At 70.9% G+C, this 113,597-nt stretch carries 96 protein-coding genes and 1 tRNA gene (2 of these 97 running past the window's edge); 43 read left to right on the forward strand and 54 right to left on the reverse strand.

Annotation, left to right across the window (positions count from 1 at the left end; translation table 11 throughout):
- The 6 genes from dprA to ruvX all read right to left on the reverse strand — a co-directional run.
- Positions 1–515, reverse strand: the beginning of a protein-coding gene (gene dprA, locus JMJ55_RS15860; protein ID WP_202826553.1) for a DNA-processing protein DprA. 589 nt of this gene lie to the left of the window's left edge; the window shows 515 of its 1,104 coding nt (coding positions 1–515); its start codon is at positions 513–515; its stop codon lies beyond the left edge, outside the window.
- A gap of 64 nt (positions 516–579) precedes the next feature.
- Positions 580–1,164 (reverse strand): glycerol-3-phosphate 1-O-acyltransferase PlsY, encoded by a 585-nt coding sequence (plsY, locus tag JMJ55_RS15865; protein WP_202826554.1) that lies wholly within the window; start codon positions 1,162–1,164, stop codon positions 580–582.
- Positions 1,161–2,444 carry a dihydroorotase gene (locus JMJ55_RS15870; RefSeq protein WP_407927542.1) on the reverse strand — a complete coding sequence of 428 codons (1,284 nt, stop codon included), beginning with the start codon at positions 2,442–2,444 and terminating at the stop codon, positions 1,161–1,163. Before JMJ55_RS15870 ends, plsY begins: the two co-directional genes overlap by 4 nt.
- 1 nt (position 2,445) lies before the next feature.
- Positions 2,446–2,934: a hypothetical protein gene (locus JMJ55_RS15875; protein WP_202826556.1), complete on the reverse strand. Its 489-nt coding sequence runs from the start codon at positions 2,932–2,934 to the stop codon at positions 2,446–2,448.
- On the reverse strand, positions 2,934–3,884 hold the full coding sequence (locus JMJ55_RS15880; protein ID WP_202826557.1) for an aspartate carbamoyltransferase catalytic subunit: 951 nt from the start codon (positions 3,882–3,884) through the stop codon (positions 2,934–2,936). Before JMJ55_RS15880 ends, JMJ55_RS15875 begins: the two co-directional genes overlap by 1 nt.
- Entirely contained in the window at positions 3,885–4,382 is a 498-nt protein-coding gene (gene ruvX / locus JMJ55_RS15885; RefSeq protein WP_202826558.1) for a Holliday junction resolvase RuvX, read from the reverse strand.
- Positions 4,383–4,427: 45 nt separating this feature from the next.
- Between ruvX and gatC the strand changes: the two genes are divergently transcribed.
- Genes gatC through gatB form a run of 4 tightly spaced genes read left to right on the forward strand, consistent with a single transcriptional unit; the run spans position 4,428 to position 8,013 of the window.
- The gene (gene gatC, locus JMJ55_RS15890; RefSeq protein WP_202826559.1) at positions 4,428–4,715 is read left to right on the forward strand and encodes an Asp-tRNA(Asn)/Glu-tRNA(Gln) amidotransferase subunit GatC; all 288 of its coding nucleotides are present in this window, start codon (positions 4,428–4,430) and stop codon (positions 4,713–4,715) included.
- 1 nt (position 4,716) lies between these two features.
- On the forward strand, positions 4,717–6,204 hold the full coding sequence (gene gatA / locus JMJ55_RS15895) for an Asp-tRNA(Asn)/Glu-tRNA(Gln) amidotransferase subunit GatA (protein ID WP_202826560.1): 1,488 nt from the start codon (positions 4,717–4,719) through the stop codon (positions 6,202–6,204).
- A 10-nt stretch (positions 6,205–6,214) separates the two neighbouring features.
- Complete coding sequence (locus JMJ55_RS15900; protein WP_202826561.1) at positions 6,215–6,568, forward strand: hypothetical protein; 354 nt, start codon at positions 6,215–6,217, stop codon at positions 6,566–6,568.
- A complete protein-coding gene (gene gatB, locus JMJ55_RS15905) occupies positions 6,565–8,013 on the forward strand; it encodes an Asp-tRNA(Asn)/Glu-tRNA(Gln) amidotransferase subunit GatB (RefSeq protein ID WP_202826562.1) in 1,449 nt (482 codons plus the stop codon). Before JMJ55_RS15900 ends, gatB begins: the two co-directional genes overlap by 4 nt.
- 61 nt (positions 8,014–8,074) lie before the next feature.
- Here the strand turns inward: gatB and JMJ55_RS15910 are convergent, their stop codons facing one another.
- Positions 8,075–8,362, reverse strand: coding sequence for a TM2 domain-containing protein (locus tag JMJ55_RS15910; RefSeq protein ID WP_202826563.1), 288 nt, complete (start codon positions 8,360–8,362; stop codon positions 8,075–8,077).
- Positions 8,363–8,577: 215 nt separating this feature from the next.
- Between JMJ55_RS15910 and JMJ55_RS15915 the strand changes: the two genes are divergently transcribed.
- Positions 8,578–9,207, forward strand: a complete 630-nt coding sequence (locus JMJ55_RS15915; RefSeq protein ID WP_202826564.1) for a glutathione S-transferase family protein — start codon at positions 8,578–8,580, stop codon at positions 9,205–9,207.
- On the opposite strand, the gene JMJ55_RS15920 is transcribed toward JMJ55_RS15915, so the two are convergent.
- Entirely contained in the window at positions 9,194–10,432 is a 1,239-nt protein-coding gene (locus JMJ55_RS15920; RefSeq protein ID WP_202826565.1) for a metal-dependent hydrolase family protein, read from the reverse strand. The genes JMJ55_RS15915 and JMJ55_RS15920 overlap by 14 nt on opposite strands.
- Before the next feature lie 102 nt (positions 10,433–10,534).
- On the opposite strand from JMJ55_RS15920, the gene JMJ55_RS15925 reads away from it, so the two are divergent.
- Positions 10,535–11,773 carry a hypothetical protein gene (locus JMJ55_RS15925; protein ID WP_202826566.1) on the forward strand — a complete coding sequence of 413 codons (1,239 nt, stop codon included), beginning with the start codon at positions 10,535–10,537 and terminating at the stop codon, positions 11,771–11,773.
- On the opposite strand, the gene JMJ55_RS15930 is transcribed toward JMJ55_RS15925, so the two are convergent.
- The gene (locus tag JMJ55_RS15930) at positions 11,770–12,720 is read right to left on the reverse strand and encodes an acetamidase/formamidase family protein (protein WP_202826567.1); all 951 of its coding nucleotides are present in this window, start codon (positions 12,718–12,720) and stop codon (positions 11,770–11,772) included. The genes JMJ55_RS15925 and JMJ55_RS15930 overlap by 4 nt on opposite strands.
- A gap of 107 nt (positions 12,721–12,827) precedes the next feature.
- Here JMJ55_RS15930 and JMJ55_RS15935 point away from each other — a divergent pair, with 107 nt between their 5' ends.
- Positions 12,828–13,598, forward strand: a complete 771-nt coding sequence (locus JMJ55_RS15935) for a DUF169 domain-containing protein (RefSeq protein WP_202826568.1) — start codon at positions 12,828–12,830, stop codon at positions 13,596–13,598.
- A gap of 99 nt (positions 13,599–13,697) precedes the next feature.
- Here the strand turns inward: JMJ55_RS15935 and folE are convergent, their stop codons facing one another.
- From folE to JMJ55_RS16025, 18 genes are all read right to left on the reverse strand, one after another.
- On the reverse strand, positions 13,698–14,303 hold the full coding sequence (gene folE / locus JMJ55_RS15940; RefSeq protein WP_202826569.1) for a GTP cyclohydrolase I FolE: 606 nt from the start codon (positions 14,301–14,303) through the stop codon (positions 13,698–13,700).
- A 31-nt stretch (positions 14,304–14,334) separates the two neighbouring features.
- The gene (locus JMJ55_RS15945; protein WP_202826570.1) at positions 14,335–17,433 is read right to left on the reverse strand and encodes an efflux RND transporter permease subunit; all 3,099 of its coding nucleotides are present in this window, start codon (positions 17,431–17,433) and stop codon (positions 14,335–14,337) included.
- A 2-nt stretch (positions 17,434–17,435) separates the two neighbouring features.
- Positions 17,436–20,582, reverse strand: coding sequence for an efflux RND transporter permease subunit (locus tag JMJ55_RS15950; protein WP_202826571.1), 3,147 nt, complete (start codon positions 20,580–20,582; stop codon positions 17,436–17,438).
- Positions 20,579–21,883, reverse strand: coding sequence for an efflux RND transporter periplasmic adaptor subunit (locus JMJ55_RS15955; RefSeq protein ID WP_202826572.1), 1,305 nt, complete (start codon positions 21,881–21,883; stop codon positions 20,579–20,581). The genes JMJ55_RS15950 and JMJ55_RS15955 overlap by 4 nt, the downstream gene beginning before the upstream one ends.
- Before the next feature lie 91 nt (positions 21,884–21,974).
- Positions 21,975–23,408 carry an efflux transporter outer membrane subunit gene (locus tag JMJ55_RS15960; RefSeq protein WP_202826573.1) on the reverse strand — a complete coding sequence of 478 codons (1,434 nt, stop codon included), beginning with the start codon at positions 23,406–23,408 and terminating at the stop codon, positions 21,975–21,977.
- Positions 23,409–23,410: 2 nt separating this feature from the next.
- Positions 23,411–23,848 (reverse strand): periplasmic heavy metal sensor, encoded by a 438-nt coding sequence (locus tag JMJ55_RS15965; RefSeq protein WP_202826574.1) that lies wholly within the window; start codon positions 23,846–23,848, stop codon positions 23,411–23,413.
- Positions 23,848–24,168, reverse strand: coding sequence for a hypothetical protein (locus JMJ55_RS15970; protein WP_202826575.1), 321 nt, complete (start codon positions 24,166–24,168; stop codon positions 23,848–23,850). The genes JMJ55_RS15965 and JMJ55_RS15970 overlap by 1 nt, the downstream gene beginning before the upstream one ends.
- A complete protein-coding gene (locus JMJ55_RS15975) occupies positions 24,165–24,785 on the reverse strand; it encodes an RNA polymerase sigma factor (protein ID WP_202826576.1) in 621 nt (206 codons plus the stop codon). The genes JMJ55_RS15970 and JMJ55_RS15975 overlap by 4 nt, the downstream gene beginning before the upstream one ends.
- Before the next feature lie 310 nt (positions 24,786–25,095).
- Positions 25,096–25,896, reverse strand: coding sequence for a YdcF family protein (locus JMJ55_RS15980; protein WP_202826577.1), 801 nt, complete (start codon positions 25,894–25,896; stop codon positions 25,096–25,098).
- A gap of 3 nt (positions 25,897–25,899) precedes the next feature.
- Entirely contained in the window at positions 25,900–26,763 is an 864-nt protein-coding gene (locus JMJ55_RS15985) for a glycosyltransferase family 2 protein (RefSeq protein ID WP_202826578.1), read from the reverse strand.
- Positions 26,760–27,638 carry a glycosyltransferase family 2 protein gene (locus JMJ55_RS15990; RefSeq protein WP_202826579.1) on the reverse strand — a complete coding sequence of 293 codons (879 nt, stop codon included), beginning with the start codon at positions 27,636–27,638 and terminating at the stop codon, positions 26,760–26,762. Before JMJ55_RS15990 ends, JMJ55_RS15985 begins: the two co-directional genes overlap by 4 nt.
- Positions 27,635–28,744: a glycosyltransferase gene (locus JMJ55_RS15995; protein ID WP_202826580.1), complete on the reverse strand. Its 1,110-nt coding sequence runs from the start codon at positions 28,742–28,744 to the stop codon at positions 27,635–27,637. The genes JMJ55_RS15990 and JMJ55_RS15995 overlap by 4 nt, the downstream gene beginning before the upstream one ends.
- Entirely contained in the window at positions 28,741–29,811 is a 1,071-nt protein-coding gene (locus tag JMJ55_RS16000; RefSeq protein ID WP_202826581.1) for a glycosyltransferase family 4 protein, read from the reverse strand. Before JMJ55_RS16000 ends, JMJ55_RS15995 begins: the two co-directional genes overlap by 4 nt.
- Positions 29,808–31,328: a flippase gene (locus tag JMJ55_RS16005; protein WP_202826582.1), complete on the reverse strand. Its 1,521-nt coding sequence runs from the start codon at positions 31,326–31,328 to the stop codon at positions 29,808–29,810. Before JMJ55_RS16005 ends, JMJ55_RS16000 begins: the two co-directional genes overlap by 4 nt.
- A 62-nt stretch (positions 31,329–31,390) precedes the next feature.
- Positions 31,391–32,104, reverse strand: a complete 714-nt coding sequence (locus JMJ55_RS16010; RefSeq protein WP_202826583.1) for a sugar transferase — start codon at positions 32,102–32,104, stop codon at positions 31,391–31,393.
- A 182-nt stretch (positions 32,105–32,286) separates the two neighbouring features.
- Entirely contained in the window at positions 32,287–32,598 is a 312-nt protein-coding gene (locus JMJ55_RS16015; protein ID WP_202826584.1) for a hypothetical protein, read from the reverse strand.
- 136 nt (positions 32,599–32,734) lie between these two features.
- Positions 32,735–33,841, reverse strand: coding sequence for an NAD(P)/FAD-dependent oxidoreductase (locus tag JMJ55_RS16020; RefSeq protein WP_202826585.1), 1,107 nt, complete (start codon positions 33,839–33,841; stop codon positions 32,735–32,737).
- A gap of 2 nt (positions 33,842–33,843) precedes the next feature.
- A complete protein-coding gene (locus JMJ55_RS16025; RefSeq protein WP_202826586.1) occupies positions 33,844–34,662 on the reverse strand; it encodes an enoyl-CoA hydratase/isomerase family protein in 819 nt (272 codons plus the stop codon).
- 113 nt (positions 34,663–34,775) lie between these two features.
- Here JMJ55_RS16025 and JMJ55_RS16030 point away from each other — a divergent pair, with 113 nt between their 5' ends.
- Positions 34,776–35,738, forward strand: coding sequence for a hydroxymethylglutaryl-CoA lyase (locus JMJ55_RS16030; RefSeq protein ID WP_202826587.1), 963 nt, complete (start codon positions 34,776–34,778; stop codon positions 35,736–35,738).
- A complete protein-coding gene (locus tag JMJ55_RS16035; RefSeq protein WP_202826588.1) occupies positions 35,735–36,949 on the forward strand; it encodes a CaiB/BaiF CoA transferase family protein in 1,215 nt (404 codons plus the stop codon). The genes JMJ55_RS16030 and JMJ55_RS16035 overlap by 4 nt, the downstream gene beginning before the upstream one ends.
- Here the strand turns inward: JMJ55_RS16035 and JMJ55_RS16040 are convergent.
- The 4 genes from JMJ55_RS16040 to JMJ55_RS16055 form a co-directional block, all read right to left on the reverse strand.
- Positions 36,918–38,123, reverse strand: coding sequence for an MFS transporter (locus JMJ55_RS16040; RefSeq protein WP_202826589.1), 1,206 nt, complete (start codon positions 38,121–38,123; stop codon positions 36,918–36,920). The genes JMJ55_RS16035 and JMJ55_RS16040 overlap by 32 nt on opposite strands.
- A gap of 4 nt (positions 38,124–38,127) precedes the next feature.
- Entirely contained in the window at positions 38,128–39,372 is a 1,245-nt protein-coding gene (locus JMJ55_RS16045; protein ID WP_202826590.1) for an alpha-hydroxy acid oxidase, read from the reverse strand.
- A 74-nt stretch (positions 39,373–39,446) separates the two neighbouring features.
- Positions 39,447–40,700 (reverse strand): hypothetical protein, encoded by a 1,254-nt coding sequence (locus JMJ55_RS16050; protein WP_202826591.1) that lies wholly within the window; start codon positions 40,698–40,700, stop codon positions 39,447–39,449.
- Positions 40,701–40,749: 49 nt separating this feature from the next.
- Positions 40,750–41,154, reverse strand: coding sequence for a tautomerase family protein (locus JMJ55_RS16055; protein ID WP_202826592.1), 405 nt, complete (start codon positions 41,152–41,154; stop codon positions 40,750–40,752).
- Positions 41,155–41,251: 97 nt separating this feature from the next.
- Between JMJ55_RS16055 and JMJ55_RS16060 the strand changes: the two genes are divergently transcribed.
- The 7 genes from JMJ55_RS16060 to JMJ55_RS31930 all read left to right on the forward strand — a co-directional run bounded on the left by JMJ55_RS16060 (position 41,252) and on the right by JMJ55_RS31930 (position 48,048).
- Positions 41,252–42,100: a LysR family transcriptional regulator gene (locus tag JMJ55_RS16060; protein WP_202826593.1), complete on the forward strand. Its 849-nt coding sequence runs from the start codon at positions 41,252–41,254 to the stop codon at positions 42,098–42,100.
- A 38-nt stretch (positions 42,101–42,138) separates the two neighbouring features.
- The gene (locus JMJ55_RS16065; RefSeq protein WP_202826594.1) at positions 42,139–43,530 is read left to right on the forward strand and encodes a glycosyltransferase family protein; all 1,392 of its coding nucleotides are present in this window, start codon (positions 42,139–42,141) and stop codon (positions 43,528–43,530) included.
- Positions 43,527–44,381 (forward strand): hypothetical protein, encoded by an 855-nt coding sequence (locus JMJ55_RS16070; RefSeq protein ID WP_202826595.1) that lies wholly within the window; start codon positions 43,527–43,529, stop codon positions 44,379–44,381. Before JMJ55_RS16065 ends, JMJ55_RS16070 begins: the two co-directional genes overlap by 4 nt.
- The gene (locus JMJ55_RS16075; protein WP_202826596.1) at positions 44,378–45,505 is read left to right on the forward strand and encodes a glycosyltransferase; all 1,128 of its coding nucleotides are present in this window, start codon (positions 44,378–44,380) and stop codon (positions 45,503–45,505) included. The genes JMJ55_RS16070 and JMJ55_RS16075 overlap by 4 nt, the downstream gene beginning before the upstream one ends.
- A 221-nt stretch (positions 45,506–45,726) precedes the next feature.
- Complete coding sequence (locus tag JMJ55_RS16080; RefSeq protein WP_202826597.1) at positions 45,727–46,047, forward strand: PepSY domain-containing protein; 321 nt, start codon at positions 45,727–45,729, stop codon at positions 46,045–46,047.
- Positions 46,047–46,706 (forward strand): response regulator transcription factor, encoded by a 660-nt coding sequence (locus JMJ55_RS16085; RefSeq protein WP_202826598.1) that lies wholly within the window; start codon positions 46,047–46,049, stop codon positions 46,704–46,706. Before JMJ55_RS16080 ends, JMJ55_RS16085 begins: the two co-directional genes overlap by 1 nt.
- Before the next feature lie 7 nt (positions 46,707–46,713).
- Positions 46,714–48,048, forward strand: coding sequence for a sensor histidine kinase (locus tag JMJ55_RS31930; protein WP_202826599.1), 1,335 nt, complete (start codon positions 46,714–46,716; stop codon positions 48,046–48,048).
- 4 nt (positions 48,049–48,052) lie between these two features.
- On the opposite strand, the gene JMJ55_RS16095 is transcribed toward JMJ55_RS31930, so the two are convergent.
- From JMJ55_RS16095 to JMJ55_RS16110, 4 genes are all read right to left on the reverse strand, one after another.
- On the reverse strand, positions 48,053–49,471 hold the full coding sequence (locus JMJ55_RS16095; RefSeq protein ID WP_202826600.1) for a homospermidine synthase: 1,419 nt from the start codon (positions 49,469–49,471) through the stop codon (positions 48,053–48,055).
- A 26-nt stretch (positions 49,472–49,497) separates the two neighbouring features.
- Positions 49,498–50,736: a type III PLP-dependent enzyme gene (locus tag JMJ55_RS16100; RefSeq protein ID WP_202826601.1), complete on the reverse strand. Its 1,239-nt coding sequence runs from the start codon at positions 50,734–50,736 to the stop codon at positions 49,498–49,500.
- A gap of 342 nt (positions 50,737–51,078) precedes the next feature.
- Positions 51,079–51,975, reverse strand: a complete 897-nt coding sequence (gene speB / locus JMJ55_RS16105; protein ID WP_202826602.1) for an agmatinase — start codon at positions 51,973–51,975, stop codon at positions 51,079–51,081.
- Between the two features lies 1 nt (position 51,976).
- Complete coding sequence (locus JMJ55_RS16110; protein WP_202826603.1) at positions 51,977–52,303, reverse strand: NIPSNAP family protein; 327 nt, start codon at positions 52,301–52,303, stop codon at positions 51,977–51,979.
- Between the two features lie 64 nt (positions 52,304–52,367).
- Between JMJ55_RS16110 and JMJ55_RS16115 the strand changes: the two genes are divergently transcribed.
- From JMJ55_RS16115 to JMJ55_RS16130, 4 genes are read left to right on the forward strand one after another with little or no spacing between them, the layout of a single operon-like run.
- Positions 52,368–53,273 (forward strand): LysR family transcriptional regulator, encoded by a 906-nt coding sequence (locus JMJ55_RS16115; protein WP_202826604.1) that lies wholly within the window; start codon positions 52,368–52,370, stop codon positions 53,271–53,273.
- 55 nt (positions 53,274–53,328) lie between these two features.
- The gene (locus JMJ55_RS16120; RefSeq protein WP_202826605.1) at positions 53,329–54,420 is read left to right on the forward strand and encodes a hypothetical protein; all 1,092 of its coding nucleotides are present in this window, start codon (positions 53,329–53,331) and stop codon (positions 54,418–54,420) included.
- A 15-nt stretch (positions 54,421–54,435) separates the two neighbouring features.
- Complete coding sequence (locus tag JMJ55_RS16125) at positions 54,436–54,984, forward strand: UGSC family (seleno)protein (RefSeq protein WP_202826606.1); 549 nt, start codon at positions 54,436–54,438, stop codon at positions 54,982–54,984.
- Positions 54,985–55,024: 40 nt separating this feature from the next.
- The gene (locus JMJ55_RS16130) at positions 55,025–55,636 is read left to right on the forward strand and encodes a glutathione S-transferase family protein (protein WP_202826607.1); all 612 of its coding nucleotides are present in this window, start codon (positions 55,025–55,027) and stop codon (positions 55,634–55,636) included.
- Positions 55,637–56,239: 603 nt separating this feature from the next.
- Here the strand turns inward: JMJ55_RS16130 and JMJ55_RS16135 are convergent.
- Positions 56,240–56,614, reverse strand: coding sequence for a hypothetical protein (locus JMJ55_RS16135; RefSeq protein ID WP_202826608.1), 375 nt, complete (start codon positions 56,612–56,614; stop codon positions 56,240–56,242).
- Between the two features lie 278 nt (positions 56,615–56,892).
- Here JMJ55_RS16135 and JMJ55_RS31020 point away from each other — a divergent pair, with 278 nt between their 5' ends.
- Positions 56,893–57,093, forward strand: a complete 201-nt coding sequence (locus tag JMJ55_RS31020; RefSeq protein ID WP_236033762.1) for a DUF1348 family protein — start codon at positions 56,893–56,895, stop codon at positions 57,091–57,093.
- 472 nt (positions 57,094–57,565) lie between these two features.
- A complete protein-coding gene (locus JMJ55_RS16145; protein ID WP_202826609.1) occupies positions 57,566–58,471 on the forward strand; it encodes an alpha/beta fold hydrolase in 906 nt (301 codons plus the stop codon).
- Here the strand turns inward: JMJ55_RS16145 and JMJ55_RS16150 are convergent.
- The 4 genes from JMJ55_RS16150 to JMJ55_RS16165 form a co-directional block, all read right to left on the reverse strand.
- Complete coding sequence (locus tag JMJ55_RS16150) at positions 58,468–58,785, reverse strand: hypothetical protein (protein ID WP_202826610.1); 318 nt, start codon at positions 58,783–58,785, stop codon at positions 58,468–58,470. The genes JMJ55_RS16145 and JMJ55_RS16150 overlap by 4 nt on opposite strands.
- A 70-nt stretch (positions 58,786–58,855) precedes the next feature.
- Positions 58,856–60,031, reverse strand: coding sequence for a M20 aminoacylase family protein (locus JMJ55_RS16155; protein WP_202826611.1), 1,176 nt, complete (start codon positions 60,029–60,031; stop codon positions 58,856–58,858).
- 64 nt (positions 60,032–60,095) lie between these two features.
- Positions 60,096–61,796 carry a dihydroxy-acid dehydratase gene (locus tag JMJ55_RS16160; RefSeq protein ID WP_202826612.1) on the reverse strand — a complete coding sequence of 567 codons (1,701 nt, stop codon included), beginning with the start codon at positions 61,794–61,796 and terminating at the stop codon, positions 60,096–60,098.
- 4 nt (positions 61,797–61,800) lie between these two features.
- A complete protein-coding gene (locus JMJ55_RS16165) occupies positions 61,801–62,778 on the reverse strand; it encodes a Bug family tripartite tricarboxylate transporter substrate binding protein (protein WP_202826613.1) in 978 nt (325 codons plus the stop codon).
- A gap of 176 nt (positions 62,779–62,954) precedes the next feature.
- Here JMJ55_RS16165 and rplM point away from each other — a divergent pair, with 176 nt between their 5' ends.
- From rplM to JMJ55_RS16185, 4 genes are all read left to right on the forward strand, one after another.
- Positions 62,955–63,428: a 50S ribosomal protein L13 gene (gene rplM / locus JMJ55_RS16170; protein ID WP_202826614.1), complete on the forward strand. Its 474-nt coding sequence runs from the start codon at positions 62,955–62,957 to the stop codon at positions 63,426–63,428.
- Between the two features lies 1 nt (position 63,429).
- Positions 63,430–63,921, forward strand: a complete 492-nt coding sequence (rpsI, locus tag JMJ55_RS16175; protein WP_202826615.1) for a 30S ribosomal protein S9 — start codon at positions 63,430–63,432, stop codon at positions 63,919–63,921.
- Positions 63,922–64,049: 128 nt separating this feature from the next.
- On the forward strand, positions 64,050–64,997 hold the full coding sequence (gene argC, locus JMJ55_RS16180; RefSeq protein ID WP_202826616.1) for an N-acetyl-gamma-glutamyl-phosphate reductase: 948 nt from the start codon (positions 64,050–64,052) through the stop codon (positions 64,995–64,997).
- Positions 64,998–65,008: 11 nt separating this feature from the next.
- Positions 65,009–65,536, forward strand: coding sequence for a gamma carbonic anhydrase family protein (locus tag JMJ55_RS16185; protein WP_202826617.1), 528 nt, complete (start codon positions 65,009–65,011; stop codon positions 65,534–65,536).
- 93 nt (positions 65,537–65,629) lie between these two features.
- Here JMJ55_RS16185 and JMJ55_RS16190 read toward each other — a convergent pair whose 3' ends face one another.
- The 3 genes from JMJ55_RS16190 to JMJ55_RS16200 are packed head-to-tail and all read right to left on the reverse strand — an operon-like array spanning position 65,630 to position 68,658.
- Entirely contained in the window at positions 65,630–67,147 is a 1,518-nt protein-coding gene (locus JMJ55_RS16190) for a tripartite tricarboxylate transporter permease (RefSeq protein WP_202826618.1), read from the reverse strand.
- Positions 67,148–67,150: 3 nt separating this feature from the next.
- Entirely contained in the window at positions 67,151–67,639 is a 489-nt protein-coding gene (locus JMJ55_RS16195) for a tripartite tricarboxylate transporter TctB family protein (protein ID WP_202826619.1), read from the reverse strand.
- Between the two features lie 20 nt (positions 67,640–67,659).
- A complete protein-coding gene (locus JMJ55_RS16200; RefSeq protein ID WP_202826620.1) occupies positions 67,660–68,658 on the reverse strand; it encodes a Bug family tripartite tricarboxylate transporter substrate binding protein in 999 nt (332 codons plus the stop codon).
- A gap of 173 nt (positions 68,659–68,831) precedes the next feature.
- Here JMJ55_RS16200 and JMJ55_RS16205 point away from each other — a divergent pair, with 173 nt between their 5' ends.
- The 5 genes from JMJ55_RS16205 (at position 68,832) to JMJ55_RS16225 (ending at position 73,218) form a co-directional block, all read left to right on the forward strand.
- Positions 68,832–70,349: an acyl--CoA ligase gene (locus JMJ55_RS16205; protein WP_202826621.1), complete on the forward strand. Its 1,518-nt coding sequence runs from the start codon at positions 68,832–68,834 to the stop codon at positions 70,347–70,349.
- Positions 70,346–71,323 carry a 2-dehydropantoate 2-reductase gene (locus JMJ55_RS16210; protein ID WP_202826622.1) on the forward strand — a complete coding sequence of 326 codons (978 nt, stop codon included), beginning with the start codon at positions 70,346–70,348 and terminating at the stop codon, positions 71,321–71,323. Before JMJ55_RS16205 ends, JMJ55_RS16210 begins: the two co-directional genes overlap by 4 nt.
- A gap of 85 nt (positions 71,324–71,408) precedes the next feature.
- Positions 71,409–71,987, forward strand: coding sequence for a hypothetical protein (locus tag JMJ55_RS16215; protein WP_202826623.1), 579 nt, complete (start codon positions 71,409–71,411; stop codon positions 71,985–71,987).
- Between the two features lie 41 nt (positions 71,988–72,028).
- A complete protein-coding gene (locus tag JMJ55_RS16220; RefSeq protein ID WP_202826624.1) occupies positions 72,029–72,589 on the forward strand; it encodes a hypothetical protein in 561 nt (186 codons plus the stop codon).
- 26 nt (positions 72,590–72,615) lie between these two features.
- Positions 72,616–73,218: a hypothetical protein gene (locus tag JMJ55_RS16225; RefSeq protein WP_202826625.1), complete on the forward strand. Its 603-nt coding sequence runs from the start codon at positions 72,616–72,618 to the stop codon at positions 73,216–73,218.
- Between the two features lie 29 nt (positions 73,219–73,247).
- Here the strand turns inward: JMJ55_RS16225 and JMJ55_RS16230 are convergent, their stop codons facing one another.
- Complete coding sequence (locus tag JMJ55_RS16230) at positions 73,248–75,062, reverse strand: PHA/PHB synthase family protein (protein WP_202826626.1); 1,815 nt, start codon at positions 75,060–75,062, stop codon at positions 73,248–73,250.
- A 110-nt stretch (positions 75,063–75,172) separates the two neighbouring features.
- On the opposite strand from JMJ55_RS16230, the gene JMJ55_RS16235 reads away from it, so the two are divergent.
- The 6 genes from JMJ55_RS16235 to JMJ55_RS16260 all read left to right on the forward strand — a co-directional run bounded on the left by JMJ55_RS16235 (position 75,173) and on the right by JMJ55_RS16260 (position 81,382).
- Positions 75,173–75,706, forward strand: a complete 534-nt coding sequence (locus tag JMJ55_RS16235) for a hypothetical protein (protein ID WP_202826627.1) — start codon at positions 75,173–75,175, stop codon at positions 75,704–75,706.
- A 94-nt stretch (positions 75,707–75,800) separates the two neighbouring features.
- Positions 75,801–77,021: an LL-diaminopimelate aminotransferase gene (locus tag JMJ55_RS16240; RefSeq protein ID WP_202826628.1), complete on the forward strand. Its 1,221-nt coding sequence runs from the start codon at positions 75,801–75,803 to the stop codon at positions 77,019–77,021.
- On the forward strand, positions 77,018–78,310 hold the full coding sequence (locus JMJ55_RS16245) for a homoserine dehydrogenase (protein ID WP_202826629.1): 1,293 nt from the start codon (positions 77,018–77,020) through the stop codon (positions 78,308–78,310). Before JMJ55_RS16240 ends, JMJ55_RS16245 begins: the two co-directional genes overlap by 4 nt.
- Positions 78,311–78,322: 12 nt before the next feature.
- Positions 78,323–79,312, forward strand: a complete 990-nt coding sequence (gene glpX, locus JMJ55_RS16250; RefSeq protein ID WP_202826630.1) for a class II fructose-bisphosphatase — start codon at positions 78,323–78,325, stop codon at positions 79,310–79,312.
- A 3-nt stretch (positions 79,313–79,315) separates the two neighbouring features.
- Positions 79,316–81,085 (forward strand): single-stranded-DNA-specific exonuclease RecJ, encoded by a 1,770-nt coding sequence (recJ, locus tag JMJ55_RS16255; protein ID WP_202826631.1) that lies wholly within the window; start codon positions 79,316–79,318, stop codon positions 81,083–81,085.
- 57 nt (positions 81,086–81,142) lie between these two features.
- Entirely contained in the window at positions 81,143–81,382 is a 240-nt protein-coding gene (locus tag JMJ55_RS16260) for a hypothetical protein (protein WP_202826632.1), read from the forward strand.
- A gap of 6 nt (positions 81,383–81,388) precedes the next feature.
- Here the strand turns inward: JMJ55_RS16260 and JMJ55_RS16265 are convergent, their stop codons facing one another.
- Positions 81,389–81,997 (reverse strand): YcbK family protein, encoded by a 609-nt coding sequence (locus JMJ55_RS16265; protein ID WP_202826633.1) that lies wholly within the window; start codon positions 81,995–81,997, stop codon positions 81,389–81,391.
- 261 nt (positions 81,998–82,258) lie between these two features.
- Between JMJ55_RS16265 and JMJ55_RS16270 the strand changes: the two genes are divergently transcribed.
- Positions 82,259–82,334, forward strand: a tRNA-Glu gene (locus JMJ55_RS16270).
- A gap of 406 nt (positions 82,335–82,740) precedes the next feature.
- Here the strand turns inward: JMJ55_RS16270 and JMJ55_RS31615 are convergent.
- The 3 genes from JMJ55_RS31615 to JMJ55_RS16280 all read right to left on the reverse strand — a co-directional run bounded on the left by JMJ55_RS31615 (position 82,741) and on the right by JMJ55_RS16280 (position 85,548).
- Positions 82,741–82,875, reverse strand: a complete 135-nt coding sequence (locus tag JMJ55_RS31615; protein WP_268885323.1) for a hypothetical protein — start codon at positions 82,873–82,875, stop codon at positions 82,741–82,743.
- Positions 82,876–82,940: 65 nt separating this feature from the next.
- The gene (locus tag JMJ55_RS16275; protein ID WP_202826634.1) at positions 82,941–84,338 is read right to left on the reverse strand and encodes a dipeptidase; all 1,398 of its coding nucleotides are present in this window, start codon (positions 84,336–84,338) and stop codon (positions 82,941–82,943) included.
- A 13-nt stretch (positions 84,339–84,351) separates the two neighbouring features.
- Positions 84,352–85,548 (reverse strand): MFS transporter, encoded by a 1,197-nt coding sequence (locus JMJ55_RS16280; protein WP_202826635.1) that lies wholly within the window; start codon positions 85,546–85,548, stop codon positions 84,352–84,354.
- A 108-nt stretch (positions 85,549–85,656) separates the two neighbouring features.
- Here JMJ55_RS16280 and JMJ55_RS16285 point away from each other — a divergent pair, with 108 nt between their 5' ends.
- A complete protein-coding gene (locus tag JMJ55_RS16285) occupies positions 85,657–86,499 on the forward strand; it encodes an alpha/beta fold hydrolase (protein ID WP_202826636.1) in 843 nt (280 codons plus the stop codon).
- Here the strand turns inward: JMJ55_RS16285 and JMJ55_RS16290 are convergent.
- From JMJ55_RS16290 to JMJ55_RS16305, 4 genes are read right to left on the reverse strand one after another with little or no spacing between them, the layout of a single operon-like run.
- Positions 86,496–87,197: an endonuclease/exonuclease/phosphatase family protein gene (locus tag JMJ55_RS16290; protein ID WP_202826637.1), complete on the reverse strand. Its 702-nt coding sequence runs from the start codon at positions 87,195–87,197 to the stop codon at positions 86,496–86,498. The two genes, JMJ55_RS16285 and JMJ55_RS16290, sit on opposite strands and share 4 nt — an antisense overlap.
- 7 nt (positions 87,198–87,204) lie before the next feature.
- Positions 87,205–87,789 carry a hypothetical protein gene (locus JMJ55_RS16295; protein ID WP_202826638.1) on the reverse strand — a complete coding sequence of 195 codons (585 nt, stop codon included), beginning with the start codon at positions 87,787–87,789 and terminating at the stop codon, positions 87,205–87,207.
- Positions 87,790–87,842: 53 nt separating this feature from the next.
- Positions 87,843–89,660 carry an ABC-F family ATP-binding cassette domain-containing protein gene (locus JMJ55_RS16300; RefSeq protein WP_202826734.1) on the reverse strand — a complete coding sequence of 606 codons (1,818 nt, stop codon included), beginning with the start codon at positions 89,658–89,660 and terminating at the stop codon, positions 87,843–87,845.
- 32 nt (positions 89,661–89,692) lie between these two features.
- Positions 89,693–89,965, reverse strand: a complete 273-nt coding sequence (locus tag JMJ55_RS16305; RefSeq protein WP_202826639.1) for a type II toxin-antitoxin system Phd/YefM family antitoxin — start codon at positions 89,963–89,965, stop codon at positions 89,693–89,695.
- Between the two features lie 223 nt (positions 89,966–90,188).
- On the opposite strand from JMJ55_RS16305, the gene JMJ55_RS16310 reads away from it, so the two are divergent.
- From JMJ55_RS16310 to JMJ55_RS16325, 4 genes are all read left to right on the forward strand, one after another.
- Positions 90,189–91,937 carry a ShlB/FhaC/HecB family hemolysin secretion/activation protein gene (locus JMJ55_RS16310; RefSeq protein WP_202826640.1) on the forward strand — a complete coding sequence of 583 codons (1,749 nt, stop codon included), beginning with the start codon at positions 90,189–90,191 and terminating at the stop codon, positions 91,935–91,937.
- Between the two features lie 60 nt (positions 91,938–91,997).
- The gene (locus tag JMJ55_RS16315; RefSeq protein ID WP_202826641.1) at positions 91,998–107,270 is read left to right on the forward strand and encodes a two-partner secretion domain-containing protein; all 15,273 of its coding nucleotides are present in this window, start codon (positions 91,998–92,000) and stop codon (positions 107,268–107,270) included.
- Positions 107,267–110,302, forward strand: coding sequence for a CHAT domain-containing protein (locus tag JMJ55_RS16320; RefSeq protein WP_202826642.1), 3,036 nt, complete (start codon positions 107,267–107,269; stop codon positions 110,300–110,302). The genes JMJ55_RS16315 and JMJ55_RS16320 overlap by 4 nt, the downstream gene beginning before the upstream one ends.
- Positions 110,303–110,365: 63 nt before the next feature.
- Positions 110,366–112,420 carry a serine/threonine-protein kinase gene (locus JMJ55_RS16325; RefSeq protein ID WP_202826643.1) on the forward strand — a complete coding sequence of 685 codons (2,055 nt, stop codon included), beginning with the start codon at positions 110,366–110,368 and terminating at the stop codon, positions 112,418–112,420.
- On the opposite strand, the gene JMJ55_RS16330 is transcribed toward JMJ55_RS16325, so the two are convergent.
- The gene (locus tag JMJ55_RS16330) at positions 112,421–113,350 is read right to left on the reverse strand and encodes a hypothetical protein (protein WP_202826644.1); all 930 of its coding nucleotides are present in this window, start codon (positions 113,348–113,350) and stop codon (positions 112,421–112,423) included.
- A gap of 7 nt (positions 113,351–113,357) precedes the next feature.
- A protein-coding gene (locus JMJ55_RS16335) for an OmpA family protein (protein WP_202826645.1) crosses the window boundary here: on the reverse strand, positions 113,358–113,597 show its 3' portion. It continues 441 nt past the right edge of the window; the window shows 240 of its 681 coding nt (coding positions 442–681); the start codon falls outside the window, past its right edge; its stop codon occupies positions 113,358–113,360.

Consider the following 113,597-nt stretch of genomic DNA (forward strand, 5'->3'; position numbering starts at 1 on the left):
GGATAGGGCTGGTCGAGCCCGCCGGCGACCGCGGCGATGGTCCGGCCACGGCGGAGGGCGCCGAGATGGGCGGCGGCATCGATCCCGCGCGCCAGGCCCGAGACGATGGCAAGGCCGGCGCCGGCCAGCTCCTCCGCCAGGCCCTCGGCGATGCGGCGGCCGGCGGCGGAGGCGTTGCGGGCGCCGACCAGGGCTACGGCCCGCGGGGCCAGCGCCGCCGGATCACCGAGCAGGGCGAGGACCGGCGGCGCGTCATGCAATTCCTCCAGCAGCGGCGGATAGCCGGGCAGGCCGAGGAAGAGGAAGCGGCCGCCGAGCCGGCCGAGGGCGGCCGTCTCCCGCTCCGCCAGGGCCGGCGGCGGGGGCCGCAGCTTGCCACGGCTGACATCCGGCAGGGTGGCGAGGGCGGCGCGGGCGCTGCCGAAGCGCAGCATCAGGCGGCGAAAGGTCTGGGTGCCGACGCCTTCCGTGCGGGCGAGGCGGAGGCGGTCGAGGGCGTCGGGCGGCGCATCCATGCTCGGCTGGTCCCTGGGAAGGCCAGGAACCATGCCGGCGGCGGAATGTCCAGAAATTCGTTGCCTAAGCTTTACGACCGATCCGCGGCTCGGTCCCGGCCAGCAGGCGCCGGATATTGGCGTGATGGCGGATGGCGACCAGCACGGCGATCCCGGCGCTGAACAGGGCAAGGTCCGGGCGCCCGGCCAGAAGGGCGATCACCGGTGCCGCGACGCAGGCCGTGAGTGAGCTGGCGGAGGAAATGCGCGTCGCGAAGGCCATCGCCAGCCAGACCAATGCCGCGCCCAGGCCAAGCCACCAGGCAGCGGCCAGCAGCACGCCGCCGCCGGTCGCCACGCTCTTGCCGCCCTTGAAGCCCAGCCAGACGGGGAAGGCATGGCCGAGTACGGCGCCGAAGCCGGCCGCCAGCCCCGCCTGCTCGCCCCAGAGGCTGCCGGCTAGCCAGAGGGCAAGCGCCCCCTTGGCGATGTCGAGGGCGAGGGTCGCGGCGGCGAGCAGCTTGTTGCCGGTGCGTAGGACGTTGGTTGCGCCGATGCTGCCGGAGCCGATGGCGCGGACATCGCCGAGGCCGGCCGCACGGGTCAGCAGCAGCCCCCAGGGGACGGAGCCCAGCAGGTAGCCGAGCAGGAGGGCGAGCAGCATCGTCATATGGCGAAGACCCGGCGGCCGGATTTCCAGGTGCCGATCACCCGCCCCTCCAGCGCGCGGCCGTCGAAGGGAGAGTTCTGCGCCTTGCCGGGCAGGCTGCCGGCCTTCACCTGCCAGCCCCGATCGAGCTCGAACAGCACCAGATCGGCCGTCGCGCCCTTGGCCAGCCGCCCGATCGGCAGGCCGAGCAGGGCCGCGGGCCGGGCCGTCAGCAGGCCGAGCGCCTGGAGCAGCGGCAGGTCTCCGCCATGGACCCGGGCGAGCGTCACGCCGAGCAGGGTGGCGAGGCCGGCGCCGCCCGCCTCGGCCTGGGCGAAGGGCAGGCGCTTGTCGTCGGCATCGCGCGGCTGGTGGTCGGAGGCGATGGCATCGATGGTGCCATCCTGCAGCGCCGCGACCACGGCTAGGCGGTCGGCCTCCGGCCGCAGCGGCGGGGAGAGCTTCGCATAGGTGCGGTAGTCGCCGATCGCCGTCTCGTTCAGGTCGAAATAGGGGGGCGCGGTGTCGCAGGTGACGGCCAGCCCCTCGGCCTTGGCGGCGCGGATCAGGTCGAGCGCCGCGCCGGTGCTGACATGGGCGAAATGCACATGTCCGCCGGTGAGCCGGGCGAGGGAGATGTCGCGCTGGACCAGCATCGCCTCGGCCGCGGCCGGGATGCCGGGCAGGCCGAGCCGCGTCGCCAGCTCGCCCTCGGTCGCGGCGCCGCCGGCGGCGAGGCCAGGCTCCTCCGGATGCTGCACCACCATCCGCCCGAAGGCGCGGGCATAGGAGAGGGCGAGGCGCATGGTCCGCGCATGGCCGATGGCGCGGCGGCCATCGGTGAAGCCGACGGCGCCGGCTTCCAGCAGCAGCCCGTATTCGGCGATCTCCTTGCCCTCGCAATGCTTGGTTGCCGCGGCATAGGGCAGGAGGGTGATGCTGCCCGTCGCCTCCCCACGGCGGAGGACGAATTGCACCAGCGCCGGGTCGTCGAGGGCCGGCTCCGTATCCGGCAGGGCGCAGAGGGTGGTGATGCCCCCCGCGACGGCGGCGGCGGCAGCCGAGGCGATGGTCTCGCGGTGCTCGGCGCCCGGCTCGCCGATGGCGGCGCGCAGATCGACCAGGCCGGGGGCGAGGCAGGCGCCCTCGGCGGCGACGATCTCGGCGCCTTCGGGGCGGGAGAGGTTGGGGCCGTGGTCGAGGATCAGTCCGTTGCGGACAAGCAGGTCGCCCGGCGCGTCGAGGCCGGTGGCGGGGTCGAGCAGGCGGGCGCCGGTGAAGACGATATCGGTCACATGCACCTCATGGTCTGTCCGAGGGCGTCAGGCCTGATACCCAGTCGTCGAATAGCTGGGCCAGTTTCCAAAGGGACATGGCGCAAGGGACGCCTAGTAGAAGAATCCAGAACAGGGCGACCCAAAACGAGAGCAGCTCCTCGTGCGCCACCATACGGCCCCCCCGCCCGTCGACATGGACCGGGACAAGCTGCCCGGCCGCCGGCACGATCATGGGCTTGGACCAGGAACCTTGCCGATGGACGACGATCTGTTCCTGAACCCATCGGCCGTTCGAGGACTGCACCTGAGCGTATAGAAGGTAACGGCGACCCTTGCGGGTACCGGTCTTGGTGTCGATCGGCTCGCCGATAATGGTCGCGTTCTGCCGCTCCCAGGTTAGGGCAACGGCAGCGTCGCCCACGGCTTCTTTGACGATAAATCCAAGCAGAATTGCGATGGGTAGAAGGCCAACCACCAGGAAAGCAGGCGAGTCTCGCGCTTTCGGGTCCAGCATCAGACATTCCGCCGCAGATCCCGCGCCAGCACGTCGAGCACCGCCATCCGGCAGGCGACGCCCATTTCCACTTGTTCGCCGATCACGCTGCATTCCGGGTCGTCGGCGATGGCGCTGTCGATCTCGATGCCGCGGTTCATCGGGCCGGGATGCATCACTATGGCATCCGGCTTGGCCCAGCCGAGCTTCTCCCGATCCAGGCCGAAGAAGCGGAAGAACTCGCGGGAGGAGGGGACGAGGCCGCCCGTCATCCTCTCCCGCTGGAGGCGCAGCATCATCACCACATCGGCGCCGGCGAGGCCCGCCTTCATGTCATGGAAGACCTCGACGCCGAGGCGGGCGGCCTCGGCCGGGATCAGGGTCGGTGGGCCGATGACCCGGACCCTTGCGTTCATCGCCGTCAACAGATGGATGTTCGACCGCGCAACGCGGCTGTGCAGCACGTCGCCGCAGATGGCGACGACCAGCCCCTCCAGCCTGCCCTTGCGCCGGCGGATCGTCAGCGCGTCGAGCAGCGCCTGGGTCGGATGTTCATGCGTGCCGTCGCCGGCATTGATGACGCTCGCGGATACCTTCTGGGAGAGCAGGGCCGGGGCGCCGGACTGCGCATGGCGGACCACCAGCAGGTCGCAATGCATGGCGTTCAGGGTGGTCGCCGTGTCGATCAGCGTCTCCCCCTTGTTCACCGAGGAATTGGAGACGGACATGTTGATCACATCCGCCCCCAGCCGCTTCCCCGCCAGCTCGAAGCTGGTGCGGGTGCGGGTGCTGTCCTCGAAGAAGAGGTTGATCAGGGTCCGGCCCTTGAGGAGGTCCCGCTGGGTCTTCCCCTGGCGGTTGAGCAGCGCATAGCTCTCGGCCAGGTCGAGCAGGGCGCCGATATGCGGCGGCTCCAGCCCCTCGATGGCGAGGAGATGGCCATCGGGGAGGATGGGGAAGGAGAAGGACATCTAGGACTCGCCAGTCTCGGGTGGCGGGACACTAGCGGCGGGGCGGGTCGCGTCCAAGGCCGCCTGCAGCATATAGGCCGCCGCCGCCGCATCCACCGCTGCCGCCCGCTTCGCCCGGCTGAGATCGGCGGCCACCATCATCCGGTTCACCGCCGCGCTGCTCAGACGTTCGTCCCACATCGCCACCGGCAGCCCGGCCGCCGCGGCCACCGCCATGGCCCAGTCCTTCGCCGCCTGCGCCGCCGGACCGAAGCTGCCATCCATCGACAGCGGCAGACCGGCCACCAGCCCGCCCACGCCCTCCTTCCGCGCGATCGCTGCCAGCTCCGCCGCATTGGCTGCCAGCTTGCCCCGCTTCAGGCTGCCATAGGGACTGGCCAGCAGCAGCGAGACATCGGACAGCGCCAGCCCCACCAGCTTGCTTCCGGGGTCGAGCCCCAGCAGGCGTTGCCCCCGGGGCAGGGCGGCGCGAAGGTCGGTCAGGTTGAACAGGGCCATGGGGGGCCTTATAGCCCCCTCTCGCGTGCAGACTGGAATGGACCCATGTCCCTCGATATCCCGACGGTACGGCGCATCGCCGCCCTGGCCCGCATCCGGCTGGAGGAGGGCGAGCTCGCCCAGGCCCAGGCGGAGCTGAACGGCATCCTCGGCTGGATCGAGCAATTGCAGGCGGTGAATACCGAAGGCGTGGAGCCGATGGCGGGCGGCGGCGCCGTCGCCCTGCGCCCGCGTCCCGATGCGGTGACCGATGGCGGCATCGCGGACCAGATCCTCGCCAATGCGCCCGACCGTCAGGGCGAATATTTCGGCGTCCCGAAGGTGGTGGAATAAGATGCACCCGACCGACTTCACCCTGCGCGGCGCGATCGATGCGCTGAACGAGGGCATCATCACCTCCGTCGATCTGACCCAGGCGCATCTCGACGCCATCGCGGCGCTGAACCCGCGCCTCAACGCCTATATCACCGTGACCGGCGAGCAGGCGCTGGCCCAGGCCCGCGCCAGCGATGCGCGGCGGAAGGAGGGCGTCGCCGGCCCGCTCGAGGGCGTGCCGCTCGCCATCAAGGACCTGTTCTGCACGGCGGGGACGCTGACCACGGCCGGCAGCCGCATCCTCGGCAATTTCACCCCGCCCTATGAGAGCACCGTCTCGGCCAACCTGCTGCGGGATGGCGCGGTCTTCCTCGGCAAGGCGAATCTCGACGAATTCGCCATGGGGTCGTCGAACACCACCAGCGCCTCCGGGCCGGTGGAGAATCCGTGGTCGCGCGCCAACGACCCGGATACGCGGCTGGTGCCCGGCGGCTCCTCCGGCGGCTCGGCGGCGGCGGTCGCGGCGCGGCTGGCGCTGGGCGCGACGGCGACGGATACGGGTGGCTCGATCCGCCAGCCGGCGGCCTTCTGCGGCATCGCCGGCATCAAGCCGACCTATGGGCGGTGCAGCCGCTTCGGCATCGTCGCCTTCGCCTCCTCGCTCGACCAGGCGGGGCCGGTGGCGCGCACCGTCGAGGACTGCGCGATCCTGCTGCGCTCCATGGCCGGGTTCGACCCGAAGGACAGCACCAGCGCCGATGTCCCGGTGCCCGACTTCGCCGCCGCCTGCGCCCGCGGCGTGAAGGGCCTGCGCATCGGCGTGCCGAAGGAATACCGGCTGGAGGGTACGCCGCCGGAGATCGAGGCGCTCTGGGAACAGGGCCTCGCCTGGCTGCGCGAGCAGGGGGCGGAGACGGTCGAGATCAGCCTGCCGCACACGCAATTTGCGCTGCCGACCTACTATATCGTCGCCCCGGCCGAGGCTTCCTCCAACCTTGCCCGCTATGACGGCGTGCGCTTCGGCCTGCGCGTGACGGAGCCGAACAGCGACCTGCGCGACCTCTACGAGCGGACGCGGGCCCAGGGCTTCGGCGCCGAGGTGCGCCGGCGCATCCTGATCGGCACCTATGTGCTGAGCGCCGGCTACTACGACGCCTATTACCTGAAGGCGCAGAAGATCCGGGCCCTCATCAAGCGCGACTTCGACGAGGCCTTCGGCAAGGTCGACGCCATCGTCACCCCGGCAACGCCCTCGGCCGCCTTCGGGATGGACGAGAAGCAGGACGACCCGGTGAAGATGTACCTCAACGACGTCTTCACCGTGACGGCGAACCTCGCCGGCCTGCCGGGCCTCGCCGTGCCGGCCGGGCTCGACGCCCAAGGGCTGCCGCTCGGCCTGCAGGTGATCGGCCGGTCCTTCGATGAGGAGACGGTCTTCGCCGTCGGCGCGGCGATCGAGCAGGCGGCGGGCTTCACCGCCCTGCCGCGGCTGCGGGCGGGCGCCTAGCATGCTCGACATGGACCGCAGCATCGGGGCGATCCGCGCTGCGGCGGCGGAACAGCGCTTCATCAGCTACGGCCAGATCGCCCGGGCGAGCGATGTGCCGTGGAGCATGTCCGTCCGCAGCCAGATGCGGCCGCATCTGGAGGGCGTTTGCGGCAAAATGTTGCAGGATGCGGGCGCCATGGTCTCGGCGATCGTCGTCAACCAGGATAATTTGCAGACCGGCACGCTCGATCCGCAATCCCTGTCCGGCTTCGCCGATTGCGCGAGGCGGCTCGGCTTCGGCATCGTCGAGGACCGGGAGGCATTCCTCCGTGAACAGCAGCGCCTGACCTTCGGTTGGGGCGCAAGGACGGCAAGCGCATGAGCTACACGATCGAAGGCCGCACCGGCCCCTGGGAAGTCGTCATCGGGCTCGAGGTCCATGCCCAGGTGACCTCCAAGGCCAAGCTGTTCAGCGGCGCCGCCACCGAATTCGGCGCCGCGCCGAACAGCCAGGTCTCCTTCGTCGATGCCGGCTTCCCCGGCATGCTGCCGGTGATCAACGAGGAATGCGTGGCGCAGGCCGTGCGCACGGGCCTTGGCCTCAAGGCCGAGATCCATCTCTGGTCGCGCTTCGACCGGAAGAACTACTTCTATGCCGATCTGCCGCAGGGCTACCAGATCAGCCAGTTCGCGCATCCGATCGTCGGTACGGGCACGGTCGAGATCACGCTGGCCGATGGCAGCACCAAGCAGATCGGCATTACCCGCCTGCATCTGGAGCAGGATGCCGGCAAGTCGCTGCACGACCAGCACCCGTCGAAGTCTTTCATCGACCTGAATCGCTCCGGCGTCGCGCTGATGGAGATCGTCTCCGAGCCCGACATGCGCTCGCCGGAGGAGGCGGGGGCCTATCTCACCAAGCTGCGGCAGATCCTGCGCTATCTCGGCACCTGCGACGGCAACATGGACGAGGGCTCCATGCGGGCCGACGTCAATGTCTCCGTGCGCAAGGCGGGGGAGGGGTTCCGCACCCGGTGCGAGGTGAAGAACGTCAATTCCATCCGCTTCGTCATGCAGGCGGTGGAGGCCGAGGCGCGGCGCCAGATCGAGGTCTGGGAGGAAGGCGGCACGGTCGATCAGGAGACGCGGCTGTTCGACACCGGCCGCGGCGTGACGCGCAGCATGCGCTCCAAGGAGGACGCGCATGACTACCGCTACTTCCCCGACCCGGACCTGCCGCCCCTGGTGCTGGAGGCCGACTGGGTCGAGAGCCTGAAGGCCTCGCTGCCCGAACTGCCGGACGAGCGCCGCGCGCGCTACGTGGCGATGGGCCTCTCGCCCTATGACGCCCATGTGCTGACGCTGGAGCGCGAGACGGCGGCCTTCTTCGAGGCCGTGGCCCGGGGCCGCGACGCCAAGACCGTGGCGAATTGGGTGACCGGCGACTTCTTCGCCGCGCTGAACCGCACCGGCCTCGGCGTGGAGGAGAGTCCGGTCAGTGCCGCCGGCCTCGGCGAGCTGCTGGACCTGATCGCCGACAAGACCATCAACGGCAAGATCGCCAAGGATGTGCTGGCGATCATGTTCGAGACCGGCGAGCGGCCGGGCGCCATCGTCGATGCGCGCGGCCTGCGCCAAGTGGTCGATACCGGCGCCATTGAGGCGGCCATCGATCAGGTGATGGCCGCCAATGCCGGCAAGGTCGCGGAATACCGCAGCGGCAAGGACAAGCTCTTCGGCTTCTTCGTCGGCCAGGTGATGAAGGCGATGCAGGGCAAGGGCAACCCGGCCCTGGTCAATGAGGTGCTGAAGCAGAAGCTCGGCTGAGCGGGACAGGCGGCCCCTCGGGGGGCGGGGCCGCCTGTCCGTGTCTCAGACTACCCGGGTCTCAGGCCGGCGCGGCGCCGGCCGGAATGGCCTCGTTCAGCTCCTTCGCCATGCCCGGAATCAGGATCGCATCCGCCAGCGCCCAGGTGCTGGTGGTGACGAAGCCGAGCAGGCCGAGGCCGCTCCAGATCAGCGGCACGGAGAGGACGGTGATCGCGGCCATGCCGGCCGCCGAGAGATTCCGTCCCAGATAGAGGCGGTGCAGGCCGAACATGCCGAACAGCGCCCAGAGCAGATAAGCGAGCCCCACCGACTTACGGCGCCCAGCCGGAAGCGTCATCGCGAGCATGAAGTTCTTCCCCCAAATCGCGGTGCCGCAACCATTTTTCCCCTTGCCGCACCGCACGCATAGGTTGCGTTAACGCGGCCCAAATGTGAAGTGGCTACAATGTTCCGCTCGCGGCTTCGTGGCTGCGCGTGGCCGCAATGTCACGCTCTGTCACCGCTCGCCAGCCTGTACTGCCTCCGCTAGGCTCTGGCCAACCCAATCGGGACGGGGACCCAATGATCGAACTGCATAGCTGGAACACGCCCAACGGCCGCAAGATCAGCGTCGCGCTGGAGGAGATGGGCCTGCCCTACACGGTCAGAACCGTGAACATCAGCAAGGGCGAACAGTTCAATCCGGAATTCCTCGCCTTCAGCCCGAACAACCGCATCCCGGCCATCGTTGATCCGGACGGGCCGGGCGGGGAGCGGATCACCGTCTTCGAAAGCGGCGCGATCCTCCTCTATCTCGGCGAGAAGACCGGGAAATTCCTGCCGCGCGACCTACGCGCCCGGGTGCCGGTGCTGGAATGGCTGATGTGGCAGATGGGCGGCTTCGGCCCGATGCCCGGCCAGGTCCATCATTTCCTGATGCAGCCGGACGGCCCCGCCAAGGACTATGGCTTCAAGCGCTACCATGACGAGACCAAGCGCCTTTATGGCGTGCTCGACCGGCGCCTGGTCGGACGCGACTATGTGGCGACCGCGGGGGAGCCGAGCGTCGCCGATTTCGCCATCCTTGGCTGGGCTTGGCGGCATGAGCGGCACCAGGTCCCCTTCGATGACCTGCCGAATGTCGCCGCCTGGTATGAGCGGATGATGGCCCGGCCGGCGACCAAGCGGGGCTTCGAGGTCAGCCTCGGCTGACCCGGTCCACCATCGCGGCGCCCCCCTTCATGACGAAGGGGATGCGCTCGCCCTGACCGGTCAGCACGCCGATATCGGCGATGGGGTCGCCATCGACCAGGATGAGGTCGGCGAGCGCCCCCGGCGCCACCACGCCGAGCGAACCCTCCTGCTGGAGCAGTGCGGCGTTCACGCTGGTGGCGGCGCGCAGCACCGCGGCGGCGGGCAGCACCTGGCGGCGGATGACGAATTCATCCGATTGCCGCCGGTGCATCGCACCCAGCAGATCCGTCCCGAAGCCCATCTTCACGCCGGCACGGTCGAGAATCTCGAGGCTGCCGAGTCCGGCATCCCGCACGCCGGCGAGCTTCGCCATGCTCTCCGGCGGCAGGCCGAGTGCCGGGCCCTCCTCAGCCAGCGCCTCATAGGTGACCAGGGTGGGCACGGCGAAGGCGCCGCGCTCCGCCATGAAGGCGGCGGTCGGCGCATCGACCTGGTTGGCATGCTCGATCGACCGCACGCCGAGCCGGACGGCGCGATGGATGCTCTCTGGCGTATAGGCATGGGCCAGGACATAGGACCGCCAGGCCGAGGCCTCCCAGACCGCGCAGGCGATCTCCTCCTCGGAATATTGCAGCGCCCAGATCGGGTCGGAGGGAGAGGCGACGCCGCCGCTCGCCATGATCTTGATGGCATGCGCCCCGCGCTTCAGCTCCCCGCGCACCGCCTTCCGCACCTCATCGACGCCATCGGCGACGAGGCTGATGGCCCCGGCTGGGGCGGCACAGCCGCAGAACTGGTCGAGCACCGCATTCGGCCGCATATCGCCATGCCCGCCGGTCGGCGAGAGCGCGCGGCCCGGATAGAACAGCCGCGGCCCGGGGATCAGCCCGGTCTCGCAGGCGATGGCGAGGCCCCAATCGGCGCCGCCCGCATCCCGCAGCGAGGTGAAACCCCGCCGCAGCGAGGATTTCAGCCGCTCGGCGGCCTCCAGTGCCTGCAGGCTGCGCGGCAGCCGCTCCACCCGGCCGAGATCGGCATCGATGCCATAGGCATGGACATGCGCATCGATCAGGCCGGGCATCAGGGTGCGGCCGCCGCAATCCACCACCTGGGCCGTGGCGCTGGCGATGGGCCGGTCGGAGACCTCCTTGATGCGCTCGCCCTCGACCAGCACTTCCATCCCCTCGGCCAGGTTGTCGGCGCGGCCATCGAAAAGGCGGAGGTTGCGGAACAGCATGGCCATGGCGGAACTCCTCCGGGGATGGGGGCGCCAGCATTGCCCGCGGGGCGGCATCTGACCAGGGTTTCATCCGCTGGCGCCTGGGCCTCGGGCATGCTGCGCGCCATGCGGATTCGCCTGCTCGCCTTCGCCTTTCTGGTCCCCTTGGTCGGCCTCGCCGGCTGCTCCCTCGGCGGGACCATCGCCGAACATAGCATCGCCTATAACGGCACCATGCAGGCGGCGACCGACACGCTGCTGGTGACCAATATCCTGCGTGCCCGCGATGGGGCGCCGCTGCATTTCTCGACCATCGGCGCCATCCATGGCTCCTTCAACCTTTCGGCCGGGCTCGGCTACGACCTCAGCCAATCGGCCGGCGCCACCCAGCCGGCGCTGCTGGCGGCGAGCAATCCGAGCTTCGATATCGGCCCGCTCGACCGGCAGGAATTCGCCCGCGGCCTGCTGCGGCCGATCGATCCGGTGCTGCTGCGGCTGCTGTCGGATCGTGGCCTGCCGGATCAGCTGCTGCTCTATCTGCTGGTCTCGAAATTCGACGAGGGGCCGGGCGGGCGCTTCGTCGTCAACGATCCGCGGGCGCGCCATCCGTTGGATGAGGCGGCGCGCCGGGCCTGCGCCGAGGCCGGAGCCGCGGCGCGGCCGCCCTGCGATCCCTTCCAGTCGGTGGTGGACAACCTCACCCGCTTCGGGCCGCTGCGCTTCAACGGCTATACCCGGCTGATCCCCCTCGGCCCGCCGCTCTCCCGCGCCGAGGCCTCGGCGCCGGAACGGCTGGCGATGCTGAAGGAAACGGGGGTGAGCCTGCGCCGCCTGGGCAATGGCTGGCAGCTTTATCGGGCGGTGAACCAGCTGGTCATCTGCGTGCCCGGCCGGCCGGGTTCCGCGCCGCCCTTCACCGCGCTCGCCCTGGACAACGAACCGCCGCAGGTCTCGCCCATGACGCAGGAGGGCGACCCCTGCAATGCGGATGAGGTCGCCGATCGTCCGATCCCGGCCGGCCATGCCGCGGCCAAGGGCCTTGCCTGGTATCTGCGCTCGGTGGACGAGCTGCTGCACTATCTGGGCGCGGTGCAGCGGCGGGAGGAGGAGGGGGCGGAGTATCGCGTCAGCGTGCCGCTGGGCGCGGGCCGGCAAGGGCGGCCGCGGCTCTTCCGGCTATGGCAGGCACAGCCGGCGCGACCGCATATCGCCGTCGATTATGCGGGCCAGCGCTGGTTCGTCGCGGCGCAGGACGATGCGGAGGACCAGACGCTGCGCGTGCTGGCGCTGACGACGCAATTGCTGAACCTGCAGAAATCGGCCGGGGAGATCCCCTCCTCCGGCACGCTGCGACTGGTGCGCTAGAAGAGCAGGCCCTTCTTCAGCATGCCATGCACGCCCTTCTCACCGTTCACCGTCTGGGTCACGCGGAAATCGACGGCCAGCGAGCAGAAGGCATAGGCCTGCTCGCGCGAGAGATTGGTGCGGCTGGTGATGAAGGCGATCATCTCCCGCAGTGCCTGCTTCATCGCCTGGTCGAGATCCTCATGCAGGCCCATGCTGATGTAATGGGTCGGCGTCTCCGCCCGCGGCCGGGCGAGCAGCGGCGCGCCATCGGCCTTGTGCAGCAGGAAGGTGAAGCGGCCGTTCAGGCTGGTCTCCAGCGCGGTGACGCAGACCTCGCCATCGCCCTGCACGCCATGGCCGTCGCCAACCGAGAAATTCGCCCCCGGCACGAAGACCGGCAGGAACAGCGTGCTGCCCGCCACCAGTTCCTTGTTGTCGAGGTTGCCGCCATGGATTCGCGGCTCCTTGCTGCTGATCCGGCCGAAGGCCGGCGGTGGGGCCACGCCCATCACGCCGAAGAAGGGGGCCAGCGGCAGTTCCGTCCCCCAGGGCAGGCGGCAGGTCCGGGCGGCGCGGTCGATGGGGATGACCATCATCGCCGGCTCGTGAAAATCCTCAGGCAGCGTGCCGGCCAGCGGGCGGATGGTGTTGTAGCCCCAGTCGGCGCCGGGCTCGATGCTCTCGATCCGGATCTCCAGCATGTCGCCGGGCATGGCGCCCTCGATGGCGATGGGCCCGGTGCAGATATGCCCGGCCACCATGCCGGGATTGGCGGCGATGATGGCGGCCAGCGCCTCCGGCACCTGCATCCCGCTGCCGGGCGGGGGCAGAACTTCCTCCCGGCCGGAGACGCATTCGACCGAAACCGTATCGCCCGGAGCGATGGTCAGCACCGGCGGGAAGCGGGAATCGAAGGCGCTGACCCGGACGGTCTCCGGCGTGGCGCGAAGCTGGTGATGGGCCATGGCGGCGTCTCCGGTCGGGTGGGCGCCAGTCTGTGGGGAGCGCGGAGGCATGGTCAACCGCGCCCGGCCCTGCGCTAGTCTCTCCGCCGAGAAGGGGAGAAACGGCCATGAGCGAGACCAACGAAGCACAGCGGCTGGTCGCCGAGCTGAATGCGCTGCTGCGGCTGAAGACCACCGTCACCGCGATGAAGATGTATGAGACGGTCGCCGAGATGGAGGCGATCCCGCGCATCCGCCGGCCGAAGGCGAAGCACACCACCGACCAGATCGTCAGCATGGCCTCGCGGCTCGGCTGGACCGTCGGCATCACGGCGGCCGATCTCGTCGGCAACCAGTGCCAGGCGGTGATCGGCCTCGCCCCGCAGGACGAGGAATGGCGGCGAGGCGAGAAATATGTCGGCGTCTGGCACGGCACCCAGCCCGACGCCCAGGCGCGGCAGGAGGCGCTGGAGGTCGTCCCCCATGGCCGCTTCCAGGCCATGGCCGTGAGCCCGATGGAAAGCGGCCGCATCCCCGACCCGGATATCTGCCTGGTCTATGCGACGCCGGGGCAGATGATCATCCTCATCAACGGGTTGCAGTATCGCAACTACCGCAAATTCGAATGGTCCGTGGTGGGCGAGACCGCCTGCGCCGATAGCTGGGGCCGGGCGCTGAAGACCGGGGAGCCGAGCCTCTCGCTGCCCTGCTATGCCGAGCGCCGCTATGGCGGCGTCCCGGATGAGGAGATGCTGATGGCGCTGAAGCCGGCCGATCTCCGCATCGCCAGCGAGGGGATGAAGGCGCTGGCGAAGAACGGGCTGCGCTACCCGATCCCGCCCTATGGCATCCAGAACGACCCCTCGATGGGGATGGGGATCAGCTACGCCAAGAGCTAGGCCATGATCCGCGATCACCGGATCGCGGATCATGGCCTAGCCTGTTGTCTGGTCGCGTGATTCAAGCCATCGGCCGTTCCGGCCGTCGGCGATCACGCTTTATCCGCCCGGCTGCTGCGACTGGATCAGCGAGAGCAATTCCCGCCGGGTGTCGAAATTCTCGCGGAAGGCGCCGAGCATCCGGCTGGTGACCATGGTGACTCCGGTCTGATGCACGCCGCGCGTCGTCATGCACTGATGCGCGCTCTCGATGATGACGGCGACGCCGCGAGGCTGCAGCACGGATTCAATGGTATTGGCGATCTGCGCCGTCAGCTTCTCCTGGATCTGGAGGCGCTTGGCATAGGCCTCCACGACCCGGGCGAGCTTGCTGATCCCGACCACGCGCCGGGCGGGCAGATAGGCCACATGGCAGTGCCCGATGATCGGGACCATGTGGTGCTCGCAATAGCTTTCCAGCCGGATATTCTTCAGCAGGACGATCTCGTCATAGCCCTCGACCTCGGCGAAGGTCCGCTCCAGCAGGGCGACGGGGTCCACCTGATAGCCGCCGAACAGCTCCTCATAGGCGCGAACCACGCGGGCAGGGGTGTCGAGCAGGCCTTCCCGCGTCGGGTCGTCGCAGGCCCAGCGGATCAGCGTGCGGACCGCGGCTTCGGCCTCGTCCCGGCTCGGGCGATCGGGCAGGGCGGCGGGGCTGGTCATAGGTTCCCTCCAGGGGTCGGTTTGCCCCAATCTACTCCGCCGGGAGCGGCGCGGCGACCCTCCTGCTGCTGCGGCGGCGTCCAAAGCCGTCCAGCGCCAGATAGACCACCGGGGTGGTATAGAGGGTGAGGAGCTGCGAGAGCAGCAGCCCGCCGATAATGGTGACGCCGAGCGGCTGCCGCAGCTCGGACCCGGCGCCGGCTGCCATGGCCAGCGGCACGGCGCCGAAGACCGCCGCCAGGGTGGTCATCAGGATCGGCCGGAAGCGCTCCCGACAAGCCGCGAGGATCGCCTCCATCCCGCCGACGCCCTCCTCCCGCTCATGCTCCAGGGCGAAATCGACCAGCATGATCGCGTTCTTCTTCACGATCCCCATCAGCAGGATGACGCCGATCAGGGCGATGACGGTGAAGGGCGTCCCCGTCACCAGCAGCGCCAGGAGGGCGCCGATGCCGGCGGTCGGCAGGGTCGAGAGGATGGTGACCGGGTGCAGCAGGTGCTCATAGAGCACGCCGAGCACGATATAGATGGTCAGCAGCGCCGCCAGGATCAGCAACGGCTGGTCGCGGGCGAAGGATTGGAAGGCGCGGGCATTGCCGGCGAATTCCGTCCGCATGCCATCGGGCAGGCCGATATCCCGCGTTGCCTGCTCCACCGCCGCCGCGGCCTCGCCGAGCGCCATGCCGGGGGCGAGGTTGAAGGTGATGGTCGCCGCCGGATACTGGCCCTGATGGGTCACCGCCAGCGGCGCCGTGGTGCGGCTGAGGGTGACGAGGCTCGAGAGCGGGACCTGGGTGCCGCCCTGGCCGGGGACATAGATGTCGTCCACCTGCTCGGGATATTGCTGCAGGCCCGGTTCCAGCTCCAGCACCACCCGGTACTGGTTGCGGGCGCGGTAGATGATCGAGACCTGGCGCTGGGCGAAGCCGCTGTTCAGCGCCGAGGCGATGGCGGAGACATTGACACCGAGCCGGGCCGCCGCTTCCCGGTCGATGGTCAGGCGGGTGACAAGGCCGGCCCGCTGCTGGTCGGACGAGACATCAGTGAGGCCGGGCACGGTGCGCAGCTTCTGCACCAGGTTCTCGGACCAGGTCTCCAGCCCCTCCAGATCGGGGGAGAGCAGGACGAACTGGAATTGCGCATTCCCGGCCCGGCCGCCGATGCCGATATCCTGCACCGAGCGCAGGAAGGTCTGCATGCCCGGGATGGCGCCGAGCGGGCGGCGCAGCCGGTCGATCACCTGATTGGCGGAGACATTGTCCCGCTCCGCCAGCGGCTTCAGGCTGAGGAAGACGCGCCCCTGGCTCCCTGAGGAATTGCCGCCGCCCCCGCCGACCTGGGAGGCGATGCCGGCCACCGCCGGATCGCGCATCAGGACCGCGACCACCCGTTCCTGCATCTGCTGCATGGCCTGGAAGGAGGTATCGGGCGGCGCCCGCGTGGTGCCGATGATCAGCCCCGTATCCTGGTCGGGGAAGAAGCCCTTGGGCACGATCACATAGAGCCAGACCGTGAGGCCGATGAGGCCGAGGGTCAGCACCAGCATGGTCCGATGGAAGCGCAGCAGGAAGCGGAGGCTGACCAGGTAGCCCCGAGTCAGCCACTCCATCCCCGCATCCACCCAGCGGACCAGCAGCCAGGGCCGGTGCGGCCCACTACGGGCCAGGCGCCCGGCCATCATCGGCGTCAGGGTCAGGGAGACGACGCCGGAGATGCCGACCGCGATGGCCAGCGTGGCGGAGAACTCCCGGAACAACCGCCCGACGATGCCGCCCATGAAGAGCAGCGGGATGAAGACCGCGATCAGCGAGACGGTGATGGAAACGACGGTGAAGCCGATCTGCCGCGCCCCGAGCAGCGCCGCTTCCAGCGGCTTCATGCCGCGGTCCATCAGCCGCGCCATGTTCTCGATCATGACGATGGCATCGTCGACCACGAAGCCGACCGAGATGGTGAGCGCCATGAGCGAGAGGTTGTCGAGCGAATAACCGGCCAGCCACATCACCGCCAGCGTCCCCAGCAGCGAGAGCGGGACCGAGGCGCCGGCCGCCGCGACCGCCGAGGTGCGGCCGAGGAAAAGCGCCACCACGGCGATGACCAGCGCGATCGAGATCAGCAGGGTCTGCTGCACGTCGTGGACGCTGGCGCGGATGGTCTCCGACCGGTCACGGATGGTGCGGATGACGACGCCGCCCGGCAGCCAGCGCTGCAGCTCCGGCATCAGCTTCTGGATGCCGTCCACCACTTCGATGACATTGGCGTCGGACTGCTTGAAGATGATCATCATCACCGCCGGCCGGCCATCGACCGAGCCGCCCTGCCGGCGGTCCCGCACATCGAGATCGACCCGGGCGATGGAGTTCACCCGGACGATATTGCCGTTCGGCGCCTTGATGATGATCCGGCCGTATTCCTCCGGCGTGTTCAGCCGGTCGTTCACCGTGACGGCGGCCGACTGCATCGTGCCGTCGATCAGCCCGGTGGCCTGGGTGACGTTGTTGCCGGCGATCGCCAGGCGGATCGCGTCGAGCCCGACGCCGGCCGCCTTGGCGGCGGCGGGGTCGACGGTGACGCGCACCGCCGGCTGCTCGGCGCCGGCGATCAGCACCTGGGCGACGCCGCGCACCTGGGCGATCCGCGGCGCCACCACGCTGTCCGCCGCATCATAGACCGCGCCGGGCGAGACGGTCTCGGAGGCCATCGACATGATGAGCACCGGCGCATCGCCGGGATTGGCCTTGCGGAAATAGGGCGGGGAGGGGAGGCCGGCCGGCAGGTCGCTGCCTGCCGCGTTGATCGCCGCCTGCACATCCCGCGCCGCTCCCTCGACGCTGCGGGAAAGGTCGAACTGCACGACGATGGAGGTGGCGCCGAGCGAGGAGGTGGAGGTCATCTCCGACACGCCGGCAATGGCGCCGAGGCGGCGTTCCAGCGGCGCCGCGACCGAGGAGGCCATGGTCGCCGGATCGGCGCCAGGCTGGCCGGCGCCGATCACGATCGTCGGCAGATCGACACTCGGCAACGGCGCGACCGGCAGGGTGAAATAGGAAACGAGGCCGGCGAGCGCCACGCCGATCGCCAGCAGGGTGGTGGCGATCGGGCGCCGGATGAAGGGTTCGGAGATCGACACGTCTATTCCGCCGGCTGCGGGGCCGGGGCGCGGACCAGCCGCTGCGCCCGCTCCCGCAGCGTCTCCATCGCCAGATAGATCACCGGCGTGGTGTAGAGGGTGATCACCTGGCTCAGCAGCAGCCCACCGATCACCGAGACGCCGAGCGGCAGCCGGAGCTCCGACCCGGTCCCGCTCTCCAGCACCAGCGGCAGGGCGCCGAGCAGCGCGGCCAGCGTCGTCATCATGATCGGGCGGAAGCGCTTGAGCGAGGCCTCGATGATCGCCTCGCGCGGCGGCAGGCCGTGGTCGCGCTGCGCCTCCAGTGCGAAGTCGATCATCATGATCGCGTTCTTCTTGACGATGCCCATCAGCAGCACGATGCCGATCAGCCCGACCACCGACAGGTCGAGGCCGCAGAGGCGGAGCGCGAGCAGCGCGCCGATGCCGGCCGAGGGCAGGGTCGAGAGGATGGTGATCGGGTGGATCACGCTCTCATACAGGACGCCCAGCACGATATAGATGACGATGAGGGCGGCGAGGATCAGCCAGGGCTCGCCGGCCAGCGATCGCTGGAACTCCGCCGCATCGCCGGCGAAGCTGCCGGTGATGGTGTCGGGCATGCCGATCTCGGCCTCGGCGGCGCGGATCGCCGCCACCGCATCGCCGAGCGAGGCGCCATGGGCGATGTCGAAGCCGATGGTGACGGCCGGGAACTGCCCCTGCTTCGTCACCGTCAGCGGCCCGGCGGCGCGGCCGATCCGGGCGATCATCGAGAGCGGGACCTGGACGGTGCCAGTGCTGGTCGCCGGCGTGCCCTGGGCCGTGGTCTGCTGCCCGGCCGTGGCCGGCACCCGCAGCATGCCGACCCGGTCCGGGTCGTCGCGGATTTCGGGATCGGCTTCCAGCACCACCCGATACTGGTTGTTCTGGGCATAGATGGTGCTGATCTGGCGCTGGCCGAAGGCATCATACAGCACGTCGTCCACCGCCTGCATGGTCACGCCGAGCCGCCCGGCCAGGTCGCGATCCACATCCACCGTCACCCGGATGCCGCCGTCGCGCTGGTCGGAGGCGACATCGCGCAGGATCGGCAGGCTCGCCAGCTTGCGCTCCAGCACCGGCGCCCAGCGGCCGAGCTCCACCGGGTCAGGGGCCATCAGCGTGTATTGGAAGGCGGTGCTCCCCGCCCGGGCGCCGATCTGGATGTCCTGCACCGGCTGGAGATGGACCGAGACGCTGGGCAGGGCATCGAGCTTCGGCTGCAGCCGGGTGATGATGGCGCGCACATCCGCCACCCGTTCGTCGCGCGGGCGCAGCACGGCGCTGATCCGGCCGGTATTCTGCGCCGCATTAACGATGCCCGCGCCGACCACCGAGGCAGTGCCGGTTACATCCGGATCGGCCCGGATCACCGCCGCAACCTCCTGCTGGAGGGCGGACATGCGGCTGAAGGAGACGTCGTCCGGCGCCTCCACCGTGGCGACCAGCAGGCCGGTATCCTGTTGCGGCAGGAAGCCCTTCGGCATCTCGAGATAGAGCCAGACCGTGCCGGCGACGGTCAGCGTCGCCAGCAGCAGCATCAGCCCCTCATGCCGCAGCGCGAGGCCGAGGCTGCGGCCATAGGCGTCGCGGCTGGCATCCAGCACGCGTTCCGTGGCGCGGGACAGACGGCCCGGCCGCGAGGCCGCATGCGGCTTCAGCAGCCGGCCGCACATCATCGGCGTCAGCGTCAGCGAGACGACCATCGAGACGAGGACGGCGATGGTCAGCGTCAGCGCGAATTCCTGGAACAGCCGGCCCACCACGCCCGGCATGAAAAGCAGCGGGATGAAGACCGCGATCAGCGAGACCGTCAGCGAGATCACGGTGAAGCCGATCTGCCGCGCGCCTTCATAGGCGGCTTCCAGCGGCGGCTTCCCCTCCTCGATCAGCCGGACGATGTTCTCGATCATGACGATGGCGTCGTCCACGACGAAACCGGTTGCGATGGTCAGCGCCATGAGCGAGAGATTGTCGAGCGAGAAGCCGCAGAGCGCCATCACGCCGAAGGTGCCGATGATGGATAGCGGCAGGGCGACGCCCGGGATGATGGTGGCGCGGAGGCTGCGGAGGAAGACGAAGATCACCGCCACCACCAGCACCACCGCCAGCGCCAGGGTGAACTGGACATCATGGACCGAGGCTCGGATCGTCTCCGTCCGGTCCGACACCACCTTCAGCTGCGCGCCCTGCGGCAGGGCCCGTTCCAGCATCGGCAACTGGGCGCGGATATCGGCCACCGTCTGGACAATATTCGCCCCCGGCTGCCGCTGCACATCGATCAGCACTGCCGGCCCGCCATCGAACCAGGCGCCGGTCAGGGTGTTCTCCAGATCCTGCACTGCGCCGCCGATATCGCGCAGCCGCACCGCGCCGCCATTGCGCCAGGCGATGATGAGGTCGGCGAAATCCTCCGGTCGGATGATCTGGTCATTGGCCATGACCGAGCTCGCCTGGCGCGGCCCATCGACGCTGCCCTTCGGCGTGTTGACATTGCCGGCCGAGACCGCGGTCCGCACATCCTCGAGCGAGAGGCCATAGGCGGCGAGCCGCACCGGATCGGCCTGAATCCGCACCGCCGGGCGCATATTGCCCTGGACCAGCACCCGGCCGACGCCGCTCACCTGGCTCAGCCGCTGGCCGAGCAGCGTGTCGGCCGCATCAGAGAGGCGCCAGAGCGGCAGCGTCTCCGAGGTCAGCGCCAGGGTGATGATCGGCGGATCGGCCGGGTTCACCTTCGCATAGGTTGGCGGATAGGGAAGGTTCGAGGGCAACGTGCCCCGCGCCGCATTGATCGCCGCCTGCACATCCTGCGCCGCATCGTCGATGTAGCGCCCGAGCGTGAACTGCATGGTGATGCGGCTGGTGCCCGGCCCGCTGGTGGAGACGAGGTCGGTGAGGCCGGCGATCTGCGCCAACTGGCGTTCCAGCGAGGCGGTGACCAGCAGCGCCACCGTCTCCGGCGAGGCGCCGGGCAGGCTGGTCGTCACCTCGATGGTCGGGAAATCCACCTCCGGCAGGGCGGAAACGGGCAGCCGCAGATAGCCGAAGGCGCCGCAGAGCAGCACCGCGATGGCGAGCAGCGTGGTGGCGATGGGCCGGGCGATGAAGGGGGCGGAGATGTTCATCCGCCCGGGCTCGCATCCGCTGCCTGGCGCGGCCGCATCCGCCGCTGGCCGGGCGCCGGGGCATTGCCGGGGGGCGCGTCCTCGGTGGGCGTGACCGCCGTGCCGGGGCTGAGCCGCAGCGCGCCGGACGTGACGACCCGTTCGCCCGGCTCCACCCCGCGCCGCACCACCGCCTCGCTCGCGGTCAGCACGCCGAGCTGGAGCGGGCGCTGTTCCACCGTCTGGTCGGGCTTGAGGACGAAGGCGAAGGCGCCGTCCGGCCCACGCTGGACCGCGACCAGCGGCACCGTCACCGCATCCGGCACGGTGTCGATCCGCAGCCGCACGGTGACGAAGGCGCCGGGCCAGAGCCGCCCATCCTCGTTCGGGAAGACCGCCTTCAGCTTGATCGTGCCGGTCGCGGCATCGACTGCGCTGTCGAGGGTCTGCACCTCTCCGACCGAAGGCCCCTGCGGCCCGGCCGGGCGCAGGCCCTGGGTGGCGGGCATCTCCCCGCCCGCGGGACGCAGCGCCTGCACCGGCACCTTGCCGCGACGCAGCGCCTCCAGCACCCGGCCCAGCTCCTGCTGCGGCAGGGTGAAGGTCACCGCGATGGGCTGGAGCTGGGAGACGGTGACGATGCCGGTCGCATCGCCCGAGCGCACGAGATTGCCCTGATCGACCAGCCGCAGCCCGACCCGGCCATCGATCGGGGAGCGGATGGTGGTGAAGGAAAGCTGCGTCTTCGCGCTGTCGATCGCCGCCTGGTCGGCGGCCACCTGCGCCTCATACTGCGCAACAGTCGATCGCTGGGTGTCCTGCTGCTGGCGGGAGACGCCCTCGTTCCGCGCCAGCGTCGTGTAGCGCTGAAGGTCGAGCCGGGCATTGGCCAGCAGCGCCTCGTCCTGCGCCTTCTTGGCGACGGCCTGGTCGAGCGCCGCCTGATAGCTGCGCGGATCGATCCGCGCCAGAACGTCGCCCCGCTTCACCATCTGGCCTTCCGTGAAGGCGATCTCGACCAGCTGGCCGTCGACCTGGGCCCGGACGGTGATGGTGTTGTAGGCCTGCACCGTGCCGATCGCGTCGAGCATGATCGGCACATCCTGCCGCTGCGCCGCCGCCACCGTGACCGGCACCGGCCCGCCCCGGCCGCCGCCGGCGCGCGGCCCGCCGGGCCCGCCCGGGCCGGCACGGCGCTGCCCGCCCTCGGCCCCGGCCTGCGGGGCCGGCGCCGGGTGCTGCGACTTCCAGTAGTACCAGGCGCCCGCGCCGGCACCGCCGATCAGGACGAGGGCCAGCAGGGTGACGAGAAAGCGGCGCATGGGGTCTCGGGAATCCTTGGGGCCAGGGGCTACCCTTCTACGCAGGGCGACCATCGCTCCCCATGAAGGGGCAGGGTGACGAAGTGCAACCTCAGATGCCGTTCCAGCCGCCGCCCAGGGCCCGGAACAGCCCGACCGCCGCCTGCAGCCGGGCGAGCCTGGCATTGGCGAGGCTGGTGCGGGCGGAGAAGAGGGTCTGCTGCGTGTTGAGCAGCGTGACCAGGTCGATGGTTCCCGCCTGGAGCTGCGCCTCGCTGATCGCATAGGCGCGCTGGGCCATCCGCACCGCATTGGCCTGGAGCTGCTCCTGCTCCGTCGTCTGGCGCAGTGCGACCAGGGCATTCTCGGTATCGACCAGCGCCGCCAGGATGGCGCCGCGATAAATGGCCAGCAGCTCCTCGGCCCGCGCCTCGTTCAGCTGGACCTGGCCGCGCAGCGCCCCGCCACGGAAGATCGGCTGGGTCAGCCCAGCGGCGAGGCTGAAGACGACCGAGCCCGGCCGCAGCAGGTTCTCGAGCGCAAGGCTGGTGAAGCCGCCCGAGCCGGTGAGGGTGACGGAGGGCAGGAGCTGCGCCCGCGCCACGACGATATTGGCATTCGCCGCCGCCAGCGCCGCCTCGGCATTCAGCACATCGGGCCGGCGGGCCAGCACCTCGGCCGGCAGGCCCGGCGTCACCTGCGGCACGGCGAGGCGGGCGAAGGCGCCGCCTTCCAGCCGCAGCGTCTCCGGCGGCCGCGCCACCAGCGTGCCGAGCGAGTTCCGGTTCTGCTCCAGCTGCTGGACCAGGGGCGGGATCTGCGCCTGCTGCTGCGCCACCACCGTCTCCTGCTGGGCGAGGTCGAGGCCGGTCGCGGTGCCGACCGCGACCCGCTGGCCGATCACCCGCACCACCCGCTGCGCGATCTCCAGGTTCTGCCGCTGGATCGCCAGAGTCTCCTGCGCCGAGAGCATGGCGAAATAAGTATTCGCCACCGAGGCCTGGGTGGTGAGCGTCACCGTGCCCGCATCGAAGCGGGTGGCGGAAGCGGATTGCTGCGCCGCCTCTACTTGGCCACGATTCTTGCCCCAGAAATCGATCTCGTAGCTCGCCGAGAGGCTGAGCTGGTCGCTGGAACTGACCCGGATGCGGGTGGTGCGCCCCCCGGTGCCGATGCCGGCGATCGAGGCTGTCGAGGCGCTGCCGCTCTGCTGCCGCGTCGCGCGGCCGGTGGCATCCACGGTCGGCAGCAAGGTCGCGCCGGCGATGCGGATCTGCGCATCGGCCTGACGGATGCGGGCGACGGCGGCGGCGATGTCGTTATTGGCGGCCATCGCCTCGGCCATCAGCCCATCCAGCTCGGGCGAGCCGAAGCCGCGCCACCAGGCCGGGTCGGGCCATTGCACCGGCTGCGTTGCATCGGCCGCATCCAGCCGCGCCGGCAGGGCGATGCCGGAGGTGGTGGCGGGCGGCGTCAGCCAGGAACAGCCGCCGAGCAGCAGGGCCGCGACGGCGGGCGCCGCGCGGCGGAGCGGAAGGCGCGCCATGCTCAGCCGCCCGGCCGGCGCGCGGCGGCGATCTGGGCGCGGCCCTCGGGCGAGACGGCGCCGAGCGCATCGACCAGCGTATCGCTGAAGGCCCGGTTGAAGGCAGTGACCCGTTCTGCCCATTGGTCGAAGGCACGGCGCAGCGCCTCCGGGTCATAGGGGTCGCGGCGCATCATGGCATCCACCTCGGCGCTGGCGGCGCGCATGGCGGCGAGCTGGGACGCATAGCGCTCGCGCTCGGACCCCAGCACCTCGCGGAAGCGCGGCCGGTCGGCCTCGGGCAGAACGGCCTCGATCCGGCCCACCATGCGGTCGAAACCGCGGCCGCTCCGGGCGGGCGGCACCGGCCGCCACCAAAGCAGCCCGGCAAGCACGGCATTCATCACCAGCGAGGCACCGAGCGTGGCGGCCAGCAGGCTGCGACCGGAAGGTCGACGCATCAGAAGGAATCTCCCGCGACGGGCAGGGTTTGCAGGGGTCCGAAGGGATCCTCGGGGACACGATGGGGCGGCGAGAGGCTGAGCCAGAGGGCACAGGTCGCCATGGCGGCCAGCGCGCCCCAGCCGGCAGGCGCCGCCGGGCGCAGGGCGCGCAGCAGTCGGTGGAACCCGCCCGGCGGCGCCGGCAGCGGCGCGCGGGCGATGCGGCGGGCGACGGCTTCCTGCAGTCGGGCGACCGCCGCCGCATCGGGCTGCGGCAGATCGCGGCGAAGGCGCGCATCCAGCGGGTCGCCGGGCGCGGCGGGGCGGCGCGGGGTCATCCTTCCTCCAATCGGCGGCGGAGCAGCTGGCGGGCACGGCGCAGCAGGCCTTCCAGCGCCCGTTCCGAGACCCGCAGCGCGGCCGCGGCCTCGGCTCCGCTCAGCTCCTGCTCATAGGCCAGGGCGATGGCGGCGCGCTGGCGGGGCGGCAGGGTGCCGAGCGCGGCGGCCAGCGCGGCGCGGGATTCGGCGGCCTCGGCCTCGGCCTCCGGTCCGGGCGCGGGGTCGGGGGTTTCGGCCGCCTCCTCGATCGGGCGGGGGGCGGAGGGCGGGCGGCGGCGGGTGCGGTCGATCGCCAGGTTGACGGTGATGCGGTGCAGCCAGGTGGTGAAGCGGGCGCGGGCCGGATCGAAGCCAGGGGCGGCCTGCCAGGCGCGCAGGAAGGCCTCCTGCGCCACTTCCTCCGCCTCGCCCTGGTCGGGGAGGATGCGGAGCGCGATGCGCAGCACCCGCTCGCCATGCCGGCCGACGAGCAGGTTGAAGGCGGCGCGGTCGCCGCCCGCTGCCGCCGCCATCAGCGCCGCATCGCTTGCCGCCGCATCCGTCACGGGGCGTGGCGCGGCCGGCGGGGCAGGGGCCAGCCCGAAGGGCAGGGGGAGGGTGCTGAGGATCGGCATGGGGTCTTGTCGCGTGATACGGCCGGGACGCGCCCGTCCCACGCTGGCCATTCGCGCCTCTGCCCCCTGATCCTCATTCTGCCCCGGGTACAGCAGGCGGAACGAATGCGGCAAGCCACGCAATGTGCCCGGCGCGACGCGGCGCGTTACAATCGCGACGTTCCGCAATCCCCTTGCGACCGCCGCCCGGCATAGGGCCCCGCATCAGGATGGGAGGCGGGATCATGCAGGCGGGAGAGGCGGCACCGGGACTCTGGGCGGCGATGCGGCGGCTCTGGCTGGGGCCGGAGGAGGCGGAGCGCGCCGAGGCTCAGGGTGAGGGGAAGACCGCATCCGTCCGCCCCATCAGGTGATAGGCGACCAGCCCCACCCATTCGCGGATGCTCCATTCGAATTCCCGCAACCGGTCGGGGAAGGAGGCATCGGTCTGCGCCGCCAGCGTCGATCCGGTGCGGTAATTCACCGGCCAGGGGATGATGTCGCTCCAGCCGGCGCGCCGGAACACGCCCATCGACCGCGGCATATGGCTGGCCGAGGTGACCAGCAGCCAGGTCTCGCCTGGCTTCGGCTGGGCGAGCTTCAGGGTGAGCGTCGCATTCTCCCAGGTGTTGCGCGCCTCGCGTTCCAGCAGCAGCCGGTCGGCCGGCACGCCGAGATCGCGCCAGAGCAGGCCGGCGACATCCGCCTCCGTCACGCCGCCATGCACCAGGGAGCCCTGGCCGCCGGTGAAGACCAGGCGTGCCTCCGGATGGCGGCGGAGCAGGGCGACGGGCTCGGTCATCCGCTCGGCGGCGCCGTTCAGCGCCGGGATGCCGCGCGCCTCGGTCAGGTTCTGCTCCACGGCGCCGCCGAGCACGACGATGCCATCGATATGCGCCGGCTCCGTGGCCGGGCGGGGGAAGCGGTCCTCCAGCGGCGCCTGCACCCATTGGTGCAGCGGCAGGGCCATCAGCGCGATGAAGAAGCCGAGCCCCGCCAGCGCCGGCCAGCGCCCCCAGCGGCGGCCGCGCCACAGGCCTGCGAGGCCGATGGCAATCAGCAGCAGCGCCGCATTGCCGGGCTTGGCCGGGAACCACAGCACCTTGGACAGGATGTAGGCGACATCCTCCACGGCCTAGAGCTCCTCGATCCGCCCGGGGCGTAGGCGGCCGCGAACCAGGTCGCCCAGGGCCAGCATATTGCCGCGGAAGCGCCCCCAGCGATCCGCCCAGGGTTCCGGCCGCGGGCTGCGGGCGAGGTTCATCGCGCAATGCCGCGCCATGCTGCGCAGCGCCCGGTTCCAGGGATAGGTGCCTTTGCGCGCCAGGTAGACCGGATTGGCGATCTGCGAATAGCCGAGCTTCAGCCCGGGCGTCCGCCCGACCTTGGCGCCGAGATGCACGCCCCGCGCGCCCGCCAGCCGCAGGATCGCGCCGTGCCGGCCGAGCAGCCGGGTCACGTCGAGATCCTCGTACCAGGCATAGGCCGGCAGAGCCTCGTCCACACGGATGCCATGGGCGCGCACCACCGCCATGCGGAAGGCCATGTTGCAACCATAGCCATTGAAATGCGGCCGCACCGCCATCCGGTCGGCGGGCGGCGTGTCGGCGGCGAGCAGGGCGCGGCCTTCCTCGACCGAATAGCCCGGCCCGTTGGCGCCATCGGCGATGACTGTGCCGGTGGTGACGACGACCTCCGGCCGGGCGGTGAAGACCGCCTCGGTCACCGCGCAATAGTCGGGCGCGGCCAGGAAGTCGTCATCGAGGAAGAGCAGGATGTCGCAATCCGCCGCGCGGTCCATGATGGCGTTGCGCTGGCGCGGCAGGCCGGCCGGCCCGGAGAGGTATTCGACGCCCGCCACCTGCTCGCCGACATCCTCGGGCGTCACATGGCAGACGATGATGCGGTCCGCTGGCCGGGTCTGGCGGCCGAGCTCGCGCAGCACCTCGGCCAGGATCGCGGGGCGGCCGCGGGTGGCGATGCCGATGCCGAGCTTCATCGCGCCGCCTCCGCCATGGCCGGCAGCGGCAGGCCCGCCGTCGGGCCGGGCGCGGTGAAACCCGCGAGGCGCCCGCGCAGAGTCGCCCAGTAATAGCGCGCCGCCAGCATCCGCCCCCGCAGCAGGCCGAGCAGCGCCCCGCCCAGCGGTCGGACCAGGAAGGGCAGCCAGACCGAGGCCGGCACCGCATGCCGCCGCAGCACGAAGCCGAGGCCGCGCCCATAGAGCGCCGCCCGCTCCACCGCCACCGGCGTCAGCCGCTTGTCGGGATGCACCACGCGCTGCGTCGGCTCGTAGCGTGCCGCATGGCCGGAGCGGACCGCGCGCAGCACCAGGTCGTTGCCCTCGGCGGAGCCATAGGGCGTGCCCGGGCCAAGCCTCTCATCGAAGCCGCCCATGGCCAGCGCCACCTCCCGCCGGAGAAAGAGGTTGAACTCGATCACGCTGGTCCAGACATTGGCCGCGGTGATGGGCCCCGGCTCCGCCCGCCAGCGGCCGGAGCCGAGCCCACCCTCCGGCGAGGCCGCCGGCCCGGTCAGCACGGCCAGCGCCGGATCGGACGCGAATCCGGCGGCGACGCGGTCGAGCAGCCCGGGCGGATAGGTGCAATCGTCATCCGGGAAGCCGACGATCTCCGCGCGCGCCAGGGCGAGGCCGAGATTGCGCGCATGGCAGGCATTGGCGATGGCGGAGCGGCGCCAGAGCAGCGACAGCCGCCCCGCATAGGCGGCGATGATGGGCGCCAGCCGCTCATCCGCATTCTGGTCGACAACGATCACCTCGACATCGGTGCGGCCCTGGGCGAGCAGGCTGTCGAAGAACTCGGCCAGCTCCGCATCGCGCCCCCGCGTCGCCACCACCAGGGAGAAGCTCACGGCAGCAGCGCCTCCACATGCGCCCGCATGGCGGCGCGGAAGGCGTCCTCGGAGAAGCGCAGGGCATTGGCGCGGCAGGCCTCGGGCGCGATCGGCGCCGGCAGCGCCTCGAAGCGCTCGACGGCGGCCATCACCGATTCGGCGCTCTGCTCTGGGAAGAGCAGGCCAGTCGTGCCGTCCTGCACGATGTCGCGCGACCCGCCGCGACCGAAGGCGATCAGCGGCGTGCCGCAGGCCTGGGCCTCGACCATGGCGATGCCGAAATCCTCCTCGGCGGCGAAGACGAAGGCGCGGGCCGTCTGGGTCAGCGCCACCAGCTCCACCTGCGGGACGCGCCCGCGCAGCTCGACATTCGGCGCGCCGGCGGCGGCGGCGCGGACCAGCGGCTCGGAGGGGCCATCGCCGGTCACCACCAGCCGGCGCCCCGGCATGCGGCGGAAGGCCTCGACCACCAGTTCGACCCGCTTGTAGGGGACCATGCGGGAGGCGAGGAGGTAGTGGTCGCCGCGCGGCGCGGTGCCGAGGCCGAACCGTGCCACATCGACCGGCGGATGGATCACCGTCGCCTCGCGCCGCCAGACCTTGCGGATGCGCTCGGCGATGTAGTGGCTATTCCCGATGATGCTGTCGATCCCCAAAGCGGAGCTGCGGTCCCAGAGCCGCAGGCGGTGCAACAGCCAGCGGGTCATGGCGCCCTTCAGCCCGGTCTCGAGCCGCGCCTGGCGGAGATACTGATGCTGGAGATCCCAGGCATAGCGCATCGGGCTGTTGACATAGCCGACATGCAGCTGGCCCGGCCCGGTCAGCACGCCCTTGGCGACGGCGTGGGAGTTGGACACGACCAGGTCATAGCCCGAAAGGTCGAGCTGCTCGATCGCCAGCGGCATCAGCCCGAGATAGTTGCGGAACATCCGCCGGGAGAGGGGCAGGCGCTGGATGAAGGTCGTCGTGACCGGCTTGCCGCGCAGGAAGCCCCGCTCCGCCTCGGGCAGGAAGTCGCAGACGGCGAAGAGATCGGCCTCCGGCCAGATCGCCAGGAATTGCTCCAGCACCCGTTCGGAGCCGGCATAGCTGTCCAGCCATTCATGGACGAGAGCAACCTTCACGCATCCTCCTTCGGCAGCAGCGCCACCAGCCGCTCCGCCGCACCGCGCCAGGAAAAGCCGGCGGCGCGCCTAAGCCCCTCGGCGCGCAGCCGCTCGCGCAATCCGTCCTCGTCGAGCAGCCGCGCCAGCGCATCCGGCAGGCGGCGCGGCCCGTCATTATCGAACCAGAGCGCCGCCTCGCCGCAGACCTCGGGCACGGCGGCGGCATGGGCGGCGATGACCGGGCAGCCGCAGGTCATCGCCTCCAGCGGCGGCAGGCCGAAGCCCTCGTAGCGCGAGGGGAAGATTAGGCAGAAGGCCGCCTCATACAGCGCCCGCAACTCGGCATCGCTCACCCGGCCGAGCGGCAGCACGGCTTGGCCGGACGGATCGCCGGCATTGCGGAAGACCTGCGCATTCGCCGCCCCAGCGACGGCAAGCACCAGCCCGCGCGCCGCCAACAGCGCCTGCGCCTCGCCGATCCCGGCGAGTCCCTTATGGGCTGCCCGCGTCCCGACCACGAGGGCGTAGCCACCCGGCCGCAACCCGTGCCGCGCCAGCACGGCCGTATCGGCCGGCTCCCGCAGGATATGCTCGCCACCCTCATGCACGACGCCGATCCGCGCCGGGTCGAGGCCGAGATGATGCGCGATCCGCCCGCGGGAGAAATCCGAGACGGTCAGCAGCCGCGCCCCCACCTTGGGCAGCGCCCGATGCAGGGCGTGGTACCAGCTGCGGAAGGCGAAGGAATAGCTCTCCGGCGTGTCGAAGGCGCCGGCATCGTGGATGACGACCACCTGCCGCCTGCCCATCAACAGCGGCGCCGTATTGCCGAGATTGACCAGCACGCTGCCACGCGCCCGCACCGGCAGCTCCGCCTGCTCCCAGGCCTGGCCGCGCAGCCGCCCGAAGGCCTCGTCCCGCAGATGCGGGAAGGGGGAGGGTGTGTCGCTCGCCGGGCGCAGCAGCCGGGCGCCGGGCAGGACGCCCTCCGCCGCCATCGCATCCAGCGCCCGGGTGATCTCGGCGGCGAATCGCTGCACCCCGGTGACGCGCTGTGTCAGGAAGCGCCCGTTGACGGCGATCATAAGGCCCCCGGCTTCAGCAGCAGGCGCGGCTGTCGAAGCAGCGCGCCGATCCGTCCGCGCTCCGCATCGTCCAGCGTCCGCAGCCCCGCGGCGGCGAAGATCCCGGTCGCCAGCATCGCCGCCGCCGCGATCGTCGCCAGCCCCGGCATCGGCAGCAGCAGCAGCAGGCCGAGCCCGCCGGCCAGCATCGGCAGGGCGAGCCGCCGCGCCGCCTCCGCCACCGCCGGGTAGAGCCGCGCGACCAGCACGAGTTTACCGGCGCAATCGGTTGCCGCCCGGGCCGTCCAGGCGATCGCGGCTCCCTCGATGCCGATCAGGCGGATCAGCAGCGCCGCCAGCGGGATGAAGATCAGCGCCTGCACCGCGGCGAATTTTGCCGTCGCATCCGGCCGGCCGATCGCGTCCAGCAGCGCATTCGGCGCGAAGGCAACGCAGGAGAAGAAGATGCCGCAGCCGAGCCATTGCAGCACCCGCCCGCTGCCCTCGGCGAAGCCCTGGCCGAGCCAGAGCCAGAGGATTTCCCGCGCGCCGCCGACCAGCACCAGGCATGCCGGGAAGACCAGCAGCATCACCAGGAGCCCGCCCCGTCGCAGCAGCGCCGCGGTCGGCCCTGGCGCGGTGGCGAAGGAGGAAGCGAAGGCCGGCAGCAGCGTCTGCGCCACCGCGACCGGCAGGATCCAGGCCCGCAGCACCAGATCGAGCGGCGTCGCGTAAAGGGCGACGGCGGACAGGCTGAGCAGCGCCCCGATCAGGAAGCGGTCGGCATAGAGCAGCGCCTGGGTCAGCAGGCCGGAGAAGGTCATCCAGCCGCCCAGCCGCAGCAGCGGCAGCACCAGGGCGAAGCGCGGCCAGCGTAGCCCGAGCCCCGGCACCAGCGGCCGGACCAGCCAGAGATAGGACAGGGTATTGGCCAGCCGGCAGGCGATCAGGGCCAGCATGACGCCCACCAGGCTGTCCCAGACCAGCAGCACCAGCACCGGCCCGAGATAGTAGAAGAGGTTGACGGGGATGGTGACGAGATTGGCCGCCCGGAAGCGCTGGAAGGCCGCCAGCACGCCCCAGAGCGCCGCGTTCAGCACCACCAGCGGCGCCGCCGCGGCCAGCACCCGCATGGCGCCGATCGCCTGGTCCCGCAGCCCGGGCGGGACCTGCAGCATGCGGTCCACCAGCACCGGCACGAAGAACCAGAGGCCGAGCGCGACCACGATGCTGATGCCGAGCAGCGTGCCGAGGGCCGCCTCGACCAGCGCCGCCGCATCCTCCGCGCGGCCGGCGCCGATGCGCTCCGAGATGGCCCGCGTCAGCGCCTGGCCGACGCCGAAATCGAAGACCCCGAAGACACCGACCATCGCCAGCGCCAGGGTGAAAAGCCCCCAGCGGTCGAGGCCGAGCTGGTGGATGAGGACGGGGGTGAGGACCAGGGCGAGGAGAAGCGGCAGGCCGCGCCCCAGCCCGTTCCAGACCACGCCCGCGACCATGGTGCGGCCGCGGGTGCGGGACTCTGCCGGATCGGCCATTGTATTCAGGGTCCCGTTGCCTGCGCCGCGCCGTGCCAGCGCGGCGAGCCCAGGTCAATGCCTCAGTAGGCGCCGCGGCGCTGGAGGACGGCCACCGGCGTGCGCAGCAGGATGCGCAGATCCTCGATGAAGGAAGGGTTAGTGGCGTAGCGCACATCGAGCGCGACGCGCTGGGCATAGCTGGTATCCGACCGGCCGCTGACCTGCCAGAGGCCGGTGATGCCGGGGCGGACCGAGAGGTAGTGCTCGGCCGCGGCGCCGTAATGGGCCTGCAGCTCGGCCGCGACCACCGGGCGAGGGCCGACTAGGCTCATCTCACCGCGGAGCACGTTCAGCAGCTGCGGCAGCTCGTCAAGGCTGGTGGCGCGCAGGACGCGGCCGATCCAGGTGATGCGCGGGTCGTGGCGGAGCTTCCGCGTCGCCTCCCACTCCGCACGGGCCGCCGGGTCGCTGGCCAGCAGCGCCTCCAGCCGGGCAGCGCTATCCACCACCATGGAGCGGAACTTCAGGCAGCCGAAGCGGCGCCCGCCGCGCCCGACCCGCTCATGGGCGAAGAAGGCCGGGCCGCCATCGGCCCGCACCAGCACCGCGAGGATGAGGAAGACCGGCAGACCCAGCAGCAGCAGCGCACTGGCGCCCGCGATGTCGAAGGCCCGCTTGAGGACCGGCTGCAGGGGGGCAGCGGCCGGGCGGGTCGCCGGCAGGGCGATGGAGCCGATGGCGGACTGGGAATGCGTCAGACCCTGGTAAGCCTCAACGCCAAGAATGGACGACATCTGCCTCTCCTGGGTACCGGCGCCCTGTGGAGGGTGGCGCCGGCGATCCTGCCCGGGGGGGTCTGGGGATCAGAACCTTCCCGAGCAGCAAGGAGTATGGAGGGGCAGGTCGTGCGGGATTGCGACGCGCTTGCGGCCGGATTGTGGCATCGCACCAGAAAGCGGAAGCGGCTCCTCGCGCCCTAGTTGCCGGGGGCGCTGACCCGGATATGGATCCGGCCGGCGCCATTCTGGTGCGGCCGGGGGACGACGGCGGCAATCCGGCCGCGCAGCGGCAGGGCGCTGCCGAGCGTCCATTCCTCGAAGGCGACGCGCTCGGCCGGGGGCAGGCGGCCAAGCCGCGTGCCGGCGGCGGACCATGCCTCGATCTCCAGCCCGCCGCGGCGGGGCCGCAGCTCCACCGGGTCGCCGACGCGGGGACCCGCATGGCCCGGGACAGGCTCCGCCGCATCGGTCAGATAGGTGACCCATTCGGGCGCGACGATAGCAGACACCACAGACACAACAGGCTCCTTCCTCAATCCGGCGGCCCAATGCGGGAAGGATGCCGTGCGATCCATCACGCTGGGATGACAGTAGAGAGAACAGGGCCTTAAACGGCGAAGCTTACAGGAACGTGAACTTTCTCGTTTAGAATTCGCCGAGCGATTCAACCGTTAGTTCGGCCAGGGCGAGCGAGGCGGTGAGGCCCGGACTCTCGATGCCGAAGAGGTTGAGCAGCCCTGGCACCCCATGGGCGCGCGGCCCCTGGATGGTGAAATCCTGCCCTGGCGCGCCGGGCGGGACGATCTTCGGGCGGATGCCGGAATAGCCGGGCGCCAGGGCGCCATCCTTCAGCTCGGGCCAGTAGCGGCGGATGGCGGCGTAGAAGCTCTCTCCGCGGCGCGGATCGACCTCGTATTCGATCCGGTCCACCCATTCGACATCCGGGCCGAATCGCGCCTGCCCGCCGAGATCGATGGTGAGATGGGTCCCGAGGCCTCCCGGCACCGGCACCGGGTAGATCAGGCGGGAGAAGGGGTTCTTGCCCGTGAGGGTGAAATAATTGCCCTTGGCGTAATAGGCGGTGGGGATGAGCTGGCTCGGCATCCCGGCGATCGAGCGCGCCAGCTTCGGCGCATGCAGCCCGGCCGAATTCACCAGCGTGCGGCAGCGCAGCGCCATCGGCTCGGCGCCGCCCACCTCGATCTCGATCCCATCCTCCGTCACCCGCCCGCCGAGGACAGGGGCGTGGAAGACGAAGACCGCCCCGGCATTCTCCGCATCACCCTGGAGCGAGAGCATGAAGGCATGGCTGTCGACGATGCCGGTCGAGGGCGAGAGCAGCGCTGCGGTGCAATGCAGCGCCGGTTCCAGCGCCACCGCCTCGGCGCGTTCCAGCCGCCGCAGGTCCGGCACGCCATTCGCCGCGGCGCGGGCCTGGATGGAGGCGAGCTTCTCCGCCTCCGCCTCATCCGTGGCGACGATCAGCTTCCCGCAATTGGCATGCGGGATGCCGCGCTCGGCGCAATAGGCATAGAGCATCTGCTTGCCGGCTACGCAGCAGCGCGCCATCAGGCTGCCGGCTGGGTAGTAGATGCCGGCATGGATCACCTCGGAATTGCGCGAGGAGGTCTCGGTGCCGATACCCTCCGCCGCATCCAGCACCAGCACCTCGCGCCCCGAAAGCGCCAGGGCCCGCGCCGCCGCCAGTCCCACCACCCCGGCGCCGACCACGACGCAGTCGAACTCATCCATCGTCAACGTCCCTGGAAGACCGGCTTCCGCTTGTCCTTGAAGGCGCGCAGGCCCTCGCGGAGATCCTCGCTCCCCTTGGCCTCCGCGATCCGCACCTGCAGCGCCGCCACATCCAGCGCCTGGTGGCCGATCTCGTTGATCGAGCGCTTCACCCCTTGCACCGCGAGCGGCGCCAGCTCCCCGAGCCGGTTGGCGATGGCGTCGATCCGCGCATCCAGCGCCTCGGGCGCGACGAGGTCGGTGAGGTAGCCGATCCGCAGCAACTCCTCGGCCGCCTGCTCCTCGGCCAGCATGAAAAGCCGCTTGGCATTGTTGAAGCCGAGGCGAGAGACATAACGGCGCAACCCGCTCTCGTAATAATGCAGGCCGATCCGCGCCGCGGGCATGAACATCCGCACCGCCGGCGTGCCGACCCGGAAATCGCAGGCGAGCGCGAGGTCGGTGCTGCCGCCATAGACCCCGCCATGCAGCCGGGCGATGGTCGGAATGCGCAGCATCTCCACCCGGTCGACAAAATCCTCGAAGCCCTGGGCCTGGTCGCCCGTGGCGCGGCGCCCCTCGGCCTGATCCGCCATGGCGCCGAGATGGGCGCCGGCCGAGAAGGCGCGGCCGGTGGAGGCGATCACCAGCACCCGCACCGCGGGATCGGCCTCGATCCCGGCCAGCAGGCGCAGAATTTCGGCGATGTCCTCGGGCTGGATGCGGTTCATCACCTCCGGCCGGTTGAGCCGCAGCGTGGCGCGGCTGCCCTCGATGGTCAGGCTGGGCAGGCTGCCCTCGTCCCGGGTGGGGGCGGGCCTGGTTTCGGCTGCGGCGCTCATGCGGTTCCTCCGGCTCCTCCGCTATGTGCCGACCGGCTGGCGCCAGGGCAAGGGTGCTGGCGCGCCCACGCGGCCGGAGTCAATCTCCGGCCTGGAAGAGGGATACCGTCGTCATGGCCGACCTGCCGCAGCATGTGGACATCCACGAAGAAGGCCCCCGCGAGGGCTTCCAGATCGAGCCGGGGCCGATCCCGACCGCCGAGAAGGTCGCGCTGATCGAGGCGCTCTCCGATACCGGCCTGCGGCACATCCAGATCTGCTCCTTCGTCAATCCGCGCCTGGTCCCCGGCTGGGCGGATGCCGAGGCGGTGGCGGGCGGCTTCCGGCCGAAACCCGGGCTCGATTACGTCGCCCTCTGGTTCAACGAGAGCGGGCTGCGCCGGGCGCTGGCCTTCCGCGACCGACTGACCATCACCGGCTCCATCTCGCTCTCGGCCTCGGATGCCTTCTCGCGCAAGAACCTGAACCGGGGCCATGCCGAGAACCTGGAGGCGATGCGCAAGCAGACGGCGTTGCACCTGGCGGAGGGCGTGCCGGTGACGCGCGTCGGCGTCATGGCGGCCTTCGGCTGCAACTACCAGGGCGACATCTCTCCGGGTCAGGTCGTGCAGACGGTGGCGGACGGGCTGGCGGTGGCCGCCGAACAGGGTGTGTCCATCACCGATGTCTCGCTGGCCGACACCATGGGCTGGGCGACGCCGATCCGGATCGAGCGCGGCGTCGGCGCGGTGCGGGAACGCTGGCCCGATCTCCGCATCGGTCTGCATCTGCACGACACGCGCGGCCTCGCGGTTGCCAATGCCCATGCCGGGCTCCGCCTCGGCGTTGCCAAGTTCGACAGCACCGTGGGTGGGCTCGGTGGCTGCCCCTTCGCCGGGCAGAAGGGCGCGGCCGGCAATATCTGCACCGAGGAGCTGGCCCTGCTCTGCGAGGAGATGGGCATCGAGACAGGCATCGACCTCGATGCGCTGATCGAGGTGGGGCGGCTGGCCGAGCGCATCGTCGGCCACCAGCTGCCGAGCGAGCTGATCCGTGCGGGCAGCCTCACCGCCTTCCGCCGGAAGCTTGCGGCATGAGCGTGAAGCCTCTCGCTGGCCTCCGTGTCCTCGAATTCTCCCACACCATTATGGGGCCCTGCGCCGGCCTCGTGCTGGCCGATCTCGGCGCCGATGTGGTGAAGGTGGAGCCCGCGCCTGCCGGCGACCATACCCGCCGCCTGCCGGGCTTCGCCGCCGGCTTCTTCGCCACCTTCAACCGCAACAAGCGCAGCGTCGCCCTCGACCTGAAGCAGCCGGCTGGGCGGGCGGCGGCGCATCGCCTGGTCGCGCGGGCCGACCTGGTGCTGGAGAATTACGGGCCGGGCACGATGGAACGCCTCGGCTGCGGCTGGGAGGATCTGCGGGCGGTCAATCCGCGGCTGGTCTATCTTGCCCTTAAGGGCTTCCTCGCCGGGCCCTATGAGCATCGGCCGGCACTGGACGAGGTGGTGCAGTTCCAATCCGGCCTCGCCTATATGACCGGCCCGCCGGGGCGGCCGCTGCGCGCCGGCGCCTCCATCATCGATATCCTCGGCGCCGTCTTCGGCGTGACCGCGGCGCTGGCCGCGCTGCGCGAACGCGACCGGACCGGCGAGGGGCAGCGGATCAGCAGCGCCCTGTTCGAAAGCGCGGTTTTCCTGATGGGGAGCCATATGGCCGGCCTCGCCGCCACCGGAGAGCCGCCGCCGCCCATGCCGGCCCGGCGCGGCGCCTGGGGTATCTACGATGCCTTCGAGACGGCGGGCGAGGGGCAGCTTTTCGTCGGCGTCACCAGCGACCAGCAATGGGCCCGCTTCACCGAGGCCTTCGGTCTGGCGGAGATGGCGGCCGATGCCCGGCTCGCCACCAATGCCCAGCGCGCCAAGGAGCGGAGCTGGCTGATCCCCGCCTTGCAGGAGGTCTTCCGCCGCTATGACCAGGCGGAGGTGGCGCGGCGCTGCGAGGCGGCCGGCATCTCCTGGGCGCCGGTCGGCAGGCCCGCCGACCTGTTCGAGGACCCGCATCTGCTGGCCGGCGGCGGGTTGCTGCAGACCGCCATCTCGGCCCTCGGCGGCGGCGCGATGTTCGGCCTGCCGGCGCTACCGGTCGAATTCGGTGAGGGTCGGGAGCGCGCCGGCCTGCTCCGCCAGCCGCCCCGCATGGGCGAGCATAATGGCGAGGTGCTGGCCGAGGCCGGATTCGCGGCCGAGGAGATCACCGCCCTCGCCGCATCCGGGACTATCGCCGCGGCGCCGGCGGCCTCGCCCTGACCGCACTGCGCCAGGCGATCAGCGCCCCGATTCCGGGGAAGATCGAGAGCAGGCCGAAGGCGAGGGCATAGGAGTGGGTCAGGGCCACGGCGAGGCCGAAGAGCGAGGGCCCGACCACCACCCCGAAGAAGGCGACGGCGAGCACCCCACCCGCCGCATCGCCCGCCTTGCCGGGGGCGGCCAGCCGCGCCGCCTCGGCCAGCAGCAGCCCGTTCCAGCCGGCGGCGCAGGTGCCGAGCAGGCAGAGCAGCACCACCAGCAGGGCCGCCGGCCCGGCCAGCGCCGCCGGCAGTAGCGCGCCGCCGAGACAGGTGCAGACGCCGATCGCCGCCAGGGTCTTCATGCCGGACCGCCACCAATCGGCGACCACGCCCCAGGCGATGCGCGCCCCGATCCCGACCGCCTGGCTGACCGAACTGACGAAGCCCGCCGCGACCGGCGCCCAGCCGCCTTCCTCGACCAGCATGGTGACGATGTAGGCGCCGAGCGCGAGCTGGAAGCCGGAGAAGAGGCCGGAGATCGCCGCCAGCGCGCCGAGCCCCGGCCGGGTGCGGAGTGCGATGAGCCCGCCGCCCGCGCCGGCGGCGATCGGGAAATCCGGCTCCCGTTCGGCATCCCAATGCCGGCGGAAGACGCCGATGCAGGCCGCCGCCAGGGCCAGCACCAGCCCGACCGCCAGCACCGCGGCGCGCCAGCCGATCCCGGTGGCGAGGCCCGGCAGCAGAGCTCCGGCCAGCGCCCCGCCGATCGGCACCCCCGTCTGCTTCACGGCGAAGACCCGGTTGCGCCGCTCGGGCGGCGTCAGCCGGGCGAGCACCTGGGAGGCGGAAGGGTTGGTCAGCCCATAGCCGATGCCGGTCAGGAAGGAGCCGAGCACCGCCCCGGCCAGCCCCGCGGTGACGATCAGCAGGCAGGCCAGCGCGCCATTGGCGAGCGCGAGCTGGGTGCAGCGCGCCGGCCCCAGGCGCCGCAGCACGCCGCCCGAGAACATGGAGGCAGCGCTGGCCGCGGCATAGGTGCAGGCCACCTGCCAGCCGAGCCAGTGCGGCTCCGCACCCAAATCGCGCGCCGCCATCGGCGCCAGGACCGGCAGGGTGAAGACTGCCAGCGTGGCCATCGACTGCGCGGCGGTGGTGGCGGCGAGCGCCGTGCCGAGGCCGCCGGTCCCCGCCAAGCCCCTAACGCACCCGCCGCAGGAAGTCGGGCGAGAGCTGCCCGAGATCGGTGATGCCGAGCATCGCCATGTCGCGGTGGATCTCCTCCTGCAGCAGGGTCGCGGCATGCCGGATCCCGGCCTCGCCCCCGACCGCCGCGGCATAGAGGAAGGGCCGGCCGATGAAGACGAAATGCGCCCCCAGCGCCAGCGCCTTCAGCACGTCGGTCCCGCGCCGGATGCCACCATCGAGGATGACGGTCATCCCATCGGCCACCGCGGCGATCTCCGGCAGCAGCCGCAGCGGCGACAGCGCACCGTCGAGCTGCCTCCCGCCATGATTGGAGACGATGACGCCATCGGCGCCGCAATCGCGGGCGATGCGGGCATCCTCGGGCGAGAGGATGCCCTTCACCAGCAGGTTGCCCGGCCAGCGTGCCCGGATCAGCGCCAGATGCTCCCAAGACAGGCCATCGCGGCGACCGATGGCGCGGATGAGGTTGGAGGAGAGCACCGGCGGCCCGCGCGTCGCGTCCATGTTCTCGAAATGCGGCATGCCATGGTTCAGCAGTGTCCGCAGCGCGGTGCCGAAGAGCCAGCGCGGATGGCTGATCCCCTCCCAGGCCAGGCGCAGATTGGGGCGCAGCGGCAGGCTGTAGCCGTTGCGGACATTGTTCTCCCGGTTCGCCGAAACGGGGACATCGGCGGTGAGGACGAAGGTGTCGAAGCCGACAGCCAGCACGCGGTCCACCAGCGCCTCGATCCGCGCCGGCTCGCCGGGGAGATAGGCCTGGTACCAGGAATTCGGCCCCGCCGCCCGGACATCCTCGAGCGGGATGAGCGAGGAGGCGCTGAGGATCATCGGAATGTCCATCGCCGCCGCGGCCCGGGCAAAGGCGACGTCGCCGCGATAGGCCGAGAGCGCCGAGGCGCCCATGGGCGCGATGCCGAAGGGCGCCGCATAGTCCCGGCCGAACAGGCTGGCCCCGGTCTGCCGCGCCGCGACATCCACCAGCACGCGGGTGACGAATCCGAGTTCGGCGAAGGCCTCCCGGTTGTCCCGGAGCGAGCTGTCGGTCTCGGCGGCGCCGGAGACGAAGCCGTAGAGCATGCGCGGCAGGTGGCGCCGCGCCGCCCGCTCGAAGTCATCCAGGGAGAGGAAGCGCCGCAGATGGCGCGGCACGCCTGGTTCCGGCCGATGCGCAGCGGTGACGGTCGGGGTCTCGGCCGGCAGCGCCCCCTGGTCCGGCAACTCGCCATCCGGCGGCATGCCCCGTCTCCTTCCCCAAGCCTCTGAAGCCGTGGAGGTTCGGGCCAAACGGACGGTCGGTCAACGCAGGGCGGTCAGCCTTCGTAGTCGAAGCCGGCCGAGGCGATGGCGACCGAGAGCGCGCGGTCGTCGCCGCTGACGCCATCCTCGGCCGGGCAGCCGCCGGCCAGCGCCCGCAGCCGCAGCATCCGGCAGGGCGCGGGGCCGCCCGGCGGGGTGATCCGGACAGCGAAATGATGCGGGCCGCGGCGCTCCAGCGCGATGAGGCAAGGGGCGGCATCGAAGCGTGCCTCCAGCGCCGGGGCTGGGGCGCCGTAGAGATGCACTACCTCCAGCGTCACCGCGGCGACGGGGCGGAGCGGCGCCGGGTTGCGCAGCAGCCCCTCCATCGTCATCCAGCGGAAGCCGCCGCCGGCATCCTCCTCCGGCCCGTGCCAGCCGAGATCGAAGGCCGCGTCGCGCGGGGTGAGGGTGACATGGTCGCCCTCGACCGCCGCCTCCACTTCCTCCTCGGCCGGCGCAGTCGCGGCGACCAGCCGGCGCAGCGCCGCGGCGGGCGGCTCATCCCCGGCCAGCCGGTCGAGCAGCAGGCTGGCCGCGGCCTCGATGAAGGCATCGATCCTCTCCTGCTGCCGCCGGAGCTGCCGGTCGAGCACCGCCTGGCCGGCGAGGAGCGCGGCATCGCCTGCCTGTTCCAGCCGCTGCAGCCGCATCTCCAGCTCCGCCAGCCGCGCCGCATCGGGCAGGGCGGGCCCCCAGGCGAAGCGGGCCAGCACCGCCGGATTGCCGGCGGCATGCAGGGTCACGGACAGGCCTTGTCCGGTGAGGTCGGCGGGTTCCAGCGGCAGGGCGAAGCGGAAGGCGCAGCCGCCCTCGGCGAGCGGCACCGGCGTCTCCACCTGCACCGCCCGCAAGGTATCGCGATTGATCGTGGCATGGAGCGCGGGCTGCAGCAGGCCGTTCGCCCGCTCGATCCCGGTGCCGCGCAGCAGCCCATGCTCCAGCCGCAGATCCTCGAGGCTGGGGGTGGCGGGGCCGAGCAGGCCAGTGGCCATGGCGGGGGTCTCGATCCGCCAGGGCGCGGCCAGCTCCGGCCCTTCCGATCGGGCCGCAATGCGCAATTCGGCCGGCAGCGGCACGCAAGGCAGGCGGCGGATCGGCAGGTCGATGGGAGCGCCGGCCTCGACCTCGGCGGGGAGGTCGAGCCGCCCGACTTCGATGCCCCGGCACCAGGCCAGCAGCGGGCCGGGCGGGACCGGCCGCAGCGCCCGCAGCCGCAGCCCGCCGGGGACGGGGCCGACGACCAGCAGGGGGGGCGAGGCGTCCATTGCGGCCCCGGCGCTAGCATGGCGGCGCGGCGCCGGGCAAGGCCGGGGCTCAGCCCGGCTGCGCCGCCGCCCAGCGGCCATTCTGGGTGCGGCCGCCATAGCCATAGGCATCGCCATCCACCGCATGGACCAGGATGTAGCTCTCCTCATGCAGCGGCCCGAGCAGGGCGCGCAGCGCGGCGAAGCCGGCGTGGACGAAGCGGGTGGTCTCCGCCTTGGTATTGGTGCCGGCGGTGACCTTGATGTCGAGCCAGACGGCGCCGAGCCCCGCCTCGGCCGGCTGCTGCCCGGCGATGAACCAGGCATCGGGATCAGCCGGCTCGACCAGCACGGCGGTCACGCCGGGATCCTTGCCGAGATGCTCGGCGGCGAGCCGCGCGGCCAGGGCGGCGAGTTCTGCCCGCAGGCCGGGCCGCGGCTCGGGGGTGACGTAGCGGAGGGTGATCATGGGCATGGCAGGTCTCCCTGAAGGGGTTGGCGCCGCCCAATCTGCCCCTGGCGCCTCCCTGGCGAAACGCTATGCTTTAAGCTGTTTACCATAGCGGTTTCTTATGATGCTCGACCTCGACTCCGTCCGCCTCTTCGTCCTCGCGGTGGAATTCGGCAGCCTGACCCGAGCCGCAGAGGCAGCCGGCACGGTGCAGCCGGTGGTGAGCCAGCGGCTGAAGGCGCTGGAGGCGCGGCTCGGCCGCCGCCTGCTGGAGCGCACGCCGCGCTTCCTGCGCCCGACCGCAGCCGGCACCGCCTTTCTCGACCGGGCGCGGGCGCTGCTGGCTGCGCATGACGCGGCGCTCCGCCTCGACGGGGCGCCGGCGCCCCGCTTCGCCCTCGGCGCCAGCGACCATGCGCTCGGCCTGGGACTGGAAACGGTGTTCCGCCGGCTGCGCGCGGCCCTGCCGCCGGGCTCCGCGATCGAACTGCGCACCGGCCTCTCCACGGAGATCCGCGCCCGCTTCGATGCCGGGGAATTCGACGCCGCGGTGATCCGCCGCGAGACCGGCGGGACGGAGGGCGAGGTGCTGGGCCATGACCCGCTCGGCTGGCGCTGCGGCGAGGCGCGGGCACTCGCGCCCGGCGATCCGGTGCCGCTGGCGACGCTCGGCCCCGCCTGCGGCGTGCGTGGGGTGGCGGTGCGGGCGCTGGAACGGGCCGGCCGGGCCTGGGAGGAGGTCTTCATCGGCGGCAGCTGCGCCGCGTTGCTGGCCGGCGCCCTGGCCGGGCTCGGCATCGCGCCGATGGGGCGGATCGCCGCCGGCGGGGCGCCGGATCACGGCCCGGCGCTCGGCCTGCCGCCGCTGCCCGCCTCGGAGATCGTGCTGTTCGGCCGCGCCGGCTCGGCCGAAGCGGCGGCCGGACTCAGGGCGCTCGCCGCCGGCCTCCGCGCCGCCTTGGCCGGCTGACGCTTGGCGCCGGGCGGGCGCTGCGGGAGATTGTGGGGATGGAGTCGCCCCGACCGCCCCTGCTGATGGCCGGCCCGCTGCCGCCGGCGCGCAATGGCATCGCCGATTACGCGGCGGCGCTGCTCGGCGCGCTGTCGGCGGAGTATGATTGCTTCGCGGCCTGCGAAGATTGGCTGGCCGAGGCGCCGCCGGGCGTGAGGGTGGTCGATCCAGCGCTGGCGCATCGGCTGCCGCTCGGCGGGCGGGTGCTGCACCAGCTCGGCAACAACCCGGATCATGGCTTCGTGCTGCGCCTGCTGCGACGCCTGCCGGGTGTCGTGGTGCTGCACGATCCCGGCCTGCTGCACCTGCACGAATCCACCGGCGAGGCGCGGGAGACAATCCTCGCCGGCATGCGCCATGCGGCGCCGCGCCTGGCCGCCACCTATGCTCGCCATTTGCGGGAGGAGGGGTTCTCCACCCGCGCCAACCACCTGCTCTTCGACCTGGCTGGGGAGGTGCTGGTGCGCTCCACCGCGGTGGTGGTGCATTCGCGCTTCGCCGCCCGGCGGCTGGCCCTGACCCATGGCGCAGCGGCCGCGGCCCATGTCGCGGTCATCCCGCATCTGCTCCCGCCCGGCCCGTTGCCGGACCGGGCGGCGGCGCGGGCGCGGCTCGGGATCGGGGAGGGCGAGTTCCTGGTCGTCACCGCCGGCTTCGCCGCCGCCGCCAAGCGGCTGGACTGGGTGCTGGCGGCGCTGGAGGGGCTGCCGGGGATGCGCTGGATCCATGCCGGCGGGGTGCCGCCGGCGCTCGCGCCGCGCCTTGCCGGCCGGGCGCAGGTGACCGGACATCTCGAGGAGGCGGCGTTGGCCGACCACATCGCGGCGGCGGATGCGCTGGTCAATCTGCGCTTCCCCTCGCTCGGCGAGAGTTCCGGCATCCTGGCCCGCGGCCTCGCCGCCGGGACCCCCTGCCTCGTCTCCGACACCGCCGCCTATGCCGAGCTGCCGCGCGAGGCGGTGCTGCACCTGCCGCTGGCCGGCGGCGCCGTAGCGCTGGCCGAAGCGCTGGCGGCGCTGCGGGCCGCGCCGGAGCGGCGGGCGGCACTCGGTGCCGCCGGGCGACGTCATGCCGAGGCGGAGATGGCGCTGTCCGTCATCGCTGCCCGCTATGCCGAAGTGATCGAGGCCGCGCGCGACCGCCCGCCGGCGCCACCGCCCGAGCCCGTTCTGCTGCGGCTGCGCCCGGACCGCGCCGGCATCGCTGTGGCGCTGAGCGGCCGCGCCGGACCTTGCCGCCTGCTGATCGAGGCCGAGCCCGCTTCCCTGGTGACGCTGAGCCTGGCCCCGGAAGGCCTGCCTGCCGCCCTGCTGCCGCCCGAGGCCCTGCTGCGCGCGGTGTCCTGGCGGCCCGATGGGCTGCTGCTCGATATCAGCCTGCCCGGATGAGCGCCCTGCCGCTGCTTGCCGCGCTGCTGGCCGAGGCGCTGCCGGGCCTCACGCTGCGGGATTGGAGCCTGCCGGCCGGCGACCTGCTGCCCTGGCTGCCATCGGTGCGGGCCGGGATTGCCGACCCTGCGGCGCTGGAGCCGGGGGAGCGGGCGCTGCTGGCGGGCTTCCGCCAGCGCGGCGAGCCGCTGCTCGGCCTCGACCCCATCGCCGATGCGGCGGCTGATCCGGCCTGGGAGGCAGCGGAGCGGCTGGTCTGGGGCGCTGAGGGTGAGCCGGGTGCGCTGGTGCTGCTGCGCGGCAGGGCAGGCCCGCTGCCGGAAGAGATCGCACGGATCAAGCTGATCCTCGGCGTCCGGACGGCGCCGGAGAGCTTCGAGTTGCTGCTGCCGGCCGCCCGCCTGCCGGCGCTGTTTGAGCGATTGCGCGCCTCCGCTCATTCCCTGGCCGGGCCGGGCTGGGAGGCGGGCGGCCGGGCGCTCACGCCCCGCCTCGCCAGCCTCGGCCTGCTCGCCCCGATCGGGGCGCCGCTGCCGGTGGGGCGCCCCGATCCCGTCGGGCTGCCGCAGGACCTGCCGGAGCCGGCGGTGCTGGGCGGCCAGGCGCGGGCGCGGCTGCTGCTCGGCGCGCTGCCGGCCGGCACGCGGCTGCGGCTGCGTTTCGCGGGCGCGGAGCCCGGCCCGGTCGCGCTCCTCCTCGACGGGCTGAGGCAGCCGACCACTGCCGAGGCCGGGGGCTGGCTGGCGGCGCGCACGGCATCCGGTTCGGGCCAGGCCGCGGTCCTCGGCCTCGCCTGGCCCGGCAACGCTCCGGCCGGGCTGCGGCTGGCCTCGATCGAGGTTGGCGGATGAGCCGGGTGCCGCGCCTGCTGGTCGTCTCGCCTATCGCTTCTCACCCCGCCGACCAGGGCAATGCGGCCCGCATCGCGGCGCTGGGCGCGGCGCTGATGGCGCGCGGCATCCGCTGCGAATTCCTCCATTTCGCCACCGAGGGCGCGGCACCCAGCGCCGAGGCCGCCATGGCCCGCTTCTGGCACGCGCTGCATACCGAACCGGGCTCCGCGATCGGCGAGCCGAGCCTACCCGGCGTCTGGGGGATCGACGACTGGTGCCCCGAATCCCTGGTCGAACGCCTTGCCGCCCTGCAACGCACCCGTCGCTACGATGCGGTGCTGGTGAACTATGTCTGGCTCTCCCGCGCGCTGGAGGGGGCGGGGGATGCCTTCCGCATCCTCGACACCCATGACCTGTTCGGCGGGCGGGATGCGGTGGCGCGGGACCAGGGGCTCGATCCCTCCTGGTTCTTCACCACCATCGCCAAGGAGGGGCGCGGGCTGGCGCGCGCCGATCTCGTCCTCGGCATTCAGGCCGAGGAGGCGGCGGCGCTGGCCAGGCGCGGGGCGCGGGAGGTGATGCTGCTTTCGCATATGCCGCCGCTGCGCTTCCTCGACCGGCCGGCGGGGCCGCCGGCGGGGACGGCCTTCGGCTATTTCGGCAGCGCCAATCCCTGGAATCTGGCCGCGGTGCGGGCGCTGGACGCGGCGCTGGCAGCCGCGCCGGACCTGCCCTGGCTGCTCGCCGGGCGCATCCTGCGGCGGGCGGACCTGCGGCTTGCCTCCCGGCCGCGGCTGATGCCGGAGCTGCGGGACGTGGCGGGGTTCTATGCGGCGGTGGATTGCGTGCTGAATCCGCTGGCGGGCGGGACCGGGCTGAAGGTGAAGACGGTGGAGGCGCTGGCCTTCGGCAACCCCGTGCTCGGCACCGTCGATGCCTTCGCCGGCCTGCCGGCCGAGCATCCCGGCCATGCCTGCGCCGATCTGCCGGCGCTGCTCACGCTGATGCGCGAGTGCCGAAGGAGCGGAGCCTTCCGTCGGGAATTACGACAAGCCTCGCGCCTTCTGGCGCTGCGTCATGCGGCGGATGTGTCCGCCGCGCAGGATGTGCTGGCGGCGCGGCTGCGGGCGCTGGCGGCATGAGGCGGCGCTCCGCCCGCAGCGCCATGATGGCGGGGGCCGCGCCGCAGGCGAGGAGGAACAGGCCGAAGATCAGCAGTTCGGGATCGAGGATGGTCGTCATGTGGGCCTCCTTCGGACGGGCCGGGCCGTCCCTGATGACCGGAGAGTCGCACCCCCTGCCTGAACCGGGCCTGAGCGGACGGTTCAGCTGCGGTTCAGCCTCGCCGGCGCAGCCTGCCGGGATGCGCCGCCGCCACCTGTTCCCGCTCCTCCTGCTGCCCGTCCTGGCGACGCGCGCGCGGGCGGATGACGATGACGACGATCATGACCGGGCCCGGGCGGCGATGGAGCGTGGCGAGATCCGCCCGCTCTCGCAGCTTCTCGCCGACCTGGAGCGGCGCTTCGTCGGCCAGGTGGTGGACACCGATCTCGACCGCGATGACGGGCGCTGGATCTATGAGTTCAAGCTGCTGCCGCCCTCCGGCCGGATGTACCGCGTGAAGATCGATGCCGCGACCGGCCAGGTGCTGCGCACCCGCGGCCCCGTGCAGGAGCGCCGCTGATGCGCGTGCTGGTCGCCGAGGACAGCGCGGCCCTGGCGGCGCAATTGCGCGACGCGCTGACCGTGGCGCATTTCGCCGTCGATGTCGCGCCGGATGGCGAGGAGGCGCATTTCCTCGGCGAGACCGAGTCCTATGACGCGGTCGTGCTCGATCTCGGCCTGCCGCGGCTCGATGGGCTCTCGGTGCTGCGCCGCTGGCGCGCCGCCGGCCGCGCCATGCCCGTGCTGATCCTCACCGCGCGCGACAGCTGGACGGAGAAGGTGGCCGGACTCGATGCCGGCGCGGACGACTACCTCGCCAAGCCCTTCGCCATGGCGGAGCTGCTGGCCCGGCTGCGCGCCCTGGTGCGGCGGGCGCAGGGCCTGGCCCAGCCGGTGATTGCGCTGGGCGACCTCCGGCTCGACACAGCGGCCGGCAGCGTCGCCTGGCGCGGCATGCCGGTGCGGCTGACCGCGCTGGAATTCCGCCTGCTCGCCTATCTGGCGCATCGGCCCGGCCGCGTCGTCTCCAAGGCCGAACTCACCGAGCATCTCTATGCCCAGGATTTCGACCGCGATTCCAACACGCTGGAGGTGGTGGTCGGGCGGCTGAGGCGGAAGCTTGATCCGGCGCTGATCGAGACGCTGCGCGGTCAGGGCTACCGGCTGGCGGCCGGTTGAGGCTGTCGTGTTCCGCTCGCTCACCTGGCGGCTGGCGCTGCTTTCGGCGCTCTGGGTCGCGTTCGGGCTCCTTGTCGCCGGCTGGCTCGTCCTTGGCATCGCCAGCGACCAGTTGCTGCGCGGCCTCGATACCCGTGTGGTCGGCCTGCTCGACCGCGTGGCGGGTGCGGCCGCCACCGGCTCGGATGGGCGCCCGCGACTGGAACGCCCGCTCTCCGAGCCCGATCTGGAGCAACCCTTTTCCGGCACCTACTGGCAGATGGCGACCGCGGGCGGCGCCCGCGCCTCCTCCCGCTCGCTCTGGGATGCGCGGCTGCCCGGCTTCGATGCCGAGGCTGGTCCCGGCCCGCGGCTGCGCGACGTCGCCGGGCCGCGTGGCGAGGCCTTGCGGCTCGGGGAGCGGGCGGTGGTGCCGCCGGATGGCGGGGCGCCGCTGCTGGTCCAGGTCGCCCTGGCGCGCGGCGGGGTGGATGCCGAACTGCGGCGCCTGCGCTGGCTGATCGGCCTCGGCTTCGGCCTGCTCGGGCTCGGCCTGGTGGCAGGGACGATCCTGCAGGTGGTCTGGGGGCTGCGGCCGCTGCGCCAGGCCCGGCAGGCGGTGGCAGAGCTGCGGGCCGGCGAGCGGGAAGGGGACCTCGCCGCCGCCGCCGCGCCCAGCGAGATCGCGCCGCTGTTGGAGGAGATTGACGCCCTGGTCATGCAGAACCGCGCGACGGTGGAACGGGCGCGGGCCCATCTCGGCAATCTCGCCCATGCGCTGAAGACGCCGCTTGCGGTGCAGCGGGCCGCGCTGGACGCCACGCCGCCCGACCTGGTGGTGCTGCGTGCCGAGGTGCAGGCGATGGAGCGGCTGGTGCAGCACCATCTGGGACGGGCGCGGGCGGCGGCGCTGTCCAATACCCATGCGACCGGGGCGCTGCCGCTCGCGGTTGGCGAGGATATCGCCCGCGCGTTGCGCCGGCTGCCGGCGGGCCGGGATCTCACGATCGCCGTCACCGGCGATGCCCGGGCCCGCGTCGCGGTCGATCCGCAGGATCTGGCGGAAATGGTCGGCAACCTGATGGAGAATGCCTGCCAATGGGCCCGCAGCCGCATTGCGCTGACGGTGGCGCGCGAGGGCGCCATGGTGCGCCTCCTCATCGAGGATGATGGCCCCGGCTTGCCGGAGGAGGAGCGGGAGAGGGTGCTCGCCCGCGGCGTGCGGTTGGACGAGGCCGCGCCGGGCAGCGGCCTCGGCCTCGCCATTGCCAGGGAGCTGGTCGAGCTGCATGGCGGCCGCCTCGCGCTGGAGGCGGGGGCGGCGGGCGGCCTCCGGGTCCGGCTGGAGCTGCCGGCCCGGTAGCGGTTCAGGTCACGCGGAAATTGGCGAACTGCCAGGGATCGTCGGTGACCAGCGCCTCGGGGAAGAGCTGGCCGCGATCCTGCAGCGGCGTCCAATCGGAATAGACGCCGACGACTTGGCCCAGATAGGGGCGGCAGATCTCGAGGATGCGGTCGTGGTCCAGCTCGTCCGCCTCGACCAGGCCGCGGCGCGGATTTTCCATCGCCCAGATTACCCCGGCCAGCACCGCAACCGTCACCTGGAGCGAGGTGGCGTTGTTGTGCGGCACGAGCTTGCGCGCCTCCTCGATGGTGAGGCGCGAGCCGTACCAGTAGGCGCCCCGCGCATGGCCCATCAGCAGCACGCCAAGCTCGTCCATGCCGGAGACGATCTCGTCGGTCATCAGCCGCTTCTCCGGCTGCATCTGCCAATTCTTGCCAGCCAACTCGTGGACCGAGAGCACGGCGTCGTCGCAGGGATGGTAGGCGTAATGCGCGGTCGGGCGATAGGCGACGCTGCCATCCGCATCGCGCCGCGTGTAGTAGTCGGCCAGCGAGATGCTCTCGTTATGGGTGATGAGGAAGCCGTGGAAGGGCCCCTCCAGCGGCGTCCAGGTGCGGACGCGGGTGGAGGCGCCCGGCCGCATCAGGTAGATCGCAGCGTCGCAGCCGAAGCCGTGGCGCTGGCCATCCGGCGGCAGCGCCCGCTCATGCGTGCCCCAGCCGAGTTCGGCGGGCTGGCAACCCTCGCCGACGAAGCCATCGACCGACCAAGTATTGACGAACTCGCCCGGCCGCTTCGGATGGTCCGCCACCTGGGTGTCGCGCTCGGCGATATGGATGACTTTCACCCCGAGCCCCTCGGCGATGCGGGCCCAGGCAGCGCGGTCGGAGGCGGGCGGCGGTGCCGCGATCGGCGCGCCGGTGTCGCGGGCGATGTCGAGCAGCGCCTGCTTCACGAAGTGGCTGACCAGGCCGGGATTGGCGCCATGCGCGGTGATCGAGGTCGGGCCGCCGCGCGTTGCCTCGCGCAGTGCGATCGCCGCCTCCCGCATCGCGTAATTCGAGCGCTGCGAAGGGGTGAGCGACGGGTCAGTGTAGCCCCCGGCCCAGGGCTCCACCACCGTATCGAGATAGAGCACGTCCAGTTCCTGGCAGAGCCGCATCAGCGCGACCGAGGCGACATCCACCGAGAGGTTCAGCAGGAAGTCGCCCGGCCGCAGCAGCGGCGAGAGCAGGTCGCGGTAATTCTCCCGCGTCGCCGGCTCAACGACGAAGCGGATGCCGTATTCCTCCGCCACCTCGCGTCCGCGCTCCTCGGCGGTCACGATGGTGATCGCCTCGCGGGGGATCTCGATATGGCGGAGGATCAGGGGCAGGACGCCCTGGCCGATGCTGCCGAAGCCGAGCATGACAAGGCGGCCGGTGAAGCGGGCATGGATCATGGCGGCGTTCCTTCCAGCCTGAGCTCTCAGGCGGCCAGTGAAATTTCCGGGTCGGCCGGTGCTTCGAGCATCGGCCGGTCCCGCACCTCGACCAGGCGAGCCCTGTCGAAGCCATTGAAGGCGGTGCGCAGGCAGGCGCCATAGGCACCGAGCTGGCCGACCTCGATCCAGTCGCCCTCCCGGGTATCGGCGGGAAGCCAGAAGGGCCCCTTCATCCGGTCGGCGCTGTCGCAGGTCGGGCCCCAGAGGACGAAACCCTCCTCCGGCGCCAAGCTGGCCGGCGCATCGGGCCGGATCAGCCGCACCGGGAAGGTGAAGCCCGGCACGCCCGCATCCGACAAGGCACCATAAACGCCGTCGTTCACGAACAGCTCCCCGCCGCGCCGCGCCTGGACCTGCAGAACGACCGAGCCGCCGCCGGCGACGAGCGCCCGCCCGGGCTCGGCCCAGAGGGTCACGCCCGGCAGCTCCAGCGCTTCGAAGCTGGCCTCGATCTCGGCGAAGAAGGCGCCAAGCGGGGGCGGCTCGATCCCCGGATAGGCGACCGGGAAACCGCCGCCGACATCGATCACCTCGACCGGCACGCCGGCGGCGCGGATCACCTCGCCGGCCAGCGCCATGGCATTCCGCCAGGCCAGCGGGTCCATCATCTGCGAGCCGACATGGAAGCAGATCCCGAGCCGCCCCGCTGCCGGCCGCGCCGCGCGCAGCAGCTCTGCCGCCTCCTCAGGCGCCGCGCCGAACTTGCCGGAGAGGTCGAGCATCGCCTGGCCCTTCGGCATGGCGAGGCGGATGAAGAGGCCGAGCCCCTCTGCTGCACCGGCGCCCGTCTCAGCGAGGATCTTCCCGAGCTCCGCCGCGCTGTCGAGCACGAAGTCGCGCACGCCATGCTCGCCCCAGGCGGCGCGGATCGCACCGCGCGCCTTGATCGGGTGCATGAAATGGATGCCGGCTTCGGGGAACATGCTGCGGACCAGCGCCACCTCATTCGCCGAGGCGCAGTCGAAATGCCGCACCCCGCCTTCCCAGACCGCGCGCAGCACGGTGGGCTCGGGATTGCACTTCACCGCATAGAGCACCTCGCCCGGGAAGCCGGCAACGAAGCCCGCCGCGGCCTCGGCGATGGCGGCGGGACGCAGGCAGTGCATCGGCTCCTCCGGCCGCTCGACGGCGACGAGGGCATCGACGGAGGGCAGGGCGGTCAGGGCATCGTCGAACTGGCGGCGCAGCGGCGCGACCGCCGCACGGGTGCGGAGCAGGGACATGGCGCAATCCTCGGCGAGAAATGGGGCGGGGCTGAGCCCGGTTTCAGGCGATGCGGAGAGGTGTTCGCATTGCAGCGACCCGTTCGAGCAACATAGGCAGATCCCTCGCGGCCCCGGCCCCGTTCGGGCCGGCATGGACGAAAAGGACGCGTCCCGTCGTTGCTGTGCCCGACCCATCAGGCGGGTGGGGCTCGCGGCACGTGCGATAGCGCCAGCGGCGGCCCTACGGCCTACCGCGACCGGAGAAATAGTGCCTCCTGCCCCCGATTGCCATGCTTTTTTTTCGGGGCTCGGGCGATCCGCCGGCATGGGCGCCGGAAAGCCAGGAAGCTTTCAGGAAACTTACCGGCGGAGGGCCTGCAGGGCGAGATATTCCCAGGCCAGCGTCGCCGCCGCCAGCGCGGTGATCTCGGCGACGTCATGCGCCGGCGAGACCTCCACCACATCCATCCCACGGAAATCGAGCCCACCGAGGCGCCGCAGCAGTCCCTGGGCCTGCCAGGAGGCGAGGCCGCCGATCTCGGGCGTGCCCGTCCCCGGCGCGAAGGCGGGGTCGAGGCAATCGATATCGAAGGAGAGGTAGGCGGGCGCCGCGCCCAGCACGCCCCGCACCCGCTCGGCCAGCGCCGCCGGCCCCAGTTCCTGCGCCTCCTGCCCGGTCACGGTGGTGACGCCCTGGGCGATGGTCCAATCCCAGGTGGCGCGGTCGACCGGGGAGCGGATGCCGATCTGGATCATCCGCCGGGGGTCCACCAGCCTCTCCCGGATCGCATGGTAGAAGGGCGAGCCATGGGCGAAGGCCTGGCCGAAATTATCCGCCCAGGTATCGACATGCGCATCGCAATGCAGCAGCCCGAGTGGGGTGCCGAGACGTCGCGACAGAGCCCGCAGCAGCGCCAGGGTGATGCCGTGCTCGCCCCCCAGCGCGACCAAGTGCTGGCAGGCGGCAGCTTGGCGCTCGATCAGCGCGAGGCTGCCGGGGATGTCGCCGAGGGCGATGGCGAAATCGCCGATATCGGCGATATCGAGGTCGCGGGGGTCCACCCAGTGTTCCGGATGGATCCCGTCCACCAGCATGCGGCTGGCCCGGCGGATCGCCGCCGGCCCGTCCCGCGTGCCGGCGCGGTTGGTCGTGCCGATATCGAGCGGCACGCCCGCCACCACGAATCCGGCCCCCGGATCAGCGCGCGCGATGCCGAGGAAGCCCGGCGGCGTGGCGAAGGTCGGGGGCCCGGCCATGCTATTTCACCGCCGAGAAGGCGGTCGGCGCGAGCAGCAGGTTCTCGACCGAGGCGACGATCTGGCCGTCTTCCTCAGTCTTCGCCCGCGCCGTCAGCCATTCCGGATCGGCGGCGAATTTGTTCCATTTCTGCTCGCGCTCGGCGAGGCTCTCCCATTCCAGCAGGTAATAGAGATCCTGGTTGGAGGAGCCGACGAGGACGGTCCAGAAGCCGGCCTGCTTGATACCGTGCTTCTCCCACAGCTTCAGCGTGATGGTGTCGAAGCGCTTCAGCAGCGCCGGCAGGCGGCCGGGCACGCAGTGATAGATGCGAAGCTCATGGATCATCCGGGGTCCCTCCCTTTGGGCCCGGCGATGCTAGCCCGGCCGGGCGGCATGCCATAGTGGGGGCATGGAACGAGTCCCCGATCTGGGCGCCCGGCAGTTGCAGGCGGTGCTGGCGGTGGCGGAGCATGGCAGCTTCGTCGCTGCGGCCGCCACGCTGCGCCTCTCCCAGCCGGCGCTGACGCGGACCATTCAAAGAATCGAGGATGTGCTCGGCGTCGCACTGTTCGAGCGGAGCACGCGGCACGTCGCGCTGACCGCGGCGGGGCGGGAATTCGTCGCCGTGGCGGAGCGGGTGGTGAACGACCTCCGCATCACCGCGCGCAGCCTGCGCGAACTGGCCGAGGAGCAGCGCGGCCAGGTCATCCTCGCCTGCATCATGTCGGTCGCGGCGGGGCTGCTGCCGCGCATTCTGGGCGCCTGGCGGACCGAACGACCGGGAGTGGAGCTGCATTTACGCGAAGGCGTGCACGGCACGGTGCTGGAGGATGTCCGCAGCGGCGCCGCCGATCTCGGCATCACCTATCTCGAGGCGCTGCCGGAGGGGCTGGTGGGGGAGGCGCTGGGGACGGAGGTCTTCCTCGCCGTGCTGCCGCCGGGCCATGCGCTGGCGGCGCGGGCGGAGCTTACCCTCGCGGAACTGGCGGCGGAGCCGTTGATCTCCTTCCCGGCCGAGGCGCGGACCCGGCGCATCCTCGACGGTGCCGCGGCGGCGGAGGGGCTGGCGCTGCGCCATGCCGCGACGGTCGGGCAATTCGGCACCATGCTGGCGCTGGTCCGGGCCGGGCTGGGGCTGGCCATCGTTCCCGCGGGGGCCGTGGTCGGGGCTTCCGGCCTTGCGGTCCGGTCGCTGGCGCCGCCCGGACTGCGGCGGGAGATCGGGCTGGTGACCCTGCCGGAGCGGGCGCTTTCCCCGGCAGCGGCGGGGCTGCGGGGGCTGCTGCGTGGATTGATGCACAATTCGCAAGAATGAATGGTGATGTGGCGATGGCTGCATAGGTGCAGGATAGCGCCAGGGAGAACGTGCCATGTCCATCGCCACCGCCGTCGAGGCCGGGACCGACCTCATTGAGTATTACTTCGAGCGGGGCTGGACCGATGGCCTGCCCGTGGTGCCGCCGACCCCGGCCAAGGTCGAGGCCTTCGTCGCCGCCCTGGGCGGGGAACCGGACCATGTCGAATGCCGCGTCGCGCCGCGCTGGGGCCTGCTCACGCGGGAGGTGCTGGCGATCAATGCCGTGATGGCCGGCTGCCAGCCCGCCTATGCGCCCGTGCTCCGCGCGGCGATGCTGGCGCTGACCGACCAAGCCTTCAACCTGAACGGCGTGCAGGCGACGACGCATATGGCGGCGCCGCTGGTCATCGTGAACGGCCCCATCGCGCGCGAGATCGGCATGAATGGCGGCGCCAACGCCTTCGGCCCCGGCAACCGCGCCAATGCGACCATCGGCCGCGCCATCCGCCTGATGATGCTGAATGTGGGCGGCGGGCATCCGCCCGATCTCGACAAATGCACGCTCGGCAACCCGGCCAAATACAGCTACGCCATCTGCGAGAACGAGGCGGCCAGCCCCTTCGCACCCTATCATGTCGAGCATGGCTGGAAGCCCGAGGACAGCACCGTCTTCGCCATGGCCGCCGAGGCGCCGCACAGCGTCACCGACCACCAGTGCAACGACCCGGAAGGCATCCTCGACACCATCTGCTCGGCGATGAGCACCATCGCCAGCAACAATGCGGTGCTGTCGGGCCATTGCGCCGTGGCGCTGGGGCTGGAACATGCGCGGACCATCGCCAAGCATGGCTGGACCCGGCACGACATCCGCCACTATCTCTGGATGCATAGCGGCAATGCCTTCCGGCTGATCACCCGCGACCATCGCTATGGCCGGGTCTACAACCGCAACCTGCCGAAATGGTACAAGCGCGACCCCGACAGCCGCATCCCCATCGTGCCGAGCCCGGACAACATCCATCTGTTCGTCATCGGCGGCGATGCCGGGCGCTTCTCCGCCTTCATCCCCGGCTGGGGACATATGAACACGGCGGTCATGAAGCCGGTGACGGAAGGCGCGGCCGCCGAGGCGGCGGACTGCATCGGCGGCGTCTGCGCGATCTGAGGGGAGGACAGCATCATGCTCACCACGCTCGATACCGGCACCGCCTTCGTCTACGACCCGCGCGGCCGGGTGGAATCATCCGATACGCCGATCTCGCCGCGGCGCCCGAACCTCGACGGACTGCGCCTCGGCATCCTCGACAACAGCAAGTGGAACGCCAACAAGCTGCTGCGTGGGGCGCAGGCGGCGCTGGAGCGTGAGATCCGCTTCGGCGCGGTGAACTACTACGTCAAGCACAGCTTCTCGAAGGATGCGGCGCCGGAGCTGATCGCTCGGATCGCTGCGGAATGCGACATCCTGCTGACCGCGATCGGCGATTGCGGCTCCTGCTGCTCCTGCTGCGTGCGGGACAGCATCGCGCTGGAGCGGCTGGGCGTCGCCGCGGCCTGCATCATCACCACCGAGTTCGAGCGGGAGACAGTGCTGACCCGCACCGCCCTCGGCATGACCGGGTTGCGGCCGGTGGTGATCGACCATCCCGTCAGCTCCATCACCGCCGAGGAGGTGGCGGCCCGGGTCGCCGTCATCGCGCGGGAGGCGCAGGCGGTCTGGCAGGGGCGCTGAGACCGCGCTAGCCTCCCTGCAAAAGGGCAGGGAGGCCGCCATGCTGTTCTACAATTCCGTCGGGCCAAATCCGCGCGTCGTCCGTATCTTCATGGCCGAGCGTGGAGTCGAGATCCCGAAAACCGAGATTGACCTGCGGGGCGGCGAGAACCGCCAACCGCTCTATATGGCGAAGAACCCGGCCGGGCAGATGCCCTGCCTCGAATTCGACGATGGCAGCGTCCTCGCCGAGATCACCGCCATCTGCGAATACCTGGACGAGATCACCCCGGGCCCCTCGCTCATCGGCGCCAATCCGCGGGAGCGGGCCGAGACGCGGATGTGGGCGCGGCGGATCGACCTCAACATCGTCGAGCCGATGCTCAACGGCTTCCGCTTCGCCGAGGGGCTGAAGCTGTTCCAGAACCGCATCCGCTGCATCCCCCAGGCGGCTGATGACCTGAAGGCGACGGCGCGGGAGAGGCTGGCCTGGCTGGACGGGCTGATCGCTGGCCGGACCTTCATCTGCGGCGAAAAATTGACCCTCGCCGACATCATGCTCTTCGCCTTCCTCGATTTCGGCGCCCAGGTGGGGCAGCCGATCGATCCGGCGCTGAAGGCCGTCACCGCGCATCGCGCAATGATGGCGGCACGGCCCTCGGCAAAGGCTTGAGCATTTTCAAGTCCGGCGAGGAATGCCGGACGACTTGAGGCCTTCGGCGAAGCCGGCCTGGACCGGGGCCAACACCTAGCGCGCCGCCAGGGCCATCGCCGCTTCGAAGCAGGCCTCGCCCGCGGCGGCCGCATTGCCCGGCGTGCGGAGCAGCAGCTCGCCCTTGAGGCGCAGCAGTTCGGGGATGTGTCACTGCGCACCGCCCGCTCCAGCGCCTCCTCGAGGATTGCGGCGGAGCCGGGGACATTGCCGATGGCTGCCCCCAGCAGGGCGGTGCCGCGCGCCGCTTCGCCGCGATCGCCAGGTAGCGCTGCGCGGCGTCGAAATAGTCGACCATCATGGCGATCGGGCAGGCCGCCTCGCCGATCGCCAGGCATTCCGACATCGGGTGGTCCAGGGCCCGTGACCGGTCGAGATGGCCCTGCAGCCAAAGCACCCGCGCCTGCCGCGCCTTGACGAGGACCGGCTCGTCATAGTGCAGCCAAGTCAAGGGTCGCCGCCCGCACGAGCCGGCATAGTGCCGTAGGACGCGGTCGTAGCGCCGCCGCGCCTCCGGCTAGTCGCCGGCAGAATGCGGGGTCGTGCCCATCATGCGGTCGGCCATCAGAATATCGCCGGGTCCGCCGGAGGCTGCGCCAGCGCCGCGAAATGCTCGGCTGAGGCCTGCGCCTCGCGGTGCTCGCTGTTGTTGAACCTGTGGATGAAGGTTGCCCCGAGCGCCTGCAGCAGCATGTCCGCATCGTCGAGCCCAGCGGCGAGCTCCACCGCCCGCGCCAGGATCGCGCCGATCCGCTCGACTTGGCTCGTCCCGTAAACCAGGGCCAGCCTCAGCGTGATCCGCAGCTGCGCCTCGAGCCGCGCATCCAGCGCCGCCGTGGCGGGATGCGCGAGCGCCCGCTCGGCGCGATCGCGGCATTCCGCCATGGAGGAGCCCTGCAGCAGATAGGGCACGCAGGCCGCCGTCAGCGTGACGCCCATCGCGGCATCCCCGGTGTCGGACGAATCCCAGTCGAGCGGCGCGGAGATTGTCGAGTTCGCGGCTATAGGTCGCCGCGCTTTCCACCGTCGATGGCAATGGACGCGCGGAGTGGCCGGGCACGAAGAGGTCGCAAAGGAACTCCGCACGGCGCCGCGCCGCCGCCGCTGCCTCGCCGTTCTCGGCGAGCCGCTCCAGCGCGTAGGCCCGCACGGTTTCGAGCAGCCGCCAGCACGTGACGGGCCCGGCCTCCTCCAGCACGACAAGGGCATTGCCGACGATGTTGGCAAGATCCTCCAGCGTCGCGCCCGTCCTCCCGCTCGCCGGCGACGGCCATCGCCGCACCGAGGCGGAGGCCTTCCTGACCCGCAAGTGGCGGCGGGAGCTGGACTACCGCCTCATCAAAAAGCTCTGGGCCTTCGCCGGCAACCGCATCGCGATCCGTTTCGCCTGCGGGTGCCGCGACGACAGCGGCCCGTAATACCGGGCCTATGGCAACGAAAACCGGGGATTCGTCGAGGACGGGATGATGCCGGCTCGTCATGCCGGCCTCAAGGAGCACTCATTGCCGAGGCCGAGGCCGAGCGCCGAGTCCGCCGGCCGCTCGACCGGCAGTGGGATGGCCAACCCGGCCTCAGCGATTTCGACTCTGATCGAGGGCTGGCAGGGACGAGGTGCGAACCATCCCCGGATTTGTACCGGCGACCGGCAGCGGGGGGCTTCGGGGCCACGGGGCACGCTTTGCCCTCCGCCCCGTTGAACTTCTTCCGCCGAGGATCGGCGAGACAGGAACCTTCGCAGTACGATCGGGTTAACGCCATGCTGCACTGCAGCATGACGCTGCCTAGGAATGCTTCATGCCCCTAACCGCTGCAATCCGAACTCTTGCTACGAGCCGAGGCCTACTCGCCGGCGCTGCCGCCTTTGCCGGGCTCGCCGTAACGAACGCAGTATTGGCCAAGCGGGCGGAGCGCCGGCATCCGCCCAAGGGCCGCTTCATGACGGTGGATGGCGTCCGCCTGCATTACACAGATCACGGGCGCGGCCAACCGGTCTTGCTCATCCACGGCAATGCGGTGAGCGGCGAGGACTACGAAACCAGTGGGCTTGCCGCACGGCTGCGCGAGCGGCACCGGGTCATCATCATCGACCGACCCGGCTTCGGGCATAGCGAGCGGCCACGCGGTCGGCTTTGGACCGCAATGGAGCAGGCGGCCCTGCTGCACCAAGCCATGCGCCAAATTGCTGTCGAGCGACCGATTGTGGTTGGCCATTCCTGGGGCGCGATCGTCGCGCTTTCCTTGGCGGTGCAGCACCCGGCGGAGACGGCGGGGCTGGTGCTCCTGTCGGGCTACTACCACTGGACGTTACGGCCAGACGTGTTGCTGGTGGTCCCGGGGGCCATGCCGGTGCTTGGGGACCTGCTGCGCTATACGGTTTCGCCCCTGCTGGGGCGGCTGCTGATGCCACTGCTGAAGCGCGGCATGTTCTCGCCGGCGCCGATCCCGGCGCGGTTCCGCTCCGAATATTCCGATGCCATGGCCTTGCGGCCCTCGCAGATCCGCGCCACCTCCAGTGATGGCGCGCTCATGATCCCCGGTGCACTGCAACTGCGCGGCGACTATGCGACGCTACCGATGCCAGTGGCCATCCTGGCAGGCGAGGGCGACAAGGTGGTTTTCGCCAAGCGCGCCAGACAGCTGCATGCCGAAATCCCCGGCAGCACGCTGGCGGTTTTGCCGGGAGTGGGGCATATGGTGCACCATTCGGCGCCGGCAGAAGTGGCGGCAGCGATCGAGCGGATTGCAGCAGCCACGCTACCCAGCACCGAGCCTGCGGCGATGGACCACGCGGCCTAGCTTAACTTCTTCATCACCTTGGCGAGCGATGTACTATGGTCCAATCCAATAATGCGAAGTCCGGAACCGTCGATCCGGTCACTGCGGCACGGATCGAAGAGGAGATCGCCTACCTTTCGAAGCGGCACCGTGTATCGCCTGCGATCGTGCAGGAGATCATTCGCCGCGTCGGAACGAGCGAGCGCTCCGCGGTGGAACGCGAGATTCGCAAGGGCATGGCGCGCCGCTAAGGCCAACCGTCTCCGTGGAGTGTCCTGTTCCGGCGTGATCCCCGTCTTACGCATCAGCGCTTCGTTAAGCGCCAGGTCAGCCATGGCGGCACCTCCGGCCGCCATGGAATCAGCCAGTCAGGTCAGGCGAACCCCGGACTAATGGGTCCCGAGCCTAGCCCTTGGGCAGGATCTGCTCCGCCAGCGCCGCCCAGTAGCTGGCGCCGATCGGCAGGACGGCGTCATTGAAATCGTATTTCGGGTGGTGGACCTGCGGGTCCGCCGGGCCTCGGCCGGCGCCGAGCATGATGTAGCTGCCGGCCTTGGCATTCAACATGAAGGCGAAATCCTCGCCGCCCATGGTCGGCTTCGGCATCTCCTGCACCTTCGCCTCGCCGGCGACGGCGCGGGCTGCCTGGACCGAAAGGACGGTGCTCTCCGGTTCATTCACCGTCGCGGGATAGCCGCGGTCGAAGACCACCTTCGCCGTCGCGCCGAAGGCCTGGGCGATGCCGCCCGTGATCTCGAGGAAGCGGCGCTCGAGCAGGTCGCCCACCTCCGGCTTGAACCAGCGGGCGGTGCCGCGCATCGTCACCTCCTCGGGGATGACGTTCCAGGTATCGCCGCCCTGGATCCGGCCGATGGTGATGACGCCGGATTCCGCCGGCTCGACATTGCGGGCGACGATGGATTGCAGCGCGGTGACCATCTGCGCCGCGACCACGATCGGGTCATTGCCCTGATGCGGCATAGCGCCATGTGCGCCCTTGCCGGAGATCGTCACCTCCAGCTGCGCGGTCGCCGCCATGATCGGCCCCTCGCGCCACCAGAAGCTGCCCTCCGGCGCGCCGGGCCAGTTATGCATGCCGAAGACGCGCTCCATCGGGAAGCGCTCGAACAGGCCTTCCTTCACCATGACATTGCCGCCGCCGCCCGCCTCCTCGGCCGGCTGGAAGATGACATAGACGGTGCCGGCGAAGTTGCGCGTCTCCGCCAGATACTTGGCGGCACCGAGCAGCATGGCGGTATGCCCGTCATGGCCGCAGGCATGCATCTTCCCCGGCACGGTCGAGGCATGCGGCAGGCCGGTCTGTTCCTGGATCGGCAGCGCGTCGATATCGGCACGCAGGCCAATGGCCCGGCCGCTGCCGCCCTGGCCGCGGATCACGCCGACGACGCCCGTCTTGGCGATGCCGGTGATCACCTCGTCGCAGCCGAATTCGCGCAGCTTCTCGGCGACGATGGCGCTGGTGCGGACCTCCTCGAAGGCGGTCTCCGGATGGGCGTGGAGATCCTGCCGCCAGGCGGTCATCTCGGGGTGGAAGTCGGCGATGCGGTTCAGGATCGGCATTGGTCTTGCCCCGGTCTGTCTGGTGCCGCCAGCTAGTGGGCAGGCGGCACCCTGGCAAGGGGGATCAGACCCCCTCAGGCCTCAGGAAGGCCAGATCCACGCCTTCCGTTGCCTGCAGCACCTGCTCATGCACCAGCTTGTCCCAGCCGCGCTTCGGCGCCGCGGGCGGCGTCCAGGCGGCACGGCGGCGGGCCAGCTCCGCCTCCTCCACCAGCAGGTCCAGCCGCCGCTCCCGCACCGAGAGCCGCACCCGGTCGCCGGTCTCGACCAGCGCCAGCGGCCCGCCCGCCGCCGCCTCGGGCGTGATGTGCAGGACGATGGTGCCGAAGGCGGTGCCGGACATGCGGCAGTCGCTCATCCGCACCATGTCCTTCACGCCGGCGCGGGCCAGCTTCTTCGGGATCGGCAGATAGCCCGCCTCCGGCATCCCGGCCGGGGTCAGCGGCCCGGCATTCTTCAGGATCAGGATGTCCTGCGGCGTCACATCCAGCGCGTCGTCGTCGATCCGCGCGGCGAGGTCGGCCAGCCCGTCGAAGACGATGCAGCGCGCCTCGGTCTCGAACAGGGCAGGGGTGGCGGCGCTCCGCTTGAGGATCGCCCCCTCCGGCGCCAGGCTGCCGAAGAGCGAGACGAGGCCACCGACCGGGCTCACCGGCTGGTTGCGGGCGCGGATATAGGTGCGGTCCACGAAGGGGGTGCCGGCCTCGATCTGCTCGCCGAGGGTCTGACCATAGAGGTCGATGCAGTCGAGATGCAGCAGATCCTTCAGCTCGCGCAGCAGCGCGACCATGCCGCCGGCGGCATGGAAATCCTCCATATAGCCCTCGCCGGTCGGCTTCAGATCGACCAGCACCGGCGTCTCCTCGGAGAGCGCGTCGAGCCGCTTGAGGTCGATCTTCACCCCCGCCCGTCCGGCGATCGCCGTCAGATGGATCAGCGCATTGGTCGAGCCGCCGAGCGCCAGCAGCACGCGTAGCGCATTCTCGACGCTCTTCTCGGTGATCAGCTGGGATGGCTTCACCGGATGGGTGATGAGCCGGACGGCCAGCGTCCCTGCCTCCTCCGCCATCCGCAGCCGGTCGGAATGCACGGCCGGCGCCGAGGCCGCCATCAGCGGCATGAAGCCGAGCGCCGCCGCGATGCAGGCCATGGTCGAGGCCGTGCCCATCACGCCGCAGGTGCCGGCGCTGGTCGCCAGCTTGCCCTCGATCTCCCCAATCCGCTCGGCGGAGACATCGCCCGCCCGGTAGCGCGCCCAGTAGCGGCGGCAATCGGTGCAGGCGGCCAGCCGCTCGCCCTCGAAGCGCTGCGCCAGCATCGGGCCGGTGACCAGCATCACGCTCGGCACATCGGCGCTGGCGGCCGCCATGAGCTGGGCGGGCACCGTCTTGTCACAGCCGCCGATCAGCACCGCCGCATCCATCGGCTGGGCCGACAGCATCGCCTCGGTATCGAGCGCCATCAGGTTGCGGTAGTGCATGGAGGTCGGCGTCAGCGAGGGCTCGCAGAGGCTGACGGTCGGGAAGGCGAGGGGCAGCGCGCCCGCCGCCAGCACGCCGCGCTTCACCGCCTCGATCATCTCGGGGACGTTGCGGTGGCAGTTGTTGTAGTCGGAGGCCGTATCGGCAATGCCGACCACCGGCTTCTCCAGCATCGCCCGCGAATAGCCCATGGAGGCGGCGAAGCTGCGGCGCAGGTAGAAGGCGAATTCCCGGTCGCCGTAATTGGCGGCGTTGCGGGACAGGCCATGGGGCGCTTTGGTCACGAGGTTACTCCGGGCTGAGGCCCGCACGCTGCATCAGCCTGCGGTTCTGTGGCAATTCGCGCTCGATCCGTGCAACGGCCGCCGCCTGCCCCATGACGGAAGGGGCCAGGCCCTGGGTCGCCATGAAGGCCTGCACCTTCGGGTCGCCGAGGCTTTCGGTCAGCGCGCGTTCGATCCGTCTGGTGATCTCGGGCGGCGTGCCGATCGGGGCCTGGACGCCGTACCAGCCGGTATAGACGAAATCGGGGATGCCGAGTTCGGCGAAGGTCGCGACATTCGGAATGGCGGCCGGCCGCGTCGCGGTGGGCTGCGCCAGGCCGCGGACCCGCCCCTCCTCCAGATGCCCCTTGCAGGCGGCATAGAGGGCGAACATGCAATCCGTCCGCCCGGCGATGGTGTCGGTCAGCGCCGGCGGGGCGCCGTTATAGGGCACATGCAGCATCTCCGCCCCGACCCGGCTCAGCAGGTCGAGCATCGGCAAGTGCGCCGTGGTCCCGACCCCCCAGCTGGCATAGGACAGCGCATCGGGCCGCGCCTTGGCCGCCGCGATCAGCGCCTCCAGGCTCGGCCAGCGCGGATGGGCGACGAGGACCGAGAGCGTCTCGCAGACCTGCGTCACATGGATGAAATCGGCCAGCGGGTCGTAGCCCGGGTTGCGCAGCGCCAGCGGCGTCAGGGTGAAGGTGGCGATGGTGCCGAGCAGCAGGGTCAGCCCGTCCGGCTTGGCCCGCGCCACGATCCGGGCCGCGAGGCTGGTCGAGGCCCCCGGCTTGTGGTCCATGACGAAGGTGCCGCCCAGCTTCTCCTGCAAGCCCTGGGTGACGAGGCGGGCGACGACATCCGTGGCGCCGCCCGGGGCATAGGGAATGACGAGGGCCACGGTCTGCCCCGCCGGCCAGGGCGCCTGGGCCAGGACCGGCGCCGCAAGCAACCCGCCGGCGCCGATCAGCCCGCGCCGCCCGATCCCGCGTCCAGCCTTCATCCCCCGAACCCTCCCGATTTTCCGCCAGGGTGGAGGGTGCCGGGCAGGCTGTCCAGCGGCCTCCCGGCCATGCGGTAACATGCTACCGCAGCTGAAAAACCCTGCTTCGGCCTTGACCTGCGGCGCATCGGCCGGCATAAACCGCGCCTCTTCCAGACCGGACAAAGTTCCAGATCATGCAACTTCAGACCCAGACGCGCTCGCTGAAGCCGGCCGAGGTCCAGAAAGGCTGGGTGGTGGTGGACGCCGAGGGCCTCGTGCTCGGGCGCCTGGCCGCCATCATCGCCAATCGCCTCCGTGGCAAGCACAAGCCGCAATTCACCCCGCATGTCGATTGCGGGGACCATGTCATCGTCATCAATGCGAAGAAGGTGCGGGTGACCGGCCAGAAGGCCGAGCAATCCGTCTTCTACTGGCACACCGGCTATCCGGGCGGCATCAAGCAGCGCACCGTGCGGGAGCGGCTCGAGGGCAAGCACCCCGAGCGCGTGGTCGAGAAGGCGGTGGAGCGGATGATCACCCGCGGCCCGCTCGGCCGTCGCCAGATGGGCAATCTGCATGTCTATGCCGGGCCGGAGCATCCGCATGCCGGCCAGCAGCCGGTCACGCTCGATGTCGGCGCCATGAACCGCAAGAACAAGGTGATCTGAGATGAGCGAGCAGACGACCGGCACGCTCGCCGACCTGAAGACCCTGGTGCAGTCCGGCGCCGTGGCCTCCGAGGCCCCGGCGCTGCGCGAACCCAAGCGCGATGCCTTCGGCCGCGCCTATGCCACTGGCCGCCGCAAGGATGCCGTGGCCCGGGTCTGGGTGAAGCCCGGCAAGGGCGAGATGACCGTGAACGGCAAGCCCGTGGTGACCTATTTCGCCCGGCCCGTGCTGCGGATGCTGCTCTCGCAGCCCTTCCTGGTGGCAGACCGCTACCAGCAGTTCGACGTGATCGCGACCGTGGTCGGTGGTGGCCTCTCCGGCCAGGCCGGTGCGGTGCGGCACGGCATCAGCCGGGCGCTGACCCACTACGAGCCGGAGCTGCGGCCGATCCTGAAGAAGGCCGGCTTCCTGACCCGCGACCCGCGCGTGGTCGAGCGGAAGAAGTACGGCAAGGCCAAGGCACGACGTTCCTTCCAGTTCAGCAAGCGCTGATCGGGCGGGCGCCGGTCGGCGCCAGCCACATGGCTGTTATACGAGAGGGGTGGGCCCGCCTGGGCCCGCCCCTCTTGCTTTTTGGGCCGCATTGGGCGGCACTGTCATCCAGGCAAGGAGCCAGGGGAATGGCGAAGATCCCGACGGTGTTCATCGATGGCGAGGCCGGCACGACCGGCCTGCAGATCCGCGAGCGGCTGGCGATCCTGCCGGCGCTTTCGGTCCGATCCATCGATCCCGCCCACCGCAAGGATCCCGCCGCCCGCCAGGCGCTGATGGCCGAGGTGGATCTCGTCGTGCTCTGCCTGCCCGATGATGCGGCGAAGGAGAGCGCGGTGCTCGCCGCCGAACTCGGCGACCGCGCGCCCCGCATCGTCGATGCCAGCACGGCGCATCGGGTCGATCCCGACTGGGCCTATGGCCTGCCGGAGCTGACGCCGGACCAGGCGGCGCGGATCGCCGCGGCGCCACGCGTCTCCAATCCCGGCTGCTACCCGACCGGCGCGATCCTGCTGCTGCGGCCACTGGTCGAGGCCGGGGTGATGCCGGCCGACTACCCGGTGACGGTCAATGCCGTCTCGGGCTATTCCGGTGGCGGCAACGCCATGATCGCGGAGTACGAAGCCGGGCGCGCGCCGGATTTCGAACTCTATGGCTTAGCGCTGAACCACAAGCATGTGCCGGAGCTTCAGCTGCATGCCGGGCTGACGCGGCGGCCGATCTTCATCCCCTCGGTGGCCGATTACCGCCAGGGCATGATCGTCAGCATCCCGCTGCATCTCGATACCCTGGCTGGCCGGCCGAAGCCCGCCGATCTCGAGGCGCTGCTGCGGGCCCGCTATGCCGGTAGCGAGTATGTCTCGGTGGCGCCGGCCAGCGCGAAGCTGGAGCCGGAGGCGCTGAACAACACCAACCTGCTGGAACTGCGCGTCCATGGCAGCGAGGCGCTGGGCCAGGCGGTGCTGACGGCGCGCTTCGACAATCTCGGCAAGGGCGCATCGGGCGCCGCGGTGCAGAATATCGGCCTCATGCTCGGCATCCCGGTCGAGACCCGGCTGCCGGCCGCGGCCGAATAGAGGAGACGCCTATGAGCCAAGGACCGCTCTACCCCTTCGAGGGCAAGCTGCCGCAGGTCGATCCCGCCGCCTGGGTGGCGCCGACCGCGGCGCTGATCGGCGACGTCACCGTCGGGGCGCGATCGAATATCTGGTACCACTGCGTGCTGCGCGGCGACACCAACTGGATCCGCATCGGCACCGGCAGCAACATCCAGGACGGCACGATCATCCATGTGAATGCCGGCACCCAGGCGACCGACATCGGCGACGATGTCACGGTCGGTCATGCCGCCATCATTCATGCCTGCACGCTGCGCAACCGCGCCTTCGTCGGCATGGGGGCGACGGTGCTGGACGAGGCGGTGATCGAGGAGGGCGGCGTGCTCGCCGCCGGCTCCGTCCTGCCGCCCGGCAAGCGCGTCGGCGCGCTGGAGCTCTGGATGGGCAACCCGGCCAAGCTGGTCCGGGTGCTGACGGTGGAGCAGCGGGCCGGCTTCGACAAGACGGCGCCGCACTACGTGGAACTCTCGGGACGCCACCGCGCCTCCCAGCGCTAAGCCAATGTCACCTGTGCAGGCGACATTGGCTTAGCTTTTTCTTCGGTCGCATTTTCCGAGTCGTTCAACATATGCGCCGGACTTGACAATGCTTCAGGCCGTCGCCGGGCCGCGGATGCGGCGGCCCGGCAGCAGCCCTCGCGCCCAGCTCACCACCGGCCAGAGCAGCAGGGCGAAGCCCATCGCCATGATGGTGCTGACCAGCCAGTTGGAGAAGAACACGCCGAGGCTCCCCTGGCTGATCAGCAGCGACTGGCGGAAGGCCTCCTCCGTCCGGTCGCCCAGCACCAGGGCGAGGACCAGCGGCGCGAGCGGGTAGTCGAGCTTCTTCAGCACATAGCCGACGACGCCGAAGAGCAGCATCAGCGTGATGTCGAACTCGGCGTTGCTGACGGTGAAGGCCCCGATCGCGCAGACGACGAGGATGATCGCCGCGATGATCGAGAAGGGCACGCGCAGGATCGCTGCGAACCAGGGCACCGCAACGAGCACTACCAAAAGTCCGACGACGTTGCCGAGATACATGGACGCGATAAGGCCCCAGACGAAGTCCTTCTGCTCGACGAAGAGCATCGGCCCCGGCTGGAGGCCCCACATGATGAGCCCGCCGAGCAGGACGGCGGCCGTCGGCGAGCCCGGCACGCCGAGCGTCAGCATCGGCAGCAGCGCCGAAGTGCCGGCCGCATGCGCCGCCGTCTCCGGCGCGATGACGCCCTCGATCCGCCCCTTGCCGAAACTCGCGCCGTCCTTCGCCATGCGCCGCGCCACGCCATAGGACATGAAGCTCGCGGGCGTGGCGCCGGCCGGGGTGATGCCCATCCAGCAGCCTATGAGCGAGGAGCGCAGCGCCAGCCACCAATGCTTCGGCAGGCTGGCCCAGACCCTCAGCACGACCTTGGCATCGATCTTCGCCCGCTCGCCCTTGAAGCGCAGCCCGTCCTCGATCGAGCAGAGGATCTCGCTGATGCCGAAGAGGCCGATGACGGCGACGAGGAAGTCGAAGCCGCGGATCATCTCCGTGCTGCCGAAGGTCATGCGCAGCTGCCCGGTGACGGTGTCCATGCCGACCGCCGCCAGCAGGAAGCCGAGCATCATGGCACAGACCGTCTTCAGCGCCGGTCCCTTGCTCATGCCGATGAAGCTGGCGAAGGAGAGGAACATCACCGCGAAGAATTCGGGCGGCCCGAAGCGCAGCGCGAAGCCGGCGATGACCGGGGCGATGAAGGTGATCATGACGATGGCGACGAAGGCGCCGACGAAGCTGCTGGTGAAGGCGGCCGTCAGCGCCTCGGCGGCCTTGCCCTGCTGCGCCATCGGATAGCCGTCGAAGGTCGTGGCGACGGACCACGGCTCGCCCGGGATGTTGAACAGGATCGAGGTGATGGCCCCGCCGAACAACGCGCCCCAATAGATGCAGGAGAGCATGATGATCGCCGAGACCGGCGGCATGGCGAAGGTCAGCGGCAGCAGGATGGCGATGCCGTTCGCCCCGCCCAGGCCCGGCAGCACGCCGATCAGCACGCCGAGCGCGATACCCACCAGCATCAGCAGCAGGTTCTGCGGCTCCAGCACCACGGCGAAGCCCTGCATCAGCAGGCCGAGTTCTTCCATGATTCAGTATCCCAGCGCGGTCTCGAGCGGTCCCTTGGGGAGCTGCACGAGGAACCAGATCTCGAAGACGAGGAAGCAGGTGACGGCGACGCCGAGGCCGGCCGCCGCCGACCGCGCCCGGCCGAAGCCACCCAGCCGGTGCATGAACCAGGCGACCAGCGTGGCGGAGGCGACGTAGATCCCGGTGAAGGGAATCGCCGCGACGTAGAGTGCCGTCGGCACCAGCACCGAGGCCACGAGCCGCAGCTGCCCCCAGCTGGCAAAGAGGCCGCTCTCCGCCCGGGTGCGCACCGCCTGCACCAGCGTCCCCGCGCTCGCCGCGACGAGGATCAGCCCGATCCAGAAGGGGAAGGTGCCGGATTGCGGCCCATCCGCCCCCCAGCCGGTGCCGATCCTGAGGCTGTCCCCGATCGCCGCCAGGCCCGCCAGCGCGAAGGCCAGCGCCGTGCCGGCCTCCACCATGCTCATGCGGAGCCCCCGCATACTGTCCATCGACGCTCCGCGCTCGGGGCTCATGCCAGGAACCCCGCTTCCTGCATCAGCGTCCGGTGCCGCGCCTCCTCCTTCGTCAGCCAGGCGCGGAAGGCATCGCCTGTCATGCTCGTGGTGTTGAAGGCGCCCTGCTGCATCAGCTCGCGCCAGTCCGGCGTCTCGCGCACGCGCTCGAGCAGCCCCTCGTAGAAGGCGAGCTGCGCCGGCTGGACGCCTGCCGGCATGAAGATGCCGCGTAGCATCAGGTACTCCACGTCGAGGCCGGATTCCTTCGCGGTCGGGATGTCGGACCACGCCATCGTCTCCGTCATCTTCTCGGTATTGGCGAGCCGCTGGCTGTCGAAGACGCAGAGCGGGCGGAGCGGGCCGGAGCGCCAATGCGTCACCGCCTCGATCGGGTTGTTGACGGTGGCATCGACATGCTTGCCGACGAGCTGCACCGCCACCTCGCCGCCGCCGCGATAGGGCACATAGGTGAGGGTCGCCCCCGTCGCCTTGCCGATGGCGACGCCGATGATCTGGTCCTCCTGCTTCGACCCCGTCCCGCCGAGCTTGAGGCGCTCCCGCTTCGCCGCCTCGATGAACTCCGCGGCCGTCTTCCAGGGCGACTCCGCATTCACCCAGAGCACGAACTCGTCGAGCGCCAGCATGGCGACCGGCGTGAGGTCCTGCCAGTTGAACGGCACGCCGGTCGCCATCGGCGTGGTGAAGAGGTTGGAGAGGGTGATGACGATCATATGCGGGTTGCCCCGCGCGCCCTTGGCCTCGAGGAAGCCCTCCGCCCCCGCGCCACCGGCCTTGTTCACGACGACCATCGGCTGGCGCATCAGCTTGTGCTTGGAGACGATGCCCTGGATCACCCGCGCCATCTGGTCGGCGCCGCCGCCCGTGCCGGCGGGGACGATGAACTGCACCGGCCGCGTCGGTTCCCAGGCCCTCTGGGCCAGTGTGGGGGAGGCGAGGGCGGCCGCACCGGCCCCGAGCAGCAGCGAACGACGGGAGCATCCAGCAGGTGGCATTCTCGTTTCCCTGGCAAAGCGTTGCGGTCCTGGAACCGCGTCAGGACCCCTGGGTTGCGGCGGAAATTGAGGTAAATCAACGAAAAGCGTGTAAAGCGCCGCCACGGCCCCACTTGCCCGCCGCCCGCCGCTGATGCAGAGAAAGGCCCGAAGTCGCCGGAGGAAGCACCCCCATGCCCGCCATCAGCACCCTCGCCGAACTCCTCGCGGCCGGGGCCGCCGACCGGCCCGCCATCCGCGCCCCGGAGCGCCCGCCGCTGAGCTATGCCGGCCTCCGTGCCCTGGCGGAGCGGACGCTGGCCAGCCTCAACGGCATGGGCATCGGCCGCGGCGACCGCGTGGCGATCGTCCTGCCGAACGGCCCCGAGATGGCCGCCGCCTTCGTCGCCATCGCCGGCGCCGCCACCACCGCGCCGCTGAATCCTGCCTACAAGGACGAGGAATTCGAGTTCTACCTGACGGACCTCAAGGCCAAGGCCCTCGTCGTGCAGAAGGGGATGGAGACGCCCGCCCGCGCGGTGGCCGCGCGTCTCTCCGTCCCGGTGCTGGAACTCGTCCCCGGGGAGGCGGCCGGCGAGTTCACCTTGGCCGGCGGCAGCGCCGCGGCCGCCGCACAGCCCGGCCCCGCCGCGGTCGATGACGTGGCGCTGGTGCTGCACACCTCCGGCACCACCGCGCGGCCGAAGATCGTGCCGCTGACGCACACCAACGTCACCGCCTCGGCCGGCAGCATCGCCCGCACGCTGGAGCTGACGCCGGAGGATGCCTGCCTCAACGTCATGCCGCTCTTCCACATCCACGGGCTGATCGCGGCGACGCTCTCCTCGCTCGCCGCCGGCGCCTCCGTCATCTGCACGCCGGGCTTCAACGCGCTGCGCTTCTTCGGCTGGCTCGATGCCGAGCGCCCGACCTGGTACACGGCGGTGCCGACCATGCACCAGGCGATCCTGCAGCGCGCCGAGCGCAATAAGGAGATCATCGCCCGCGCCCCGCTGCGCTTCCTCCGCTCCTCCTCCGCCTCGCTGCCGGCCCAGGCGATGCGGGACCTCGCCACCGCCTTCAGCGCGCCGGTCGTCGAGGCCTATGGCATGACTGAGGCCAGCCACCAGATGTGCAGCAACCCGCTGCCGCCGCGGGCGCAGAAGCCCGGCCTGGTCGGCCTGCCGGCGGGGCCCGAGGTCGCCATCATGGCCGATGACGGCAGCATCCTGCCGCAGGGCGAGATCGGCGAGGTCGTCATCCGCGGCCCCAACGTCACCAAGGGCTATGAGGCCAACCCGGAGGCCAATGCCAAGGCCTTCACCAATGGCTGGTTCCGCACCGGCGACCAGGGCATGCTCGACGAGGATGGCTACCTGATGCTCACCGGCCGCCTGAAGGAGCTGATCAAGCGCGGCGGCGAGCAGGTCAGCCCGCTCGAGGTGGACGGCATCCTCTCCGAACACCCGGCGGTCGCCCAGGCGCTCACCTTCTCCATCCCGCACCCGATGCTCGGCGAGGAGGTCGGCGCCGCCGTCGTACTCCGCGAGGGGATGGAGTGCAGCGAGCGCGAGCTGCGCGACTTCGCGGCGAAGCACCTCGCCGACTTCAAGGTGCCGCGCAAGGTCGTCTTCCTCCCGGAGATCCCGAAGGGCGCGACAGGCAAGCTGATGCGCATCGGCCTCGCCGAGAAGCTGGGCATCACCGCATGAAGATCTGCATCTACGGCGCCGGCGCCATCGGTGGGCTGATGGCCGCGAAGCTCGCTGCCAAGGGCGAGACCGAGGTCACGGTCATCGCCCGCGGCCCGCATCTCGCCGCCATGCAGGCGAATGGATTGAAGCTGATCAGCGACGGGCAGGAGAGCATCACCCGCCCGCGCTGCGTCGCGACCGCCGAGGAGGCGGGGCCGCAGGACTACGTGCTGATCACGCTGAAGGCGCATTCGCTGCCCGGCGTCGCGCAGCAGATGCAGCCGCTGCTCGGGCCGGAGACCACCATCGTCTCCGCCGTCAACGGCATTCCCTGGTGGTATTTCTACAAGCTCCCCGGCCCCTATGAGGACCGCCGCGTCGCCAGCGTCGATCCCGACGGCGCGCTGTGGGAGGCGCTGCACCCCTCGCGCGTCCTCGGCTGCATCATCTACCCGGCGGCCGACGTGCCGGAGCCGGGCGTCGTCAACCACACCTATGGCGACCGCTTCAGCCTCGGCGAGCCGGATGGCAGCCGCTCGGAGCGGGCAGGGGCCTTGTCCGCCGCGCTGGTCGCGGCCGGCTTCAAGGCGCCCGTGCGGCCGAAGATCCGCGACGAGATCTGGGTGAAGCTCTGGGGCAACCTCGCCTTCAACCCGCTCTCGGCGCTGACCGGCGCGACGCTCGACGTCATCACCGGCGAGGGCGAGCTGCGCGCCGTCTGCCGCGCTATGATGCTGGAGGCGCAGGGGATCGCCGAGGCGCTCGGCGTGCGCTTCGCCATCGATGTGGACAAGCGCATCGCCGGCGGCGCCGAGGTCGGTGCGCACAAGACCTCCATGCTGCAGGACCTGGAGCGCGGCCGGCCGATGGAGATCGACGCGCTGCTCGGCGTCATTGTCGAGCTGGCTGAGCTGGTGGATCGCCCGGCGCCGACCTGCCGCACCGTGCTCGCCCTGCTCCGCACCCGCGCCCGCCTCGCGGGATGCTACTGAGGCAGGGCGCATTGCGCGGCGGTCATCCGGCCGCCAATTGTTTCGCCCGCCCGGCCGAGCCATATTGTGGCCGGGAGGTGACACCATGCGTGTTCTGCTGGTCCTCGGCCTGATCGCCCTTGCGCCGCTCGCAGGGTGCGGCCCGGCGCAACCCTATGCCTCCCTGCCGCAGGATGCAGTGACCGGCATCGGCGACCCGACCCGCGCGGCGGTGATCGGCAGCGCCTATGCCTTTGCCGGCCCGGGCAGCCTTTCCAACCAGCCGGATGCGGCGGCCCGCGCGGCGGCGCAGGTCGAATACCTCGCCACTGAGATTCCGACTGGCCCGCGCTGGGTGGATTTCAACCCGACCGTCGGACTGGAACTCCAGGCGGCGCGGCGGGAGTTGCGCGGCGCGCTCGGCATCGCTGGCGATGCGCCACCCCAGGCCGTGGTCGATGGGCTCTTCGCCGCCTCGCGCGCGCTCCGGCTCGGCAATGCGATGGCGGCCGAGCAGGCCTTGACCGGGCCCGCCTTCCCGGATGGGCGGGCGACGCTCGCCCGGCTGGCCAAGCTGCCGGACCTGCCACGCACCCGCAGCGCCACGGCACTGACCGAGCGCGAGCTCTATCGCGTCGAACAGGACAACCAGCTCTCGTCCGGGGGGGACGGGGCCAAGCTCTGACCGAAACACGCGTCCAAAGAACGCCCCCTGGGGGATCAACGATGTTCAAAGCTGCCCTGCCGCTCGCCGCCCTTTTGGCCTTCGGCGCCTGCACCCTGCCGCCGCCGGAGACCGCCAACCTGCCACCCGATGCGGTAGTCGGGGCTGGCGACCCGCTCCGCTCCGCCGTCGCCAATACCTCCGTTGCCTTCTCCAGCCCGGCGCTGCTGGCCGGCCGGCCGGTCCAGGCGGCGCAGGCCGTGGCGCAGATGGAATGGCTGGCGGTGGAGATGCCGACCAATCCGCGCCTCACCTTCGTCTCCCCCACCATTATCAGCCAGATGGTGGCGGCGCGGGCCGAATGGCGGGCCGCGCTCGGCATCCCGCCGGGCGCCGAGGCGCAGCCGGTGATCAACTCCCTCTATGCCGCGGCGCGCGCGCTCAGCTCCGGCCAGCCCGGCGCGGCCGAGGCGGCGCTACCATCCACGCTTTTCGCGCAAGGCGGGCAGGCGACCCTCATGCGCCTCGCCGCGATGCCGGTGCTGCCGCTGACCAATGTGGCGGCGGTCGGGGCGACCGACGCGATCCGGCAGCGGGATCCGGCTTCGGGGCGCCGGCTGTGATCCGCCGGGCCGGCCTGGCGATTCTGATGCTCGCCGGTTGCGCGGAGATGCGCCAGGCGCCGCCCCCGGCGGCGCCCCTCGACCTGGTGCAGAGCCGGGCTGATCCCAGCCGCGCCGCCATCGACGCCGCGGCCGCGGCCTTCGCCGATCGCGGTGCCGGGCTGACCGACCGCCCTGGGGAGGCGGCGCGGGCGGCGGCCCAGCTGGAATATGCGGTTGCGGCGCTGGGCCGCGAGACGCGCTATGCGCCGGTGCCGGATGGCATCCGGCGGGACATGCTGCTGGCGCGGACCGAGCTGCGCGATGCGCTGGGGGTGGCCGAGGACGCGCCACCGGAGCCGGTAATCCGCGGGCTGCTCGGCGCCGCGCGGGCCCTGCAAGCCGGGCGGCCGGCGCAAGCGGCGGCGGCGCTGCCGGCCCCGCTTTTCCGTCCGGGCGGGGAGCGGTCGGTAGCCCGGCTCGGCAATCTCGGCCCCCTGCCGCAGGCTGCCAATGCCACCGCGCTGGCGGCGCGGGAGGTGGCGCGGCTGGATGCGGAAAGCGGCTGGAATGGCAGCCGCCCCGGCGAGACTGGCGGGACGCAGATCACCACCTTCGGCCTCGGCGGCAATATGGGCGTCGGGTATTAGCCACCGCCGGTTTGAACGGAATTGGGGACCTAGTCGGTCCCCATCATTCGCACATAGCTGCCGGGCGCATCCTCGATCGCCGGCAGCGCGCCGGTTCCCGGGATGCGGGCCGGCACTTGGTCCTTCGCGCCCTTGTCCTGGCCTATCACCCAGCGCTGCCAGTCCGGCCACCAGGAACCGGCCAGCTCCGTTGCACCGCTGAACCACTCCTCGGGATCGGGTGGCAGGGTCTCATTGACCCAATGGCTGTATTTGCCGCTGCCCGGCGGGTTCACGATGCCGGCGATATGGCCGGAGGCAGCGAGGACGAAGCGCACCGGCCCGCCATAGATCTGCGTCGCCCGGTAGGTCGATTTCCAGGGCGCGATATGGTCCTCCCGCGTCGAGATCAGGTAGCTCGGCACCTTGATTTTGCGCAGGTCGATCTTGGCACCCAGCAGCTCGATCCCGCCCGGCTTCACCAGGTCGTTCGCCTGGTACATGCGGCGCAAGTAGAAGCTGTGCATGCGCGCCGGCATGCGGGTGCTGTCATCGTTCCAGTAGAGCAGGTCGAAGGGGAAGGGCTCCTGCCCCAGCAGGTAGTTGTTGACGACGAAGGACCAGATCAGGTCGTTCGCCCGCAGCATATTGAAGGTCGTCGCCATCTCGCGGCCTTCGAGGTAGCCGCGCTGCTGCATCTTCTCCTCGATGCCGCGGAGCTGCTCCTCGTCGATGAATACGCTGAGCTCACCGGCCTCCTCGAAATCGGTCATGGTGACGAAATAGGTGGCGGTCTTGATGCGGGTGTCGCGCTTGGCCGCCATATGCGCCAGCGTCGTCGCCAGCAGCGTCCCGCCCAGGCAATAGCCGATGGCATTCACCTGCCGCTCTCCGGTCGCCTGTTCGATCGCATCGAGGGCAGCATAGACGCCCTCCCGCATGTAGTCGTCGAAGCCCTTCTCGGCCAGGTGACCGTCCGGGTTCACCCAGGAGACGACGAAGACCGTATGGCCCTGATCGACCGCCCATTTGATGAAGGAATTCTTCGGCCGCAGGTCGAGGATGTAGAATTTGTTGATCCAGGGCGGGAAGATCACCAGCGGCCGCTTCAGCACCGTCTCGGTCGCGGGCGCATACTGGATCAGCTGCATCAGGTCGTTCTGGTAGACGACCTTGCCCGGCGTGACCGCAATATTCTCGCCGAATTGGAACTTACTGTCGTCGGTCATGCGGATGCGGAGCTGGCCGCGGCCCCGCTCCAGATCCGCCAGCAAGTGGGAGAGGCCCTTCAGCAGGTTCTCGCCGCCGGTCTCCGCCGTCTTCCGCAGCACCTCGGGATTGGTGAGGAGAAAGTTGGACGGGCTCAGGGCATCGACGAATTGCCGGGTATAGAAATCGACCTTCTGTGCCGATTTCTGGTCCAGACCTTCGACGCTGCCGACCACGGTCTGGAAGTAGCGGGCGCTCAGCAGGTAGGACTGCTTGATGAAGTCGAAGACCTCGTTCTCCCGCCAGGCCTCGTCCTTGAAGCGGCGGTCCTTCGGATCCTCGGCGATCACCGGCTGTGCCGTCTCGCCCAGCATCCGCCGGGCGGTGTTCTGCCAGAGCGTGAGGTAGTCCTGCCAGAAGCCGAGCTGCGCCTGGACCAGCCGGGCCGGATTGGCCATCAGCCGGGTCGTCATCTCGAGGAAGGCGCCACCGATATTCATCGGATCGGGGGATTGCCCACCCGATTCCTGCTGGCGCTTCAGGAAGTCGCTGACGATTCGCTGCCCGCGCTCCGCCACCTCCGACATGGTGCGGGTGACCAGTGCGGGGTCGGGCAACCGGAACGGAGCGGTTTCGGGCAATTTGTCGTCGGCCATGCCTCATGATTTAGCGCTCGCGGGTCGCCACTCCAACCCCGTCGGGGCGCTTGTCTCGCTTTCCCCTGCGGCCGTTCCGCGGTAACGCTGAATCGGCAGGAGGTAGCGGCATGCGGCGGCATCGATCGGGGGCGGTCTGGCTGTTGGCCTGGGTGCCTTTCGCCCTGGCCGGCTGCTCCGTCCCGAAGCAGGTCAATCCCATCGAGATCTACCGGACCGTCTCGGGCGAGGCCGATGCGGGCCGCCCGCCGCCGCCGGGGATGGACCGGCCACGGCCGAACCTGGCCAGCATCCCACCGCGGCCGGAACGCCCGCCGCCCGAGGTGCGGGATGCGATCTCCGCCGCCCTGGCCGCCTCCCGCGAGCAGTCGCGCACGCCGTTGCCGCCTCGGGCGGTGCCGGCGGGGCCTGTCGCCGCTTCGCCCGGCGATCCGCCCATCCCGGCCGCACCACCGCCCCGTCCCTCGCTGGCCGGGGCGCCGGCCGTGCCCTGGAGCGATGCGCCACGCCGCGCCGCCCCCGGATCGCCGGCTGGCCGCACGCAGCCGGAGCCCGAGGCGCCGCCGCCGCCTTCGATGCCGGATGCCGCCCCGGCCCCGCCGCCGCCCGACCTGCTGGGTCCGCCGCCGCTGCCGCGTCTCTGACCTCGCCGGGAACCTCGCAGCCGGGGGCGCAACCCGCTATAGGGGCAGACCGGGCGCCTCCTGACCCGGTGCAACCCCGATCGGACCCAAGTCGATGACCGAGGAATTCCACCGTATCCGCCGCCTGCCGCCCTATGTCTTCGCGGAAGTGAATGCCGCCAAGGCCCGGGCCCGTGCAGCCGCAGAGGACATCGTGGATCTCGGCATGGGCAATCCGGACAGCCCGACGCCGCCGCATATCGTCGCCAAGCTGATCGAGGCGGTGCAGGACCCGCGCACCCATCGCTATTCCATGTCGAAGGGTATCCCCGGCCTTCGCAAGGCACTGGCCGGCTATTACGACCGGCGCTTCGGCGTGAAGCTCGACCCGGAGCGGGAGGTGGTGGCGACCCTCGGCAGCAAGGAGGGGCTGGCGAACCTGGCCCAGGCCATCAGCAGCCCGGGCGACACCATCCTCGTCCCCAACCCCTCCTACCCGATCCATCAGTTCGGCTTCATCATCGCCGGCGCCTCGGTCCGCAGCCTGCCCTGCACCCCGGATGACGAGATGCTCTCGGCGATCGACCGGGCAGTGCGGCATTCGGTGCCGAAGCCGACCGCGGTCATCGTCAATTTCCCCTCGAACCCCACCGCCCATCTCGCCACGATCGAGTTCTACCGGGAACTGGTGGCGCTCTGCCGGCGGCACGAGCTCTTCATCCTCAGCGACCTCGCCTATGCCGAGCTCTATTTCGGCACGACCCCGCCGCCCTCCGTGCTGGAAGTGCCGGGAGCGCGGGAGGTGACGGTCGAATTCACCTCGCTGTCCAAGACCTACAACATGCCTGGCTGGCGCATGGGCTTCGCGGCCGGCAACGAAAGGCTGATCGGCGCGCTGACGCGGGTGAAGTCCTACCTGGACTACGGCGCCTTCGCGCCGATCCAGATCGCCGCCGCCGCAGCCCTGAACGGACCGCAGGACACGGTGGCCGAGATGCGGACGCTTTACCGGGAGCGGCGTGACCTGCTGGTGAAGGGGCTGCGCCAGGCTGGGTGGGGGACGCCCTCGCCAGAGGGCTCGATGTTCCTCTGGGCGCCGATCCCGGAGAAATTCCGCCATCTCGGCAGTGTCGAATTCTCGAAGCTCCTGCTGGCGCGGGCCAAGGTCGCGGTCGCACCTGGCCTCGGCTTCGGCGAGCATGGCGATAGCCATGTCCGCATTGCCCTCGTCGAGAACAACCATCGCATCCGCCAGGCGCTGCGCGGCATCCGCGCCTTCCTGCAGGGCGACAATCTCGGCCCGGTCGAGGCCGAGAAGGAAAGCCTCCCCGCATGAGCAAGCCGCTCTCCATCGCGGTCGCCGGCCTCGGCACGGTCGGCACCGGCGTCCTGAAGCTCCTGGCGACCAATGCCGATCTGGTTGCCGCCCGGGCCGGGCGGCGGATCATCGTCGGCGCCGTCTCCGCCCGCAGCCGTAACCGGGACCGCGGCGTGCCGCTCGACGCTGTGCGCTGGTATGACGATCCGGTGGCGCTGGCCCAGGATCCAGGCACCGATGTGGTCGTCGAACTGATCGGCGGCAGCGAGGGCCCGGCCCGCGCCCTGGTCGAGGCGGCGCTCGCCGCCGGCAAGCCGGTGGTGACGGCCAACAAGGCGCTGCTCGCCATCCATGGCGCCGCGATCGCCGAACTGGCCGAGGCACGCGGCATCCCGCTCGCCTTCGAGGCGGCTGTGGCCGGCGGCATCCCCGCCATCAAGGGGCTGCGCGAGGGGCTGGCGGCCAACCGCATCCAGCGCGTCGCCGGCATCCTGAACGGCACCTGCAACTACATCCTGACCGTGATGCGGGAACAGGGCCGGGAATTCGCCGAGGTTCTCGCCGAGGCCCAGGCGCTCGGCTATGCCGAGGCCGATCCCTCCTTCGATATCGACGGCGTCGATGCGGCGCATAAGCTGGCGATCCTGGCCGCGCTGGCCTTCGGCCGGCCGGTGGATTTCGCCGCGGTGCATGTCGAGGGCATCCGCGCCGTCACCGCGCTCGACATCGCCCTGGCCGGGGAGCTCGGCTATCGGATCAAGCTGCTCGGCATCGCCAGCAGCACCGAGGCCGGCATCTCGGCCCGCGTGCATCCCTGCATGGTGCCGGTGGCGGCGCCGATCGCCCGGGTCGATGGCGTATTCAACGCCGTGGTGGCGGAAGGCGATTTCGTCGGCCGGGTGGTGCTGGAAGGCCGTGGCGCCGGGGCAGGGCCGACCGCCAGCGCCGTCGTCGCCGACCTCATCGACTTGGCCCGCGGCCGCCATACCCCGGTCTGGGGCGCGGCGAGCGGTGCGCTGGACAGCGCCCCGGCGGTGCCGATGGATCGGCATCGCGGTGCCTATTACCTGCGGCTGATGGTGCTGGACCGGCCCGGCGTCATTGCCGATGTCACCGGCATCCTCCGCGACGAGTCGATCAGCCTCGAAGCCATGCTGCAGCGTGGCCGGGCACCGGGCGAGGCGGTGCCGGTGGTGCTGACCACGCATGATTGCGAGGAGGCGGCCATGCGCAACGCGCTCTCGCGCATCGGTGCGCTGGACTCGGTGCTGGAAAAGCCGGCACTCATCCGCATCGAACCGATCTAAGGGAGAGACTCAATGGCAGACGCCGCCATCAGCAAGCTGGTCGACCGCAACCTGGCTCTGGAGCTGGTGCGGGTGACCGAGGCCGCCGCCATTGCCGCGGCCCGCTGGATCGGGCGTGGCGACAAGAACGCCGCCGACGGTGCCGCGGTCGATGCCATGCGCCGCGCCTTCGACAGCGTCGCCATCACGGGCACGGTCGTGATCGGCGAGGGCGAAATGGACGAAGCGCCGATGCTCTATATCGGCGAGAAGATCGGCCTGGGCGGGCCGGTGGTGGATATCGCGGTCGATCCGCTGGAAGGCACCAGCATCACTGCCAAGGGCGGGCCGAATGCCATGGCGACGCTCGCGCTGGCCGAGGAGGGCGGTTTCCTCCATGCCCCCGATGTCTACATGGACAAGATTGCGGTTGGACCCGGCCTGCCCGCTGGCATCGTCGATCTCGACGCCTCGGTCGAGGAGAACCTGCGCGAGCTGGCGCGGGCCAAGAAGTGCGAGTTGAGCGACCTGATGGTCTGCACCCTCGATCGCGACCGGCACAAGGCGATCATCAAGGCCTGCCGCGCGGTCGGTGCCCGCATCACCCTGATCCCGGATGGCGACGTCGCTGGCGTCATTGCCGTCAGCCAGCCGGAGGCGGGGATCGACATCTATCTCGGCTCCGGCGGCGCGCCGGAGGGGGTGCTGGCGGCGGCGGCGCTGCGCTGCATCGGCGGCCAGCTCCAGGGCCGGCTGCTGTTCGAGAATGAGGAACAGGCTGCGCGCGCCAAGGAAATGGGTGCGACCGATCCGAACCGTAAATACACCGTCGAGGACATGGCACGGGGCGAGGTGATGTTCGCCGCGACCGGCGTGACCACAGGGCCGATGCTGCGCGGGGTCCACCGCACCTATAGCGGGGCGATCACCCATTCCATGGTCATGCGCAGCAAGTCCGGCACGGTCCGCTATGTGGAAGGCCACCATAACTTTGAGCGCAAGCCGCTGGCCTTCCGCTCCTAGCCGATGGCCGATGCGATGCTCGGTGTCGGCAGGAGCCTGACCGGCCGGCGCTGGATCTGGCGTGAGGGCGAGGCGCGGCTGGGCCTCGCCATCGCCCAGCGCGCTGGCCTGCCCGAGCTGGTCGGGCGGCTGCTGGCTGCCCGCGGCGTGGCGCTGGAGGAGGTTGGCGACTTCCTCGAGCCGACGTTGCGCGCCATGCTGCCCGACCCGTCGCTGCTGATCGACATGGACAGCGCCGCGGCCCGGCTGGCCAGCGCGGTGCGCGAGGGCGAGACGGTTGCGGTCTTCGGCGATTACGATGTGGATGGCGCCTGTTCCGGGGCGCTGATGGTCCGCGCGCTTCGCCGCCTCGGCTGCGAGGTCACGCATTACGTGCCGGACCGGCTGAAGGAGGGCTATGGCCCCAACCCGGCCGCGATCCGTACCCTCTGTGAGCGCGGCGCCACGCTGATCGTCTGCGTCGATTGCGGCATCGCGGCGCATGAGGCGCTGGCCGCGGCGGAAGGCCGCGCCGATATCGTCGTGCTCGACCACCACAAGGCGGAGGGGCCGGTGCCGCGCGTGGCGGCAGCGGTCAATCCCAACCGGCTCGACTGCACCTCCGGCCTGCGGAATCTCTGCGCTGGGGCGGTGGCCTTCCTGGCCGTGGTGGCGCTGCACCGGACCCTGCGGCGGGCCGGGCATTTCACCCACATGGCGGAGCCCTCGCCGCTCGATCTGCTGGATCTGGTGGCGCTGGCGACGGTCTGCGACGTCATGCCGCTGACGGGCGTGAACCGGGCGCTGGTGACGCAGGGGCTGAAGGTGATGGCGAAGCGCGGCCATGCCGGAGTCGCGGCGCTGCTCGATGTCGGCCTGGTACGGGAAGGGCCGACGGCGCATTCGCTCGGCTTCGTGCTCGGCCCGCGCATCAATGCCGCCGGGCGGGTGGACGAGCCTGATCTCGGCATGCGCCTCCTCCTCTGCGACGACCCGGTCGAGGCCCGCGCCATGGCGGAGCGGCTGGATGCGGTGAACCGCCGCCGGCAGGAGGTGGAGGCCGAGGTGCTGGGCGCCGCTTTCGCCGCGGCCGAGGCGCAGGCGGCCGCCGGCCATGCGGTGCTGGTGGTGTCCGGCGAGGGCTGGCATCCCGGCGTCGTCGGCATCGTCGCCGGCCGGGTGAAGGAGAAATTCAATCGCCCGGCCTGCATCGCCGGGGTGGCGGGCGGGCTGGCCAAGGGGTCGGGCCGTTCCGTGCCGGGCGTGGATCTCGGCGCCGCCGTCATCGCCGCCCGGCAATCCGGGCTGCTGGAGACCGGCGGCGGGCATGCCATGGCCGCCGGTTTCAGCTACCGCATCGACCGCCAGGACGAACTGCACGCCTTCCTGAACGAACGCCTAGCCGCCGCGGGCGGCCTGCCCGGCGCCGCGGACCTGCTGATCGAAGGCAGCGTGGCCGTCGCCGCCGCCACCTCTGACCTGGCGCAGCAGGTTGAGCGGCTGGCGCCTTTCGGCCCAGGCAATGAGGAGCCGGTCTTCGCCCTGCCGCGCACCCGCGTGGTCCGCGCCGACCGGGTCGGCAAGGAGGGCAATACCATCCGCGCCTTCCTGGAAGGAGAGGCGGGTGGCCGTCTCAAGGCCATCTGCTTCCGCGCCAAGGAGGGGCCGCTGGCCGAGGCGCTGCTCGCCCGGCAGGGCGCGCCGCTGCATCTCTGCGGCCAGCTGCGGGCGGAGCGCTGGAACGACACGGTGAGCGCCTGCCTGCATGTGGTGGATGCGGCGCCGGCCGCATGAGGTGACGCAGCCGGAGGGCGTTTCGGGCGTTGATGTGGCAGCAACGAAGGACGCCCCATGCGACGCCTGATCCTTGCCGCCCTCTTCGGCCTCGGCCTGCTGGCCGGGGCAGCCGCCCCGGTCCGGGCCGAGACCGCCGGTCCCGTCGCCAGCCGGTCCAGCCTGCTGGAGCAGGTGCAGTATCGCCGCTACTACGCACCGCCCCGGCGCTATTATGGCCGGCGTTATGCGCCGCCGCCGCGGCGGTATTACGGCCGGCGCTATGCCCCGCCGCCGCGGCGCTATTACCGGCGGTAGGGCGGCTCAGCGGGTTCGCGTCGCCGCCCAGGCCTCGGCGATGCGGGCCAGGGGGTCTTCCGGCGCTGGCCGCGGTGCGGCGGCGCCGGCCGGGCCGCCCGGTACATCGCCCCAGCGGCGCACCGGGCCGCTATCGATATGGACGAAGCTCTTGCTGGCATAGGCGCCGACGCCGCCCCGGCGCAGGCCGAGCGCCGCCTCGGTGAAGCCCGGGAACTGGGCGGCAGCGACGCAGACATCGAGCGCGCTGGCGCGGAGATGCTGGCTGTTGCCGGCGCCGCAGACCGCGGCATTGGTCTCCGGCGTACGGAAGCCCGAGACGACCAGGAACTCACCGCGCCAGCGCATGCGCTGGCCTATCTCCCAGAGGATATCGATCACCGTCGGATCATAGGCATGCACGGTGCCGGTCCGGCTATCGGCCAGCACCTGCGACAACTCGGCCAGCGCGACGGGATCGACCGCTCGGCCGTCATGATAGGGGCCCCGGAACCGCGCGCCCGTTGCCGCATGCCGCAGGTCGAGGCGACGCGGCAGCGGTGGACGCTGAATCGTGGTGGCCTGGGCGGATGCGACCGGCGCGAGGGCGCCGATCAGGAGGGTTCGGCGATGCATGGCTTCGGCGTAGCGGCCTGCCGCACCCTGCGGAACCCAGCCTCGCGCGATCGCGTCAACGCTCCCGGAACTGCGATCAGAATATCAACTAAGACGATGGAAACATTATACAAATAATGGCTTATGGTTGGGGAGAGCGCCAGGCAGGGCGGCAATCGGGGGCGGCAGTCGGACACGCTGTGAATCGATGCAGGTGGCTAGACGCCCCGGCTTGGGCAGTGTAGTCAGCGCCCAACCCGCGCTGAGCCGCGGGCCCGATCTGTCCCCATCGTCTAGAGGCCTAGGACACCAGCCTTTCACGTTGGTAACACGGGTTCGAATCCCGTTGGGGACGCCAGCCGCGGCAAGGTGCAGCCTGCTGCATCATTCCGCGACGTTTGCCTGGAACTTGACCGGACCCACGACCTCGGGGGTCTACCCACAGCGGCGGCCGAGTCCAGGGACAATGCGACAGCGCGCGACTATGCGATCGGCCCACAGAGCCCCTATCGCGACTACCACCACTCGCTTCTGTCCGAACTGGCACGCAATGTCGAATGAGGCGGCGTGCTGGACCGGCTGATGCTCTGGGACGCGCCGCCGACCGCATCCTCGCCCTGCGCGAGACGGCGGCGAATCCGGCACGCTGCGTTAGATCGGGAAGGACTGAGCCGACCGCGAGTCTCGGCCGGCAATCCATGATCCTGCTCGCCGAGCAGGTGCTGCCGCGGGCCGAGCCTGCGACCCGCGGCTGAATCAGGCGGCTACTGGTAGCCGCCTTCCTTCGAACGCTCCTTCGCCGCCGCTTCCTGCGCGCCGGTATCGACGGGCGTCTTGCCCTCGGCATCCGGCTTCGGTGCCGGCTGCTTCGGCTGATCGGTCGCCTTGTCCTCGGCCATGGCCTTTCCTCCTGCTGGTCTGCAGGGGCAACCGGCGCCGCGGCCTTTGGTTCCTCTGGCCGGCCTCAGCCCCGCTTCGGGAAATCCGCCGGCGAGAGCTGGCCGAGCTCGGTCAGCAGCAGCGGCCAGGAGCGCAAGCCTTCCTCGAGCGAGGAGAGGCGGAAGAACTCGTTTGGCGCATGCGCATCCTCATCTGGCATGGCCAGGCCGAACATCAGGCTGTCGATGCCGAGGCTCTCCTGGAACAGGGTGGTGATCGGCACCGTGCCGCCGGCGCGGACCCGGACGGGGCGTTGGCCATGGACCCATTCCGTCACCCGCTCGGCCGCCAGCAGCAATGGATGCTGCGGGCCGAGGGTGAAGGCGCGGGTGCCGCCCGGGCGATAGTGGAATTCCAGCGCGACACCGGCTGGGCAGCGCGCCTCCAGATGCCGCCGCACCGCCGCCTGGGCCGCCGCCGGGTCCTGGCCCGGCACCAGGCGCATGGTCAGCTTCGCATGCGCCTCGCAGGGCAGCACGGTTTTGCCGCCGGCGCCGGTATAGCCGCCCCACATCCCGTTTACCTCGACGGTTGGGCGCACCGTCGTCCGCTCCCGCACGCTGTAGTCCGGATCGCCGAAGGGGGCGGCGCCGAGCGCGGCATACCAGGCGGCCTCGTCGAAGGGCAGGGCGGCGCTTTCGGCACGGATATCCTGGGTCACGTCCAAGGCGCCATCGAGGAAGCCCTCGACCAGAATGCGTCCCTGCTCGTCATGCATGGAGGCAATGAGCTTCGCCATCTCATGCAGGGCATTGCGCACCGCGCCGCCGACCCGGCCGGAATGTGCATCCTTCGCCGCGGTGCGGAGGCTGAACTGCAGCGCGGTGATGCCGCGGCAGCCGATGCTGACGGTGGGCGTGGTGGTGCTGCCCCGCCCGCCATCGGCCGAGAGCATGGCATCCGCCGTCAGCAGGTCGCGGTATTTCTCGATGATGGCGGGAAGGGACGGGCTGCCGACCTCCTCCTCGCCTTCGAGGAAGAATTTGACGTTCACCGGGCAGCCGCCCTCGACCGCGAGGAACGCGCCCACCGTCTCGACCGCGATGAGGGTCGAGCCCTTCACATCAGAGGCGCCGCGCGCATAGAGCCGGCCGTCGCGGATCGCCGGCTCGAAGGGCGGGGAGAGCCAGAGCTCCAGCGGGTCCGGCGGCTGGACGTCGTAATGGCCGTAGACGATGATGGTCGGCCGCCCCGGCGCTCCGGTCCAGGACGCATAGATGGCCGGCTGGCCGCCGCCCTCCAGCAGCTGGACATCCTGCAGGCCGAGCGCCCGCAGCCTCTCCATGAGGAATTCCCGCGCCGCCGCCATGCCCGCGGCATAGGCCGGATCGGTGCTGACCGAGGGCAGCCGCAGCAGGGATTGCAGCCGGTCGAGGATCGCCTCGCGCTGCGCCAGCAGGTGCTGGCCGACCTTCTCGCTCATCCTCGGAACTCCATCAGCGGCGCAATACCAGGCAGGAAAGCAGGATCATGCAAAGCCCCCCGCCCGCCATGGTGGGAATGGCGATGAAGGGGCCGAAGCGGTCCGCCAGCGCGCCGATCGTCAAGGCGCCGAGCGGCCCCATGCCGATGCAGGTGGTGACGAGGCCCAGCACGCGGGAGCGCGCCTCGGCCGGCGCCCGCGTCACCGGCAGGGCGGTCTGCAAGGCGGCGAAGAGCGCGGTTCCGATCCCGCCCAGCATGAGCACGGCTATAGCGAGGCCGAGCGAGGGCGCCGCCGCCACCGCCATCAGGCAGAGCATGAAGAAGCCGCCGCCCCCCAGCATCAGCCCGGGCGAGAGCGGCAGGCCGTGCCGCGTTGCCAGCACCAGCCCGGTCAGCAGCGCGCCGGCGGGCTCCGCCGCGGTCAGCATGCCGATCTGCACCGGCGTCGCCCCGAAGGCCCGGGCACCGAGCGCCGGCAGCACGCCAGTGAAGCAGAAGCCGAAGATGTTCATCGCCAGCGTGATCAGGATGACGGCTTGCAGCACCGGCATGCGCCGCACCAGCCGCACCCCGTCCGCGACATCGGCCAGGATCTGCCGCGTCCGAAGCCGCTTCGGCCGCTGCGCATGCCGCACCCCGGAGAGCAGGGTGAAGGTGACTGCATAGCAGCAGGCGGCGACCGCATAGGCCGCGGCGACCCCAACAGTCTCATAGAGCAGGCCGCCGAGCAGCGGCCCCGCCATGCGGGTGGTATTGGCGGTCAGGCTGTCGGTCGCCACGGCCGGCACTACATCCTGCTCGCCCGCCACCTCCGTCACCATCCGCCGGCGGGAGGCCATCTCGCCGGTCCAGACCAGGCCGCCGAGAAAGCTGGCGGCCGCAAAGTGCCAGACTGCGAGATGCCCGGTCGCGGCGAGCAGGGCGATGCAGCCGGCGCTGAGGCAGGTCGCCGCCTGGCCGGCCATGAGCAGCCGGCGCCGGTCCAGCGTCTCCGCCAGCGCCCCCGCCACGGCGCCAAACAGCAGCATGGGCAGCGACCGCATGAGCACGACGAGCGAGACGGCGAAGGCCGAGCCGGTGGCGGCGAAGGTGGCGATGCCGGCGACGAGGATCTCGACCCAGCGCATGGCATTGGCGATGCCGCCGACCGCCCAGAGGCGCAGGAAATCGGGGCTGGCGAAAAGCCGCCGCAGGGGGTGTTCCGGCATATCCATCCCAGGTTGCCGCCAGCCTCCCCCGGGCGCTGCGGCTTGTCGAGGGGGGCTGGCCGCGCCAGCGGGATGGGGTGCAGGATCGGGCCGAAGGAGGAACCGTTCATGCCCTATGCACCCGTCGAAGGCGCGCGCCTGTGGTATGAGGAGGCCGGCAGCGGCCATCCGATCCTGTTCATCCACGAATTCGCCGCCGACCACCGGGACTGGGAGGACCAGATGCGGTTCTTCTCCCGCGAATATCGCTGCATCGCCTATTCGGCGCGCGGCTATCCGCCTTCCGATGTGCCGTCCGACCCGAAGCTCTACGGGCAGGACTTCGCGGTGGCGGATGCGGCGGCGGTGCTGAGGCATCTCGGCATCCCGAAGGCACATATCGTCGGGCTGTCGATGGGGGGCTTTGCCAGCCTGCTCTTCGGCATCCGCCATCCGGAAATGGCTGTGTCGCTGGTCCCCGCCGGGGCCGGCTCCGGCTCCCCACGCTCGGAGCAGGCCCCCTTCCGCGCCGCCAGCCAGGCCCGCGGCGATGCGCTGATCCGCCAGGGCTGGCCGGGCGAGATTGCCGAGGAGACGGGCCATAGCCCGACCCGCATCCAGCTGAAGAAGAAGGACCCGCGCGGCTGGGCCGCCTACATGGCGCGGCTCTCCGAGCATTCCGGCCTCGGCACCGGCCTGACCATGAAGCATTACCAGGGTGAGCGCGATTCGATCTTCGACTGGGAGGCGGAGCTCCGCCGGATGGAGGTGCCAACCCTGCTCGCCGTGGGCGACGAGGACCGGCCCTGCATCGAGACGAATATCTGGCTGAAATCCGTCCTGCCGAATGCCGGGCTGTGGATGTGCCCGCGCACCGGCCATGCCATTAACCTCGAGGAACCGGCGGCCTTCAATGCGGCGTTGTCGGCCTTCTTCTCCACCGTGGAGCGGGGGCGCTGGCGCCTCGGCTAGGGCAGGCCAGCGCCCAACCGCGCCATCAGCGGCAGGTGGTCCGAGGCGCGGCGGGCCAGCGGCGTGTCATGGACCGTGACCGCCGCCACCAGCCCCGGTGGATAGGCCATGATCCGGTCGAGCGAGGCGACGGGATGCCAGGCCGGGAAGGTCGGCGCCCGTGGCGGCGTCCCGAAGACCGGTGCCAGCACGCCGAGCGCCGAGCCGCCCGGCCGCCATTCATTGAGGTCACCGAGCAGCAGCGTCGGCAGGTCGGGCCCCGCTGCCATCGCCTCCAGCAGCCGGTGCGCCTGGATGGCCCGGCGTTCCGGCCCGAGGCTGAGATGGGTGGCGATCACCCGGAAGGGGCCCCAGCCGCAATCCAGCTCTGCCAGCAGCGCCCCGCGCGGTTCCATCCCGCCAAGGCGCAGCGAGATCGGTTCCCGCAGCAGCCGGGCACCGCGTCGCACCAGCAGGACATTGCTGCGCCAGCCGGGCTCGCCCGGCCGGTCGGCGATCGGCAATGGCTCCAGCCCGAGATCGCGGCCGAGCGCCGGCATATCGAGCATGGGCTTGCCCCAGCGGCGATAATGCTGCGCCTCCTGCAAGGCGATGAGGTCGGGCGCGATCTCCGCGATCACCGCCTCAATCCGCGCCGGATGATAGCGCAGCCCGCCGGGGCCGCGGCCGCGATGGATGTTGTAGGTGGCAACGAGCATGCGGGGCCTAATCGGCCATCCCGCCGGCCGGGCGCGGCGCGCGCCAGCCCGCCACCAGCCCGGCGATGGCCGCGCCCCCGGTGGTCAGCGCCGCATCGGTCCAGGTATCCGTCCAGTCGCCGCTGAGCCCGGTCATGGCCTCGAACACCTCCCAGAGTGAGCCGAGGATGAGGCCGAAGCCGGCCGCCGCGGTCGCCAGCCGCCATGGGCGCCGTGCCGGCCCGCGCCATTCCAGCAGGGCGACGAAGATCGCGCCGGCAAAGATGCCATTCAGCAGATGCACCACTTCGTCGTAGGGGTTGGCGCCATAGAACCAGTTGAGCCCATAGCCAGGACTGACCAGCAGCGCCCCCAGCACGGGCAGCGCATCGAGTCCGCGCGGCAGGGCGCGGATCGGGGCCGGCAGCACCGGCATCCGCTCCCGCGGCGGCAGGACCAGACCGAGGCAGCCGATGAGGGAGGCCAGGGTGCCCTCGGCCGCACCACGCCGGTCGAGCATCCAGAACCAGGCGGCCACTCCGGCCAGGGCCAGCAACGCCAGCCAGGCGAAGGGCGATTGGCGTCGCCAATCCTCCCGTGTGAGCAAGGCCACGCCGCCTGTCCTCCTGATGCCGCTGCCGGTAACGCCTGGCGGTGGCTCCGGGATCAGGTGCTCTCGATCTCCTCACGCAGGAGCTCGAGCTCCAGCCATTCCTCCTCGGCGGCGGCCAGTTCGGCCTGCTTGGCGGACAGGGCGGCGTTGAAGCGCTCGAAGCGGGCGCGGTCGCGGGCATAGAGGCCGGGGGCGGCGAGCGCAGCCTGGATGGTGGCGATCTCGCCCTGCAGCGCCTCCATGCGGCCGGGAAGGCTCTGCAAGGCGTGCTGCTGCTTGAAGTTCAGCTTGCGCCGCTGGGCGGGCGGGGGCGCGGCCGGTGCGGCGGCAGGGCGGGGAGATGCTGCCCTGGCCTCGGGCGCCGCCTTCGCCTCCACCCCACGCCCGCGCTGGGCGACCATGTCGGTATAGCCGCCGGCATATTCCTGCCACCGCCCATCTCCCTCGGCGACGATCACGCTGGTGCAGACCCGGTCGAGGAAGTCGCGGTCATGGCTGACCACCAGCACGGTGCCCTGGTAGTCCGCCAGCAGCTCCTCCAGCAGGTCGAGCGTCTCGAGGTCGAGGTCGTTGGTCGGCTCGTCCAGCACCAGCAGGTTGGAGGGGCGGGCCAGCGCCCGGGCCAGCATCAGCCGCCCCCGCTCCCCGCCCGAGAGCACGCCGACCGCGGTGCGCGCCTGGTCCGGCTGGAACAGGAAGTCCTTCATATAGCCGACGACGTGCCGGGCCACGCCGCCGACATGGACCAGGTCCGATTTGTCGCCGGTCAGCGCCTCGGCCAGGCTGATCGCAGGGTCGAGGCTTTCCCGCCGCTGGTCGAGCGTGACCATCTGCAACCCGGTGCCGAGCCGGACCGTGCCGGAATCGGGCGCCAGCGCCCCGGTCATCATGTTCAGCAGGGTGGTCTTGCCGGCACCGTTCGGCCCGACGATGCCGATCCGGTCGCGCCGCAGCACGCGGGTGGAAAAGTCCCGCACCACCGGCGGCGCATCGCCATAAGCCTTGGTCACGCCGTCCAGCTGGACCACCAGCGTGCCGGAGCCATCGCCTTCGGAGGCTGCCATCCGCACCGTGCCGGTGGCCCGCAGCGCGTCGCGCCGGCGCTGGCGCAGCGCGGCCAATTCGCCGACGCGGCGCATGTTGCGCTTGCGCCGGGCGGTGACGCCGTAGCGCAGCCAATGCTCTTCCCGCACGATCTGCCGGTCGAGCTTGTGGCGGGCGGCTTCTTCCTCCTCCAGCACCTGGTCGCGCCAAGCTTCGAAGGCGGCGAAGCCCTGGTCCAGCCGGCGGGTGGTGCCGCGGTCGAGCCAGACCATGCTGCGCGACAGTGCTTCCAGGAAGCGGCGGTCATGGCTGATCAGCACCAGCGCGCCGCGAAAGGCGCCCAGCTCCCGCTCCAGCCAGGCGATGGCGGGCAGGTCGAGATGATTGGTCGGCTCATCGAGCAGCAGGATATCGGGGGAGGGGGCCAGGGCCCGGGCCAGCGCCGCCCGCCGCGCCTCGCCGCCCGAGAGCCGCGACGGCAGCTCCTCCCCGGTCAGGCCGAGCTCGCCGAGCAGCCAGCGGGCCCGGTAGGGATCGTCGCCCGGGCCGAGCCCGGCCTCGACATAGGCCAGCACCGTCGGCGCATCCCCGAAGGAGGGTTCCTGCGGCAGGTTGCGGAGCGTGGTCCCGGGCTGGAGGAAACGGGTGCCGCGCTCCGGCTCTATCTCGCCCGAGGCGACGCGCAGCAGCGTCGATTTGCCTGAGCCATTGCGCCCGACCAGGGCCAGCCGTTCGCCGGGACTGACCGAGAGCGTCGCGCCGGACAGCAGCGGGGTGGTGCCGAGGCCGAGATGAATGTCCTGGAGGAGCAGGAGCGGAGGTGCCATGGCCGGGGAGAGGCGCCAGGCCGCCGCCTTCGTCAAGCCTTCTCAGGCGGCTCCACATCCACCACCGGCGGCCGAGGGGCCGCACCCCAGAGCCGGCGATAGATATCGAGCGGCAGTAGGACGAAGGCCTCCCGCCCATGCCGCGTCAGCACCACTGGGCCCTGCAGCGCCTGGTCGATCATGGCCGGCACCGCCGTCTCGACCGGCGCGAGGTCCATGCGCGGCAGACCTTCCAGGCCGGGGGCAGGATCGCCCTGCTGCTCGGTCTCGATCGGGGCGTCCGGGTGATCCTGCCATCCTGCCATGGCCGGCATCCTCCGGGATTCGCCGCGGCAAGGCCAGCCCGACCGATGGGTGAAGCCGGCGGTCTCGCCCATCACGTTTCGGTTTTCAGACATTTCTCGGTACGCATATCGCGTAATGCGAAAGCGGACGCTTTTCAACCCATGGCTGCCAAAATCGCTTCTCGGTCGGTAACAAAGCGATTAAACTACCTGTGAGGTTACGACGTGGTGGGGGCGTCGCTGCATGCGCTTGTTTCGGGTCGCTTTCGGTGCGGCGGCCGCCCTTGTCGTCGCGGACGGCGCGCATGCCCAGGGAGCCGGCGCGGTGCGGGCCCCGCTCGAGCCGGCGCTGCGCAACCCGGTCGAGCTCAATGCCCCGGCGCCGCCGGTCCGCCTCCAGCCCAATGTCGAGGGTCCGCCGCTACAGGCCCAGACCGGCCCTGGTGCCGCAGCCGAGGTGCCGATCGGCGAGGTGCGGATCAGCGGCGCCAAGGCCCTGACGCCGAACCAGCTCGCCCCGGCGATTGCCGGCCTCGCCAATACCACCATCCCGCTGGCACGGTTGGAGGAGGCTCGTCTCAATATTCTTCGCGCCTATCGTGAAGCGGGCTATCCCTTCGCTTCGGTCAATGCCGGCCTAACCCGTCGCGGCACGGTCGCCGACCTCAACTTTGCCATCGTCGAGGGCTTCGTCGCCGAGGTGAAGCTGGAGGGCGACATCGGCCCTGCCGGCACCCAGGTGCTGCGTTTCCTGAACCGGCTGATCGGCCAGCGCCCGGTGAGCACTGCGGCGATCGAGCGGGCGCTGCTGCTGGCGCAGGACATCCCCGGCCTCACGGTGCGCGGCACGCTGCGGCCGCTGGCGACCGAGCCGGGCGCGCTGCAGCTCGTCGCCCAGGTCGAGCGCCGCTGGTACAGCGGCTACCTGAACGTCGATAACCGCGGCTACCGGCTGGTCGGGCCCTGGCAGGGGCTGCTGGTCGGCGGGCTGAACTCCTTCACCGAATTCGGCGAGCGCACGGAGCTCTCGCTGTTCGGCGCGCAGGACAGCACGCAGTGGTTCGCCCAAGGCTCGGTCGAGGCCTTCGTCGGCGGCTCCGGCCTGCGGGTCCGGCTCTATGCCGGCAGCGGGCAGACGCGACCCTCCGGCAGCCTCCGCGCGCTCGGCTATTACGGCGAGACGCAGGTGGGTGGCATCTCCGCCAACTACCCGATCATCCGCAGCCGGCCGGTCAACCTGTTTGCCGTCAGCAGCTTCGACGTCTTCGACGGCGTGGTGGAGACCGGCACCAGCGGCCGGGCGCGGGCCAGCCGCGACGCCATCCGCACCTTCCGCGTCGGCCTCGACGGGCAGCTGCTCGATAGCTGGATTCCCTTCCTGCCGGCGGCGACCAATCTCGGCAGCTTCCGCGTGGGCCAGGGCATCACCGGGCTCGGCGCGACGCGGAACGGCTATCCGCTCTCGGGACGCAGCGGGGCGGAGAATTTCGGCTTCACCAAGATCAATGGCGAAGTGCAGCGCACCCAGCCGCTCTTCTCCCCGGGCGAGGGGCAGATGATCAGCGTGCAGGGCCTGTTTGCCGGGCAGTGGACGGACGACATCCTGCCGCAGGCGGAGAAATTCTATCTCGGCGGCAATCGGCTGGGGCGCGGCTACTATGCCGGCCAGGTCACCGGCGACAAGGCCTGGGGCCTGGCGATCGAGCTGCAATACGACCTCGCCTTCGACCTGCCGACGACGCAGGAATTCGGCGCCGGCCGCGTCGCCGCGCAGTTCTACGCCTTCCGCGACATCGCCCGCGCTGTCGAGAACCGGCCGAACGACGCCAACCGGCGCCTCTCCTCCTGGGGCGGCGGCGTCCGCACCGTGGTGAACGACACCGTGCAGTTCGACCTCGAAGCCGTCTACCGCGAGGTCAAGCGCCCGGATGGCGCCGCAGCCGAATCGCTGCATGGCACGGTGGTGCTGTTCCGCACCCTGGTGAAGTTCTGATCGCGTGACTGCGTGGTGCCGCATTCCCGGCACCTGCCGGGTCTATGGAGACTGGGTCTGATGGCCGCTTTTGCTTGGACGCGCCCCGGACTGATGCGGGCCTGGCTGCTCGGCACCACCGCGCTGCTGCCGGCGACCGGCGCCCTGGCCCAGAGTGTCGCCCCCAATGCGCTGCCGACCGGCGGGCAGGTCACCGCGGGACGCGCCAGCATTGCGCAATCCGGCACGGCGATGCAGGTGCAGCAGGGCAGCGATCGGGCGGCGATCAACTGGCAGAGCTTCAATATCGGCGCCAAGGCCAGCGTCAATTTCCAGCAGCCGGGCGCCACCTCCTGGACGCTGAACCGCGTCACCGGGCCCGATCCTTCGGTCATCGCCGGGCGGATGACGGCCAATGGCGGCGTCGCGGTTGTCAATCAGTCGGGAGTGGTCTTCGCGCAGGGCGCGCAGGTGAATGTCGGCAGCCTGATCGCCAGCGCGGCCAATATCACCAACGAGAATTTCATGGCCGGCCGGATGGTCTTCGACGGCGCGCCGAAGCCCGGCGCAACGGTCGAGAACCATGGCAGCATCACGGTCGCCGATCGCGGCCTCGCGGCACTGGTCGGGCCGCGCGTGGCCAATTCCGGCACCATCCGCGCCCGGTTGGGCCGCGTTGCACTCCAGGGTGCCGAGACCTATAGCCTCGACCTCGCGGGCGACGGGCTGCTCTCGATCGATGTCACCCAGGCGGTGAAGGCAACGCCGGGCGGCGCGGCGCTGGTGACGAATAGCGGCGTGATCGAGGCCAATGGCGGCTCGGTCCTGATCTCCGCCCATGCGGCCTCGGGCCTGGTCGAGGATCTGGTCCGCAACACCGGCCGCATCAGCGCCAATACCGCGGAGGGCCGCACCGGCCAGGTGGCGCTGCGGGCCGAGGGCGGCGGCGTCCGGGTGGACGGCACCGTCACGGTGACGGGCGGCGCGACGGGGCAGGGCGGGCGAATCGAGCTGCGCGGCAGCAGCGCCACCACCGTGGGCGCCGCGGCACGGGTCAGCGCCTCGGGTGGAACTGGCGGCGGTACGGTGCTGGTCGGCACCACCGGCATCGGCCGCAACCAGCAGATGAGCGCGCGGACCACGCTCGAGGCCGGCGCCCGCATCCGGGCCAATGCGCGCACCAGCGGCCATGGCGGCACCATCGCCGTCAACTCCAGCACCGAGACCACCGCCAGGGGCAGCTTCCAGGCCCGCGGCGGGCGGCAGGGCGGCGATGGCGGGCTGGTGGAGCTGTCGGGGCAGGGTGCTCTGACCATCGCGGCGCAGGTGGATGTCGGGGCCAATGCCGGACGGCGCGGCACCATCCTGCTTGACCCGACCAATATCACGATCGTCGCCGATTCCGATCCCGATGTGCCGGTTGCCGATCCCGGCGCACCGCTGAACACCATCACCGCCACCACCGGTGGCAGCGGCGTTCTCAAGATCCGCGCGTCCGATCTCGACAATGCCGCGGCCACGGTCACGCTGCAGGCGGGCCAGAACATCACCATCAAGACGGCGGTGAATGTCGGGGCGAATACGCTGCAACTCTATGCCGATGGTGCGATCAGCCAGGATAGTTTGGCTACCATCACCGCTGGCAGCCTTGTCATCCGTGCGGCAAACGGACTCGGAGCGGCAGCATCCGCGGATCTGAAGGCCGCGAACCAGGTCGGCTCGCTCGATGCGCTGGTCAGCGGCGCGCTATACTTCAACAATGGCTCCGCCGGGCTCACCATCATCCAGGCGGCTGGCAGCGACGTTACCCTGAAAACCCAAGGGGCACTGGCCTTGGCCGGCGCGGTGGGCGCGGCCGGCGCCTTGGTCACGCTGAACGTTGATGGCGCGATCAGCCAGAGTGTTGGCCTGATCACCGCCGCCACCCTGACCGTGGCCGGGGCGACCGGCGCGGCGCCCAGCAGCGTCATGCTGGACCAAGCCAATGTCGTCGGGACGATGGATGCCAAGTCGGCGGGCAATCTCAGCTTCACCAATGGCGCGACTGCGCTGACGGTCACGCAGGCTGTGACCAGTGGCGACAGCGCGGCGGTGTCGCTGACCAGCGGCAAGGGGATCACCCTGTCCGGCACGGTGGGCGGCAGCGGGTCCGGCACGGTCGCCACCACGGGTGCGGCAGTGACCATCACCTCCAGTGGCAACATCACCCAAAGCGGCACGTCCGTCATCACCGCGGCCTCCGTCAGCGCGACCGCCACGGGCGGGTCCATCAGCCTCGATCGCAGCAGCAACCAGATCGCCGGTCTCACGGCGACTGCGACCGGCGCCGGCAACGGCATCTCTGTCACCTCCGGCATCGCCATGTCGGTCCTGGCGGGCGGCGTCACTGCCGGCAGCGGCGCGACCATCGGGCTGAAGGCGACCGGGATTACGGTCGGGCATGCCATCGGCTTCGCGGCGGCGGACAGCGCCAACCGCATCAACCTCATCGCGGATTCGCTGACGGCCACGGCGGCGATCGATGCCGGGTCCAGCGGGCGGGTGACGATCGCGCCGCTCTCGGCTGACAAAGGCGTGGATATCGGCGGCTCCACTGCCGGCGCGCTGCTGCTGGACACGACGACGCTGGCGCAGGTGACGGCGGAGCGGTTGACCATCGCCGCCACCGGAACCGGGGCAATGACGGTCAGCAGCAACCTAACGTTGGCCAGCAACACGCTGGAACTGACCGCGGGCGGCGACATCACCCAGGCCAGTGGTACTGCGATCACGGTCGGCACCTTGATCGCCAATTCGAGTGGCGGTGCCATCACGCTCGACCAAGCCAATACGGTCGGCACGCTCGACGCGGTGGCGAAGACGGCACTGAGCTTCGGCAATGGCAGCACCGGCCTGATCGTGGCGCAGGCGCTGGGCAGCAGCGTGAAGCTCGTGACGACGGGCGGGATCGATCTGCAGGGCGCGGTCGGCGGGAGCGGGTCCAGCGTTGCGCTGAATGCCGATGGGACGATCAGCCAGACTGCCAGCGGCATTATCACCGCGGATTCCCTGACGATTCGCGACAGTACGGGTAGCGCCGCCACGGCTGGCGCGATCCTGCTCGATACGGCGCAGAATGCGGTCAAGTCGCTCGACCTCGCCTCGACGAGCCTGACCCCCGCCCGCTTCGCCAATGACGCGACGAATCTCATCATCACCGGTTGGACGGCGAATGGCGCCAGGCTGACCACGGGCGGCAAGCTGGCCATCACTGGTGCGCTCGATGCCGGGGCCACCGGCGAGGTGCTCATCCTGGCCGGTGGCGATATCAACCAATCGGGCGCCGGTGTCATCACCGCCGCCACGCTGACCATCAAGGACAAGTCGGGCTCTGGCCCGACCAGCGGGGCGGTCGGGCTCGGCACGCTGGTGAATGCGGTCGGTGAGATCGACATCCAGTCGAGCGCGGCCGTCAACTTCAACAATGGCGGCAACAACCTGCTGCTGACCCGGGCCATCGGCAGCAACATCGCCATCACGGCTGGCACGCTGACGGTGCCGGCAGCCGCCGTCGTCACCGCGGGCATGCTCGGGACGATTTCGCTCCGTGTCGATGGCCTGTTCTGGGGTGGGCTCATCAATGCCGGCACCTCCGGCACGGTCGAGATCGGGCCGCGGACCAGTGCCGCAAGCGTCAGCCTCGGCGCCGGCGGTGCCGGCTCGCTGCAGATCGACCCCGGCAGTTTCGACAGTTCGCGGCTCATCGCCGGCACACTCCGGGTCGGCGAGACGACCATCGGCGGTTCCACCATTCGCGCCAATGGCGTGACGGTCACCGGCATGGTCGCTGCGGATGTCGCCAGCTTGGCAACCGGTCTCGACATCGTCGCCGATGCCGGCAAGGCCATTTCGGTCGAGGCCGCGGTAAACTTGACCGGCCGCGGCGTGAGCTTGCTGACCGATGGGACGGTCAGCCAGACGGCAGCGGGCAAGATCACGGCCTCCGTGCTGACCATCGCGGCTCCGGGCGGCGGCGATGCAGGGGCCATCACGCTCAACGCCGTCGCCAACAAGGTGGGCACCCTCTCGGCACGCTCCTCGGCCGGCATCGGCTTCCTGAACGATACCGCGGCCCTCACCATCGCCCGTGCCACCGGTGGTGGCTTGGCGCCGGTGATCACGATCGAAAACTCCGGCGATATCAGCCTGACCGGCGCGGTCGGGGGCACAGGCGCGACTGTCTCGCTCACCAGCAGTGCCGGCACGATTCAGCAGTCGGGCACCGGCATCATCACCGCGAGCAGCCTGACGGTCTTGGCCAAAACGGCGGTCGGCCTCGGCCTCAACAATACCGTGGCGACGGCAGGGCTGACGGCGGGGACGACTCTCAACTTCGCCTCCACCAGCGCCCTGACCGTGACGGGCGCGGGCGGCACCGAGGTGGTGCTGAGCGCCGCCTCGCTCAACCTCACCGGCGCGGTCGGCGGCACCGGCAGCCTGACTCTCACCTCCACCGCGGGCGATGTGGTCCAGAGTGGTGCCGGCATCATCACCACGCCGCAACTCACCGTCAGCGCTACCTCTGGCGATGTCTCCTTGACGCTGGCGAACAAGGTGGGTCAGGCGGCGATCAGCGCCGCGGGGCGCGATATCGCCTTCGTATCGAGCCTCGATCTCAGCCTCGGCATGGTCAGCGGCAAGACCGTCGTGCTGACCGGCAAGTCACTCACCATAACGGACGCGGTCGGCGGTACCACCAGCCTCGGCCTGACCAGTACGGATGGCGGCATCCTCAGCAGCGGCATCGGCAAGGTATCCTCGGCGAGCCTGACCGCATCGGCGACCGGGGGCGACATCGACCTGCACATGGCCGGCAATGCCGTGACTAGCGCGAGCTTCAGCGCCAGCGGCCATGGCATCCGCTTTGAACAGACGGGCGCGCTGACCGTCACCGGCACCAGCGGCAGCGTGGTCGGCCTCAAGGCGGGCAGCCTCAGCCTCACCGGCGGCCTCACCGCCACCACCAGCCTTGCCTTGACCTCGACCGCCGGCGGCATCAGCCAGACCGCGGCCGGCGTCATCTCCACACCCGTGCTGAGCGCGAGGGCGACGGGTGGCGCCGTGGCGCTTGCCACCGCCAACGACCTCGCCACCGGCAACTCGATCGGCAAGGTCGAAGCAGGTTCCACGACCGGCGGCGTCGCCCTCTTCTCGCGCACCGCCATGGATGTGCATGCGGCGGGCAGCGGCATCGGCGCGGCTATGGGCAGCACCATCGCGCTCATCGGGCCGGACATCACCATCAGCAAGGCGGTCGGCTTCGCCGGCGCCAATGCCGGCAACCTGATCGCTATCTCGGCCGACGCGCTGGCCGCCACGGCGGCCATCAGTGCCGGGACGTCCGGGCGGGTGACGGTCGCGCCGCTCTCCGCCCATTCCGGAGTTGATATCGGCGGTGCGACCGCGGCGGCCTTGAGGCTGAGCGCCGCGACTCTGGGCCAGATCACCGCGGGCCGGCTCATCATCTCGGGCACCGGCTCTTCCGGCCTGGCCCTGAGCACCAATCTGAGCCTGGGCACAGTCGGCACGCTGGAACTGCTCGCCACCACCGGCATCAGCCAGGACAGCGCGACCCATATCGAGGTCGGCAAGCTGACCGCGACCGCGACGGGTGGCGCCATCACGCTCGGCGGCGCCAACCTGATCGGCAGCATCACCGGCAGCACTGCGGATTCCGCCAAAGGCCTGATCGCCGGCGACGCGATCACGCTGACCAATGCGCAGGCAATCGCCCTCGATGCCGCCGTCCTGGCCGGGGCGGGCAAGACCATCGCCATCACGGCCGATGGCATGGTCTTCAATGCCGATGTCGCCACCAGCGGCGGCACGGTGCAGCTGCGTCCCTATAGTGCAGACATATCCGTCGAGCTGGGTGGCAGTACCCTCCTGGGTGCCGTGCACCTGTCCAATGCCAGCCTCGGCCATGTGCAGGCGGCGACGCTCGACATCGCCGCCACCGGCGCCGGCAATGTCCTCGTCTCCGGCGCGGCGGATTTCCGCGCGGCACCGGTGGATGCGGGCAGCGCCGTGGGTGGCGTGCGCGTCTCCAGCCTGACTCTGGCCGGCAGCACGATCAGTGACACGGCGTCGGGTGCGCTGAATATCGGCACGCTGACCGGGACTGCTTCTAGCCAGATCAGCCTGACCAGCGGGCTGCACGCGGTGGATGCGCTGACCGCGACGGCACCCGGCGTCATCAGCTTCGCTGGCAGCCGCAATCTTACGGTCTATGGCGCTGCGGCCGCGGGCGCGGCCCGGGCCAGCAGCGTCAGCCTGATCGCCCCGACGCTGACCCTGGCTGGGCCGGTGCGCGGCACGGTGGTCTCCCTCGGGACGACGGCGCTCGGTGCGGGCATCACCACCTCGGGTGGGCTGGTCGATGCCGGAAGGCTGGTGCTGACGACCAATGGCGGGGATGCGACGCTCGATGCCGCCGGCAATACGATCGACTGGCTGAGCGCTGCGGATCTCCGGCAGACCAGCCCGGCCGGCACTGCCGCCGGGACGCTGACGCTGCGCAGCGCGAACGATCTGGCGCTGGACCGCAATGGCGGCACCGGCATCATCGCCGGCAATATCGATATCGCCGTGGCTGCTGGGAAGGCGATCAAGGCCGGGCCGAGCGGCAATGAGGTGGTGCTGCGGGCGGTCGGCAGTTCGGGCGGCTCCGGCCTGCTGCTGCTCTCGGCCGACAGCATGGCCCTCTCGCCGACAGGCGCGGGCGATATCGCCAATACACTGATCCAAGCCGCGGGTGCCGCCGGACGGGTCGAGCTGCGGCCGGTGACCGCGGCGCGCGGCGCGCAGATCGGCGGCTCCAGCCCGACTTCGGCACTGCTGCTGGCGAGCGATGCGCTCGGCCGCGTCGATGCGGCGCGGCTGGTCATCGGCACGCTCTCGGGCGGCGCAATCGACATCGCCGGGGCGGTCACGATCAACGGGGCCTCGACTACCCTCGACCTGCGCTCTGGCGCGGGCATCAGCCAGCGGTCCGGCGCCACGGTCGGCGTGGCCAGGCTGGCGGCGGTCGCCGGGAGCGGCGCCGGAGATGCCATCGCGCTCGGTGAGGCGAACAGCATCGGCACCATCACCACCAGCCTCGCCCCCGGCCACACCACGGATGGGTTGTCGGCGGGCGGCGATATCCGCATCGCCACCACGGGCACGCTGACGGTGAATGCGCCGATCACGGCCGGTGCCGGCCGGACGCTGACGGTGCAGGCGAATGACCTGGCGCTGAACGCGGCGCTGGGCGGCACCGGCGGCAATCTGCTGGCGCTCAACCTGCTGCCCTATAGCAATAGCCGGGCGGTCGGGCTGGGCACCGATCAGGGCGCGCTGGGCGCCGGCCTCTACCTCAACAGCACCGAGATCGGATTGCTCCATGCCGGGACCGGGACGCTGCGGATCGGCAGCGACGGCAGCGCCGCGCCGACCGCGGGCAATATCACCGTCTATGGCGATGTGCTGCTTACCGGTGGCAGTGCGAGCGCGGCCGTGCTCGACCTGCAAGGCCAGAGCGTGGCCCAGACCGGCGGCAAGGTCGCGGTCGCGACGCTGACCGGCACGGCGACGGCCGGCGATTTCGTGCTCGAGCTGCTGGATGGCGGTGGCCTGGGCGTCAACCTGATTGACAATCTCGGTCGGGTCGGGGCGGGCAATATCACCGCCGTCACCGCCACCGGCGGCAGCGTCCGCATCGCTAGCGGGCATGCGTTGACGGTGCGCGGCGATGTGCTGGCCAGCGCCGCCACGGGCAGCAACACGGCACGAGTGGCGCTGCGCGGCGTGGGCCTGATCATCGGCGATGATACGGCGCCGGCCAAATCGGTTCTGGTGCAGGCGGGGCGAGGTGATGTGACGCTGAATGCCGGCTCAGGCGCTTTTGCCCTGGCGGCCGGCAGCACCATCCGTGCCCAGGATCCGGCCTCCCTCGCGGCCGAAGGCATGGGCGCGGACTTCTACGGCAATATCGGCATCAATGCCGGATCGGCTCTGATCATTGGCACTCTGGACGCCAGCCGCGCCAGTGGCGGGCGTGACATCGGGGTCAGTGCCGAGACGATCAGCCTGACCTCCACGGCCGTGCTGGATGCACGGAACAATGCCTCGCTCGCCAATGTCGGGCTCGGGTCAGGCGGTACCATCGGCACCCTGGCCGGCAGCAGGATTACAGCGGAAGCGACGGTCACCTTGAACGGCAACGGTGATGTTACCCTTGGGGGCAGCATCACCTCCGGGCATGCGCTCACCATCGTCTCCAGTTTCGGCAATGTCGTCCAATCCACGAGCAGCAGCATCACCGCGTCCGGGAACCAGCCTGGCCAGGCCATGGTGATTGCAGCCGGCGACATTCGCGTCAGCGGCAGCATCGACGGCAAGGGAGGCTGGCTCTCCCTGACCTCGGCGGGCGGTGAGATCCGCAATGATGGCACCCTGAAATCCAATACCAGCGTCACCCTGACCGCCAGCGGCAACAGCGGCACCGGCTCCACCGCCGGCAATGGCATCATCACCAATCTCGGCATGATCACCGGCGGCAGCGTCACGCTCGATGCGGCGCGGGCCATCAACAACCTCCAGAGCACTGCCGGCCCGCCAGCCCTGACCGGCCCCGGCATTATCACCGGCACGGATGTCGTGCTGATGGTCGGCACCGCCGGCACCGGCACCAGCCTGACGCTCGGCGCCGGCAGCAGCATCACGGCCAGTGGCGCGCTGACCCTGCGGGCGAAGAGCGGCGATCTGAGCGCGACGGATGCCACGCTCTCGGCCGGCGCCGGGCTCACCATGCGGTCCGATCTGGGCAGCATCACCCAGACTCGCGGCAGCACCAGCGCCGCCGGGGCCGTGCTGCTGGACGCGAAGCAGGCGATCACCGTCACCGGCAATGGTGGCGTCACGCCCATCCTGGGTTCGACCGGCGATACGCTGACGCTGACGGCGGCACAGGGCGCGATTGGTATCACCAATGCGGCCCTGGCGGTCGCGAAGGACGCCAGCCTGACCGCGGGCACCACCCTCGGCTCCGGCGCCGGCATCACCTTCAGCTCCGCGTCGCTCACGGCCGGGACCACGTTGGCGCTCAAGGCGGATGGCGCCGTGGCGCTGACCAACTCGGCCATGTCGGCAGGCGGCGGCCTGACGGTGACGGCGCTGTCCGGCAGCATCGCCCAGATCGATGGCAGCATCACCGGCGGCACCACGACGGCAGGCGATGTGGTGCTGCAAGCGGCCACGGGCATCGCCATCTCGCATGCAGGCGGCACGGCGCCGAGCCTGACCGCGACCCGCAATGCTCTTTCGCTCTCCACCGCGGCCGGCCCGCTGAGCCTGAGCAGCGCGACGCTCTCCGCGCGGACCGCCATTGCACTCCAGGCCGGCACCAGCGGCGGGACGGGCGGCAGGATCGAGATCACGGGCAGCAATCTCGGCATCACCGGGGCGGCGGGCACCGGGGCCGGCATCGCGCTCACCGCCTATCGCGACGGCACCGCAGCCGGCCCCGGCGGCATCGACCTGACCGGAAGCAGCCTCACCGCCGTCACAAGCCTCTCTTCGAGCGCTGGTGGCAGCATCCAGGCGGCGGGCAGCAGCCTGACCGCGGGCGGGGCGATGACCCTCGCGGCCGGCGTCGGTGCCGGCGGCGATCTCGGCCTTGCCGGCAGCACCTTGAACGCCGGGACCGTCCTGACCCTCCAGGCCAGCGACGACGGCAGCAAGACCCTCGGCCATATTGCCCAGACGGTGGGCGGGCGGATCATCGCCCCTGTGCTGACCGGCTTCGCGGGCGGCAGCGTCACCCTCATCAATGGCGTGAGCCTGCCGAATGCGCTGGCGGCGCACGGCTCCGGCAATGCCGTCGGTGCCATCGCCGGCTTCACCGCGGGCGGCGACTTCACCCTGGCCAGCGAGGCCACGCCGCTGCAGGTGACGGGGCTGATCCAGGCCGGCACCAATCGCAGCCTGCGCCTTTTCGCCGACGACTTCGCGCTCACCGCCGATCTCCAGACCAGCGGCGGGATCATCACCCTTTCGCCCTATACGCGGGACGGCAGCATCGCCCTGGTCCTCGGCGGCGCCAGCGGGGCGAGCGCGGCGAATACCATCACTCTCGACAGCGCCGAACTGGCGCTGCTCCAGACCGGTGCCGCCGGCACGCTGCGCTTCGGCCGGGCCGACAATCCGGATCGGCGGAGCGACCTCGCCAGCATCAGCATCGCCGGCAATGTCGATCTCGCGGATTTCCCGACCGGCGCCAATGCGCGCATCGGGCGGTTGGAACTGTTCGGCCGCGGCGCCATCACCGAGGCAACGGGCCGGCTGGTCGTGCCGGTGCTGGCGGCAACCTCCGAGACCGGCGCGATCAGCCTCGATCCAGGCGGCGCGGCGGGCCAGTCGGCCAACCGCATCGGCGGGCTGGCCGGCATCCAGGCGCCGGGCGGCTTCACCTTCCGCAATGGCTCCACGGCTGCCGTCACGGTGGCGGCGGGCAGCGGCACCCCGGGCGATGCCGGATATTCGGCGACCGGCGATGCGATCCTGGTCGGCAGCGGCCAGGGCATCATCCTGCAGACCAACGACCTTGCCATCAGCGCCCCGGTGCGGGCGCCGCTCGGCACCATCGCGGTCCTGCCGGAGACGGTGGGCTACCAGGTCACGCTCGGTGGCAGCGCGGCCGGGACCCTGTCGCTCAACACGGCCGAGCTGGCATTGCTCGGCGGCGGGGCCTCGCTCGATCCGACGGCGGCGAAAATCCTGCGCATCGGCAGCCGCACGGATCTCGCGGCGGCGACGGCCGGGGATATCGTGCTGACGACCGAGGGCGCTGCGCCTTCGGTCAACCTCCAGGGCAATGCGGCGCGCGCCGAGGCGCTGGAGTTGTTCTCCACCGGCTCGGTGCAGGGCAGCAACGGCGCAATCCTCGCAGGTGCGGTGCGTGCTGCGGCGGCTGGCGATGTGCTGCTCGACAATGCCGGCAACAGCTTCCTCGTGAATGCCATCAGCGCCGGCACGGGCCGCACGGTGGCGATCACCCAGGCGGGCAATCTGCGCCTGGCCAATGCCGTGGCGACGATCGGCGGCGTGACGGCAACCGGCGGCATCAGCGCCCCCGGCGGCACGGTGCGGCTGGTTGCCGGTGGCACCATCGCCCAGGACAGCGGCGCGCTGATCTCGACCGGGACGCTGCGCATCGCCTCCGGCGGGACGGTGACGCTGACCGAGGCGAATGATTTCAGCTTCTTCGGCACGACCACCGGTCTGCTCGGCACCGGCATCCAGGGCGGCACGATCCGCGGCCTGGCCTATACCGTCGATGGCACAACATCGATCGCGACCAGCGCGGTGCTCCAGGCAGACCAGGGGCTGTCGGTCACCAGCCTCATCCTCGCCGGCGATGCGCTGACCCTGAAGGCCAGCGCCGGCAAGGTCACACTGACCGGTGCCACGATCGGGGCCGGCGGCGCGCTCGACATCCGCGCCGAGGCAGGGGCGATCACCCAGGGCAGCAGCAGCGTCACCGGCGCTGGGGATGTGCTGCTATCCGCCCGCGACGGCATTTCCCTCTCCAGCGGCGGCACCAATCTGCTGCGCTCGACGGGTGGTGCGCTGAGCCTGCTGAACGCCGCCGGGCCCATCGCCATCATCGGCTTGACCGTCTCGGCCAAGACCGGCCTGACGGTCACGGCGGGGACGGATGGGACCAAGGGCGGCAATCTCTCGGTCACTGGCGCCACCCTCCAGGCCGGCGGCGCCATGACGCTGACCACCGTGCATGGCAGCGGCCCCAGTGGCAGCGCCGGCACGATGGACATCACCGCCAGCACGGCCACGGCCGGGACCAACCTCGCGCTGGCTTCGGGCGGCGCGCTCACCGTGACCTCTTCCACCCTGGAGGCGACCGCGGGCAGCTTCGGCGCCGCGGCCGGGCAGGGGGATATCGCCCTCAAGGCCGGCTCCAAAGTCACCGCCGGCACGAGCCTCGGCGTCACCGCCAGCACCGGCGCGATCCTTCTGAACACCAGCGGTCTCCAGGCGGCCGGGGCGCTGACGCTGCATGCCGCGACCGGCATCTCCGTCTCGCTCGCTGGGCCTTCCATGCCAAGCCTGCGGTCCAGCGGCGGTTCCGTCTCCGTCACCACGGAGACCGGCGATCTTGTCTTCACCAGCGCCACCATCACCGCCGCGACGGATGCCGCGCTGAAGGCGACCACGGGCGCAGTCTCCCTCCTCTCCACGACCCTGCTTGCGACGGGCGGCACGGCGACATCGGAGGCCGGGACCGGGATGACGCTCACGACGTCCAGTCTCGCGGCCGGGCAGGCGCTGGCCGGCACCACCGCAACCGGCGCTATCGCCTTCACCGATTCTACGGTGACTGCCGGGGCGAGCCTCGACCTCACCGCGACTACGGGGGCGATCAGTCAGACCCGGGGCACGGTCAGCGGCGCCGGCGTCGTTACCCTCATGGCGGGCACCGGCATCACCGTGACCAGTGCCGGCGGCGCCGCGCCGGTGTTGCGCTCGACCGGCAGCAGCCTCAGCCTCATGGCAACGGGGGGCGAAATCGCTCTGACCAATGCCGTCCTGTCCTCCGCCACCAATCTCGGCGCGACGGCCTCCGCCAATATCGCCATCGATGGCGGCAGCCTGATCGCGGGCACCACCCTCGGCCTGACCGCGACCACGGGGGGGATCAGCCAGACCCATGGCGCCGTGAGCGGCAGCGGGGCCGTGACCCTGCAGGCGGCGACGGGCATCACCGTCACCAGCGATGGCGGGGCGGCGGCGACGCTCGGCTCGAGCGGCGGCAGCCTCAGCCTCGCCAGCACGGCCGGCGACATTGCGCTGACCGATGCCGTCCTGACGGCCGGCACCACCCTTGGCCTCACCGCGGATACGGGCGCAATCCGCCAGATCCGCGGCCTGGTCAGCGGCGCCGGAGCGGTGACGCTGCAAGCCCGGACCGGCATCACCGTGACCGATACGGGCGGGATTCCGGTGCCTGGCGCGACGACGCCCGCGCTGCGCTCGACCGGCAGCAGCCTCGGCCTGACGGCCGGGTCGGGCAGCATCGCCCTTACCGACGCGACGCTGTCGGCCGCAGCGAGCCTCGGCGCCTCGGCAGGCGGCGCGATCGGTGTCAGCGGCGGCAGCCTCGGCGCCGGCAGCACCCTTGCCTTGAACGCCGGGGGCGGCATCACCCTGGCCAATACCGGGCTGACCGCGGGCACCGACCAGAGCCTGAGCGCCGCCCAGGGGATCAGCGCTACCGCCACGACCCTCACAGCCATCACGGGCAGCCTGAGCGCCAGCACCAGCCAGGGCGCGCTGAACCTGGCCAGCGCAACCCTCGGTGCCGGCAAGGCGATCGGGCTGACCGCCAGCGCCGGGGCGATCGGGGCGACCGGCAGCAGCCTCACGGCCGGAACCACGTTGAGCCTCGCCGCGGCCTCCGGCCTCGCGCTCGGGACCAGCACCCTCGCCAGCGGCGGCGCCATGGCGGCATCGACCAGCAACGGCGCCCTGGCCCTGGCCGATAGCAGCCTCGCGGCCAACGGCACGCTCGGCCTCACGGCCGGGACGGGTGCGGTCAGCCAGATCCGCGGCACCGTCAGCGGCGCCGCGGGTGTGACGATCCGGGCCGGCAGCGGCATCACTGTGACCAATGCCGGCGGCGCCGCGCCCGTGCTGCGCTCGACCGCCGGCGCCATCGCGGCGACCGCCGATACGGGCGATATCGCGCTGAACAATGCCAGCCTCGCCGCTTCCGGTGCCCTGACACTGCAGGCGACGACCGGCGGCGTCACTATCGGCAGCTCTGGCCTGGCCAGCGATGCCTCCGGCAGCATCCTCGCTGGTGCCGCGGTCGGCCTGACGGCGACGACCATCACCGCGACCACGGATCAGGCGTTGACGGCCGGCGGGAGCCTCGCCGCGACGGGCAGCAGCCTGACCGCGGGCCGCGACCTGACGATCGGCGCCGGCACGGGCTTCGCGCTGACCAGCAACAGCCTCAGGGCCGGGCGGAACCTCACGGTCACCACCCGGCTCGGCAATGCGGCGATCACCGATGGCACGCTCTCGGCCGTCGGCACGCTCGGGGTCACGGCGATGGCAGGCGCGGTCACCCAGACCCGCGGCAGCATCATCGGTGTGGGCGATGTCAGCCTCCGCGGCGGCACCGATGTGACGGTGATGGATGCCGGCAGCGGCACCCAGCCGGTGCTGCGCAGCACCAACGGCACGCTCGCCATCACGGCCGGCAGCGGCGCCGTAACCCTGCGCAATGCGCGGCTCGACAGCGCCACCACCCTGGGTCTCGCGGCCGGCAATGGCATCGGGCTGACGGATACGGTGCTGACCACCACCGGCCGCCTGGCGGCGGCGGCGGGGAATGGCAGCCTCGCCGTACTCCGGAGCACCGTCACCAGCACCGCCGGCGATATCGACATGACGGCGGGCGGCACCGGGACCATCACCAGCAGCACCCTGCGCGCGCCCTCGGCCACCGGCACGGTGCGGGTGGTGACCACCGGCGGGCTCACCCTGACGACGCTGACGGTCAATGCCGATACAGCGGATTTCGAGGCCGGCCGCACCGCACCGACCGACCCGCGGAGCTATGGCGCGACCAATGGCAGCGCCGTCCTGACCGCGGATGGCGTCACCGTCACGATCGGCACCAAGATCCTCTTCGCTGGGCCGGGCGGCGTGACCGGGATCGCGCCGACCCTGGTGACGCCACGCGGCACGCCGCTGCCGGCGGTGCTGTTCGACACGCGCATCGCGCCGGGCGCCAACCCGCTGACCATCGTTCAACCCGATACCGCCGGGGTCGTCGCCGCGCAGCAGCCGACCCAGGTCCGCAGCGCGCCGGGTGCGCAATCGCCTGGCGCCTTCGGCCTGCCCAACCAGACCACCGCGGCGGGAACGGTGAATATCAACGTCAATGCCGGCCAGTCCGCCGTCTTCCTGCTGGTGGATGGCGGCAGCGTGCTCGGCACCATCAATGCCGGCCGGCTGGCGATCCATGGCGCCGGCGGCGGAATGTCGCTCTTCGGCACGCTGGGTGGCTCGCAGGGGGCCGAGGCGGCACGCTTCGCCGATATCACCCGGCCGATCGACGCCAACTCGCTGCAGCGCTACCGGATCAATGCTTGCGTCGTGAGCTCGATCAACTGCGTGGTGCCGCCCTCGATCCAGCTCATCCCGCCGCGGCCGAGCGACCGGGCGCAGTTCTCGATCGAAAACAACCGCCTCAACACCTCGGATGTGCTGATCCCGAACGTGGCCGAGGAAATCGACCAATGAGCCCCCGCATCATGGCCCGGCCCCTTCTGATCCTGCTGCCGCTCCTGGCCCTCGCGGCTTGTGCCAGGCCGCCGGAGAGCGCCTATGTCGCGGCCACGGCGACCACTGGCCCGGGCGACCCGGCCGGGAAGGACGCCAAGGGCGAGGATTGCATTGCCCAGCGCGGCACCGCCCTGCCATCCGACCTGCCGATTGCCCGCAGCCGCGAGGTTTATTGCGGCGGCTGGACCCAACCGGCGGCGCGCGTGGTGCAGTTGCGCGGCCCGGGCGATGCGGCGCAGCTCGATGCGCTGGCCTCGGGCGGGCTGTGGCGCACCTGGCTCGACCAACGCGTCACCTGCGCGGCGCCACAGGCGACGACGCTGTCGGGTGGCATCCCCGCCCGGCTCCTGGCCTGCACCCGCAAGAATGGCGGCTGGCCGCATGTCGCGCTGGTCGCCGCCGGCCCCGGCGGGCCGGTCGTGGCCGATGGCGTCGCCACGGCGACCCCGGTGATGGAAGGCCTGGCCGCCGGCCAGACCAGCGCCGCCGGCCCCGGCCAGGCCCGCTCGGCCGCGCTCGAGATCGCGGTGCGCCGGATGGCGGCCGAGGCTTTCAGCGCCAACGATGTCGGCCGCTACGAAGAGCTGATGAATGTCGGGCGGGAGCTGAACCAGGCGGAGAATTTCGCCGCCGCGGAGGATGCCTATCGCGCTGCCCTGGCCTTGCAGGAGCGCGTCCTCGGGCGCGACAACCCCGATACGGTGACGGCGCTGATGCATCTGGCACTGAACCTGTCCAATCAGGGCCGGGTGCAGGAAGCAGGGGCGCTTTTCGCCCGCGCCTCGACGCTCGCCACCCGCGCCGCCGATCCGGTCGCCACGGCCCGGCTGGCGCATTATCAGGCGCTCTCGCTGCTCCAGGAGGGGCAGGAGGAGGCCGGTCTGGCTCGGCTCCGGGATGCAGAAGCGCGCTATGCCGCGCTGATCCCGCCGAGCATGCTGCAAGGGAATGCCAGTGGCGGCGGGGTGGTCACCGATCCGGCCGCGGTTTCCGCCATGCTCGGCCTGTCCGAGGTGCGGCGCTATCTGGGCCGTGCGCTCGCCCGCAATAGCGAGGAGCGGGCGGCGGCGCCGGCGCTGATCGCCGATAGCCGCCGGCTGCTGCGCCAGACCGGGTTGGAATCCGGCCTGCTCGTCGCCCGCTCGCTGCGGACCGAAGCGGGCGCCTCCGCCTTGCTCGGCCGTGAGGACGCCGCGTCGCGGCAGCTCGAGGCGGCAGCCCGGCGCTTCGCCATCGCCGCGCCGGGTGAACGGCCAGAGGCCGTGACCCTCTTCCTGACCGGGGCAGGGCGGGCCGCGGCCGGGCGCCGCGCCGATGCCCTGGCAGCCTTCCGCGCCGGCGCCGACATCCTGCGCGCTCGGCAGATCGCGCTGCCGATCAATCTCGTGCTGCCCTATCTGGACGTGCTGGATGCCGAGGCGACGGCAAGCCCGACCAATGCGCCGGCGCTGCGGAAGGAAGCCTTCGCCGCCGCCCAGCTCGCCCAGCGCAGCAACACGGTGCGCTTCGTGCAGCAGGCCAGCGCCCGCATCGGTGCCGCCGGTGGCGATGCCCGCGTCGCCGAGGCGGTGCGCAAGCTGCAGGATGCCGACCAGGCGCTGCGCGCCCTGTTTGCCGAACGCGATGCTGGCGCCGCACCCGGCCTCGATGCCCGGATCGCCGCGGCGCAGCAGGCCCGCGCCGAGGCGGAAAGCACCGTCGCCGCGGCCGCGCCGGGCTATCGCCAGCTGCTCCTGAGCGCGGTCGATGCCGATGCGGTCGCCGTGGCCCTGGCGCCGCAGGAGGCGCTGGTCACCATGCTGCTCGGCCGCGACCATGGCTGGGTGCTGCTGGTGCGTGGCGGCGCCGTGCAGGCGGCGCGGCTCAATCTCGGCGAAGTCGAGGCGGCGCGGCTGGTCAATACGCTTCGCGCCGGCGTGGTCGATCCCGGCGGCCGGCCCGGCCGCTTCGACCCTGCGCCCGCCCAGGCCCTCTATGCCGCGCTGCTGGCGCCGCTCGCCTCGGCGCTGGAGGGAGCCGAGACCCTGGTGGTGGTGCCGGACGGGCCGCTGCTCGGCATTCCTTTCGGCCTGCTGCTGACCGGCCCGGCCGATCCCAATGCGCTCGGCGCCGCGCCCTGGCTGATCCGCCGGCATGCGGTGGTGCATGTGCCCTCGCCTCAGACCCTGGTGACGCTGCGCGGCGCCGGTCCGGGCTCCACCGCGCCGCTTGCCTATGCCGGCTTCGGCGATTTCAACCCGCCGAACCAGGCGCAGCTGGTGCGCAGCTTCCCGGTGGATCGCTGCGCCGCCGATGCGCGGCTGGCCTCCGGACTGGTGCGACTGCCGGGCACAAGGATCGAGGTGCAGGAGGCGCAGCGTCTGACCGGAGCGCGGCCGCAGGACATCCGGCTCGGCGCCGAATTCACCGCCGCCGCCTTGCGGGCCGCCGATCTCGGCCAGCGCCGGATCATCCATTTGGCGACCCATGCGCTGCTGCCGGGGGAGCTGTCCTGCCTGCAGGAACCCTCGATCGTCGTCTCGCCCCAGGCCGGCGCGGCGGATGCGAATTCCGCCTTCGTCAAGGCGAGCGACCTGCTCGGCCTCAAGCTCAATGCCGATCTCATCATCCTCTCGGCCTGCAATACCGGCGGGCCGGGCGGGGCAGGGGGCGGCGAGGCGCTGTCGGGCCTGGCCCGCGCCTTCTTCTATGCCGGCGCGCGCGGGCTGATGGTGACGCACTGGGCGGTGGATGATGCCGCGGCGGCGCTGACGGTTGCCGACTCGCTCCGCCGGCAACAGGGCGGAGCGTCCTCGGCCACCTCGCTGCGCGGTGCACAGCTCCTGCTGCTGGATGAGGCGGGGAAGCGGCTGCCGGATATCTTCGGCCATCCCTTCTTTTGGGCGCCCTTCGCGCTGATCGGCGATGGACGGCGGGCGGCGCCGGCCAGGACGGCCGCGCTGGACGCTTCGGTGCAAACAGCCGCAGCGCAATCCGCGCCCAGGATGTAGGATAGAGCCCGCCCGGCAGCCTATGGCCGGGCCGCCATGGGAAGCGTCGGGGTTGCTGCGCGGATGATTCCAGACGAGATCGCCGGGAAATACGAGCTGCGCGGCACCCTTGGCAGCGGCGCCATGGGCACGGTCTATGACGCGCTCGACCGGCATATCGAGCGCCGCGTGGCCATCAAGGTCGTGAAGCGCCCGCCGCCTGGCGATCCGGAAGGCGAGGAGGCCCATGGTCGGTTCCGGCGCGAGGCCCAGGCCGCTGGTCGCCTGTCCCATCCCAATATCGTCGGCGTCTATGACTATGGCGAGAATGCCGACACCGCCTGGATCGTCATGGAACTGGTCGAGGGCGGCTCGCTGAAGGACCGGCTCGACCGGAAGGAGCGCTTCCCGGTCCCGGAGATCGTCCGGGTAATGGATCAGGTCCTCGCGGCCCTGGCCTATTCGCATGGCCGCGGCGTGGTCCATCGCGACATCAAGCCGGGCAACATCATGCTCGCCGCCGACGGCACGGTGAAGATGGCCGATTTCGGCATCGCCCGGCTCGAGAACTCCTCCATGACCCAGATCGGCACGGTCATGGGCACGCCGAGCTACATGGCGCCCGAGCAGCTTCGCGGCGAGACGGTGGATGCGCGCGCGGATATCTGGGCGGCCGGCGTGATGCTTTACCAGCTCCTGACTGGCGAGAAGCCCTTCGAGGGTGGCTTCTCGGCGGTGATGCACAAGGCGCTGCATACCGATCCGCCGCCGCCCTCGCAGCTTTCGGTCACCGCGCCGCGCGCCTTCGATGCGGTGATCAGCCGCGCCCTGGCGAAGCGGCCGGAGGACCGCTACCCGACCGCCGCCGCCTTTGCCGAGGCGATCCGCGCGGCGGCCGCGGCACCGGTGGCCGAGGCTCCGGCCAGCGGCTTCGCTGGTGCAGGACGGCTGCCGGGGCTGGATACGGATGCGACGCTGGTCGGCAGCCCGGCCCCCGCCGCAGCTCCGCCCCGTCCAGCCGCGCCACCGCCCGCGCCGACGACGACAGGACGCAAAGCCCCGATCGGGCTGATCCTCGGTGGCGTTGGTGCGGTCGTGGCGGCGGGCATCGCCGCCTTCGTCCTGCTCGGCACTGGCGGTGATGGCAAGCAGGCCGAGCAGCAGCGGCTCGAGCAGCTCCGTATGGCCGCTGAGCGCGAGGCGGCCGAGCGGCAACGCGCGGCGGAAGCGGCGCAGGCGCCGACCCAGCCCACCACGCCGCAGCAGACCACGCCGCCGGCCCCGACCGGTCCCTCCCAGGCCGAGCTGGAGCTGGAGCGCCGTTTGCGGGATGAGGAAGCGCGCCGTGCGGAAGCGGCGCGCCAGCAGCAGGCCGCCGACGCAGCACGGCAACAGCAGCAGGCAGCAGAGGCTGCACGCCAGCAGCACGAGGCCGCGCGGCAGCAGCAGGCGGCCGAGGAGGCACGCCGCCGGGCCGAGCAGTTGCAGGCCGATCTCGCTGCGGCCGGCGCCGCCCTGGCCGCGACGCCATGCAGCCTGCTCTCGGTGAATGCCACGCCGACCAGCCTGACCATCACCGGCCTGGTCCGCCGCTCGGACGAGGCGGCCCTGCGCCGGCAGACCGCGGCCCTTGGCCTGCCGCCGGATTCGGTGCGGCTGCAATTCCGCAGCTTCGACGGCCCCTACTGCGCCGCGCTCGATCTGGTGAAGCCCTATGCCGCCGGGCCGGAGGCACCGCCCCAGGCCAGCATCATCGGCACCACCCCGCTGGCCAAGGGCGAGCTGCTGCGGATGGCCGTCTCGACCCCGCCATGGCCGAGCCAGCTTTATGTCAGCTACCTGATGCAATCGGGTGAGGTGGCGCACCTGGTGCCCTCGCGGCCCGAGGCGGCGAATGCCAAGGTACGGCTCGGCGATCCCGCGCCCAGCTTCGCCGGCTGGGAAGTGGACGAGCCCTATGGCACCGATCTCGTGCTCGTCTTCACCTCGGACCGGACGATCTTCACCCAGCGCCGGCCGCAGGTTGAGAAGTCGGAAGACTACCTGCGCGCCCTGTCCGGCGCGCTGAAGGCGGCGCAGGCTGGGGGCGGCCGCGTCGCGGTCCAGGCCGTGGTGGTGGAAACGGTGCCGCGCCGCTGATCAGGGCAGCGCCAGACCGGCCTGCATGAGGCCGCGCAGCCGCTCCACCACCGCAGGCGGCAGGCCGACCTGGTCCGGCGAGAAGAAGCGCGGATCGGGCGTGAAGAGCAGATAGGCCATGGCCTCATTGGCCAGGAGATCCTCATTGGTCGGATCATAGCCTTCGCGGGTGAGGAAGCTGCGGAAGCCGTCCCGCTCCGCCTCGGAGAACCCCTCGCGCCAGACCTGCCGCACATGCTCGGCGAAGCCAGGCAGGGTGAAGTAATGCCCATGGCCGATCTCGTGTCGCAGCACCGAGGCCCGCATCGCCGCATCCATCTGCGGCCCCGGCGCCGCGGCGGAAATCAGGGCCAGCGGACCGGCACCCGCCTCGGCGCTGGCCAGGGCCAGCTGGTCCCGCACCCATAGTTCCGCCTCGTTCAGCGGCACCCGGTCGCGCTCGGCCAGGGCGAAGAAGCGGGCGAGATCCGCTGCGCGGTAGTCATGGCCGAGATACCAGGTCGCCGGGGTATCGCCGCTCCGGGCGATCGCGGCCTCCAGCTCGGCCGGGTCGAGCAGCCGGTCACGCGGCAGGCCGGCCTTCTCCACCAGCGCCGCGACGCGGTTCAGTGCTGCCGCTTGCAGGTTGAGATCGGGGAAGAGCAGCAGGAAGACCCGGGGATTCTCCGCCAGGCGCACCAGGGCTGGACGCTCTGGCAGGAGAGCGGCCAGATCCGCCTCCGCCACGAGCGGAATGGCGGCCCGCGGCGCCGGGGCCGGGGCGGCGACCGGTGGCGGTGCCGGCGGCGGGGTCGGGCCGGTCCAGTACCAGGTCAGACCAGCCACGGCACCGATACCCAGCAGGACCGCCAGGGCGCGCGGCAAGGCTGGCCGCGGCCGCGACGGCGCCTCCGGCTTCAGCCGCAGCGTATCGTCATCGGCCGGCCCCATGGGCGGCTCAGTTGCCGATATTGACCACCTGGACGCGGCGGTTCCGGGACTCGTTCACCTGGGGCGGGGTCTGCACCAGCAGTTGGGAGGAGCCGAAGCCGACGGCGACAAGCCGCCCGGCATCCACGCCATAGACGCGCGAGAGATAGTCCTTCACCGCGGCGGCACGCCTTTCGGACAAAGCCTGGTTGACCGCCGCATCGCCCACCGTGTCGGTATGGCCCTCGATGCGGAAGCGGTAGGGCGC

Source organism: Belnapia mucosa, assembly GCF_016775475.1.
GTDB classification, from domain to species: domain Bacteria; phylum Pseudomonadota; class Alphaproteobacteria; order Acetobacterales; family Acetobacteraceae; genus Belnapia; species Belnapia mucosa.

Excerpts from the sequence above, each read along its gene's own strand:
- plsY (WP_202826554.1), bottom strand. The coding sequence starts at position 1,164 with ATGACGATGCTGCTCGCCCTCCTGCTCGGCTACCTGCTGGGCTCCGTC.
- JMJ55_RS15875 (WP_202826556.1), bottom strand. The coding sequence starts at position 2,934 with ATGCTGGACCCGAAAGCGCGAGACTCGCCTGCTTTCCTGGTGGTTGGC.
- JMJ55_RS15880 (WP_202826557.1), bottom strand. The coding sequence starts at position 3,884 with ATGTCCTTCTCCTTCCCCATCCTCCCCGATGGCCATCTCCTCGCCATC.
- ruvX (WP_202826558.1), bottom strand. The coding sequence starts at position 4,382 with ATGGCCCTGTTCAACCTGACCGACCTTCGCGCCGCCCTGCCCCGGGGG.
- gatC (WP_202826559.1), top strand. The coding sequence starts at position 4,428 with ATGTCCCTCGATATCCCGACGGTACGGCGCATCGCCGCCCTGGCCCGC.
- gatA (WP_202826560.1), top strand. The coding sequence starts at position 4,717 with ATGCACCCGACCGACTTCACCCTGCGCGGCGCGATCGATGCGCTGAAC.
- JMJ55_RS15900 (WP_202826561.1), top strand. The coding sequence starts at position 6,215 with ATGGACCGCAGCATCGGGGCGATCCGCGCTGCGGCGGCGGAACAGCGC.
- gatB (WP_202826562.1), top strand. The coding sequence starts at position 6,565 with ATGAGCTACACGATCGAAGGCCGCACCGGCCCCTGGGAAGTCGTCATC.
- JMJ55_RS15910 (WP_202826563.1), bottom strand. The coding sequence starts at position 8,362 with ATGCTCGCGATGACGCTTCCGGCTGGGCGCCGTAAGTCGGTGGGGCTC.
- JMJ55_RS15915 (WP_202826564.1), top strand. The coding sequence starts at position 8,578 with ATGATCGAACTGCATAGCTGGAACACGCCCAACGGCCGCAAGATCAGC.
- JMJ55_RS15920 (WP_202826565.1), bottom strand. The coding sequence starts at position 10,432 with ATGGCCATGCTGTTCCGCAACCTCCGCCTTTTCGATGGCCGCGCCGAC.
- JMJ55_RS15925 (WP_202826566.1), top strand. The coding sequence starts at position 10,535 with ATGCGGATTCGCCTGCTCGCCTTCGCCTTTCTGGTCCCCTTGGTCGGC.
- JMJ55_RS15930 (WP_202826567.1), bottom strand. The coding sequence starts at position 12,720 with ATGGCCCATCACCAGCTTCGCGCCACGCCGGAGACCGTCCGGGTCAGC.
- JMJ55_RS15935 (WP_202826568.1), top strand. The coding sequence starts at position 12,828 with ATGAGCGAGACCAACGAAGCACAGCGGCTGGTCGCCGAGCTGAATGCG.
- folE (WP_202826569.1), bottom strand. The coding sequence starts at position 14,303 with ATGACCAGCCCCGCCGCCCTGCCCGATCGCCCGAGCCGGGACGAGGCC.
- JMJ55_RS15950 (WP_202826571.1), bottom strand. The coding sequence starts at position 20,582 with ATGAACATCTCCGCCCCCTTCATCGCCCGGCCCATCGCCACCACGCTG.
- JMJ55_RS15955 (WP_202826572.1), bottom strand. The coding sequence starts at position 21,883 with ATGCGCCGCTTTCTCGTCACCCTGCTGGCCCTCGTCCTGATCGGCGGT.
- JMJ55_RS15960 (WP_202826573.1), bottom strand. The coding sequence starts at position 23,408 with ATGGCGCGCCTTCCGCTCCGCCGCGCGGCGCCCGCCGTCGCGGCCCTG.
- JMJ55_RS15965 (WP_202826574.1), bottom strand. The coding sequence starts at position 23,848 with ATGCGTCGACCTTCCGGTCGCAGCCTGCTGGCCGCCACGCTCGGTGCC.
- JMJ55_RS15970 (WP_202826575.1), bottom strand. The coding sequence starts at position 24,168 with ATGACCCCGCGCCGCCCCGCCGCGCCCGGCGACCCGCTGGATGCGCGC.
- JMJ55_RS15975 (WP_202826576.1), bottom strand. The coding sequence starts at position 24,785 with ATGCCGATCCTCAGCACCCTCCCCCTGCCCTTCGGGCTGGCCCCTGCC.
- JMJ55_RS15985 (WP_202826578.1), bottom strand. The coding sequence starts at position 26,763 with ATGAAGCTCGGCATCGGCATCGCCACCCGCGGCCGCCCCGCGATCCTG.
- JMJ55_RS16000 (WP_202826581.1), bottom strand. The coding sequence starts at position 29,811 with ATGATCGCCGTCAACGGGCGCTTCCTGACACAGCGCGTCACCGGGGTG.
- JMJ55_RS16005 (WP_202826582.1), bottom strand. The coding sequence starts at position 31,328 with ATGGCCGATCCGGCAGAGTCCCGCACCCGCGGCCGCACCATGGTCGCG.
- JMJ55_RS16010 (WP_202826583.1), bottom strand. The coding sequence starts at position 32,104 with ATGTCGTCCATTCTTGGCGTTGAGGCTTACCAGGGTCTGACGCATTCC.
- JMJ55_RS16020 (WP_202826585.1), bottom strand. The coding sequence starts at position 33,841 with ATGGATGAGTTCGACTGCGTCGTGGTCGGCGCCGGGGTGGTGGGACTG.
- JMJ55_RS16025 (WP_202826586.1), bottom strand. The coding sequence starts at position 34,662 with ATGAGCGCCGCAGCCGAAACCAGGCCCGCCCCCACCCGGGACGAGGGC.
- JMJ55_RS16030 (WP_202826587.1), top strand. The coding sequence starts at position 34,776 with ATGGCCGACCTGCCGCAGCATGTGGACATCCACGAAGAAGGCCCCCGC.
- JMJ55_RS16035 (WP_202826588.1), top strand. The coding sequence starts at position 35,735 with ATGAGCGTGAAGCCTCTCGCTGGCCTCCGTGTCCTCGAATTCTCCCAC.
- JMJ55_RS16045 (WP_202826590.1), bottom strand. The coding sequence starts at position 39,372 with ATGCCGCCGGATGGCGAGTTGCCGGACCAGGGGGCGCTGCCGGCCGAG.
- JMJ55_RS16050 (WP_202826591.1), bottom strand. The coding sequence starts at position 40,700 with ATGGACGCCTCGCCCCCCCTGCTGGTCGTCGGCCCCGTCCCCGGCGGG.
- JMJ55_RS16055 (WP_202826592.1), bottom strand. The coding sequence starts at position 41,154 with ATGCCCATGATCACCCTCCGCTACGTCACCCCCGAGCCGCGGCCCGGC.
- JMJ55_RS16060 (WP_202826593.1), top strand. The coding sequence starts at position 41,252 with ATGATGCTCGACCTCGACTCCGTCCGCCTCTTCGTCCTCGCGGTGGAA.
- JMJ55_RS16065 (WP_202826594.1), top strand. The coding sequence starts at position 42,139 with ATGGAGTCGCCCCGACCGCCCCTGCTGATGGCCGGCCCGCTGCCGCCG.
- JMJ55_RS16070 (WP_202826595.1), top strand. The coding sequence starts at position 43,527 with ATGAGCGCCCTGCCGCTGCTTGCCGCGCTGCTGGCCGAGGCGCTGCCG.
- JMJ55_RS16075 (WP_202826596.1), top strand. The coding sequence starts at position 44,378 with ATGAGCCGGGTGCCGCGCCTGCTGGTCGTCTCGCCTATCGCTTCTCAC.
- JMJ55_RS16080 (WP_202826597.1), top strand. The coding sequence starts at position 45,727 with ATGCGCCGCCGCCACCTGTTCCCGCTCCTCCTGCTGCCCGTCCTGGCG.
- JMJ55_RS16085 (WP_202826598.1), top strand. The coding sequence starts at position 46,047 with ATGCGCGTGCTGGTCGCCGAGGACAGCGCGGCCCTGGCGGCGCAATTG.
- JMJ55_RS16095 (WP_202826600.1), bottom strand. The coding sequence starts at position 49,471 with ATGATCCATGCCCGCTTCACCGGCCGCCTTGTCATGCTCGGCTTCGGC.
- JMJ55_RS16100 (WP_202826601.1), bottom strand. The coding sequence starts at position 50,736 with ATGTCCCTGCTCCGCACCCGTGCGGCGGTCGCGCCGCTGCGCCGCCAG.
- speB (WP_202826602.1), bottom strand. The coding sequence starts at position 51,975 with ATGGCCGGGCCCCCGACCTTCGCCACGCCGCCGGGCTTCCTCGGCATC.
- JMJ55_RS16110 (WP_202826603.1), bottom strand. The coding sequence starts at position 52,303 with ATGATCCATGAGCTTCGCATCTATCACTGCGTGCCCGGCCGCCTGCCG.
- JMJ55_RS16115 (WP_202826604.1), top strand. The coding sequence starts at position 52,368 with ATGGAACGAGTCCCCGATCTGGGCGCCCGGCAGTTGCAGGCGGTGCTG.
- JMJ55_RS16120 (WP_202826605.1), top strand. The coding sequence starts at position 53,329 with ATGTCCATCGCCACCGCCGTCGAGGCCGGGACCGACCTCATTGAGTAT.
- JMJ55_RS16125 (WP_202826606.1), top strand. The coding sequence starts at position 54,436 with ATGCTCACCACGCTCGATACCGGCACCGCCTTCGTCTACGACCCGCGC.
- JMJ55_RS16130 (WP_202826607.1), top strand. The coding sequence starts at position 55,025 with ATGCTGTTCTACAATTCCGTCGGGCCAAATCCGCGCGTCGTCCGTATC.
- JMJ55_RS16135 (WP_202826608.1), bottom strand. The coding sequence starts at position 56,614 with ATGGGCGTCACGCTGACGGCGGCCTGCGTGCCCTATCTGCTGCAGGGC.
- JMJ55_RS31020 (WP_236033762.1), top strand. The coding sequence starts at position 56,893 with ATGTTGGCAAGATCCTCCAGCGTCGCGCCCGTCCTCCCGCTCGCCGGC.
- JMJ55_RS16150 (WP_202826610.1), bottom strand. The coding sequence starts at position 58,785 with ATGGCTGACCTGGCGCTTAACGAAGCGCTGATGCGTAAGACGGGGATC.
- JMJ55_RS16155 (WP_202826611.1), bottom strand. The coding sequence starts at position 60,031 with ATGCCGATCCTGAACCGCATCGCCGACTTCCACCCCGAGATGACCGCC.
- JMJ55_RS16165 (WP_202826613.1), bottom strand. The coding sequence starts at position 62,778 with ATGAAGGCTGGACGCGGGATCGGGCGGCGCGGGCTGATCGGCGCCGGC.
- rplM (WP_202826614.1), top strand. The coding sequence starts at position 62,955 with ATGCAACTTCAGACCCAGACGCGCTCGCTGAAGCCGGCCGAGGTCCAG.
- rpsI (WP_202826615.1), top strand. The coding sequence starts at position 63,430 with ATGAGCGAGCAGACGACCGGCACGCTCGCCGACCTGAAGACCCTGGTG.
- argC (WP_202826616.1), top strand. The coding sequence starts at position 64,050 with ATGGCGAAGATCCCGACGGTGTTCATCGATGGCGAGGCCGGCACGACC.
- JMJ55_RS16185 (WP_202826617.1), top strand. The coding sequence starts at position 65,009 with ATGAGCCAAGGACCGCTCTACCCCTTCGAGGGCAAGCTGCCGCAGGTC.
- JMJ55_RS16190 (WP_202826618.1), bottom strand. The coding sequence starts at position 67,147 with ATGGAAGAACTCGGCCTGCTGATGCAGGGCTTCGCCGTGGTGCTGGAG.
- JMJ55_RS16195 (WP_202826619.1), bottom strand. The coding sequence starts at position 67,639 with ATGGACAGTATGCGGGGGCTCCGCATGAGCATGGTGGAGGCCGGCACG.
- JMJ55_RS16200 (WP_202826620.1), bottom strand. The coding sequence starts at position 68,658 with ATGCCACCTGCTGGATGCTCCCGTCGTTCGCTGCTGCTCGGGGCCGGT.
- JMJ55_RS16205 (WP_202826621.1), top strand. The coding sequence starts at position 68,832 with ATGCCCGCCATCAGCACCCTCGCCGAACTCCTCGCGGCCGGGGCCGCC.
- JMJ55_RS16210 (WP_202826622.1), top strand. The coding sequence starts at position 70,346 with ATGAAGATCTGCATCTACGGCGCCGGCGCCATCGGTGGGCTGATGGCC.
- JMJ55_RS16215 (WP_202826623.1), top strand. The coding sequence starts at position 71,409 with ATGCGTGTTCTGCTGGTCCTCGGCCTGATCGCCCTTGCGCCGCTCGCA.
- JMJ55_RS16220 (WP_202826624.1), top strand. The coding sequence starts at position 72,029 with ATGTTCAAAGCTGCCCTGCCGCTCGCCGCCCTTTTGGCCTTCGGCGCC.
- JMJ55_RS16225 (WP_202826625.1), top strand. The coding sequence starts at position 72,616 with ATGCTCGCCGGTTGCGCGGAGATGCGCCAGGCGCCGCCCCCGGCGGCG.
- JMJ55_RS16230 (WP_202826626.1), bottom strand. The coding sequence starts at position 75,062 with ATGGCCGACGACAAATTGCCCGAAACCGCTCCGTTCCGGTTGCCCGAC.
- JMJ55_RS16235 (WP_202826627.1), top strand. The coding sequence starts at position 75,173 with ATGCGGCGGCATCGATCGGGGGCGGTCTGGCTGTTGGCCTGGGTGCCT.
- JMJ55_RS16240 (WP_202826628.1), top strand. The coding sequence starts at position 75,801 with ATGACCGAGGAATTCCACCGTATCCGCCGCCTGCCGCCCTATGTCTTC.
- JMJ55_RS16245 (WP_202826629.1), top strand. The coding sequence starts at position 77,018 with ATGAGCAAGCCGCTCTCCATCGCGGTCGCCGGCCTCGGCACGGTCGGC.
- glpX (WP_202826630.1), top strand. The coding sequence starts at position 78,323 with ATGGCAGACGCCGCCATCAGCAAGCTGGTCGACCGCAACCTGGCTCTG.
- recJ (WP_202826631.1), top strand. The coding sequence starts at position 79,316 with ATGGCCGATGCGATGCTCGGTGTCGGCAGGAGCCTGACCGGCCGGCGC.
- JMJ55_RS16260 (WP_202826632.1), top strand. The coding sequence starts at position 81,143 with ATGCGACGCCTGATCCTTGCCGCCCTCTTCGGCCTCGGCCTGCTGGCC.
- JMJ55_RS16265 (WP_202826633.1), bottom strand. The coding sequence starts at position 81,997 with ATGCATCGCCGAACCCTCCTGATCGGCGCCCTCGCGCCGGTCGCATCC.
- JMJ55_RS31615 (WP_268885323.1), bottom strand. The coding sequence starts at position 82,875 with ATGGCCGAGGACAAGGCGACCGATCAGCCGAAGCAGCCGGCACCGAAG.
- JMJ55_RS16275 (WP_202826634.1), bottom strand. The coding sequence starts at position 84,338 with ATGAGCGAGAAGGTCGGCCAGCACCTGCTGGCGCAGCGCGAGGCGATC.
- JMJ55_RS16280 (WP_202826635.1), bottom strand. The coding sequence starts at position 85,548 with ATGCCGGAACACCCCCTGCGGCGGCTTTTCGCCAGCCCCGATTTCCTG.
- JMJ55_RS16285 (WP_202826636.1), top strand. The coding sequence starts at position 85,657 with ATGCCCTATGCACCCGTCGAAGGCGCGCGCCTGTGGTATGAGGAGGCC.
- JMJ55_RS16290 (WP_202826637.1), bottom strand. The coding sequence starts at position 87,197 with ATGCTCGTTGCCACCTACAACATCCATCGCGGCCGCGGCCCCGGCGGG.
- JMJ55_RS16300 (WP_202826734.1), bottom strand. The coding sequence starts at position 89,660 with ATGGCACCTCCGCTCCTGCTCCTCCAGGACATTCATCTCGGCCTCGGC.
- JMJ55_RS16305 (WP_202826639.1), bottom strand. The coding sequence starts at position 89,965 with ATGGCAGGATGGCAGGATCACCCGGACGCCCCGATCGAGACCGAGCAG.
- JMJ55_RS16310 (WP_202826640.1), top strand. The coding sequence starts at position 90,189 with ATGCGCTTGTTTCGGGTCGCTTTCGGTGCGGCGGCCGCCCTTGTCGTC.
- JMJ55_RS16315 (WP_202826641.1), top strand. The coding sequence starts at position 91,998 with ATGGCCGCTTTTGCTTGGACGCGCCCCGGACTGATGCGGGCCTGGCTG.
- JMJ55_RS16320 (WP_202826642.1), top strand. The coding sequence starts at position 107,267 with ATGAGCCCCCGCATCATGGCCCGGCCCCTTCTGATCCTGCTGCCGCTC.
- JMJ55_RS16325 (WP_202826643.1), top strand. The coding sequence starts at position 110,366 with ATGATTCCAGACGAGATCGCCGGGAAATACGAGCTGCGCGGCACCCTT.
- JMJ55_RS16330 (WP_202826644.1), bottom strand. The coding sequence starts at position 113,350 with ATGGGGCCGGCCGATGACGATACGCTGCGGCTGAAGCCGGAGGCGCCG.